The sequence below is a fragment of the Chitinophaga sp. 10T418 genome (assembly GCF_056394125.1).
Genome location: NZ_JBFTHG010000009.1, coordinates 173,014 through 288,356, shown reverse-complemented (window position 1 = coordinate 288,356; position 115,343 = coordinate 173,014). Strand labels below are relative to the sequence as shown.

General features: G+C 45.3%; 77 protein-coding genes and 1 tRNA gene (2 of these 78 only partly in view). 47 read left to right on the top strand and 31 right to left on the bottom strand.

What is annotated here, in order from left to right:
• Positions 1–7,644, top strand: the 3' portion of a protein-coding gene (locus tag AC1DCV_RS25160; RefSeq protein ID WP_477025754.1) for a SpvB/TcaC N-terminal domain-containing protein. It extends 69 nt beyond the left edge of the window; 7,644 of the gene's 7,713 nt are visible here — the last part of the coding sequence; the start codon falls outside the window, past its left edge; its stop codon occupies positions 7,642–7,644.
• A gap of 31 nt (positions 7,645–7,675) precedes the next feature.
• Entirely contained in the window at positions 7,676–17,107 is a 9,432-nt protein-coding gene (locus AC1DCV_RS25155; RefSeq protein ID WP_477025753.1) for a Tc toxin subunit A-related protein, read from the top strand.
• Positions 17,108–17,204: 97 nt separating this feature from the next.
• Here AC1DCV_RS25155 and AC1DCV_RS25150 read toward each other — a convergent pair whose 3' ends face one another.
• Entirely contained in the window at positions 17,205–20,606 is a 3,402-nt protein-coding gene (locus AC1DCV_RS25150; RefSeq protein ID WP_477025752.1) for a M60 family metallopeptidase, read from the bottom strand.
• A 455-nt stretch (positions 20,607–21,061) separates the two neighbouring features.
• Here AC1DCV_RS25150 and AC1DCV_RS25145 point away from each other — a divergent pair, with 455 nt between their 5' ends.
• From AC1DCV_RS25145 to AC1DCV_RS25115, 7 genes are all read left to right on the top strand, one after another.
• Positions 21,062–21,646: an RNA polymerase sigma factor gene (locus AC1DCV_RS25145; protein WP_477025751.1), complete on the top strand. Its 585-nt coding sequence runs from the start codon at positions 21,062–21,064 to the stop codon at positions 21,644–21,646.
• Between the two features lie 107 nt (positions 21,647–21,753).
• Complete coding sequence (locus AC1DCV_RS25140) at positions 21,754–22,944, top strand: FecR family protein (protein WP_477025750.1); 1,191 nt, start codon at positions 21,754–21,756, stop codon at positions 22,942–22,944.
• 248 nt (positions 22,945–23,192) lie between these two features.
• The gene (locus AC1DCV_RS25135) at positions 23,193–26,684 is read left to right on the top strand and encodes a SusC/RagA family TonB-linked outer membrane protein (protein ID WP_477025749.1); all 3,492 of its coding nucleotides are present in this window, start codon (positions 23,193–23,195) and stop codon (positions 26,682–26,684) included.
• Positions 26,685–26,695: 11 nt separating this feature from the next.
• Positions 26,696–28,129, top strand: a complete 1,434-nt coding sequence (locus AC1DCV_RS25130) for a RagB/SusD family nutrient uptake outer membrane protein (RefSeq protein WP_477025748.1) — start codon at positions 26,696–26,698, stop codon at positions 28,127–28,129.
• A gap of 81 nt (positions 28,130–28,210) precedes the next feature.
• On the top strand, positions 28,211–29,152 hold the full coding sequence (locus AC1DCV_RS25125; RefSeq protein ID WP_477025747.1) for an ABC transporter ATP-binding protein: 942 nt from the start codon (positions 28,211–28,213) through the stop codon (positions 29,150–29,152).
• Positions 29,152–31,359, top strand: a complete 2,208-nt coding sequence (locus tag AC1DCV_RS25120) for a DUF4350 domain-containing protein (RefSeq protein WP_477025746.1) — start codon at positions 29,152–29,154, stop codon at positions 31,357–31,359. The genes AC1DCV_RS25125 and AC1DCV_RS25120 overlap by 1 nt, the downstream gene beginning before the upstream one ends.
• A 120-nt stretch (positions 31,360–31,479) precedes the next feature.
• A complete protein-coding gene (locus AC1DCV_RS25115) occupies positions 31,480–33,117 on the top strand; it encodes an acyl-CoA dehydrogenase family protein (protein WP_477025745.1) in 1,638 nt (545 codons plus the stop codon).
• Between the two features lie 57 nt (positions 33,118–33,174).
• Here the strand turns inward: AC1DCV_RS25115 and AC1DCV_RS25110 are convergent, their stop codons facing one another.
• Entirely contained in the window at positions 33,175–36,549 is a 3,375-nt protein-coding gene (locus AC1DCV_RS25110) for a M43 family zinc metalloprotease (protein ID WP_477025744.1), read from the bottom strand.
• A 438-nt stretch (positions 36,550–36,987) separates the two neighbouring features.
• Between AC1DCV_RS25110 and AC1DCV_RS25105 the strand changes: the two genes are divergently transcribed.
• Positions 36,988–37,563 carry a hypothetical protein gene (locus AC1DCV_RS25105; protein WP_477025743.1) on the top strand — a complete coding sequence of 192 codons (576 nt, stop codon included), beginning with the start codon at positions 36,988–36,990 and terminating at the stop codon, positions 37,561–37,563.
• A 4-nt stretch (positions 37,564–37,567) separates the two neighbouring features.
• Here AC1DCV_RS25105 and AC1DCV_RS25100 read toward each other — a convergent pair whose 3' ends face one another.
• Entirely contained in the window at positions 37,568–39,952 is a 2,385-nt protein-coding gene (locus tag AC1DCV_RS25100; RefSeq protein WP_477025742.1) for an ABC transporter permease, read from the bottom strand.
• Between the two features lie 30 nt (positions 39,953–39,982).
• Between AC1DCV_RS25100 and AC1DCV_RS25095 the strand changes: the two genes are divergently transcribed.
• From AC1DCV_RS25095 to AC1DCV_RS25070, 6 genes are all read left to right on the top strand, one after another.
• Positions 39,983–40,108 (top strand): hypothetical protein, encoded by a 126-nt coding sequence (locus tag AC1DCV_RS25095; protein ID WP_477025741.1) that lies wholly within the window; start codon positions 39,983–39,985, stop codon positions 40,106–40,108.
• A 66-nt stretch (positions 40,109–40,174) separates the two neighbouring features.
• Positions 40,175–42,334 (top strand): hypothetical protein, encoded by a 2,160-nt coding sequence (locus AC1DCV_RS25090; RefSeq protein WP_477025740.1) that lies wholly within the window; start codon positions 40,175–40,177, stop codon positions 42,332–42,334.
• Between the two features lie 51 nt (positions 42,335–42,385).
• On the top strand, positions 42,386–45,064 hold the full coding sequence (locus tag AC1DCV_RS25085; RefSeq protein ID WP_477025739.1) for a glycoside hydrolase family 38 N-terminal domain-containing protein: 2,679 nt from the start codon (positions 42,386–42,388) through the stop codon (positions 45,062–45,064).
• Positions 45,065–45,143: 79 nt separating this feature from the next.
• Positions 45,144–45,596: an SRPBCC family protein gene (locus AC1DCV_RS25080; RefSeq protein WP_477025738.1), complete on the top strand. Its 453-nt coding sequence runs from the start codon at positions 45,144–45,146 to the stop codon at positions 45,594–45,596.
• Positions 45,577–45,900, top strand: coding sequence for an ArsR/SmtB family transcription factor (locus AC1DCV_RS25075; RefSeq protein ID WP_441577144.1), 324 nt, complete (start codon positions 45,577–45,579; stop codon positions 45,898–45,900). Before AC1DCV_RS25080 ends, AC1DCV_RS25075 begins: the two co-directional genes overlap by 20 nt.
• Before the next feature lie 13 nt (positions 45,901–45,913).
• Positions 45,914–46,285 carry a SnoaL-like domain-containing protein gene (locus tag AC1DCV_RS25070; protein WP_477025737.1) on the top strand — a complete coding sequence of 124 codons (372 nt, stop codon included), beginning with the start codon at positions 45,914–45,916 and terminating at the stop codon, positions 46,283–46,285.
• Positions 46,286–46,388: 103 nt separating this feature from the next.
• On the opposite strand, the gene AC1DCV_RS25065 is transcribed toward AC1DCV_RS25070, so the two are convergent.
• Positions 46,389–46,883 carry a hypothetical protein gene (locus AC1DCV_RS25065; protein ID WP_477025736.1) on the bottom strand — a complete coding sequence of 165 codons (495 nt, stop codon included), beginning with the start codon at positions 46,881–46,883 and terminating at the stop codon, positions 46,389–46,391.
• Positions 46,884–47,124: 241 nt separating this feature from the next.
• Between AC1DCV_RS25065 and AC1DCV_RS25060 the strand changes: the two genes are divergently transcribed.
• Both AC1DCV_RS25060 and AC1DCV_RS25055 read left to right on the top strand, forming a co-directional pair.
• Positions 47,125–47,556: an SRPBCC family protein gene (locus tag AC1DCV_RS25060; RefSeq protein ID WP_477025735.1), complete on the top strand. Its 432-nt coding sequence runs from the start codon at positions 47,125–47,127 to the stop codon at positions 47,554–47,556.
• A gap of 445 nt (positions 47,557–48,001) precedes the next feature.
• Positions 48,002–51,136 carry a PQQ-dependent sugar dehydrogenase gene (locus tag AC1DCV_RS25055; RefSeq protein WP_477025734.1) on the top strand — a complete coding sequence of 1,045 codons (3,135 nt, stop codon included), beginning with the start codon at positions 48,002–48,004 and terminating at the stop codon, positions 51,134–51,136.
• A gap of 74 nt (positions 51,137–51,210) precedes the next feature.
• Here AC1DCV_RS25055 and AC1DCV_RS25050 read toward each other — a convergent pair whose 3' ends face one another.
• Positions 51,211–52,638 carry a hypothetical protein gene (locus tag AC1DCV_RS25050; protein ID WP_477025733.1) on the bottom strand — a complete coding sequence of 476 codons (1,428 nt, stop codon included), beginning with the start codon at positions 52,636–52,638 and terminating at the stop codon, positions 51,211–51,213.
• Positions 52,639–53,003: 365 nt separating this feature from the next.
• On the opposite strand from AC1DCV_RS25050, the gene AC1DCV_RS25045 reads away from it, so the two are divergent.
• The 9 genes from AC1DCV_RS25045 to AC1DCV_RS25005 all read left to right on the top strand — a co-directional run bounded on the left by AC1DCV_RS25045 (position 53,004) and on the right by AC1DCV_RS25005 (position 64,170).
• Positions 53,004–56,222 carry a T9SS type B sorting domain-containing protein gene (locus tag AC1DCV_RS25045; protein ID WP_477025732.1) on the top strand — a complete coding sequence of 1,073 codons (3,219 nt, stop codon included), beginning with the start codon at positions 53,004–53,006 and terminating at the stop codon, positions 56,220–56,222.
• A gap of 380 nt (positions 56,223–56,602) precedes the next feature.
• On the top strand, positions 56,603–57,883 hold the full coding sequence (locus AC1DCV_RS25040) for an epoxide hydrolase family protein (protein WP_477025731.1): 1,281 nt from the start codon (positions 56,603–56,605) through the stop codon (positions 57,881–57,883).
• A 45-nt stretch (positions 57,884–57,928) separates the two neighbouring features.
• Positions 57,929–58,690, top strand: a complete 762-nt coding sequence (locus AC1DCV_RS25035) for an alpha/beta fold hydrolase (RefSeq protein ID WP_477025730.1) — start codon at positions 57,929–57,931, stop codon at positions 58,688–58,690.
• A 176-nt stretch (positions 58,691–58,866) separates the two neighbouring features.
• Positions 58,867–59,112, top strand: coding sequence for a hypothetical protein (locus tag AC1DCV_RS25030; RefSeq protein ID WP_477025729.1), 246 nt, complete (start codon positions 58,867–58,869; stop codon positions 59,110–59,112).
• A gap of 13 nt (positions 59,113–59,125) precedes the next feature.
• A complete protein-coding gene (locus tag AC1DCV_RS25025; RefSeq protein WP_477025728.1) occupies positions 59,126–59,950 on the top strand; it encodes a DUF6597 domain-containing transcriptional factor in 825 nt (274 codons plus the stop codon).
• 60 nt (positions 59,951–60,010) lie between these two features.
• On the top strand, positions 60,011–61,459 hold the full coding sequence (locus AC1DCV_RS25020; protein ID WP_477025727.1) for a nitrilase-related carbon-nitrogen hydrolase: 1,449 nt from the start codon (positions 60,011–60,013) through the stop codon (positions 61,457–61,459).
• 231 nt (positions 61,460–61,690) lie between these two features.
• Complete coding sequence (locus tag AC1DCV_RS25015; protein WP_477025726.1) at positions 61,691–62,452, top strand: 5'-methylthioadenosine/adenosylhomocysteine nucleosidase; 762 nt, start codon at positions 61,691–61,693, stop codon at positions 62,450–62,452.
• 67 nt (positions 62,453–62,519) lie between these two features.
• Positions 62,520–63,692, top strand: coding sequence for an acetyltransferase domain-containing protein (locus AC1DCV_RS25010; RefSeq protein WP_477025725.1), 1,173 nt, complete (start codon positions 62,520–62,522; stop codon positions 63,690–63,692).
• Between the two features lie 97 nt (positions 63,693–63,789).
• Positions 63,790–64,170 (top strand): hypothetical protein, encoded by a 381-nt coding sequence (locus AC1DCV_RS25005; RefSeq protein ID WP_477025724.1) that lies wholly within the window; start codon positions 63,790–63,792, stop codon positions 64,168–64,170.
• Between the two features lie 29 nt (positions 64,171–64,199).
• Here AC1DCV_RS25005 and AC1DCV_RS25000 read toward each other — a convergent pair whose 3' ends face one another.
• The 3 genes from AC1DCV_RS25000 to AC1DCV_RS24990 form a co-directional block, all read right to left on the bottom strand.
• Complete coding sequence (locus AC1DCV_RS25000) at positions 64,200–65,129, bottom strand: helix-turn-helix domain-containing protein (protein ID WP_477025723.1); 930 nt, start codon at positions 65,127–65,129, stop codon at positions 64,200–64,202.
• 5 nt (positions 65,130–65,134) lie between these two features.
• Positions 65,135–65,998 carry an NmrA family NAD(P)-binding protein gene (locus AC1DCV_RS24995; RefSeq protein WP_477025722.1) on the bottom strand — a complete coding sequence of 288 codons (864 nt, stop codon included), beginning with the start codon at positions 65,996–65,998 and terminating at the stop codon, positions 65,135–65,137.
• Between the two features lie 128 nt (positions 65,999–66,126).
• The gene (locus AC1DCV_RS24990) at positions 66,127–66,504 is read right to left on the bottom strand and encodes a winged helix-turn-helix transcriptional regulator (protein ID WP_477025721.1); all 378 of its coding nucleotides are present in this window, start codon (positions 66,502–66,504) and stop codon (positions 66,127–66,129) included.
• Positions 66,505–66,648: 144 nt separating this feature from the next.
• Here AC1DCV_RS24990 and AC1DCV_RS24985 point away from each other — a divergent pair, with 144 nt between their 5' ends.
• Together AC1DCV_RS24985 and AC1DCV_RS24980 are read left to right on the top strand one after the other, a co-directional pair.
• Positions 66,649–67,419 (top strand): nuclear transport factor 2 family protein, encoded by a 771-nt coding sequence (locus AC1DCV_RS24985; RefSeq protein WP_477025720.1) that lies wholly within the window; start codon positions 66,649–66,651, stop codon positions 67,417–67,419.
• A gap of 74 nt (positions 67,420–67,493) precedes the next feature.
• The gene (locus AC1DCV_RS24980) at positions 67,494–68,870 is read left to right on the top strand and encodes an aspartate kinase (protein WP_477025719.1); all 1,377 of its coding nucleotides are present in this window, start codon (positions 67,494–67,496) and stop codon (positions 68,868–68,870) included.
• Between the two features lie 165 nt (positions 68,871–69,035).
• Here AC1DCV_RS24980 and AC1DCV_RS24975 read toward each other — a convergent pair whose 3' ends face one another.
• Positions 69,036–69,494, bottom strand: a complete 459-nt coding sequence (locus AC1DCV_RS24975; protein ID WP_477025718.1) for a hypothetical protein — start codon at positions 69,492–69,494, stop codon at positions 69,036–69,038.
• A gap of 176 nt (positions 69,495–69,670) precedes the next feature.
• On the opposite strand from AC1DCV_RS24975, the gene AC1DCV_RS24970 reads away from it, so the two are divergent.
• The 8 genes from AC1DCV_RS24970 (at position 69,671) to AC1DCV_RS24935 (ending at position 77,651) form a co-directional block, all read left to right on the top strand.
• Entirely contained in the window at positions 69,671–71,053 is a 1,383-nt protein-coding gene (locus AC1DCV_RS24970; protein WP_477025717.1) for a hypothetical protein, read from the top strand.
• Between the two features lie 185 nt (positions 71,054–71,238).
• Positions 71,239–71,766 carry a DNA-deoxyinosine glycosylase gene (locus AC1DCV_RS24965; RefSeq protein WP_477025716.1) on the top strand — a complete coding sequence of 176 codons (528 nt, stop codon included), beginning with the start codon at positions 71,239–71,241 and terminating at the stop codon, positions 71,764–71,766.
• A 21-nt stretch (positions 71,767–71,787) separates the two neighbouring features.
• Positions 71,788–72,768, top strand: a complete 981-nt coding sequence (locus tag AC1DCV_RS24960) for a hypothetical protein (protein WP_477025715.1) — start codon at positions 71,788–71,790, stop codon at positions 72,766–72,768.
• A gap of 60 nt (positions 72,769–72,828) precedes the next feature.
• Complete coding sequence (locus AC1DCV_RS24955) at positions 72,829–73,263, top strand: hypothetical protein (RefSeq protein WP_477025714.1); 435 nt, start codon at positions 72,829–72,831, stop codon at positions 73,261–73,263.
• Between the two features lie 305 nt (positions 73,264–73,568).
• Entirely contained in the window at positions 73,569–74,312 is a 744-nt protein-coding gene (locus tag AC1DCV_RS24950; protein WP_477025713.1) for a hypothetical protein, read from the top strand.
• A gap of 1,265 nt (positions 74,313–75,577) precedes the next feature.
• Positions 75,578–76,447 carry a helix-turn-helix transcriptional regulator gene (locus AC1DCV_RS24945; RefSeq protein WP_477025712.1) on the top strand — a complete coding sequence of 290 codons (870 nt, stop codon included), beginning with the start codon at positions 75,578–75,580 and terminating at the stop codon, positions 76,445–76,447.
• Positions 76,448–76,531: 84 nt separating this feature from the next.
• Positions 76,532–76,843 carry a MoaF-related domain-containing protein gene (locus AC1DCV_RS24940; protein ID WP_477025711.1) on the top strand — a complete coding sequence of 104 codons (312 nt, stop codon included), beginning with the start codon at positions 76,532–76,534 and terminating at the stop codon, positions 76,841–76,843.
• A 49-nt stretch (positions 76,844–76,892) separates the two neighbouring features.
• Positions 76,893–77,651: a nuclear transport factor 2 family protein gene (locus AC1DCV_RS24935; RefSeq protein ID WP_477025710.1), complete on the top strand. Its 759-nt coding sequence runs from the start codon at positions 76,893–76,895 to the stop codon at positions 77,649–77,651.
• A 99-nt stretch (positions 77,652–77,750) separates the two neighbouring features.
• Here AC1DCV_RS24935 and AC1DCV_RS24930 read toward each other — a convergent pair.
• Positions 77,751–77,834, bottom strand: a tRNA-Leu gene (locus AC1DCV_RS24930).
• 84 nt (positions 77,835–77,918) lie between these two features.
• A complete protein-coding gene (locus AC1DCV_RS24925) occupies positions 77,919–78,323 on the bottom strand; it encodes a carbohydrate-binding protein (protein ID WP_441577174.1) in 405 nt (134 codons plus the stop codon).
• A gap of 248 nt (positions 78,324–78,571) precedes the next feature.
• Between AC1DCV_RS24925 and AC1DCV_RS24920 the strand changes: the two genes are divergently transcribed.
• Positions 78,572–78,844 (top strand): hypothetical protein, encoded by a 273-nt coding sequence (locus AC1DCV_RS24920; RefSeq protein WP_477025709.1) that lies wholly within the window; start codon positions 78,572–78,574, stop codon positions 78,842–78,844.
• Positions 78,844–79,626 (top strand): baeRF3 domain-containing protein, encoded by a 783-nt coding sequence (locus AC1DCV_RS24915; RefSeq protein ID WP_477025708.1) that lies wholly within the window; start codon positions 78,844–78,846, stop codon positions 79,624–79,626. The genes AC1DCV_RS24920 and AC1DCV_RS24915 overlap by 1 nt, the downstream gene beginning before the upstream one ends.
• Before the next feature lie 79 nt (positions 79,627–79,705).
• Here the strand turns inward: AC1DCV_RS24915 and AC1DCV_RS24910 are convergent, their stop codons facing one another.
• The 7 genes from AC1DCV_RS24910 to AC1DCV_RS24880 form a co-directional block, all read right to left on the bottom strand.
• Positions 79,706–80,773 (bottom strand): glycoside hydrolase family 76 protein, encoded by a 1,068-nt coding sequence (locus tag AC1DCV_RS24910; protein WP_477025707.1) that lies wholly within the window; start codon positions 80,771–80,773, stop codon positions 79,706–79,708.
• Between the two features lie 14 nt (positions 80,774–80,787).
• The gene (locus AC1DCV_RS24905; RefSeq protein ID WP_477025706.1) at positions 80,788–81,933 is read right to left on the bottom strand and encodes a glycoside hydrolase family 76 protein; all 1,146 of its coding nucleotides are present in this window, start codon (positions 81,931–81,933) and stop codon (positions 80,788–80,790) included.
• Positions 81,934–81,941: 8 nt separating this feature from the next.
• A complete protein-coding gene (locus AC1DCV_RS24900; RefSeq protein ID WP_477025705.1) occupies positions 81,942–83,063 on the bottom strand; it encodes a SusE domain-containing protein in 1,122 nt (373 codons plus the stop codon).
• 25 nt (positions 83,064–83,088) lie between these two features.
• Positions 83,089–84,696, bottom strand: coding sequence for a RagB/SusD family nutrient uptake outer membrane protein (locus tag AC1DCV_RS24895; RefSeq protein WP_477025704.1), 1,608 nt, complete (start codon positions 84,694–84,696; stop codon positions 83,089–83,091).
• A 19-nt stretch (positions 84,697–84,715) separates the two neighbouring features.
• Positions 84,716–88,198, bottom strand: coding sequence for a TonB-dependent receptor (locus AC1DCV_RS24890; RefSeq protein WP_477025703.1), 3,483 nt, complete (start codon positions 88,196–88,198; stop codon positions 84,716–84,718).
• Positions 88,199–88,245: 47 nt separating this feature from the next.
• Entirely contained in the window at positions 88,246–89,262 is a 1,017-nt protein-coding gene (locus AC1DCV_RS24885; RefSeq protein ID WP_477025702.1) for a FecR family protein, read from the bottom strand.
• 124 nt (positions 89,263–89,386) lie between these two features.
• A complete protein-coding gene (locus AC1DCV_RS24880; protein ID WP_477025701.1) occupies positions 89,387–90,001 on the bottom strand; it encodes an RNA polymerase sigma-70 factor in 615 nt (204 codons plus the stop codon).
• A gap of 251 nt (positions 90,002–90,252) precedes the next feature.
• Between AC1DCV_RS24880 and AC1DCV_RS24875 the strand changes: the two genes are divergently transcribed.
• Complete coding sequence (locus AC1DCV_RS24875) at positions 90,253–91,440, top strand: MFS transporter (RefSeq protein ID WP_477025700.1); 1,188 nt, start codon at positions 90,253–90,255, stop codon at positions 91,438–91,440.
• Between the two features lie 80 nt (positions 91,441–91,520).
• Here the strand turns inward: AC1DCV_RS24875 and AC1DCV_RS24870 are convergent, their stop codons facing one another.
• Both AC1DCV_RS24870 and AC1DCV_RS24865 read right to left on the bottom strand, forming a co-directional pair.
• Positions 91,521–92,288 carry a helix-turn-helix transcriptional regulator gene (locus tag AC1DCV_RS24870; protein ID WP_477025699.1) on the bottom strand — a complete coding sequence of 256 codons (768 nt, stop codon included), beginning with the start codon at positions 92,286–92,288 and terminating at the stop codon, positions 91,521–91,523.
• 76 nt (positions 92,289–92,364) lie between these two features.
• Entirely contained in the window at positions 92,365–92,667 is a 303-nt protein-coding gene (locus AC1DCV_RS24865) for a hypothetical protein (protein ID WP_477025698.1), read from the bottom strand.
• A gap of 87 nt (positions 92,668–92,754) precedes the next feature.
• On the opposite strand from AC1DCV_RS24865, the gene AC1DCV_RS24860 reads away from it, so the two are divergent.
• Together AC1DCV_RS24860 and AC1DCV_RS24855 are read left to right on the top strand one after the other, a co-directional pair.
• Positions 92,755–93,903 (top strand): redoxin domain-containing protein, encoded by a 1,149-nt coding sequence (locus AC1DCV_RS24860; RefSeq protein WP_477025697.1) that lies wholly within the window; start codon positions 92,755–92,757, stop codon positions 93,901–93,903.
• Between the two features lie 58 nt (positions 93,904–93,961).
• Positions 93,962–94,714: an XRE family transcriptional regulator gene (locus AC1DCV_RS24855; RefSeq protein WP_477025696.1), complete on the top strand. Its 753-nt coding sequence runs from the start codon at positions 93,962–93,964 to the stop codon at positions 94,712–94,714.
• A 49-nt stretch (positions 94,715–94,763) separates the two neighbouring features.
• On the opposite strand, the gene AC1DCV_RS24850 is transcribed toward AC1DCV_RS24855, so the two are convergent.
• From AC1DCV_RS24850 to AC1DCV_RS24840, 3 genes are all read right to left on the bottom strand, one after another.
• Positions 94,764–95,447: an ATP-binding cassette domain-containing protein gene (locus AC1DCV_RS24850; RefSeq protein WP_477025695.1), complete on the bottom strand. Its 684-nt coding sequence runs from the start codon at positions 95,445–95,447 to the stop codon at positions 94,764–94,766.
• Positions 95,444–95,746 (bottom strand): hypothetical protein, encoded by a 303-nt coding sequence (locus AC1DCV_RS24845; RefSeq protein ID WP_477025694.1) that lies wholly within the window; start codon positions 95,744–95,746, stop codon positions 95,444–95,446. The genes AC1DCV_RS24850 and AC1DCV_RS24845 overlap by 4 nt, the downstream gene beginning before the upstream one ends.
• A gap of 135 nt (positions 95,747–95,881) precedes the next feature.
• Complete coding sequence (locus AC1DCV_RS24840) at positions 95,882–96,388, bottom strand: hypothetical protein (RefSeq protein WP_477025693.1); 507 nt, start codon at positions 96,386–96,388, stop codon at positions 95,882–95,884.
• A 480-nt stretch (positions 96,389–96,868) separates the two neighbouring features.
• Here AC1DCV_RS24840 and AC1DCV_RS24835 point away from each other — a divergent pair, with 480 nt between their 5' ends.
• The 5 genes from AC1DCV_RS24835 (at position 96,869) to AC1DCV_RS24815 (ending at position 104,390) form a co-directional block, all read left to right on the top strand.
• Positions 96,869–100,129 (top strand): SusC/RagA family TonB-linked outer membrane protein, encoded by a 3,261-nt coding sequence (locus tag AC1DCV_RS24835; RefSeq protein WP_477025692.1) that lies wholly within the window; start codon positions 96,869–96,871, stop codon positions 100,127–100,129.
• 18 nt (positions 100,130–100,147) lie between these two features.
• A complete protein-coding gene (locus AC1DCV_RS24830; protein ID WP_477025691.1) occupies positions 100,148–101,623 on the top strand; it encodes a RagB/SusD family nutrient uptake outer membrane protein in 1,476 nt (491 codons plus the stop codon).
• Positions 101,624–101,641: 18 nt separating this feature from the next.
• Entirely contained in the window at positions 101,642–102,325 is a 684-nt protein-coding gene (locus tag AC1DCV_RS24825; protein ID WP_477025690.1) for a hypothetical protein, read from the top strand.
• A gap of 23 nt (positions 102,326–102,348) precedes the next feature.
• Positions 102,349–103,314 (top strand): DUF5007 domain-containing protein, encoded by a 966-nt coding sequence (locus tag AC1DCV_RS24820; RefSeq protein ID WP_477025689.1) that lies wholly within the window; start codon positions 102,349–102,351, stop codon positions 103,312–103,314.
• Between the two features lie 248 nt (positions 103,315–103,562).
• A complete protein-coding gene (locus tag AC1DCV_RS24815; protein WP_477025688.1) occupies positions 103,563–104,390 on the top strand; it encodes a hypothetical protein in 828 nt (275 codons plus the stop codon).
• Here AC1DCV_RS24815 and AC1DCV_RS24810 read toward each other — a convergent pair.
• The 8 genes from AC1DCV_RS24810 to AC1DCV_RS24775 form a co-directional block, all read right to left on the bottom strand.
• Positions 104,387–104,887 carry a 2'-5' RNA ligase family protein gene (locus AC1DCV_RS24810; protein ID WP_477025687.1) on the bottom strand — a complete coding sequence of 167 codons (501 nt, stop codon included), beginning with the start codon at positions 104,885–104,887 and terminating at the stop codon, positions 104,387–104,389. The two genes, AC1DCV_RS24815 and AC1DCV_RS24810, sit on opposite strands and share 4 nt — an antisense overlap.
• A gap of 87 nt (positions 104,888–104,974) precedes the next feature.
• On the bottom strand, positions 104,975–107,230 hold the full coding sequence (locus AC1DCV_RS24805) for a GH92 family glycosyl hydrolase (RefSeq protein ID WP_477025686.1): 2,256 nt from the start codon (positions 107,228–107,230) through the stop codon (positions 104,975–104,977).
• A 115-nt stretch (positions 107,231–107,345) separates the two neighbouring features.
• The gene (locus tag AC1DCV_RS24800; protein WP_477025685.1) at positions 107,346–108,905 is read right to left on the bottom strand and encodes a RagB/SusD family nutrient uptake outer membrane protein; all 1,560 of its coding nucleotides are present in this window, start codon (positions 108,903–108,905) and stop codon (positions 107,346–107,348) included.
• Positions 108,906–108,950: 45 nt separating this feature from the next.
• A complete protein-coding gene (locus tag AC1DCV_RS24795) occupies positions 108,951–111,938 on the bottom strand; it encodes a SusC/RagA family TonB-linked outer membrane protein (protein WP_477025684.1) in 2,988 nt (995 codons plus the stop codon).
• Positions 111,939–112,078: 140 nt separating this feature from the next.
• Positions 112,079–113,935, bottom strand: coding sequence for a carbamoyltransferase family protein (locus AC1DCV_RS24790; RefSeq protein ID WP_477025683.1), 1,857 nt, complete (start codon positions 113,933–113,935; stop codon positions 112,079–112,081).
• Positions 113,935–114,084: a DUF5989 family protein gene (locus AC1DCV_RS24785; RefSeq protein ID WP_331961853.1), complete on the bottom strand. Its 150-nt coding sequence runs from the start codon at positions 114,082–114,084 to the stop codon at positions 113,935–113,937. Before AC1DCV_RS24785 ends, AC1DCV_RS24790 begins: the two co-directional genes overlap by 1 nt.
• 21 nt (positions 114,085–114,105) lie before the next feature.
• Positions 114,106–114,495, bottom strand: a complete 390-nt coding sequence (locus tag AC1DCV_RS24780; RefSeq protein WP_477025682.1) for an SxtJ family membrane protein — start codon at positions 114,493–114,495, stop codon at positions 114,106–114,108.
• 3 nt (positions 114,496–114,498) lie between these two features.
• Positions 114,499–115,343 carry the 3' end of an SGNH/GDSL hydrolase family protein gene (locus AC1DCV_RS24775; RefSeq protein WP_477025681.1) on the bottom strand. It continues 1,213 nt past the right edge of the window, so the window shows 845 of its 2,058 coding nt (coding positions 1,214–2,058); its start codon lies off the right edge, out of view — the gene reads right to left on this strand; the stop codon is at positions 114,499–114,501.

The window sequence follows — 115,343 nt, the reverse complement described above, 5'->3', positions numbered from 1 at the left end:
ACCCCGTCAAACGCCTTGAACATACCCCGCATATCGCTTCCTGCCGGCGGTGGCGCATTAAAGAGCATAGATGAAAAGTTCCAGGTAAATGCCGCTAACGGAACCGCGTCTTTCACCATTCCCTTACCCTGCACACCTAACAGAAATGGCTTCCAGCCACAGTTGTCGTTGTCTTATAATTCAGGTACCGGCAACAGTCTTTTTGGCATTGGCTGGGACATAGGTCTGCCCGCCATTCAACGCAGCACGGATAAAAAACTGCCCCGGTATTTTGATACCAATGATATCGATGACATCTCCGGGGAAGATCTTTTTATGTTTACCGGTCTGGAAGAACTGGTGCCGCTGATGGACTGGAAAAGCAATGCCTGGCAGGTAAGACAGGAAACCATCGGTGCACTTACCATCCGACAGTACCGCCCCCGGATTGAAAGTGGCTTCTCCAGGATAGAACGGATCTTTCATCCCGATAATGGCTACTACTGGCGTGTCACCACGCCGCAAAATACGGTTACCTTCTTCGGCTATAGTCCTGCATACCGTATCATGCATCCGGATGATGCCCGGCAGATTTTCAAGTGGCTGCCCGAATGCAGCTTTGATGATAAAGGCTCCTGGATCTGGTATGAATACAAAGCAGAAGATCTTAAAAATGTGGCGAAAGCGTTGCCTGAAAAAAACAGGTACAATGGTCTGCAACCTTTTGTCAACAAACACCTCAAACGTATTAAATACGGCAACAAAACGCCTTATTATCCCAGCTCCGTTTATGCTGTGGAGCCGCCTCCGGATCCTGATCATTTCTTTGAGCTGGTATTTGATTATGGCGAGCATGACCTGCTGCTGCCAACACCCAACGATCCCGGCGACTGGCAGGCCCGTAAGGACCCATTCTCCAGCTGCCGTGCAGGATTTGAACTCCGCAGCTACCGGTTATGTCAAAGGGTGCTACTGTTTCATACCTTCGCGGAATTGAACGCCGGTATGCCCACCCTGGTGAAGTCGCTCGATTTTACCTACGCACCTGCCAGCACACCACCGCCGGGCAGTGACCGCCCCACTGCACTCACCTATCTGACAGGCATTACCCAGCAAGGCTATATATGGCACAACAGTGCCTATTCCGTTAAATCACTGCCCCCACTGACCTTCGATTATCAATGGCTGCGCTGGAATACGGAAGTAAAAGAAATCAGCCAGGAAGGCCTTGTACATGCGCCTTCCGGACTTGCCGATAATTATCAATGGGTAGATTTATATAACGAAGGCATCAACGGCATCCTCACAGAACAAGCCAACGGATGGTATTATAAATCCAACCGGGGAACAGATGAAAACGGAGACCTCTGCTTTGACAACGCCCTTGCGATCCTCCCAAAACCATCCTTCACCGGCATCAGCAACGGTACCCTGCAACTACAGGACCTCGATGCCAATGGACAGAAGCAGATCGTAGTCTACTCGCCCACTTCACAAGGCTATTTTGAATTAGGAGATGATGGCCACTGGCAACCTTTCCGGTCATTCCTGAAAACACTCAACCTCGATCTGCATGACCCGAATGTACGCATGCTCGACATCAATGGTGATGGTAAACCAGAGATCCTTTTTTCTGACCAAGGTGCATTCTGGTATTGGGAAAATGAAGGCAAAACAGGTTACGGTGCGCCGGAACTGGCCACCAAACCCTATGATGAAGAAAAAGGGGCCGCCATTCTTTTTTCAGATCCGGAACAACGGATCTTCCTCGCAGATATGTCTGGCGATGGATTAACGGATCTTGTCCGTATCAGGAACGGAGAAGTTTGTTACTGGGCCAATATGGGATATGGACGTTTCAGCGCCAAAATTACCATGGATAATTCCCCCCTCTTTGATACACCGGAAGCATTCAATCCTGCCTATCTGCAATTGACAGACATCAGTGGCACCGGCGCTACCGATATGATGTACCTCGGCAAAAAGGAATTCTGTGCCTACCTGAATTTCAGCGGCAATGCCTGGAGTGACGTAACCACCATCCAACCATTTCTTCCTACAGAACAACCCAATAAAATTACGGTGACGGATCTCACAGGCAACGGAACCGCCTGCATCGTATGGTCCTCCACATTACCCGCCTATCGCGGAACACCGATGCGCTACATCGATTTAATGGGTGGCCGTAAGCCGCATATCATGTGCAGTCATAACAATGGCATGGGCAAGCTAACTACCGTAGTCTATAAAAGCTCCACGCATTACTATTTGCAGGATAAAAAGAATGGAACGCCCTGGATCACGCAACTGCCTTTCCCTGTCCAGGTAGTTGCACAAACCATTATTACCGAATCAGTCACCAACGTCAGATATACTACGCAGTATACCTATCACCATGGCTATTATGATGCTGCAGAACGGGAGTTTCGTGGGTTTGGCAGAGTAGAACAAACCGATACAGAAGACTTTGATGTATTCACTGCCGCCAATCCCGCCAACGAACATCATCAGCCACCAGTGCTCACCAAAACCTGGTTTCATACCGGCGCCTTCCTCGACAGAGAAAGGATCCTCAGTCAATTCAGCCAGGAATACTGGTCCGTACTTTTTAAGAATAATGGATTTAGCACCACTGCAACAGAGTATGCACTACCCGATGCGGTGATAATACCCAATCCGAAACTGAGCGGATTTTCGATAGACCAGCTCAGCGCCGCCGAGTGGCGCGAAGCCCTCAGAGCCTGTAAGGGCATGGTGCTGCGCCAGGAAATATTTGGACTCGATGCATCGAAAAGAATAGCGGATGAAAAGTTAGCTCACAACTATGCAGACAATGATCCCGCTTTTATCACCTTCAAAGCCGCCGCTTGGGAAACGGAACAAATTCCATTTTCCGTAGCAACACACAACTGCCTCATTGAATTATTACAGGAACGCGGGATCAATAAATACGCCGCTTTCCTGGTAAAAGAAAGTGAAGCAATTAACTACGTATATGAACGACAGGCAACAGATCCCCGCATTGCACATACGCTTACCATTGACACCGATGAACTGGGCAATGTGCTGGAATCTGTATCCGTGGTATATCCCCGGCAGCAGCAGGAACCTTTGCTGCAACCGGCTCCGGGCGATTCTCCCGCCACCGCATCGGCAAAACAAAAAGCAAAAGAAGCGCAGCAGCAACAATGGATCACTTTTACACGGAATAGTTTTACAAAAGATATTATCACACCGGAAAATTATTACCTGAGAAAATCCTGGCAAACGCAAACCTATGAGCTCACCGGCTTTACACCGGGTGTTGGTCATCCTGCTTTTACGATCGCCGACTTCAAAGGGGTCATAGATCCCACTCCCGAAATTGCCTACCAGCAAACCGCCAATAATCTCTCGCCCCAGAAACGTTTGACGGAGCATGTTAAAACCATCTTTTACAATGCTTCCCTCACCTTACCGCTTGCCGAAGGCTTGATGGAAGTACGCGGCGTCACTTACGAAAGCTACCAACTGGCGTATACACCCGGCCTGTTGCAGGATCTTTTTATGCCCGATGCTTTTTCTTTACCTTTTGTAGTCGGAGATACAGACCTGCAGCAGGGAGGCTTTATATCCGATGCTACTAACTGGTGGATACCATCAGGCACTATACAATTCTGTCAGAATGGTGAAACGCTGACTAACATAAAAAATCGGTTCTTTAGTCCTGTTAGCTATACCGATCCGTTGCAAAGTATCTCCACCGTATTTTACGATCCATATTACTTATTCCTGCAACGAACACTTGATGCCCATCAGAATGAAACAAGGGTACTTACATTCAGCTATCGTACGCTGTCGCCATTGCGCATGCTGGATATCAACGATAATATTTCTTCCGTCATCACAGATGAACTGGGACTGGTGAAAGCCACTGCCATAGAGGGGAAAGCCAGCAACGACCCGTTGCAGGGACAAGAAGCCGACAACTTAATCGGGATCACCGCCTACACCGGATCACCTGAATCCGGAAATATAGCCACCTTCTTTGCATTAGCTAATACAGCAGCACCCGGTATCTGCGATTACACCCAATTACAAACGCAGGCCCGGCTATTACTCCACAACGCCTCAGTAAGAATGGTGTATGACTTTCATCAGCACCCCTGTGTAGCGGCCGTCATTAAACGGGAGCAACACGCCGCGGTTAATCCGGATAGCCCGCTGCAAATCAGTTTTGAATATACCGATGGATTTGGAGAGGTAGCCATGAAAAAAATACAGGCAGAAGCCGGAGAAGTACAACTGCCTGATGGCTCCGCGTTAAACACCGGCACTCAATTACGCTGGGTGGGCAATGGCCGGACCGTGTTGAATAATAAAGGCAATCCTATCCGGCAATATGAACCGTATTTTTCTACTACGCCCGCCTACGAAAACGATCCTGCCTGGGTAGAAAAAGGCGTTTCTCCTATCCTCTACTATGACGGCACCGGTAGAAGCGTTAAAACCGAACTACCCAATGGAACGTTTAACAGGGTGGTATTTGACGCCTGGAAGCAATGCTCTTATGACGTCAACGACACCGTTAAAGAAAGTGCCTGGTACGCCGCACGCATTAACCTTCCTAACCCAAATGATCCGGAGAAAATAGCCGCTATAAAATCAGCCGTGCACTACAACACGCCTTCCTGTGTTATCACCGATACATTAGCCAGACCAATACTGAGCATAGATCATAATCGCTGGGAAGACGGCATCGGCAACGTGCTGGAAGAAAAATATTTTAGCCGGGCAAACATGGACATAGAAGGAAATACTTTGACCATTACAGACGCCCGTGGTAATACCGTGATGGCATGGCGCTATGATATGCTGGGCCACCGGGTAGTACAAACAAGTATGGATACCGGCAAACGCTGGACACTGCATAACATCATGGGCAACCCCGTAAAGATATGGGATGAACGATGCCACGAACTATCGTTTGAATATGATGCCTTACACCGGCCAACAGGCAAACGCATCAATGGAGGCGATACCGTTATTTATGCGCAGKCCCTGTATGAAAAAGTAGTGTACGGCGACAAACCCGCCATGACCGCCGCAGAACGCGCTGCAGAAAAATTACTGAACCGCATCGGCCAGTTGAAAAATTTGTATGACAGCGCCGGCAAAATCATCTCCGGCACCTTCGATTTTAAAGGCAACCTGCTGGATACCACCCGCATATTTGCACTGGATTATAAGCACATGCCCAACTGGGATATGGTGAACCCCGACAGCTTACTGGCCACGTCACCGGAATATACACGTACCACCTTTACTGCGTACGATGCGCTGAACAGACTTATCCGGCAAACAACCCCCGACAATAAAATCACCACACCGGACTTTAATCCAGCCGGATTACTCAACGCTGTTACTGTTCATGAAAACGGCCATGACAGCCCCTTTATAAAAAACATTGACTACAATGAAAAAGGACAACGCAGCGGTATCTTATATGGCAATGACGTATTAACTAAATATAAGTACGATCCCCTCACCTTCCGGCTCAGCAGTCTTGTTACCACCAACAGTACTGCCAAAAAGTTACAGGATCTGCAATACGTATACGATCCCACCGGCAACGTGCTCCGGATAAATGATCCCGCGCTGCCTGATACCTTCTTTAAAAATACCCTCGTGACAGCAGCCAATGAATATACTTATGATGCGCAATACCGCCTGATCAATGCTACCGGCAGAGAAGCCGATATCATTGTTTCATTGGGTACCACCGATAACTGGAATGACCTTCCTTTTATAAATCAACATGCTACCAGCGATAACAATGCATTGCGGAATTACAGTCAGCGTTATCAATATGATGTGGTAGGAAATATTAAACAGATGGGGCACAGCGCTGGTACAGGTTCCTGGACAAGAGATTATTTGTACGAAGACCATAACAACCGGATAAAAAGTACCACCATTGGCAGTCAAACCTGGTTATATCCACACCATGCACAGCACGGCTTCATGACTGCTATGCCGCACCTGCCGGTGATGAACTGGAATTTTAAAGAAGAACTGCAAGCCACGGCACAGCAGGTGGTCAACAACGGCACACCGGAAACGACTTACTATGTGTACGACGGCACCGGGCAAAGAACCCGGAAAGTAACGGAATATGCTGCCTCCGATGGCAATACGCCTTCCAAAAAAGAAGAGCGGATCTACCTCGGCAGCTATGAAGTATATAATAATTCCAGTGGGCTGGTAAGGGAAACCCTGCATGTGATGGATGACAAAACCCGTATAGCAATGCTGGATACAGAAATTGCCCCCGCTGTTATTATAGGAGGCAGTCAGCAACAGGCGCCGGTAGTAAAAACCATCAGGTATCAGCTGGACAATCACCTGGAAAGCGTTACCCTGGAGCTGAATGAAAATGCACAAATCATCAACTATGAAGAATATCATCCCTTTGGTACTACCGCCTTTCAGGCGAACAACGCTGCTATAAACGTAGCGGCTAAACGCTATCGCTACACCAGCAGAGAACGGGATGAAGAAACCGGATTGGAATACCACAGCGCACGATACTATATTACCTGGCTGGGACGATGGTGTAGCGCCGATCCCATTGGCACCGGTGCAGGATTAAATCTTTACCGGTATGCACGAAACAATGCCGTTACCCGATCGGACGTCAATGGCAGGGCTGATATTGCCATCCACCAGTATCTTACCATACTCATTGCATCGCAGTATGTAGGTGATGAGGAGGCCATGAATATAGGCAGAGCTTCTAATGTAAGTGACCGGAGAGATAAGCTGGACGCCACCAGCAACAGCATGAACTTTTTTGGCCACTATGTAAAGGAAACGAATATAGAAGGCCATGCCTTGTATAATGGTACCACAGAAGAGAAATTCAGCCACTTCTATAACAAATTCAAAAAGGAGACCTCACCAACACTGGAAGGTGCCGGAGAAAACCTGTTGCATCCTATACAGGATGCGCACTACCATAAATCCGAATACCTGCTGGGCGACAGATTAGGGCATCTGATGTTCCCGGAAGCCGACCTCGCAGTACGTGGTAAAAGCTTTGAGGATTTTATGGCATTGGTAAGGGATAACGAAAAGGCACTCGAACTAATGCAAGACAAAGGTGTAATCACAAAAGGTCATTCAAAACTGGGAAAAATTTCAGAGAAGGAATGGCGGAATGTATACGAAGGATTGAAAAAAGTGGAAGATGAATACGAAGATGCATTTTTCCTGTTGAATGGTGGTGGTTTAATACCCATCATTGGTATGATCGCCGGCACCATTGGCGCAATGATAGGCACCATTATCGGGGCCATTGTTGGCGCTTTCATCGGAGTATTCAGCAGTCGTAAATCGAAATCCTATGGAAATGGTGGTATAACGGGATCAGAATGGATAGGAGAAGGTGCTTCATTTGGTCAGTTAATTGGCGGCGCTATCTTCGGCTTAGCCGGCCTGATTGCCAGCCTGTTTAAATCCAAATGGCCTAACCCGGTGGGTTCCGTTAATGAAGGCGAGTCCACTTTTATGAAAGAAGTGTTAAGCAAAAAAAGAGGCATGGAAGTAGAAGGCCCTCTGTCTTCAAAATCCAAGGAAGAATTTTGCCCTGCACTTCCGGAACAATATAGTTACATGTGTATATAGCTGATAATAACAAACAATAAAATTCACTATCATGATAGCCCCCAAAAGCGATTCCACCCATCTTTTTCATGCTGATTTCGGCAATGACAAAGCCTTACTGAGCACTTTTACAGCGCTGCTAACAACCCATAACGGGGACGCGAAAGCTGCTATATCCACCCTGGAAGGAGATAAAGCATTTACTCCTGAACTATTGAACAAGCTGCAGTTTACTGCTGCATTGGCCACCTGGTCGGGCAACAACGCGCACATTGTAGACAAATTCCAAAAGGACGCTGCCACCAATACCCTGCGGGATATTGCGCTCCGCTTCAATCAAACTTCCTTGGCCGATAGCATTCCGGATGATGCAATACCTGCAGGCACAGATAAAACAGATTTCGCAAAAGCATTGCATACCCGCCTTTTTCAGCACGAGCCAACAGCAGTGGTAGTTAACATGGTGAAAGATCCGGAGGTCCCCCTTTTAAATACCCCCTCCGGCGCCACTACCGCAACGATACTGGAAAAAAATCCGGACTTTAATATCCGGTCGCATCCTGTTTATGATTTGTTGAATAAGGCAGATGTATTAAAAGATGTCTCACCGGATGATCAGGAAAAAGTAAAAAACGATTTAAAATCATTACAGAGAATAGTTCGGGTAAGCCCGGCTCCGGAAGCCGTACCGGCGCTGTTATCCGCTAATTTCACCACTGGCTTAAGCATCAGTGAAATGCCCCGGCAGCAGTTCACCAACATGATGACGGCCAATGGCCTGGATGAAAACACAGCGGCCAGCATCCATGAAGCAGCCATGGCAAGACGGGTAACCGGAGAACAAGCCATGGCATCTGCCATAGAAACCATGCGTGGCACCGGCATCGCTTTAATTGATCAATCAATGAATGCAGCCAGCCAGGCCACTACCAACACCATACCCACCAGCCCATTGGATTGGAATGCCCTTTTTGCAGATGCCGACTTCTGCGAGTGTGGCGAATGTACGTCCGTATACAGCGCAGCTTCTTACTTTGTGGAGCTGCTGCAATACTTAAGGAATAACAACCTAAGTGAAAAAGAATCCGGCGCAGATCCTTCCATCAAAATAAAAAGTAACCCGGCAGATATTTCAGGAACACCCTTACAAAAACTATTTGATCGCCGCCCGGACCTCGGCTGCCTGGAGCTCACCTGCGCCAACACCAATACCATTCTGCCTTACGTAGACCTGGTAAATGAAGTAATGGAGCAATATGCGGTGTACAATGATCCAAAAAAATTAAAGGCATTTAATGTGTCCAACGAAACCAGCAGCGAATTGCTGGCACAGCCACAGCATACTAACTACCACGCCTACACGATCTTATCAAAAGCAGTATATCCGTTTAACTTACCCTATCATCAGCCTATTGATGTGATCCGGAACTACCTGGAGTTCCTGCAAACCAGTCGCTACGAATTAATGGATACCTTCCGCTCACCCCGGCAAATCCATGCTACCCCCACACCTGATCCGGTAGGCAGCGACGCGGATGTCGCCAGTCCCGACCCGGATCCTACTGCAGCCAGGAATGTACAACTGGATCAATATCATCTTGAATACCTTACCCGTGCCACGGATGCTGAATATTTAAAGATTACCCAGGATGAATACATCATCCTGACAAAGGAAGCTTTCGTCAGCAGAAATCAATGGGACATCCAATGCAATCATGCTAACACCGCGAAGGCATACCATGATGCCATCCAGGTGAAGCCTGTTTGCGACTACTACGGCTATGACGATCCGTCCAAAACCACCACTGTCAATACCGCAGAGATGCTCAGCACCAATGAGGCAACAATGGTGGGACTCCAATTTGTAAAGCGGCAACTGTTGCCACGTACAGGCATTCAGTATTCGGAGCTGGTGGCATTATTGAAAACCAGGTTCCTGAATTTTATGATGCCGGAAGGCAGGGCATTGACCATTATGGAAAGCCTGCCCTTCAGCTATCGCTACCTCATGACGCTGTCGTTAAAAGAACAACTGGAAGCCATCCACAATCCTGAAAAATGGGCGGCATCAAAAGGGCTGGACTTTAAAAAACCAGCACCTGACCCTTGTCAGCCGAAACAACGGGAGCGACCCATAGATCTCAAAGAAATAGAACACTGGCTGATTTGTTCGTTTAAACAAGTGGGAAAAATAATTGTGCTCGACGAAGGCTGTCATTGTATCAATGGCACCCTGATCGTGAATAGCCCCACCCACAATGTAGCCGCAGCGGTGGCGCCATCTGCCATACAATTTGAAATACGGGATTGTGTGTTGTACAGAGAAGAAAGAAAACAATCTATCCGCATGGCAACGATAGATTGCAAAACAGGTATCATCACCTTTGAAGGGGAATACAAATCTTATAATGACAGCTTCAAAAGCTTAACAGGATCAGTTGTACTGAATAATAAAACCATCGGCCATTTCCAGAACAACAAATTCAGCCGGGTCGATTTTACTGCCGACTGCGACATTTCAAAAACCGTGATGATTCATTTAGATGGCTCCCCTGTTACGGAAGCGGAATACGATCGCTTCCACCGCTTTATCCGCCTGTGGCGTAAACTGGAATGGAGCATCGATGAAACAGACAAAGCCATCATGAGTTTGTCTTACACTGCCGGCAACACATTTGATCCGCTTGAATGCCAGCGTAAAAGTGTAGACGACTGCAGCTGCGAAAACAAACAATTACAGGTATGGCTCCATTATAACATTAACACCGCACTCATTCATGAGTTGGTGGCCGTAAAAAAATTACTGGACCTCACCGGGCTGGAGTTGATAAAGCTACTCTCCTTCTGGAGCAATATCAGCACCGCAGGCGATCCTTCGCTGTATGCCCGCCTGCTGCTAACACATAACATTACCGGAGAAGACACCGTTTTCCAACCGGATAGTGACGGCAATTACCTGACCACCCCCATTCTTATTAAAGATCACATCCCGGTGCTGATGTCCGCATTCAATCTATCCTCAGATGATTTGAATGCAATCCTCACCCAGCATCCTACCCTGGTGAATCTGACACTGTCCAACATTTCTTTTATTTACCGGTATACTTTACTCGCAAAAGTAGTAGGCTTACGAATGCCGGATTTCATTGCAGCATGGCCCATTTTCGGCGATCCATTCACCAGTGCGGATGCAACACTCACCTTCATCAACAACTGGACAAAAATGGATGATGCGGGATTTGATTACCGGCAACTGAATTATATTCTCCATAACATTGATAATACTAAAAAGCCGTTTACGCCCGCCCTCATCACCATTCTTCAACTGGCCAAAAACATGTATGACGGCCTGAATGGAATTGATACCGCGAACCCGGATCTGGTGGCTGCTGACCCTACCGCTTCTCCCGATGACCAACAGGCCGATCTGCAAAACCAGGCGTCGAACGACCTGGTAAAATCGAAAGTCAGTTTATTATATAACCAGGCGGAAGTAACGCTCATCATGGGTATCCTGAATGGCACCAATGTATTCAGCACCAATGTGCCCGTACATCTTGATACCGCCCGCGATGGTCTTGATAGTAAAAATGACCTCATTGCCAGCCCACCATCTGCCGATCTGCTCTCGTTAAGGACTAAACTGATTTATGACTGGGCCAATGGTCGTATCCAGGTAACGGGCGTTCTTACCCCCGGAGAAATCACCGCGTTTAATGATTTGAGTATTGATCCCAACTGGGATCCATCTATGGACCGCATCACCAAACAACAGGACAAACAATTTAAGCTGCTGTTAGCAGGTGTATGTGATTCGATCAAAAGTATTTTATTGCAAGGCGATAAAGTAGTGACCGCCGACCAGATGATAGATGGACTCCCCGACCCCAATACTGCACCGGTAAAGCGACTCGCTTTTCTGAATGTTTTTCTGCCTTATCTCCGTCAACAGTTATATCACAGCTTTATCATCAACCGCTTGTCGGATCAAACGGGGATGGACCTGGCTGTAACAGATTTGCTGGTGTCCACCATTTTAAAGGTACCTGCTATTCCCACACCGGTATCGGTTTACAACGTATTTGAAAGTATTAAAAACAGCACCGCTCCTGCTGCCACCGGCTGGAATGGCTTTCTCATTCCAGCTTCCGACAGTGTAGTGACGTTCATCGTGCAAAACGGCAGCACAACAGTGGCGCCGGTGATATTGCTGGGTAACACAGCACTTCCTTTTGTACAGCAGGATGATCCTACCAATGAATGGTGGTCGGTACCTACTAAATTGCTGGCAGGGAAAATTTACACCTTCCAGGTAAACGACCTGGATAGCTCTTTAAAAGACCTGAGCTGGAAAACGGCTACTGCGATGCCCGCGCCCATTCCTACCGCCGTTTTACTACCTGATTTTGCCAGCAATAGTACCAGCGCCGCCTATACCCTGCTGATAAAAGCGGCCATACTCATTAATGGATTTAGTATCAGTGCAGATGAAGTCAACTATATTTTTGAAAATGTGCCCGATTTTGGTATTGACTTTAATGCCCCCGATATTACCCAGTGGCTGCGGCTGGAAGCATATACCAGGTTGCGCAATTCACTGCCGCCAACCGGTACCAATTTGCTGGAATTCCTGCAATGGACTGGCACAGTCGGCATAGACAAAACGCAGCTGATTCCCAAAATAGCCGCATTAACATTGTGGGATAAAATTGCTATCGGTAAGCTGATTACGCCTGCACATTTTAACTGGAACGATCCGGTATATTTCAAAAACGAAATCAATTTACTCACCCTGCAGCAGGCCATTGGTGTAACCAGCAAAATAGGAATGGATGTGGACCAGCTATTTGACTGGGCGCAGCCGGGAGCGACCTTCTCTGTTTGTCATACGATTGCAGAAAGCATTAACAAAGCTATTCATGCCAAATACAAACAAACGGATTGGGAACAGGTCATCAAACCTGCTAACGATCTGCTGAGGAACCATCAAAAAGATGCACTCATCGGCTATTTGCTGGTAGATGAAAAAATACAAAACTGGGGCGTAACGGATGCCAATGGTCTTTTTGAATATTTCCTGATTGATGTGCAGATGGATGCGGTGATGGAAACCTCCCGGATTGTACAGGCCATATCATCCGTACAATTATTTATACAACGTTGCTTCCTTGGACTGGAAGCAGACAAATCAGGCATCTCCAACGATATCCTTGACCGCGACCGCTGGGATTGGATGCAGCGCTACCGCGTATGGGAAGCCAACCGGAAAGTATTTTTATATCCCGAAAACTGGATTGAAAGTGATCTCCGGGACGACAAAAGCGCTTTCTTCAAAGAACTGGAAAGCGAACTACTTCAAAAAGATATCAATAAACAAAATATTACCGATGCCCTGAAATCCTATCTCTATAAAATACACGAGATATCGAATATGGAAGTGGTGGGATTTTATATTGATGGCACCCCAACGGGCAACCAATGGTCGCCCGGGGCAAAGCTCCATGTATTTTCCCGTACACGTAATACGCCTTTCTTCTTCTACTATCGTTACCTCGACCTGGTGGAAAGTAACTGGTATCCCTGGGAGAAAATGCAGATAGATATTCCCAGTTATGATATCACGGATAAAGAAATTCTGATGGTCGTTTCGGGTACGCACAAATACAAATCACCCTATACCCATTTCTATCTTACCCATTGCAGTATTAAAGGTTACCTGCCCAACACACCTGATTTTTCAGGTGGCAGTTATACCTGGAAAGGCAACGTAAATACCATCGGTGTCCTTAAAAAAATCTCCATCCACGTTCCTGCCCTTGATGGAACCGCCGTAGGAAGAATCATACAAACAAGCTGGGATAAAGATAATTTTACCGGGATATTTATGGGGCTGTTAACCAGGACAAGAAATACGAATGGTTGCTTCCTCATACCAGTAGTCTGGAACGACCGCCTCTTGATCTTCTTCCCACAGATGATCAAAAAAACAAAACCGGCGGAAAACGGAAGTACAACTTTTAATGACCTGGCTAAAACTTCTTCCAACGATAACCGGCCTATTGACTACTATGAAATAAAAATGGGCTGGAGTGAATACCAGAATGGTAAATGGACACAAAAACAAATTGGAAGTGACTTCTTCAATTCTGCGCCCATCAGTATTATGCAGGATATAGAGTACTTTAAATTTGTACCAGTAGTATATCCCGATCATGTGCTGATCAATGTGGATGATAAATACGACAGTGACGGTACCTTCAGAGGAGCATTCAGTTTTAATGGCAATGTCATCAACAATGCCAGCCCGGTGACCACAGAAGCAATTCCGATCGATTTCTTCAATCAGTCGAAAGGAGATTTGTATTCCTGGCAAATAGCTTCTTCCGATAAAAAAAGAGTCAATAAAGATATCTATTTTGAGTCGCCGGACCTGGTGGAGCTATCGAATGGCTTACCAGGGACCAATAATTTCAATCATCCTTTTAGCAGCAAGTTGCTGGGCAACATCAACCTCCCGGATGTAGCCAGTTTCTTTGGTTTTAACTTATCTCCCGCTATCAACAAAGGCGATACTTTTGGCGCCTATTCCAACCAACAGGTACAAACGTATCATGAACTGAAGCGCCCTTACTCCCTCTACAACTGGGAGCTGTTTTTCCATGCGCCCATGATGCTGGCCAATGCGCTGAGTGAAGGTCAGCAGTTTGAGGAAGCCATGAAATGGTACCATTATGTATTTAACCCGATGGCCAAAGGTAAGGATGATACCAGGTTCTGGCAGTTTGCACCATTTAAAGAAATAGATTCAAAAAGTATTCTCGATAAAATATTCAATCAACTACAGGCAAATACTGCTGCCGGAGAAGACATGACCGAATGGCGCAACCATCCGTTTATGCCGCATGTAGTAGCCCGTAATCGTCCCGTAGCATATATGAAGTGGGTGGTCATGAAATACATTGATAACCTCGTGGCGTGGGGAGATTATTTATTCCGCCAGGATAGTATAGAAAGTATTAACCAGGCCACACAAATGTATATCCTGGCATATCATATACTGGGACAGCGTCCTACCTTTATTCCTGTTCGCGGCAAAATTCAGCCGCAAACCTATAAATCCCTGCTGAACAAATGGGATGCCTTTGGCAATGCCATCGTAGAACTGGAATTGGTGGCACCCTTTAGTAATCAGCTGATCGCGCCGGGAGTGGTGAATGCGCAGAAGGAAATTGAATACGCCAACATTTTTGGATTTGCTTCTACCCTCTACTTCTGTATTCCCAACAACCCTACCCTCATGGGATATTGGGATACACTGGACGACAGGCTGTTTAAAATCCGGCATTCCGAAAATATAGAAGGGGTATTCCGGATACTGCCGCTGTTCCAGCCACCGATTGATCCGGCCCTGCTGGTAAATGCCGCTGCACAAGGCTTAAGTATAGACGCCGTATTGAATGACCTCAACACTTCCATGCCTAATTATCGTTTCTTTTACCTGTTGCAAAAGGCCCTGGAATTATGCAATGAACTTAAATCACTTGGCGCCGCAATATTGTCTGCTATTGAAAAAGGAGACAATGAATCTTTATCACTCATTCGTGCAAAACATGAAGGTGTGATGCAAAACCTGCAGATGGAAATCAAGAAAAAACAGGTAGATGAAGCACTGAGCGCTCTGGAAGGATTACAGCAAAACCGTAAATCTCCTGTTTACCGCATGCAGTATTATTTGCAGCTCATCGGTGAAGATGCCGGAAAAGTACCTGACATAGATACTGACTATTCGGAAATCGCCAATGCCATTGAAACACCAATAGATGACAGTGGGTTGAAATTAATTGCTTACGAACAGGAAGATATGAACATGGCCTCGCTGGCTGCCGGCTTCCAACTGGCCGCTGGCACGCCGGAAGTCATCGCCGGAATATTATTTGCCATCCCGATGATTACCGGGGCAGCAGAGCCCTTCGGCGTGGGTGTAGGCACCAGCTATGGTGGCAGCAATTTAGGACAGGCTGCACAAACCATGTCTAAGGCCCTTCAGATGACCGCCAACTATATGTCGTACCAGTCGGCCAGCGCCGCCAAGAAAGGAGGCTTTAAACGCGCCCTGCAGGAACGGGTGATGCAGGCCAATGCTGCAGGTTATGAAATCAAACAGATCGATAAACAGATCGCCTCGCAGCAAATAAGGATTGCCATGGCAAACCAGGATATTATCAATCAGCAAAAGCAAATAGATAATTCCCAGGAAATAGAAGACTTCCTGAAAAATAAATATTCAAACGCAGAACTGTATACCTGGATGAAAGGAAAGCTGAAAACCTTGTACCGGCAGGTGTATAGTGTAGCCTACGATATTGCGCAAAAAGCCGAGAAAACATATCGCTTCGAACGGGGCCTGTCGTCCACCAGCTTTATCCAGAGCGGCTACTGGGATGCCAGCCATGATGGTTTACTGGCCGGTGAACAACTGTATGTGGGCTTAAAACAACTGGAAGCCGCTTACCAGGAAAACCGGGGATATGATTATGAAATCAATAAACATATTTCTATCCGGCAGCTAAATCCACTGGCGTTATTGTCGCTGAAGGAAAATGGTTTCTGTGAATTCTCCATACCGGAATACATTTTTGATATGGACTATCCCGGACATTATAAACGCAGGATCAAGGCGGTATCCATTTCTGTTCCTTGTATTGCCGGTCCATATACCGGCTTAAATGCCACGCTGCGTTTGCTGGATCATACCTTCAGAAATTCTGCCCTCGCCACCACCAATAATTATCCGGAAAAGACGGATGAAAGTGATGACCGGTTTATGAAATTCATGGTGCCCATTTCAGCTATTGCCGCCAGTTCCGGGCAAAATGATAGCGGTATGTTTGAATTAAATTTTAAAGATGAGCGTTACCTGCCGTTTGAAGGTGCCGGCGTGATCAGCAAATGGCGTTTTGAGCTGCCTACATTCCAGCAATTCGATTATGATACCATTACCGACATTATTATTTCTATCCGCTACACCGCTGTAGAGGGAGGCGACCGGCTGAAACTTGCTGCGACAAAGAGTGTCACCAACTTCATCAAAAAAACCGATGACCTGGCAAGAGAAGAAGGACTGTTTATTTTTGTGGACCTGAAACACGATCTGCCTACAGAATGGCATAAGGCGATGACCATAAAAGATGCGTCCGGCAACAATACGATGGACCTCAGCAAGCTGACCAACTTCCTGCCTTATTACGCTACCTATACTTCGAAGCATTTGGTGGTGCAGGATTTCTTCCTGGTATCCAGTGATCAGACGGCCATCTTTTCTTTAAATAGTGCTCCATTAACGGATAGTCAGCCTATAGGCGCATTAAAAAGCCTCGCGCTTACGGAACCGGCAGATGCTATCAAAGACTGGAAGCTAAGTATACAAAGCATGGCAACACCCATTGATAAAGCGTTTGTGGTGTTGCGGTTTACGCTGAGTTAAACATCCGGAGATATCCCGGTTGTTATAATATTTCAAAAAAAACGGATAGCAGGGATGATACTACCTGCTATCCGTTTTTAATAATAAATAAACAATTTTACTGCTTCACCAGTTTTACAAGAGCTTCTCTTCCATCCTGTTTAATAATCACAAAGTATACACCGCGGTTCAGGTCATTACCAAAACGCACCGGTTGCCTTGCGGGGAATTTTAGTTGTTTTATTTCCCTGCCGAAAAAGTCCAGCACCAATACCTGTATCTCTTTATTGTTGCTATTCGTTACCGTTAATGTGAAATCACTGTTGCTGGGATTGGGATAAGCCACGGCACTCAGCAAGCCGGCCTGTAATGGTGCATCATGATTAGTGGCGGCTATAGAGGTATCATTTTGTTGGATGGTGGACCAGGTAGCTACTTCCCTAAAACTATTATCCAGCTTAAGTTCCACGCTTGCAGGTGCGTTACCGGCATTTGCCTGTAACAGGTATTGGGTCCCCAGGAATAACATCGTTTTTTCAGATCCGGTTGCGGCATACTTAGGCAGCTGACTATATCCTTTGGAAGTAGCATTCAGCGAATCTGCGTTGTACCATATCTTCACTCCAAATGTACCATTCCCTCCTGCTCTCCGGGCTGAAACCTTCAACTGCAGTAGGTCACCAGGTGTATATACTACAGGACTGCCGTTCAGTGGAATATGGAATAGCTGGCTGCTGCTCAACGAATTTCCGTTCAACTGCTGATTCAGCAGGGTGCCGGATGCTACGGATGTTCCATTCAGTATCAGTTCCGCACGCAGGTCTGCCCTCCTTCCGTTTACTCCATTATTGGTGGTTCCCGCAAAGAGACTAACGGTGTTGAATACACTTTTTTGATATTGCACCGTCACGGTCTGCACGGCTATATTCTGATTACCTGCACGGTCGGTGGCTGTCCACCTGCGTTGGATGAGGTAATTGTAGTGCGCTGTTTTTGTGGTGTCGGCGTCCTGCAAACTGCTGTCTGCATAAATCACTTCCGCTGGTATACCACTATTGTCTGTAGCGGCGGCATAGCCGGTAACAGCCGGCGCAGCAGAAGTATTGTAATCAATTGTTGTGTCAGCAGGTATGGTCAGTAATGGCGCTATAGTATCTACAATATCAATCAGCAACACCGGCCGGGTTTTCACATCTGTTACCTCCCTGGAAGAAAAGGTCGCATCATTTGATTGCCCAGACACGGACGAGACAACTGCCAGTGTAAGTGTTTTATCGCCCGCCAGTTCCTGCAATACAGGCCCTGTGATATCCCATTCTACATAACCTGCTTTCTTACCCGGCTGGCTGGCCAGTAAAGTGGCGGTTGCAGGCTTATTATTCCAGGTGATGCCCGTTTCTGTCCAGCTATCATCCTCACATTTCCAGATTTGCCATTGCGTGCCGCCAATCGTTGAGCCAGCACCTGCAATGTTCATCCGCAGCCTCGCGGTGTCAATATTGGTGAGGTCCTTTACGTCCAGCTTCAGATAGGTAGTTCTGCTAAAGCCGCTATTACCATCCTTTTTCACCACGAGGCCGAGGTCCCTGCCATAGTTAGTATTGGCAGTACCACCATCACGCACATACGAATCTGCTATGGGGAAAGTGCCACCTACAACAATACCGCTGCTGGCAGAAAAAGCGGTGGTTCCATCCTGGTAGATCACTTTTGCCAGGAGACTATGCGTACCGGCTGTTGGATGTGCCCAGTTGAAACCATAAGGAGCAGTGGCAGAAGCACCTATTTTTATACTGTCTGCATAAAACTCTACCATCTGCACAGGGCTATTAATCACGGCAGCGTTGGCAGTAAAAGGTATGGCTACTCCCGCAGGAAAAGCTGCATAGTCTGCCGGCGCAGTAAGACTAACCGCATTCAATGTAATATTCACAGGTGCTGAAACAGCACTTTGTCCTCCTGCAATAGTAGCTTTCGTGGTCAGTGTATAACTGCCCGGCGCCGCATTATTCCAGGCGAAAGAATAAGGTGCCGTCGTGTCTTCTGCCAGTTTGGTGCTGCCCTGGAAGAATTCTACTTTGGTTACTTTCCTGGGTCCGAAAGCAGTGGCATTGATCAATATCGTATCACCTGCAGCATACACGGTATTTGACGCCGGCGTAGTGATAGCAGTAGCCACATCATCTCTCAGCAGGGAGGGATCGACTGCGGGGGCCGGTAATCCCAGTGCGTCCAGTTCAGCATAAATAAAGGGGCTCACATTCAGTCCCCAGGTTTTAAAGAAGTTGCCCAGGTTTTCGCCACTGATCTGACAAGCATAGATCATGAACCCGCGCATTTCCGCTTCATCGCCACTTGGTGAAGGCGCTTCATCCCTGCTCCTTTTATGCAGCGTATGGTAAAAGGAGTCTCCATAAGCCAGCCATAGCTGATGAAACATCCCTAGTCTTACAAAGAGTGCGGTGCTGCTGGCGTTAAAATTCTTCGATGCAGCTGGTTGTGCCAGGTACGTAAAAATATTATTCCAGTCGTTGGCACCGATACCCGGATCATTCGGGTGGATGGCCCGCTTGGCGGCGAGGGAATAAATATTTACGCATACTTCAATACAGGTAGACCATGTCCAGCTATAATGCTGATGATGGTGCCCTATTTCATGAAATACACCCCAGCCACCACTGTTAAGGATATACGAAGGCGACAGGATCCAGTTGATACTGCCGGTGGGAATACGTACACGCCCCAACGAAGTAGCGTCAGGATTGCCACTGGCTTTTTCCAGCAGCATCAGCTTATTCTTCAGGAAGGGTGCGTGCACGGGCGTACTGTTGTCCAGGCCGCTGATATCACCTTCCGCCTGCATCACCTGGTCTATCAACTGCAGCAATGTATCCTGATTTTCGTTTTTATATTCCGTGGCCTTCACCCGCGACACCACAATAAATACACGGTTCGCCACCAGTGTTGCGTTGGGTGACAACGTATCTGCGGTCAGCATATTCAGCCAGTCGTTGTGGGTGGTGGCGCCTAGTATATAGAAAGGCATTTCCTGGTAGCCACTCTGGAAAGTCACCTGTACTTTGTTGGCGTCCGATGGATTATCAGCAGCATACTGCAAATAGAGGTCACCTCCATTTACATTCGTAATGGTATTGATGCCGGCGGTGAGCGTATAGGTGGTCACCGTTTGACGGTCGTAAGTGCCTACAATCAGTTTCGGTAAACCAGTACCGCTGATCTGGGTGATGTTTAACACCAAGGGGGTATTGGCGGTAGCTCTCAGTCCTACCGGTTCATAGTCCGCTACCTGCAGGGAAGTTTTGAGCCTGCCTGTTTCTTTGGCGGTGCTGGGTACCTGTGTCAGCTCCCATTGGGAACGGCTGATCATTTTAAAGCTACTGTCTTTTCCCAGGGGAATAACCTGGCTGGACACTGCCGGTAATGATTGGGTTACGGCCTGTGTGCATAACGGCATACCTGCCAGCATCACCAGCAACCGGGTAATAAGTTGTTTTTTCATGTTGATAATAAATGTTTGGACAACCGGGTAATCGTTCACTGTTAGAAAACATATTGCTTCCATTCCGATAGGGCATCGGCCGGGTTTCATCTGGTTGTCAGGGTTTAGGAATTACAAGTTTCTGGATATAAAAATGTGGTAAGGAGGTGGAGAAATAGTCACCTGTGGCAATCGTGTACAGATCGTGTTCATCCTGTAGATTTTGGTTTAATAAATTGATTTACTATATAAAAGTACTTGTCATTTTGGGGTCAGCTACCGGTCAAAACGTTCAATTGTACAGGAAGATTGATACAACGGGGAGGTAATATTCAGCATTATTATTTTATCTTGTCTCCGTATTTGTTATTTTGTCTGATACCAATGCCAACATGTGAATATCAATCAAACTACGGCGGATCGCCTGTCTGTTTTTTATTGCCATCTCATAGCCAGTATAATAAAATATCATTTAATTGAGCGACGGTCATTCTATTGATGCTCCTGACCTTTATAAACGCCTCGCTAACGGCGATGAAGCGGCGTTCAGGAGTCTTTTTGAAATGCATGCGCCACGGCTGCTGGCCATGGCAGCCCGTATTACGGGATCTGCTGCGGTGGCAGACGACCTGGTGCAGGATACTTTTTTAAAAATATGGCTCACCCGCGACCAGCTCACGGAAGTAACCCATCCTGCCGCCTGGATAAAGAAGATCTGCTTTTTCCTGGCCGTGAACTATGTCCGGCGCCAAACGATCCGGGACAAAGTAATGGATGCAGTTGCGCCGGAAAGCGCCATCCCGGTTTCCGACACCGTCGACTTCCAGCAGTTGCTGCAACTGGTCAACAAAGCAGTGGCGCAGTTGCCTGAAAAACAACAACAGATCTACCGCCTGAGCAGAGAACAGGGATTGAGCATCGCGGAAATTGCCACACACATGCAACTGGCTGTCAGCACGGTCAAAAATCTGCTGGTGATGGCATTGAAAAGTATTCGCCAGTCGCTCCTGAAAGCCGGTTATCCCCTGCTGCTGGCCCTATTCATCGATATCCTCAGCTAACGTGAAAAAAACTTTCTTTTTTTTCGGTACCATTCTCCCGCTCAATTGTCTGGTAATAGGGAGAGGGAGATAAAGGGCTTCGTTTACCTGTATTCACCACACATTAAATGGAACAACACACCCGATTACAATATTTACTGAACCGGTTAGTTCAGCGCACGGCCACCACAGAAGAGCTGCTGGAACTCACTACCCTGGTAGAACAGGATAGCGATACCATCAGCGAGGTGGAGTCGCTGCTGGAAGCACCAGGAGCATCAGCCCTGCCGGCATACGATCATCCCCACTGGATGTCAGTGGCCGACAAGATCCTACAGGCCGATAAGCTTTCAGAGCCGGTGACCAAACCGGTATACCGCATTCACTTCCTGCACAAATGGGGCTGGGCGGCGGCAGTGGTACTTATGCTGGGAACGGCCGCCTACCTGCTGAATCATTACCAGCAGCAAAAACCTCCTTCCGGAATGGCTGCAAAGGCCACACCGGATGCCACTCCTGGCAGCAACGGTGCCATATTAACGTTGGCAGACGGCTCAAAGGTGGTGCTGGATAGTATGGGTAACGGTGAAATCACCACCCAGGGCAATACCCGCGTAGTGCTGAAGGATAACGGGCTCCAATACACGCCCGGCGGCACCCTCATGGAAGCCGTGGCTTACAATACCATCACTACGCCCAATGGCAAACAGTTTAAGGTGGTATTGCCGGATGGCACCCGGGTATGGCTGAATGCCGGCAGCGTACTCCAATTCCCGGTGGCATTTACCGGCAAAGAAAGATTGGTGGAACTCACGGGGGAAGCCTATTTCGAAGTGGCGCAACAGGCAACACAGCCGTTTAAACTGAAGGTGCGTAAACAACTGGAAGTGGCGGTACTGGGAACCGGGTTCAACGTAAACGCCTATACGAATGAACAAAATATAGCGACTACCTTAATAGAAGGGGCTGTTCGCGTATCCCTTACCCATGAAGCATCCCAGCCGGTAATTTTGAAACCGGGGCAACAGGTACGCTGGGAGAATCACCAGTTGAAAGTAAGCCCGGATGCTAATGTAGAAAGAGCTATTGCCTGGAAAAACGGTTTATTCAATTTTGAAGGAGTAGGCTTAAGAGAGATGATGCGGCAACTGGAACGCTGGTACAACCTGGAAGTGGTATATGAAGGAAATGTTCCGGATGTACACTTCTTCGGAGAAATGAGCCGGTCATTAAAGCTCTCGGATGTACTGGCAGGGCTGGAAAGTGCAGAGGTACATTTTCGGCTGGAAGAAGGCCGGCGGCTGATTGTGATGCCTTAATATAAAAAAATACTATGCCTGAAATAAAAAAACAAATTAACACGACAGGTCAACCAACATAAAAAAACCGGAAGTGCGACTAACACTTCCGGTCACCTTTGATCGCTCAAAGGGTTGTTCAGTTGATCTTAAACAGGGTTTCGCGACCGCCATTATTAACAACCAAACGCTGCAAATCTATGCAAAAAATTGCTTACTGGAGCCGTTGGGACTTGCCATGCCGGCTCCCAACCAAAATGCTCCGGATTATGAGACTAACAAGTGTCCTCCTTCTTGCCATTTGCCTACATGTATCAGCCAGCACATTTTCACAGTCCATCACCTTTTCAGGGAAGAAAGTGCCAATGGAAAAACTGTTTGCCACCATCAAAAAACAAACAGGATTTGTGGTGTGGGGTAAATCGGATCTGCTGAAACAGGCCGCAGCGATTTCTGTGAATGTTCGCGACATGCCACTGCTCACCTTTCTGGACCTGGTCATGAAAGACCAGCCCTTTAACTACAAAATTGCCGGTAACACGATTATGTTGTCTGGTAAACGCCTTTCACCAACCGATGTAACAGAAGACCTTGCAGGAAAAGAATCTCCCGTAACCGGCCATGTAACCGACAGCACTGGCGCACCTTTGCCCGGCGCCACCGTGATGCTCATGGGCACCAATCAAACTACCATTACCAATATCGAAGGTAATTTTACCATCGTTGCATCCGCCGGGCAGGTGCTGCGCTTTAGTTTTATTGGCTTCAAAACAAAAGAACTGGTGGTAACAGCAGCGATGCTGAAAAGTGGTAACACCGGCACTATTACGCTGTCGGCACTCACTTCCAACCTCACAGACGTAAATGTGACCGCCAATACCGGTTATCAATCTATACCGAAAGAACGGGCCACCGGGTCATTCAGCATCATCACAGAAAAAACACTGGGCGCCCGACTGGAAACCAGTCTCCTCGACCGCCTGGAAGGCACCGTACCCGGACTGTTTATGCAGAATGGTACTGTCACCATTCGCGGCCTCTCCACCCTGTATGGTAACCAGGCCCCTCTTTATGTAGTGGATGGATTTCCGTATGAAGGAGACCTCAACTTTATTAATCCTGCCGACGTGGTAAATGTGACCATCATGAAAGATGCTGCAGCCGCCTCTATTTATGGTACCCGCGCAGCCAATGGCGTTATTTCGATTACCACCCGCTACGGCAGCGCCAGGAAAATGACGGTGAATTTCAGCAGCACCTTTTACATCGTACCTAAACCAGACATTGGTTACATGCACCTGCTCAATGCTCCACAAATGGTAGACCTGCAGCAGGAACTGTTTAATATGTGGCACCCTTCCTACGACGACGGAATTCTGAGAGAAGCACAACCCAAAGTAAATGAGGCACTGTATCAATACGAACAGCACATCATCAGCAAAGCAGAATTGGATGCCACCCTCAACAGGTTAAGAAGTTCGGACGGACAAAGTCAGATCAGGGACCTGCTGATGCGGAACTATTTCCAGCAACGACATGCATTTTCTGCCAATGGTGGTAATGAAATACATCAGTACAACCTGAATATGAACTATACCGGCAACCGTGGCTATGGACTTAAGAGTACCAACGAAACGGTAAACATCGGCCTGAAAGATAAAGTAAAAGTATTCAAATGGCTCGACGCAGATGCAGCGGTATTTACCAATATCGCCAATGGTAAATATGATGCGTTCTACCCTACGTCTTATTACACCCGCATGCCGTATGAGGTATTGCGGAACCCCGATGGCAGCTCCGCTCCATGGAACTACCTGAAATCAAAATATGAAATAGACCGGTTAAAAAACCTGGGCTTGCTGGATGAAACCTACAACCCGTTGGATGATGTTGATAAAAATGATTTCAGATCCACTTCAAATTACTTCCGCTTACAGGGTGGATTCACCGTGAAAATTATTAAAGGCCTTAGCCTGGACCTGAAATATCAGACAGAACGTGGCGGCGGTAACTATGCACAGGTTTTCAGGACCGATGCCTTTTCCACGAAGGATATGATCAATAACGCCACACAAATCAACAACGGGGTGATCAAAAAAAATGTACCGGATGGCGGGCAAATACAGGAAATAAGATCCTCCAACAAGTCCTATACGGCCCGCGCCCAGCTTAACTTTGACCGGCAGATTAACACGCAGCACCATATTACTGCGCTGGCAGGTATAGAAAGAAGAGCAGTGGCACAGGAAAATACTTCTGTATTCAGAATGGGCTACAACGATAATAACCTGCAATTCCTGCCGGTGGATGAATCCCTGCTCGGATACTTAGAAGGGACACAGGCTATTGGTAGTACATTTTCTTACAACTACAGCGATAAAAACTATTTCAGCTATACAGAGGACCGTTACATTTCTGCTTACGGTAATGCAGGATATACCTACAATGGTAAATACAATGTTACCGGTAGTATCCGTATCGACAATTCCAATCTCTTTGGTACAGATCCCCGTTACCGGTATCTTCCACTGTGGTCTGCCGGCGCCAGCTGGAGAATATCTGAAGAAGATTTTCTGAAGAATATTTCCTGGCTCAGCAGCCTCAGTATCCGCTCTACCTATGGATTAAGCGGTAACGTGGCTAGAAAAGTAGGCCCATACCTGCAGGCACAATCCGCTTTTATCCGGGAAACAGGTACTACTGGCTCTAACATTATTTACCCACCCAATAAATCACTGAGATGGGAAAAAACTGCCATCACCAATATAGGTGTTGACTTTGCGCTGCTCCACCAGCGGATTTCCGGCTCCATCGATTATTATATCCGCAAGAGCACGGACCTCCTGGGAGATAAAGCCACTGATCCTACCAATGCATTTCCTACCTCACTGATCAATTTTGGTAGTCTGAATAATAAAGGCATAGAGCTGGCGCTCAATACACAAAACATTCAGCAAAAAAAATTCTCGTGGAGCAGTACCCTGGCACTCAGTCTGAATAAAAACAGGATGACCGAGATCAACACAAAAGATCCGAGTGTTGTTGGGCTGACCAGCGGCTATGGCGTAAACAGGGTGGGCTATCCGATGGATGCCGTATTCAGCTTTAAATCTGCCGGACTTGATCCAACCAATGGTACCATGCTGGTATATGATGCTGCCGGAAAAGTAGTGCAAAACTATGATCAGACAGGTGCGCTGGTCATGAACATGACAGATGTAAACGCACTGGAATACAGTGGTACCATGCGGCCTAAATACACCGCCGGCTTTACCAATACCTTTACGTATCATCAGTTGACCTTGAATATCATGGTCATCGCCAACGGCGGAAATGTGATGCGGGATGTAGTGCCCATTCTCAACGGCGCTCTTAACTCCTCCAATACTGATAACCGTGTGATGAATTTCTGGCGTAAGCCGGGAGATGAAAAAATTCCGGGAACTATACCGGCACCAGATCTTAAAAACAACGGAAACATCTATTTTACCCAGACCTGGTATGCAGCTGATCAGAATGTACTCAAGGCCGATTATATCAAAGTAAGGGACATTTCATTGTCTTATAATTTTGCATCGCTGTTATCCCGGACGAAAAAAATATCCTCTGCCAGGTTAACACTACAGGTACAAAATCCTTTCCATTGGTATAAAAACGCTATTGGCATTGATCCGGAAGCCTACTCCGCTTCCTCGTACTCAGCCGCCAGAACCACACCGGTAATGCCAGGTTATATGGCAGGATTAGATGTCACTTTTTAAAACCAACAGCCATGAGGAAAATCTATCTCTCTATCATAACATGCCTGGTAATTTTGTCCGGTTGTACCAAATTCCTGGACATTAAGCCTAAAGATAAATTCATTCCGATTACAGTAGCCGATTATGAAGGTCTGCTCAATTCAGCCAACAACCTTAATTATGGCGATTACTACTGGGACCTGATGACCGATGATGCTTTCCTGCCGGAAGGAGAACCGGGTAACCTGTATAGCAAACAAGCTCTATCGGGTCGCAAGATCTACACCTTCAATCCCCTTCCCTATTCAGAAAGTGATAATGACTATGAATGGAGTGAAGGTTACAAGAGAATTTTTTATAGTAACACCATCATCAATAACATCATGGATGCTACAGAGGGAACGGAAGCTGCTAAAAAAGGACTCCGCGCAGAAGCCCTCCTGAACCGTGCCATGGAGCATTTATTGCTGGTAAATATGTACGCATCGCATTATGATGCCGCCACTGCTGCCACGCAGTTGGGTATCCCCATTGCACTGGTTGCGGACATTAATGCGAAGTTCAAAAGAAATACTATACAGGAAGTATATGACCAGGTGATCAATGATATCAATGCGGCGATACCCGACCTCCCGCCGGATCACAAACTCACAAAATTCAGGGCCAGCAAAGCCGGTGGCTATGCCGCTTTGAGCAAGGCCTATCTTTTTATGGGCGACTATGCTAATGCCAAAAAGAATGCAGACCTCACGCTTGCATTGCAATCGGAACTGGCCAATATGAACGACAATAAAGTTGTTATTCCCGGCCCCTTCCCTAATGTACCCGGCGCACCGGTGGGATGGACGGATATTCCCGATTGTCAGTATAACAAAGAAACGATTGTGGCCCGTCATTTTCTCCGGCCTTTTGGTTTAGGTATGAGTGTTTGCGCCTCTCCTGAGCTGACGGCGCTCTTCAGCAGTGATGATCGTCGCTGGATGCTGTATTATGCTGACGGCTGGCCTCCGGCGCCTCCCTTCAATTATATGAGCCGTTACCATGTAAAATTATTTCTGCGGGGTGATTTTTACAACAACTTTCTGGGCATACCAGAAACCTACCTGGTAAGAGCAGAATGTAATGCGCGCGCCAACAACTTGTCTGCCGCACTGGATGATATTAATAAGTTAAGATTGAACCGAATTACGCCCGCTGCCTATAAAGCCTTTACCCCGGCCGACTTCAGCAATGATGCAGAAAAAGTACTGCGCTTTGTACTGGAAGAAAGACGACGGGAACTGGCTTTCACTGGCATACGTGTGATTGACCTGAAACGATTGAACAAAGAAACCCGGTTCCAGAAAACGGTGACGCATATAGCAGAAGGCAAAACATATGAACTGCTGCCCAACAGTAATAATTATGTACGTCAGCTATGGCCGGCAGCCACCATTTTCAACCCGGACTGGCCACTGAATCCGTAATTTTTTTGTCCTGATTCCTATTCCATGGGTGCCGGTGATGCCGGCACCCTTACTTTCCTGTTGACTTAATCAAATCAGAAAATGCAAGATAACATCGTTAAAATTGAAGGACTCTCTCACCGGTACAGTAAAGACTGGGCAGTGCAGGATGTCAGTTTCGACATCAATAAAAAAGGTATTGTAGGATTACTCGGCTCCAATGGCGCAGGCAAATCCACTACCATGAATATTCTTTGTGGCGTACTCAGTCAAACCCTTGGTAAGGTGCTCATTGAAGGCATTGATATGCGTACACACCCGGAAGAAGCCAAGAAAAGAATTGGCTTCCTGCCGCAGAATGCACCTTTGTATTTGGAACAAACGGTAGATGAATACCTGACCTATTGCGCGCATCTGCGGTTCGTAGATAAACGGCGCATTAAAACCGCAGTAGCAGAGGTGAAAGAAAGATGCGGCGTAGCCCATTTCAGCAATCGCCTGATCGGCAACCTCTCCGGCGGATACCGCCAGCGCGTAGGCATTGCACAGGCATTGATCCACCGACCATTGCTGGTAGTACTGGACGAACCCACCAACGGTCTCGATCCCAACCAAATCCTGGAAGTAAGACAGTTGATCAAAGAAATTGCCACCGATCGTGCCGTTATCTTTTCTTCACACATTCTCTCTGAAATACAGGCTACCTGCCAGGATATCATCATGATTGAAGGTGGCAGGATGGTATTTAAAGACACCATGGAATCTTTCAATAACTACATCGAGCCGGATAGCCTGATTACAACCATGGAAAATCCTCCCCCGCTCACCGTTTTACAAAAAATAAAAGGCATTAAGGAAGTGGAGCTGCTGACAGACAAATCCTTCCGCATGCACTTTGAACCAGCAACAGATATCTCCGGAAGCATTGTGGAACTGAGCGTACAGAACGGGTGGCGATTGAAAGAAATCACCCTGGAAAAAAGTTCGCTGGACGCCATCTTCGCCCAGTTATCTAATAAAAAAACTAAACCTGCTTTAMAGTAATGAAAATAATTATCAGAATCGCCCGGCAGGAGTTGAGCCTCCTTTTTCATTCACCGGTAGCATGGCTCATTTTAATTGTGTTCCCGATACAAATAGGTATTGACTACCTCCATTATATCCAGATGATTGGCCGCGCACAACGTATGGGCAATCATTTTACAGAAGTGACAGCTATGGTATTTGGCGGCAGGGAAGGTTTTTATCCCGGCGTAAAAAGTACGCTGTACTTCTATATTCCACTGCTAACCATGGGCCTGATCAGCCGGGAAACACATAGCGGATCTATCAAATTATTATTGTCCTCCCCTATTAAAGTCAAAGATATTGTGCTGGGAAAATACCTGGCCATGATGGGCTATGGTGCATTATTACTGGTGATTATCTGTTTATACAGTATCTCCGGTGCCTACTTTATTGAACATATCGACTGGCAATTACTGTCATCCGGTGCGCTGGGACTGTATCTGCTGATCTGCGCTTACGCGGCCATCGGTCTATTCATGTCTTCCCTAACTACCTACCAGGTAGTAGCAGCTATCAGCACACTGGCAGTACTGGCCCTGCTGAACTTTATTGGTGGCCTGTTTCAGGGTAATGATACGATAAGACATATTACCTACTTTATGTCTATCTCCGGCAGAACAGAACAATTTATTGCCGGGTTAATCAGCTCCGAAGATGTACTGTATTTCTTCCTCGTCATCGGCTTTTTCCTGACTATTACCTGTATGCGTTTGCAGGATCAGCGGGAAGCTAAATCCACCTGGCTCCGTACTACCAGGTATATTGGGTTGGTGGCTTTTTGTTTCCTCGTTGGCTATATCAGCTCTCTCCCGGCAGCTACCGGTTATATTGACATGACCGTTACCAGGATCCATACACTGGGTCCACAAAGCCGCGAGCTGGTAAAGAAAATGGATAAGCCATTGAAGATTACAACTTACGTGAATATCCTCGATGACAACTATTACCTGGGCTCACCGGAAAAGAAAAGTGCGGATGAAAGATTGATGATCCCTTACCGCCGGTTTATGCCAGACCTGCAAATGAACTATGTGTATTACTATGATTTTGGTGATAACAAAAATCTCTATAAAAATTACCCGGGAGAAACGGATGCCGCCATTGCCAAAAAAGTAGCTGACATACAGGACCTTGACTTTAAAAAGGTACTGCCACCAGCCACTATCCGGAAAATGGTAGATCTGCGGCCCGAAGAAAACAGGCTGGTACGACTGCTCCAATATGGCGATGGTCAAACCTTTCTGCGGTACTACAACGATATGATGATCTATCCGGGTGAGCGGGAATTTACTGCGGCCCTGAAACATATTGTCACACCTTCCCGGATTCCTGTAGTTACTTTCCTTACCGGTAACGGAGAAAGAAGTATTGCCAAAGCCGGAGATGCTGCCCTGAAAACATTTGTAAAAGAAGGCTCCTTCCGTGCTGCGCTGATCAACCAGGGCTTTACGGTGGATACTGTTAACCTGGATCTCCGGCATATTTCTCCTAATACTACCATACTGGTGATTGCTGCATCACAAACCGCGTTCTCTCCCCAGACGCAGGAACAACTGCAGCAATATGTGGCCAGTGGCAGGAACCTGTTCCTGATGACGGAGCCCGGATCACAGGCGGTGCTGGCGCCTTTACTGCAGCAACTGGACGTACATGCCGGCGATGCCACCGTGCAGGAAGAAAGCAGGGACTATGCGCCGGATTTCATCCTGTCTCATTTCTCTGATAAAGCAGGTGCTATTTCACCGGCATTGGGAGCTTATCAGGCCGACAGTGGCGTGGTATCTGTGTCTGGCGCGGTTAACCTGCAATATGGTACCACGTCCGGTTTCCAGGTGGTACCGTTGCTGTTATCGAAAAATAACCAGCCTTTGGCTATTGCCATGGAAAGAAAACAAGCCGGAAAAACGCAGCGGATCATTGTTGCCGGCGATGCTGACTTCATGAGCTCCGCAGAAATTTCCCGTAGAAAACCATCCGTATGGAACCAGCCATTTGCCACAGAAATATTCCGGTGGTTTACCTATGGAGAGTTCCCCATCAACACCGGTGCGATGAGGTCGAGAGATGTAATAGACAGCGATGATGCAGGTATCCTCACCATGCGGATATTTTTCTTTGGGGTGATCCCTGTATCGTTGCTGCTACTGGCAACAGCACTCCTGATTTACAGAAAAAGAAGATAAGCTTAAAACCAACCCGTCATACAAGGTCGCTCCAGATGGAGCGGCCTTTTTTTATAGTATTTACTCCGGTAGCCTTTGTCGCAAATAGTTTAAATTAGTGTATATCAAACATCACATTATATGCTTCCTGTTGATTTTGATTTTCACAACTCCGCCAACCAGGTACCTGTACTTGAAAATTACAATTCATTTACCACCCATCCCCTGCTTCAAAAAGCACTTCAGTTGTATGGTGGCAACTGGATACAGGAGCAGGCCACTGAATTCGGCGCGTTGATGGGAAGTGAAGCGATGCAGCGTGCTGGTGAGCTGGCCAACAAAAATATTCCTGTACTAAAAACGCATGATCGCTTTGGCAACCGCGCAGATATCGTTGAATATCATCCGGCCTATCACCAGATGATGGAAGCAGCCATCCGTCACCAGGTGCATTCCATCGCATGGACGGGCAGCAAGAAAGGCGCCTACCTCGCACACAGCACCTTGTCTTATCTCAAACAACAAATAGATGAAGGCAGTAGCTGTCCTTTAACAATGACCTTTGCGGTAGTGCCTTCACTCAACATCGAATCCGACATTGCCAAAGAATGGCTACCACTGGTACTTTCCAGTGAATACGATGCAAGACCTATTCCATACACCCTGAAAAAAGGCGTCACCTTTGGCATGGCCATGACCGAACCACAAGGTGGCAGTGACGTCCGTGCTAATCTTACTTTTGCGAAACCAGCAGGCAATGGTATCTACAAAATTACCGGCAGAAAATGGTTCTGCAGCGCTCCCATGAGCGATGCCTTCCTGGTGCTGGCCCAAACAGATAAAGGATTAAGCTGTTTCCTGGTGCCCCGGTTCACACCGGAAGGAAAAAAGAATGCGCTCTACTTTCAGCGGTTAAAAGATAAACTGGGCAACAAATCAAATGCATCCGGTGAAGTGGAATTCCACGAAGCCTGGGGACAGCTCATCGGAGAAACAGGTCGCGGCGTGGCCAACATCATGGAGATGGTACGCCATACCCGCCTGGATTGTGCCATCGGCTCTGCTGCCACCATGCAGCGGGCTTTGGCAGAAGCCATCCATCATTGTCGCCACAGAAGTGCCTTTGAAAAAAAACTGATCGATCAGCCACTCATGAAAAATGTATTGGCCGATCTATGTCTGGAATCCGCTGCCGCTACCGCTCTCGCCATGCGCCTGGCGAAAGGTTTCGATGACGCACTTACTGATGAAGCAGCCATGCACTTTACCCGCATCACTACCGCTATCGGAAAATTCTGGAACACCAAAAGAGCAGTGCTGGTACTCGGTGAAGCCCTGGAATGTATTGGCGGAAATGGTTACGTGGAAGAATCCATTATGCCCAGGCTATACCGCGATGTACCGGTGAACGCCATATGGGAAGGCTCCGGCAACATACAGGCATTGGATGTGCTGCGCAGCATGCACAAAGAACCTCACAGCATCACCGCATTCATGGATTACTTAGAACAGGCCAAAGGCTTTGATACACATTTAGATCATCACCTGGAAAATTTGCAGCCGCTGATAGCACATCCGGATGAATATAAAGCGCGCATCATCGTTGAAAAAATGGCGCTGGCCATGCAGGCGATAGAACTAATACGGATAGCACCGGAAACGCTGGCGCCGCTGTTTTGCGAAGCACGACTTTCACCACAGAAACATTTAACCTGGGGAACACTGGGGAGTGACAAAGGGCTGGATGACGTGATTAACACGGTGTATAGTGGCAGCTAAAAAAAACAGGTGGTATATCTTTCGATATACCACCTGTTTTCATCTTTGGAATAGTATCTATTTTACCACTTTCACGGTATGTCTTTCTCCGCCATAGGATACATCAATGATGTACACGCCTGACGGTAATGCAGACAGATTATTTATCTGCAAGGTGTTATTACCTTTTATTACATGCGCATCCTGTTCTTTTAGCATATAGCCGTTGAGGTTATACAGCTTCACTTTTGCCATACCAGTTACGGTGGACTGGTAGTTGATATTAATCCTGTCTGAAAAAGGACTGGTCGCACTCAACCTGTAATTGGAAGTCCCCATCTTCTTCAGCAACGCTGTGCCTCCGGTTACTTTAACGGTGTAATCTTCTACCTCACCCTGGTAACCATCAATGCCACAAGGTTTCATATTACTGCCATACCCCATTCTGACGCGAAGCAGCGTTGTGCCATTCTTCGCATTAGCAGGCACCGTAATGGTTTGAGTGAAAGGACCAGTACCCCGTCTAACAAATATTTTTTCTGTGGTATCATTCAATTGTTTGTCGCCATTCCAGTCTACCCATGCGGCCACAGAAATGTCCGGCCAGTATTCTATATTCAGATTTATCTGCAACTGATAAGATCCTCCGGCTGTTACGGTAGCTGATTGTGCGGTGAAGTCTTTATAACCATCCCATTGTGAACTATTGTCCAGGTTAGCGAACCGTACCCGTGTGATGGTATTATAGTTCAATGCCGTACTGGCGGTACAGTAATCAGTTACATGAAACCCGGAATCTGTTACAGGCAAAGCGGTTTGGCCTGCTTTAATGCTGCCACCAGGCAACGTATTATAGGCATAATCCATTAACGTATATCCACTTCCGTTAGCGGCTACTTTAAACCGGAACCAGCCAAAGAATTTTTCACCACCGGTCGTGAAAGTAAATCCTGCATAACCCGTTGCTCCTTTCCACACCGTATAAGAGGCGGTAGTCAGGTTATGTTCATCCGGGTAAGCGCCACCAGCTACGAAGTTAGAGGTATCACTGATGACTGTATTGGGGGCCAGCAGGGAAATATTCTTAGCAGTACCCTGGCAAACGATCGGCTTCTGGTAGGCTTCAAATCTTAACCTGCCACTGTCTGCCCACAAGCCATAGGCGGCTTCCGGAATATTATCTACCAGGAAATAATACCAGTTATTGGTCATATTGATGGTGTAAAGCGTATCATTTACATCCACGTACTTAATCATATAAGGATCGCGGAAGTTGATGAGCAACTGTTTCTGGCCGCTATCTGCTGCCTGTTGCGTACTAAAAGCTGCAGGTAAGATATTGACAGTCACTGCTGTATTGTTAGCCGCCGCGTGACTGGTAGCCTTGCCTGTGAATTTCAGGATTGCCGTGGTATTATTCAAAGCTTTCAGTTGTACACTCAACCCAGCAGGGAGATTACTAACGGTATAATGCACGTTGTTAGTGAAATTCCCGGAGCTGATGGCGAAGGTATTACCGAGAATACCAACTTCTGAGGAATCTGTAATGCCACCATCATTAGCGAGTGCTTCGCGGAACTGGGTCTTTGACCAGGATAGCGTAGGCGCTCCTGCATTACCGGCCCTGATACTGCCATTAGGCGCCTGGTTCCAGGCATAGTCCTTAATGGTGTAAGTGCTGCCATCGGCAGCTACCGTAATACGAATCCAGCCATAACGGGGTTTGCCTCCTACGGTAAACTTAACACCTACGTAGGCTGTCTTACCACCCCATTTGGTATAAGTGCTGCTGAAGATATCATGTTCATCCGGGTATGCACCACCGGCCACAAAAGAAGACGTATCTCCTATCATTGTATTCACCGGCAGCGGAGAAATATTCCGGGTACTGCCTTCACACACTGCTGCTTTCTGATAGGTTTCCAGGCGCAGTTTGCCACTGTTGAACCAGCCGCCGAAGTCCGCATCTCCTGTATTAAAACTAAAGCGAGTCCAGGTACTGGTGCTGTTCACTACAATATCAGGGATATCATTATAAATGATCTTATAAGGATCCAGGAAATGAATACCGAGGTTGATATAAGAGCGATAGAGAGAGCCAGCCCCACCCTGTATGGCCGCATTGAGGAAAGTAATTTTTAAACTGTCCATATTATTGATCACATTATTCTGCGTAGCCTGGCCGGTAAAAGACAATATCGCTGTGGTGTTGTTAACCACTTGGATAACCGCCGACAAGCCGGCAGGCAGGTTTTGCACTGTAAAGTGCGTGCCTTGCGTCAGGCTGCCACTACTGACAGCAAACTTTGCGCCGCCCAGCATTTTCAGTGTATCCGTTAGCGTTATAGATCCGTTATTTACATCACTTTCGTTGAATAAATTAAAAGCCGGCACCATCCTTTTAGTGGAATCCGACAACAAAGTAGCGGCCAGGTTGGCGGCTGACCATAAATTATTCCGGTGAGCCACCGTGCTGGTTAACGCGGCCAGCATTCTGTCTGCCTGACCTGCTGTAAACATCTTGGTGCAGGAAGAATAGTCCATGTAATTTTCTACATTCGCCACCGTACCACAGGAGTTGGCATTTAAGTTACATCCCCCATAGTTGGATTGTGTAGGTGGTGTATCATCTACTTCATCGCCGGGAGCGGTACAACCGTTTTCAAAGGTGTGCTGTAAATTAAGAAAGTGACCTACTTCGTGTGTAAGCACCCGCTTCATATATGGATAGCCGTTTTCAGAAGACCCTACGCCCGGTGCGCCCAGATAACGCCAGTTATAAACTACGCCATCCAGGTGATTACTGGCCACCCAGTCGTCCGGGAGGTAAGTCCAGCCGGAATTATTAAATACCCCTTTCTGTTCCACTTCACTCACGATCCATATATTCAGGTATTTTTCTCCGGGCCAGTAGGAAACGCTTTTTACATTAGCGCCCGAACCGTCCGGAGAGCGGCCATCCAGATCATTGTAGTGATAGGTTACGCCATTAGTAGGATTGCCTTGCGGGTCAATATCTGCCAGCCGGAAAGTAATATGAAGATTAGCAGCCAATCCTATAAAACGGGAGTCAATCTGGCTGTAATCAGGGTTTGCCAGGTTATAATCCTGGTTCATAATATCTATGGCAGAACGGATCTGCGCCATCGTTACTTTATAGGGATTCACGGCGTCATTAATGTGGAATACCACCGGTATGGTGTATTGCACAGATTGTGTTCCGAATGCCTGTCGCTGTTGCTGCAGCCTGGCTACCATCTTCCGGATATTAACCTCCTGGTTGCGTGCAGCCTGTAAGGATGCAGGATGTTTCTTATATAGTTCCTGCATCGCCCTGGAAGAGGAACAGTGATCCGGCAATGGCGCCGGTGCATTTTTTTGTTGTGCGGCAACTCCCTGGCTGATGGCCAGGCATAGCAACCCCACTATTATCTTTCGTGATAAATGTGACATATAAATGGTTTAATGTATGGAGAAAAGTATAACGACAGGTAGCAGCATGCTACCCGCAGAAAAAAAACGTATAACGTGTAACCCGCAACAGACGGATATTTCCGCGGTAGCCGGTCATAGTGGATAAAGTCTACTTCATAAGATTGCTTTTATTAACTGAATGATAAATCAGCTGATGGAATTGGAGATACTATTTTAACCTGCAGGGCATAGAATATTCAAGACAGTTGATTTGATTGCTTTGGTTGAATTACAAGATTGGCCTGTGACARCCCTCACAAACGGGTTCATTAATGCTCTTTACTATCGTAATAGCCTCGATTTTGTTGTCGTCCTACGAATTTAGTTTAATAACGGGTAAGGGTATATGCCAAAATTGATGGCTTCTTTGCCGATATTAACCTTATTTTAGTTTATGATTAGATAAACGGGTAGATTATGAGCAATGCGATAATAGTGGAAAGTAAAGGGATAACGATAGAAAAATATTTCATACCTCCTTTTGAGTTGAGAGAAGGGGAAATGGTAGTCGTCTATTTATATAGTGGGGCACATTTCAATGATTTGGAAATGAAGTTGGTTGACATTTTAACCGGTAGGATTTCGAATGATGCTGTTAAAATATATCAGCCGCTGACCTATGTGCCACATTTCACGGAGTCATGGATAAGAAAGCGTTTCTATCCGTCGACTGTTGGGCAATACTTAAAAAAAAATGCCCAACCACACCATGAATTTGCCAGCAAAATATACGAGCATCCGCTTATTAACAAGCGCACAAAAATGAATCCGCTGGGAGGAAATCATCAGCAATTAATCAGTCTTTATGCTACGTTATCCAATACAAACCATATCATTTTTGATTTGACAGGACAAGGCCCGGAAGGTGCTATGGTAAGCTATAACACCGTAAAAGAAATGATCAAACAAGGTGGTGGTGCCATCCTGCTTGATAATTCTCCTGATATGAAAAACGACTGTACAAAATATATTGAACTCGAGCTACTTAAATAAATCCTTACTCCGACCTTAACGACTTCACCGGGTTCATCATCGCTGCTTTAATGGATTGATAACTTACTGTCAGCAAAGTGATGGATAACGCGCCGACACTGGTCAATGCAATGATCCACCAGGATATTTCCGTGCGGTATTTATAGTGTTGCAACCAGTTGTTCATAAAATAATAAGCTACCGGTATTGCCAACAGCAATGCGATCACGACCAACAATACAAAATCCTTTGTCATCAAACGCCATAAATTAAAAACGGAAGCGCCCAGTACTTTGCGCACACCGATTTCCTTCACGCGTTGCTCTGCCATGAAAGAGGCCATACCAAACAGTCCCAGGCAACTGATGAAAATAGCCAGCACCGCAAAGAAGCTGGAGAGCTTGGCGATACGTTGTTCCGTATCAAACTTTTCAGCATAATCTTTATCTACAAAATTGTAAACAAAGGGAACGCCGGGATTATATTTTTTAAAGACCGCCTCGATCTGCGCCAGCGCAGCAGCGGTGGTTTTATCAGGATTTATTTTAGCATTGATCAGATTGGCATTGTCATAATCTATGGTAAAAACAGTGCGGAAGACCGGATTATAAGGCGATTCTATTATCATGTCCTTCACCACACCTATCACATGAAATGGTTTACCATCTACTTTTACGATTTCTCCCAGCGGATCTTTCAGGCCCATAAATTTAACGGCAGCTTCGTTGAGGATCATAGCAGTGCTGTCTGTAGCGAACGCTCTCGAAAAGTCGCGTCCTGCGATGATCTGCCAGTTAATGGTTTTTCCGTAATCATGTGTCACATTAACGGAGCCGAAATTTCCCTGTGTTCCCGGCAGCATTCCTTTCCAGGTATAGCCATTATTAATAGCATTCAGCTCAGTGGTACCACTGGAAGAATAGGCCATGTCTTTCACCACGCCGGTTGCCAGCAACTCATTGCGGATTAATTCAAAATGATCTTTCATTTCCGCAGTCTTCATTGGAATGGCAAGCAGTCCTTCCCTGTTATAGGCGGTCGGACGGCTTTGTGCATATTGAATCTGCCGGAACACGACCACGGTTCCTATAATAAGAATGACCGACACAGTAAACTGTGTCACCACTAATGCCTTCCGGGGAATGGCCGCATAACGTCCTGCGCGGAAAGTACCTTTCAGCACTTTGATAGGCTCAAAAGAAGAAAGATATAATGCAGGGTAACTACCGGCAATTAAGCCGGTAAAAAGCGTCACCGCAAGGCCAATCAGCCAGAATAAGGGATTCGATACTGGAATGCTGACCTTCTTGTCGGCTACACTGTTAAATACCGGTAATGCCAACTGCACCAGCAACAATGCCAATACAAAACCAATTACCGTTACCAGGAGAGATTCACTGAAGAACTGCATGATCAACTGGCCACGGACAGATCCTACAGCCTTCCGGATGCCTACTTCCCTGGCCCTCTTTTCAGAACGGGCAGTACTTAGGTTCATGAAGTTAATGCATGCCAGCAGCAGCACAAAAAAACCAATGATCGCGAAAAGCCATACAAACTGAATACCTCCACCTACATTTTTCCCATTGTCCCACTCCGCATACAAATGCCATTTACTCATAGGATGCAGAAATACTTCCGGCTTAAATGCCGCACTTTCTGCCCGCACTTTATGCAGCTTCACATCTTTTATTTTAGCCGAAACCTTTTCCAGGTCTGCGTTGTCGGCCAGTTGTGCATAGGTTTGGGTGAAGTTGGACCGCCATGGATTGTCCATCGCTTTAATCCAGGGTTGACTGTTGACATATAACTCCCAGGGGGCAATAAAGGCCAGCTCCCTGAAATCGGAGTTGTAAGGCAGGTCTTCATACACACCAGTCACTTTCACATCCAGCCGGTTATCTATCTTTATCAACTTATCTGTAGGATCTGTATCTCCAAACAATGCTTTTGCAGCCGAGGCCGACAACAGGATCGATGCAGGGTCTTTTAACCCGCCACGGGTACCTTTCAGCATTTTAAGCGTAATCATTTCCGGGAAGTCCGGCTCAAAGAAATTGCCGGTTTCGGAAACCGCATTATTGTTATGGGTTAATATATGTTTACCCGTCCAGGACGACATCACCACATACTTGAAGTCACTACCATATTTATCGCGGATCTCCTGTCCTAACAAATAAGGATTGGAAGGCTGCGTACCTACCACGCCGTTAAAAGTTTGGTGCTGCATCACCTGCACAATACGATCGTAATGCGCATGATTTTTACTAAACGTCAATTCATCATGAACCCACAAACCAATCAGCAGGGCCACCGCCATCCCGGTAGACAACCCTATGATATTTATGACAGAAAAAGTTTTGTTCTTTAAAAGATTTCTCCAGGCCACCCTGGCATGACTTCTTAACATGATTTGGCAATTTTCCGTTAAATGACAATAATGCTGCCATACACACAACCTGCGCTGTACAACGATATTACGCATTTTATTTTGCTATGGACGTCCGTATCCGAACACTCCATGTCTGAAAGTGGACAGGAAATCTACCGCAAATCAACAGGATAATTTTACCTGCCAGTCTTTGAAATGTACCAATATGTATATATGTTTGTACATATTAAATTCTACGTTATGAAAACAAGTATAGCTTTTGTTATTCTTACAGCAGCTATTTTCAATACGCTTTCTGTCTTTGCATCAGCAGATCACCTCCCTGTAATCATCACTGATTCTTCTTCGAAACGCGCGGCAGCATTGGGGATTCCTACGCTTGATGACATTGCCGGAGACTGGATCCCGATGGACCAGGTGGATAATATGCCTGCAGTCCATAATCTCCACCATATGTTGGTGGTTAACCGGGACCTGACCTCCTATTACTATTATCCAGGGGGAATATATCCCTGGCGGAAAGGACATCCTGTCACTACACTGACCATAGACGGGCAGGAATATCCGGCCACGGAAACCCGCTGTTTCCCCTATAAGGCGCTGCGGCGCAATCCATATTGCAATGGCATATCAGTGGAAACTGACACGCGAATGATCAACGAATCAAGAAATGTGATGTGTCGCATCCTTGCCACCAATACAACGATTATACCACGCCATACTACGCTGACTTTGCGCGTACCGGGTAAACTCCTGGCTGATGGCATTGGCGTTTCCAATAGCAACCAACGCAAGGGAGTAACATCCATCCTGCGTCCATCACGCAAACCCGATAATGTATCAACAGAAAAAGATACGGTTATCTGGCGCTGGACAATGGAACTACCCAAAGGAGGCAGTATGCATATTGAATTTGCGGCGGGTGATGAAGCATCTTCACAAACGGCACAAACCGATGCTTTAGTGACCAGGTGGGCGGCCAGCTTCAACACTTACTTCGATGACTGCAAAAAGGTTTGGGAGAATCGTTGGGCGGACGCTTTCACTCCGGGTAATACACATTTTTCAGGACATCTGCCTGTCTTAAAAAGTCCTGACGTTGCACTGGTACGCAACTACTACGTTGGCGCATGGACGATGTTAGCCCTGGAACGTACACAGTTTCCGGTCCACCCCCGCTCTTTTATTACCAGTGGTGAACGGGAAGATGGCACTCAATATTACTGGGATGCCTCTATGCAGGCAACTGCATGGGCACTGCTGGAACCTGCGGGTATGAAGGCAACGCTTCGCCGCTGGCTGGTACAGAACCCACGTAGCGGAAAAGCCAGTGGCTATGCGCTCGATTTACGGGATACGACAGGTTTTGATACGAATCATTATGACAACATCGGCGGTTATGCATTCAATGCATGTACTATCTTTAAAACCATTGATGAATATCTGCGCGTCACAAATGACCGCCACTTCCTCGATGAAAAACTGGAAAATGGCCACACCATCATGGAAACCATGGACTCACTTGCTACCAACTGGGAATCACTACCCAAAGGTCATGATGGATTGGCTAACTATGGTGAAAACAACAACCTGCTTGAATGTGCTCCCGCTTATATCCACTGTGTCCCTTCCTGCAATGCGCAAAATATATGGATGATGCGGGAGACCGCAAAATGGTATCTTCTGCATGGCAATACGGTACGTGCAAATGAACTACAGCAGAAAGCGACGATGCTACTTCCCGTGGTACTGTCGCTCTACAAGTCGGGAGATGGCGTTTGGAATGCCTGGCACTTAAATGGTAAACGTGTGGAATTGCGGCACTGTGTAGACTTCATATATACCGGCAATGCATTAAAGCGGGACCTCTCTCCTGCACAAAAATCAGAAATGATTTCCTTCGTTAAAAACGAACTCATTACCCGTGACTGGATGCGTGCGATGAGCGGGAAAGATGCTGCGGCCATGAATTCAGACCGCCCGGATCATGGCCCTATGGGCGCTTATGACGGCTGGATTCCACTCACTGTTAATACCATGTGGCACCTGGGTGATCCGGTTGGAGCCTATGCGTTTTACTGTCGTACGGCAGTGGTTACAAAGGAAGGCCCATTTGCACAGGCCCGGGAATTTTTTGGCCCCAACCGTACTGCCTATGACGCGCCTGTGCGTATTGCCATGAGGCAGGGCTGCATGAAAGAATGTATCAGCGGCGTTGCGTTCAGTGATGTGGTCATCACGACGTTCTTCGGCTTCTCTCCGGAAGCCGGTGAAGGAACAGGTCTTCAGAATTCATCCACACCACGCCCTTTTACCGGGGAGCTACGCAATATACATTTTGCAGGTAAAGAGTGGACCATTAAAGCAGGAGCTAAAGGGACACTGTTTAAAAAAGACTAACAGGAATAAGTAATCAACCTGGCATCAAACACCCAAAAAGATTGAATTATTATGAAAAAAATCTACCTGGTATTTTTTATCATTTTCCTTTTTACGGCGGGAGCATTTGCACAACAGCAACCCGCAAATAATGCAGGCATCTCAAAAGTAACAGATGTATGGCTGGTATTCAAAACTCACTTCGACTTAGGCTTTACCGATTTACCGGAAAATGTTTTTGCGCGATACCGGGGAGAGATGATGGACAAGGCATTAAAGGTGATAGAGAAAAATGCAACACTCCCGAAAGACAAACGCTTTGCCTGGACAGTACCCGGATGGCCACTCTATGCACAGATATTAGGGCCACAACAAAGTTCGGAACGAAAGATAAGAATAGAAAAAGCGATCAGAGAAGGAGCCATCGTGGTACATGCCCTCCCTTTTACAACGCATACCGAGTCACTTGATTATGAAGATTTAGTGCGCGGGTTAAACTACTCTTCAAAAATTGCCCGTACCTATGGACTGCCATTACCCATCAGTGCTAAAATGACCGATGTTCCCAGTCATTCCTGGGTGATGCCTACCTTGCTTAGCCATGCAGGTATAAAGTTCCTGCAATTGGGCTGTAATCCAGCGAGTCAGTATCCGCGCTTTCCGCCCATTTTCTGGTGGGAAGGTGCTGACGGTGCTAAAGTTTTATGTCAATATACCCCGCTGTATGGTTCTGAAATACAACCTCCTGCCAACTGGCCATGCAAGAACTATCTTGCGATGATCATGACTGGTGACAACCACGGCCCGCCTAACCAAAAAGAAGTGGAGGACATCATTGCACAAACGCAAAGAGATCTGCCAGGAGTAAGGATACATTTTGGAACGCTCGATGATTTTGCAAGAGCAATATTTGCGGAGCATCCTGATTTACCTACTATTAAAGGAGACACACCCGATTCCTGGATTCATGGCTTACAATCAAATCCCCAGGAAACAAAAATTGCACGAAATATCCGCCCATTAACATCAGCACTTGATGCGCTGCACACACAAATGAACATCTGGGGCATTCCCAGTGCATCTATTGCTGCGAAACTGGCAAAAGCTTATGAGCAGAGCCTTTTGTACGCCGAACATACCTGGGGCATGAATGCTGAATATGGCCCACGTTACAGTTATGGTGATGATTGGAAAAAATGGCTGGCTGAAGCCGAAGCAGAGCCCATTCCTGAAAACGGTGATTATTCAAAACTTAAAAATAGTGATGCAAGAAACACCGGTCAGGGAAGCAAAAGGAAATGGTTAAAATCATACGATGAAAAGCGTCAGTATATCCGCAACACAAACAACATTGTTAGTACGGAACTAAATACTCATCTCGATCTGCTGGCAAAATCTGTAAATGTTGCAGGAAAGCGGTTGATCGTTTATAATCCCCTACCCTGGAAGAGATCAGGCATGGTTGAAAATCCTTGGGAAAAAGGAACTTCCTTTTATGCAAAAGAAATTCCGGCAGGTGGTTATGTTACTTATTCTCCCGGCGATTTAAAAGCATCCACCATTACAAACGATAGTCAATCTATATTTAGCACCCCTTATTTCAACATAGTTTTTGATTTAACCCGGGGAGGAATATCCTCTTTAATTGAGAAGAAAACTGGTCGCGAACTGGTGGACACTTCCTCAAAATATGTTGTTGGCCAGTTTTTGCATGAACGGTTCAGCACGAACGAGGTGGACAAATGGTTTAATGCCTATAGCCGGATAAAAGATGGCTGGGGTTTGAATGATTTGGGGAAGCCCGGAATGATCAGTGCGGATAAAGCTCCTTACATCGCCTTTACGCCACATCATTGGGACATCACGGTGGCTCATTCAGCCATAGCGGATATTGCTACGCTGACTACGGAGCAGACAAACGGCTTCGCAAAAAAATATACTTTGATATTTACCTTCCCCCGAAATACACCCTACGTGGATGTGGAATGGGAAGTAGCTTCTAAAACAGCAGACAAGCAACCGGAAGGAGGATGGCTTTGTTTTCCTTTTGCCATTACGAAACCTCATTTTACGGTGGGACGTTTGGGTGGACCTATAAATCCTCAGACAGACATTATTACCGGCACTAATAAGTACCTGATGGCGGTTAATTCCGGCGTGGCTATTACACAGGCCAACCAATCAGGAATGGGACTAACTCCTATTGATGCGCCGTTGATTTGTTTAGGCGAACCTGGCTTATGGAAGTTTGCGTTGGATCACTCCCCGGAAATCCCCTCCGTATTTGTAAATATTTACAATAATATGTGGAATACCAATTTCCCGTTATGGCAGGATGGTTCATGGAGTGAAAGAGTCCGGATCTGGTCCATAGATGCCCACACGCCTGCCGTTCCTGATCTGATTCAAAACTCCTGGGAAGCACGTGTACCTTTATTAACAGGGATAGCAGAGGGCGAAGCCGGAAAGTTAAAGGCAATGAATACAGGTATCTCCATTTCAAGAGCCGGTGTACTCATCACCGCTTTTGGAGAAAATCCGGATGGCGAAGGAACTATTTTACGACTGTGGGAACAATCAGGCATTTCAGGCAATTGTACGGTTAGTTTTCCTGAAAAATGTAATGCCAAAGCGGTTCAACCGGTTGATTTACGCGGTAACCCAATTGGGAAGCGGATTAGCGTAAAAAACAACAGGTTCATTGTTGATCTTAAAAAATATGCACCAGCCTCATTCCTGTTAGTTTTCTAAGAAATTAAAAAAAACTCAAAAAATATTTGGGTAACTCAAAAGTTACATATACCTTTAGGTAACTTAAAAGTTACGCATTATGGCAGCAAGCATTAATCACCAGTTTTTCTTCCCCCATCCTCCCGAGATAGTTTGGGAATATCTCACGAATGCAGAATTGATGGAACAGTGGCTCATGAAAAATGATTTTCAGCCCATCATTGGGCATGACTTCCAATTCAAGACCAACCCCATACCCAGCCTCAACTTCGACGGAATAGTTTATTGCAGGGTATTGGAGATCGTCCCTTTCAAAAAGCTTTCTTATTCCTGGAATAGCGGCTCCGGAGACGGCAAGATCACTATTGAATCAGTAGTGGAATGGAAACTGGAACAGAAAGATCAGGGGACTCAACTTTTCCTTTTACATAGCGGTTTTTCGGAAACAGAAAATGTCAACATGTACAACGCACTGACAGACGGATGGCTCAAAAACTTACATAAAATCGCTGACCGTATAAATACCAGAGTAAATGGCACAACCAACACTTGATGTATTCCAGGTAATTGCTGACCCGAGCAGGAGGAAGATGTTAACACTACTCTCAGAAGAAAGTTTAACCATCAACAGCCTCGCTGAAAATTTCGACATGAGTCGTCCTGCTGTTTCAAAGCATATCAAAATACTATACTCCGCCGGGTTTATTTCTATCAAGGACATCGGCAGAGAAAGGTATTGTACACTGAAACAGGAAGGATTCAATGAATTACAGCAATGGATCTCCTTCTTTGATAAGTTCTGGACATCGAAACTGAAAAAATTAGAATTCTTATTAAATAAAAAATTGTCGGACTAAAAAACAAATTTTTATGATCGCAACAGCATTGACCACTCAGGAAGTGGCCACACGATTTAACGAGCTTGCTCAACAAGAAAAGTGGTTTGAAATCCAGGACGAGTTCTTTGCAGATAATGTAAGAAGTATAGACCCTGAAAATTCTCCCTATATGGGATATGCCGAAGGCAAAGAAGCCGTTCGGAAAAAGGGAAAAGACTTTGTAGCGAAAATAACAGCTGTTCATGCAGCAAGTACTACCCTACCTGTGGTAGGCGGTAACCATTTTTCTGTTGGACGTACCGTGGATATTACGGTAGACGGTTTTGGCAGAATACAAATTGAACAGATCATGTTATATGAAGTAAAAGATGGTCAGATTGTATTAGAGCAATTTTTTTATTAAGAGAAGATAGTCTATGCAGCGCGTTACTTTGTTTTGGGGTGCTGTAAATAAACAAACGGCAGCAAGTTATTAACTTGTCTGCCGTTTGTTATTTACAGCATTCCTATGAATAGATCGATGCGGATATAAAACTGGCAATTTCCCTCCCGGACTGATCCCCAAGGATAATAAATTCTCTTTGCTTATTATTGATTGTTTTGACATACACCTTTCCGTCATGAGGATAAGGTCCCATCCCCCACTTCTTCTTCGGGTCGTAATGTACAGATTGGATGTCCTTCCAGGCTATCCTGAAATTTGATTTGTGCGTATGTAAAATACTTTCTCCATCTAAATCATCATCCATACTTAAGTCAATATATTTTCCCTTCAAATAAGAATAAGGATTAGACAAGTCCCCTCTGATGGCTAATTTGCGGGTGACAGCCTTTGTCAAAACATCATTGCCCCCCTCCGTACTTACTATTCCGTTTCCATACAATCCTATTAAACAATTACCGGTACGCAGTACCAAAAAGGTGCGGTTGAGAATTAAATTGTAGTATTCCATGGCAACAAAATGATTGTTGTCTTTGAATTCAAAATTTCTCAGTGTCATAGCAGGATAAAATTAGAGACACCCTAATATATACATATATTCCGATCTCAGAAAAAAGGCATCTTCCTTTCAGCAGGAGACACACTTTCATTATAAAATCAATTTATCCAGTTACGATGGGTCCGGAATAGTTTTATCTATTAAGTAACCACTGATCCTATACTTTATCCACCTCATCAAGAAGTCAACTGCATTGCGAAAGCGATTTCTTAAATTGGATTAATATTTAAGGTCAATAACAATGGAAAAGATCATAGACAAAAAAATAGACATCAATGCACCGGCCGCCGAAGTATGGAAATCGCTTACGGATGCAACATTAATGGCCAAATGGATGGGAGACGCAGCACTGGATCTGGACATTACTACCAGTTGGCAGGTGGGAGCCCCCATTATTATAAAAGGTTTCCATCACGCCAGGTTTGAAAACAAAGGCGTTATACTGGAATATTTACCGGATCAGATCCTTAGTTATAATTTCCTGAGCTCCTTATCCCGACTGCCCGATAAAAACGAAAATTACACCATTATCCGGTTCACCCTAATTCCCACGGAGCAGCATACTTCGCTGGAATTATCTTTAACTAACTTCCCAACAGATGTCATCTACCATCACCTTAATTTCTATTGGAATACCACACTGGTCATGCTGAAAAGAGCGATTGAACAGTAATGAAGACCAATAGGCATTCTTCGCGCATTTACAACAGATCTATATCTTCCCCTTTCTCTTCACAAACCACATAACCTGAAATATACTATCGGAAAATGTGAAAATAATATGCTAATTATTGCAAACGATTGCATAACTTCAGTACACAGCTAAAATCCCATGTAGTTTCCGGCAGAAATATTTGTAGCCTGTAGTATTATTCTGAAAGACCATCGAGCCAGTGTTGTAACCTACTTCGTTTCTATATTTTGTACATATAATAACCCTATTGTTCATCCTTAAAAACTGCTTTATGAGTCCCCCTATCTTTTATTATATCCGTTAAAAAGGCGGTCCGCATCAGTGTGTAACAGCATTGCTATGTATAACAACAAGATTATGCATAAACGGGCAACCTATGTCTGGTACCGAACCCTCAAACATTTCTCTCTTAAGAAAACCTGTTATGAAAAAAAAATACGCAATTACAAGTTTACTACTCTACTTATTCTTATCACTTTTATGGCTGCCGGCCGGAGCACAATCACTCCCCGCCAACTTTCAACGGGTGCAGGTGGCTAATGGTATCAGCAGTCCCAGCGCAATGGCCTTTCTTCCTGATGGCCGCATCCTGGTATGCCAGGAAACAGGGCAGCTACGCGTCATCAAAAACGGTAGTCTGCTATCCACTCCGGCTATTACGCTTTCCGTTAATAGCAGCGGAGAACGCGGCCTGATAGGCATTGCGGTAGATCCTGGCTTCGCTACCAATCATTATATCTACCTGTATTATACCCATACTTCCGGTCCACATAACCGCGTAAGCCGATTTACAATGACAGGAGACATTGCCGGCTCAGAAACCACATTACTGGACCTTCCTACCTTAAGTGCCATCTACCATAACGGAGGCGGATTATCTTTTGGTAATGATGGTAAATTATATGTTTCTGTAGGAGATAATAAAGTAGGCGATAATGCTAAAAATCTCGACAGCTACATGGGGAAACTGTTACGCATCAATTCAGATGGTTCTGTGCCTTCCGGAAACCCCTTCAGCGGTGGAGCTGCCCGCAGCCGCGTTTGGGCATATGGTTTACGAAACCCGTTTACCAATTCCATTGATCCCGTTACCGGCAAAATCCTGATCAATGACGTGGGTGAATCTACCTGGGAAGAAATCAACGATGCTGCTGTTAGTGGCCGTAACTTCGGATGGCCCGACAAAGAAGGTACCTGCTCATCCGGTTGTACCGGCTTAACCGATCCTATTTATAAATATAGCACCAACAGGAATACTACTCCTCCGGATGGACAAGGTTGTGCGATCAACGGAGGCACTTTTTTCAATGGCGCCATCAGCAACTATCCGTCTACCTATAATGGCAAATACTTTTTCCTGGACTACTGCGGAGGATGGATCAACTACATCAACCCTGCATCGCCCACACGGACAGCCTTTGCAACAGGTTTAGGCGGCGGACTTGTTTATCTTAAACAAGGTAATGACGGGAATCTTTATTTCCTGAGCCGGGATAATAGTGCGCTGTACAAACTTATTTATACCGGCACACAAGCCCCTGCCATCGTTACGCAGCCGCAATCACTTAGCATACCGCAAGGCCAAACCGCCACGTTTAGTGTAGTAGCTACTGCCAACCCCGCTCCCACTTACCAGTGGAGAAAGAATGCGGTGAATATCAGTGGTGCCACAGCGGCCAGTTATTCCATCTCCAACGTACAACCGGCAGATTCTGGTCTTTATAGCGTAGTAGTAACCAACACTGCAGGCAGCGTTACCAGCAGCAACGCAAAACTGACTATTGCCAAACCCAATACACTACCTGTTGCCACTATTACGGCTCCTGTGAATGGTGCTACATTCCGTGCAGGCGATACCGTTAGATTTACAGGTACCGGTACGGATGCCGAAGATGGAACACTTGCCGCCAGTGCATTTCATTGGTGGATTGATTTCCATCACGCCAATCATATCCATCCCGGTCCACAAGTACCAGACAGTGTTAAAACAGGCACTTTTGTTATTTCTGCAGAAGGGCATACGGAAACAGATATCTGGTATCGCATTCTTCTTTCTGTGAAAGATAGCAGAGGTGAATTGGATACCACCTATGTAGAAATGTTCCCGGTGACCTCCAATATAACGTTGAATACCCAACCTGCCGGCCTGCAGATCCGCCTCAATGATATTCCTTTTACCACACCATATTCTTCGGCTACGTTGTCCGGTATGGTAAGACCCATGGATGCCCCTTCTCCGCAAACGCTTAACGGGGTTACTTATATTTTTGATCATTGGGTACATGGAGGTGCAAGGGTGCAAAACATCCGGATTACCGATAATGATACTACGTATACGGCTATATTTAAAGCGGCACCTGCTGCCACCACATTGCCACCGGTACAGGATGCATATGTGAGAGATGGAACCAATGCAGCCATCACATTTGGTACAACAGATTCCACCTTGCTGATTACTAAAGTATCACCAGCCGGACAATTGAATAATGCCCGTGAATCTTACTTTACTTTTGACCTCACCAATGCGGCGAGCTCCGTATCATCCGTAGTGCTGAAAGTATTTGGCCGTGTAGATGGTACGGTTGCCACCAGCGTACCAGTAGCAGCATATCCGGCCACTAATATTACCTGGTCCGAAAAAACCATTACCTGGAATAATAAACCGGCAACTGGCAGTACCGCTTTAGCATCTGCCGTACTGACCAATGATACCGCCAGGTATTATACCTGGGATGTAACCAGCTATGTGCAAAGTGAACTGCTGGCAGGACGAAAAAAGATAACGCTGGTACTGAAAAGTCAGCAGGCACACGATCCCCGTATACTCCTCAATTCAAAAGAGGCAGCAGCGAATCGTCCGCAACTCGCAGTGATTGCAGATTCAACAGGAGCCCCGGCTTGCACACCTGCCACTGCCAGCAGCGATGATGGAAACGTAGCCGCCAACGCCCTTGACAATGATCTGAATACCCGCTGGTCAGCAAGCGGCAACGGAGAGTGGATACAATTCTGTCTGGGTAGCACCGCTACTGTTACAGGCGTGGATATAGCATTTTTTAAAGGTGATACCCGCCGTTCTCTATTTGATGTACAGGTTAGCACAGATGGTAACACCTGGACCAATGCCGCTACCGGCTTACAGAGCAGTGGCACCTCCGTCAATTTTGAGAGCTTTACTTTTACCGGTAAAACGGCGAAGTATGTACGCATTCTCGGACATGGCAACAACTTAAACCTGTGGAACAGCTATGCGGAAGTGAAAATTAAAACAACTACCAGCCTGGCTGCCTCCAAATTGTCGAAAGCACCTGCGTTCTCAGTATATCCTAATCCTGCAGGGGCATACTTTACGGTAAAATTCAGTCTGCCTTCAAATGGTTACACGATACTGGCGGTGTATGATATGACAGGCAAACAACGATTGATACCGGTAAACGGACAACTTAACGCCGGCGCCTATACGGAAATGATAACCGCGGCTTCACTGCCGGCAGGTATCTATGTGATAAAACTGGTACATAATGGTCAGGTGAGAACCCTGAAAGTAATAAAGGAATAAACCGTTGTAACAAGTGAGCGCTATATGGAGAAGCATACGCTTCTCCATATAGCGCTCACTTATTTTACCTGCGCTTACAGATTATGAATAAAAGCGATCATTAACGCAGCCGTTACGCGGGTCGCTGGTACTGTACCGATGGTACCGGTCAGTAAATTGGATTCTTTGGGATCATCAAAATTAATCGGCTGCTGGTAGCTACCCGTATGACCGTATCCCAATAAAATGCCGGTGCGGAGGTTGTATTTGCTTCTCTTTATATTCAACCCTAACTGACAATAATAATTGTCCCATATAGCGGTATTGGGTGAGAACCCATCAGTGGTTTCCCGGGTCGCATAGTTAAAGTCAGTGCGTAGCGAACAATATCCTGCCAACTGCGGCTTAAGCTGATAGCTAACGCCAACACCTATATTAAAAATAGCTTTCCTCGCTTCCCGCATTTCCAGCAATGCCGCCGTAGAAGAATGGGAGCCGCCTGTGTCCGGCCTTACAAAACCTTCTGCACGTGGGGTCAGGATATTGTATTCTTTTACTTTCAGGAAATATTCTGCGGCAACATACACCTGTCCTTTGTTGTAGTCATATGCATAACCCAGCGCAATACTTGCCGGCACTTTATAATCAGATTTTAGTTTTGTCTGCCGCGTACTCGCCAGTAAATTCACTACTTCCTGCGGGATGAAATGGATATTAGCAATAGCATTATTACTCAGTAAAGTGCCCTTTCCGCCAAGGTGAATGAGTGGCGAAGAAAACAGTAATCCAACATGATGCTTTTCCATTTCATAGCTGAGCCCCACTTTCAATCTCAGTCCGATATGATGATAGTCTACCTGGTAGGCTCCTTCATTACTGGCCAGCGGCATTGTGCTGGTGGTACTATTGCCAATCAATGCCCGCGAACTGAAGGTTTCACTGTAATGTTGGGAACGTGATTGCCCTTCGGCCATAAACCCTATCGCCCATCGTTTTGTAAGTGCAAAACCGGTGCTGATCAACGCCGATGTTTCTCTCGTTATATTTTGAAAATTATACTGCCCGATATAATACTCCGGGCCGGGAGCATTCGCACTATCCCGTATATTCAGTTTGGTGTCCTGTTGCTGGGATACATTGTAATTAAATACGGCTGTATGTATGAGCGCATAGGCAATATACACGGGCTTCTTTTTGCCTAACGCCACCATCCCGGAAAGCATCTGCGGAACACTGGATGTAATACGTGATTTTAAATCCTTCCCCATGCCCGCCCCATTCTTGATTTTGATAGACTCCACCTGGTAAACAGTTCCGGAAATAGATACCGCCTTCTTCTGCGTCCATGCCTGCAAGGCTGGGTTGTAAAAAAGCACGCCGCTGTCACGGTTGTTGGCCAGCACGGCACCCGGGGTAAAAAAACCGGCAGGTCCGTAGTTGTTAGACCAGTAATTGGCATCCTGCGCCCAGGCAAATTGGCTGATCCCTGTGAGAAGGAGGATCAAAGGAAGTATTCTCAGCATACGATATGGTTGATAAATTCTCAAAATGAACACACAGGAAAAGTAATTGTTCAAAATGATTCGTTCTAAAAGTTAAAACCGGCTGTAGTCAATGGTCTCCGGTTGCCTAAAATTCTGAAAGCATGTCGCCCTGCCAGGCCTGTCGCCAGCCAGCCCGATCGCAATAGAAAGCTTCTGTCATAATTTATTATCTTTAGCCCCGAAGCGACTAATACAGTCCTTCGTCCTGTCTCCCATACCGCACTACAGCCCTCATGGGCTATGGTTTCATTGATTTCAGAAAAATATCAACATAACCCAAACCCGACATCTGTGCAGTAGCTTGCTTTTTCCGTAAGCCATGCAGGTAGCATGCCAACAACATAATGATCAAATTGTCTGTAGATATTCGTCCATTATTAACTTTCCTCCTGCCAGGGGGAACCCTTCTGTTAGCCACCTTATTCTTTTCCCTTCCCGCAGCGGCGCAATGCACGCCTGCCGGCATCACACCTTCACCCGCAGGTATATTGTACGTAAACGGCCTCGCAGCTACCAGTGGAGATGGTAGCAGTTGGGGCACTGCCGTTAAAGAACTTGCGGACGCTTTGGCGGTGGCAAAGGCCAATGCGGCTGTTCAGCAGATATGGGTTGGCCAGGGCACCTATAAACCGCTGTACGACCCCGCCACCGGATGTCCTGGCATCGACCCGCGCGATAATGCCTTTTCCCTGGTGAACAATGTACAGCTCTACGGTGGTTTCCTGGGCACAGAAACAGATCCCTCCCAACGAATTATCAATGCAACGCCCAGCATTCTGACCGCTGACATTGGGGTGCCTGGTGATGCAACAGACAACTGCTATCACACGGTGCTCAGCGTAGGCGCTGTGGGCAATGCGGTGCTGGATGGTTTTCATATTACCAATGGCAATGCCACCAGGACGATTAATACATTCGTCAACGGTGACCTCATATTCGGCTCCTACGCAGGCGGACTATACGTTAAGCGTAGCAGTCCTGCTATAGTGAATTGTTATATCAGCAGCAATACCGCCCGGGCCTATGCCGGAGGCGTATACATTGAAGATGGTAATCCCACCTTCACCTCCACCGGTATCAACATCAATACCTCCGGGAATGGTGCCGGCGGTGTTTACATTTCCCGCAACACCAATGTGACGATGAACAACGTGACCATTCAGGGCAATGAAACTTCCGGGAGCGCCGGCGGGATGGCTAATTCAGGTGGTAACGTCACCTTTCAGAACAGTGCCATCAGAGCGAATAACGCCACTGAAAATGGTGGAGGTTTTTATCAGTATTCCGGCTCCACTACACTGATAAACACAGTTATTAGTCTGAATCATGCTAAGAAGAACGGTGGTGGTTTTTCCAAATTCACGGATAATGTTTCGCTTAACAATTGCCAGGTGTCCGGGAATACGGCACTGATGAACGGCGGAGGATTCGACAACGGCACCAACGGCAGACTGGTCATCAGTAGCAGCAGCATCGAGTTAAATAGTGCAGCCAATGGCGGTGGTTTCGAAAGTGGTTCCGGTATCATGGAGCTGACCAACGTTATTCTAAGAGGCAATACTGCTTCCGGAACCGGCGCAGCAGGGCGTAACGCCGGCAACGTGACTTTTACCGGCGGACTGGTGACTGGTAACCGGTCAAATGGCGATGGCGGCGGATGGATGAACAGCAATGGCACTACGGTGTTTTCCAGCGTTACCATCGCCGGTAATAAAGCGGGTGGTGTGAATGCAGGCTTCTATGGGCAAAACCAAAATTTTACTTTCAACAACTGTATTATCTGGGGCAACGAAGCGGCTTCCGATCCTAACCTGCTGACCTTCAGCAATGCCACAATTGCACATAGTATCATCCAGGGCCCCACTGTGCCACCAGGTGCAGGCAACAGCAATGCCGATCCCCTGTTCATTGCACCACAGCCCGCATCTGCGGCCCCCACCACGGACGGCGACTACCACCTGCAACCCTGCGGAAGCGCGGCCATTGATGCCGGGGATAATTCACTGGTGCCAGGCATTATTACAACAGACCTCGGTGGTCAACCCCGTATTTACAATAGCATCGTAGACATCGGCTGCTTCGAGGCGCAATCGTCTGGCGGTACCATTCGGACTACTGACAACATCCGCATCTGCCAACCTCAGCTCCCATATACCTGGAATGGCCAAACTATTACCGCAGGCGGCAATGCGGTGGCTACCTACGCCACTACTTCCTCCAAAGGATGCGATAGCATTGTTACGCTCAACCTGATGGTAAATGCAGCGAAAAGCGCTACTGTTGATATCAGCATCTGCCAAAATCAAATGCCATATGTATGGAACGGACAATCCATTACTGCCGGAGGTAACAATGCGGCTACCTACCACACTACTTCCTCCGAAGGTTGTGATAGTACAGTCATCCTCAATCTTACCGTCAACCCCATCGTAACTGCAACAGATAATATCACCATCTGCCAGAATCAAATACCTTATGTATGGAACGGACAAACAGTGACAACCGGCGGTAACAGCGTGGCTACCTACACCACTACTTCCGCCAAAGGCTGCGACAGCACCGTTACCCTCAACCTGACCGTTAATCCGGTATGGGCCATTACAGAAAACGTCCGTATCTGTTCAGGAGAACTTCCTTATACCTGGCATGGACAAATACTCAATGCTGCTGGTACAGCCACCTACACCACTACCTCTTCTGCGGGATGCGACAGTACGATCACGTTGCAGCTTGTTGTGAATACTACTATCACCGCGGTGGCTAATATCACCATTTGCCAGAACCAACTGCCTTATGCCTGGAACGGGCAGATGGTTAATACCGGCGGCAATGGGGTGGCTACTTATACCAATTCTTCGTCCAAAGGTTGCGACAGTACCGTTACGCTCAACCTGACCGTAAATCCTATACCCAGGGCCACTCAAAATATTACCATCTGTGAAAATGAATTACCTTATTTATGGAACAGCATAACCATCCGCACAGGTGGTCAGGCGGTGGCCACTTACGCTACCACGCTACCTACCGGATGCGACAGCATCACCACATTAAATCTCACCGTCAAACCCGGACCGGTATTATCTGTCAGTCAGTCTGTTGCTCCCGGTTGCCGGGCGGGCGTTAACCTGGTAGCCACCGGCGCAACCACCTATAGCTGGTCACCGGCCACCTGGCTTAGTAATCCACATATTGCCAACCCGATTGCCAGTCCGCCGCAAACGACCACTTATACCGTCACCGGCAACCTGGACGGTTGTAGCAACGTTTATACGATAACGGTAGTCCCTCCCGTTGCCAACGATATACCCAATGCTTTTTCACCTAACGGAGATGGCAGGAACGATTGTTTTGGTATTCGATTCTGGAGAAATATTATCAGTTCGGACATTGCTGTATTCAACCGCTGGGGACAACAGTTATTCAGGAGTACGGATCCCAATGCTTGCTGGGATGGAAAATTCAAGGGTGCGGACCAACCTGCCGGAACATATATCTACTTCATAAATGTCACAACCGGCTGTGGCACAACCACACACAAGGGCACGGTAACACTGATCCGGTAATTGCCGGAAATGAAATGATAAAACGAGGAACCCCGCTATAATGGCGGGGTTCCTCGTTTTATGCCTCCGCAATTTTTATTCATAACGTTAAAAGGATAGTTAGCCTGTCCGGTTCACCAATTAATATGTCTAACTCCCCTACGATTATGTCCGGCTGGCTGACTCCCGTTAGCTCGCCTGTTGCGGTTGAAATACTTTTGAGAAGCAAATAAGAAAAAACACCATGGACAAACACCATACACACGGGCCGCACAAACTAATTATCGGTTTGGTATCACTGCTGTCCATGCTATTCATTGCAAGTGCATCCTTTGAAAAAAAACCACAGGATTGCCGCATGATCAACATCTCAACAAAAAGAAAAAAAATTTAAACCTAACATGATGAAAACGAACAAACACACCCTTATCAGCCGGATTATTACAAGCGCCCTTATGCTGRCCACCGTACCAGCTTTCGCCCAGGTTAATACCAATAATGCTGAACAAATCCGTCCTTTCCATATCAGTATTCCGGAAGCGGCGATCACTGATCTTCATCACCGGTTATCAGCAACAAGATGGCCAGATATGGAAACGGTGGCGGACCGCTCTCAGGGCGTGAAATTAGCGCAGATACAGGGTCTCGTAAAGTATTGGGATAAAAATTACGACTGGCGCAAAGCAGAAGCAAAACTGAATGCACTCCCACAATTCGTTACTAAAATTGACGGCCTTGACATTCATTTTATTCATGTCAAATCCAAAAATCCAAAAGCCCTGCCGATCATTATCACCCATGGCTGGCCTGGCTCCGTATTCGAACTTATAAAGATCATTGGTCCGTTGACCAATCCCGAAGCTTATGGTGGCCGCGCGGAAGATGCCTTTGATGTAGTCATCCCTTCCATGCCTGGCTATGGCTTTTCTGAAAAACCCAAAGGCACCGGCTGGGGCCCGGAACGCATCGGCAACGCATGGGATCAACTGATGACCCGTCTCGGTTACACCCATTATGTGGCACAGGGTGGCGACTGGGGTTCAGTAGTGGCAGATGCCATGGCACGTCAGCATTATGCAGGCCTCATAGGTATCCACGTGAACATGCCCGCAACAGTACCTGCTGATGTAGCAAAAGCACTTAAAAATGGCGATCCTGCACCAGCCGGATTATCTGCTAAGGAACTGGCAGCGTTCAATTCATTGAATAACTTATATACCAAAGGCGGTGGCTATGCTGCACTCATGGTAACCCGTCCGCAAACACTGGGCTATGGGTTATCGGACTCCCCTTCTGGTCTTGCTTCGTTTTTCTTAGACAAGTTTAACGACTGGACTTATAGCGGCGGGAATGCGGAAAAAGTACTTACCAAAGATGAAATGCTGGATGATATTTCTCTCTATTGGTTCACCAACACCGCAGCGTCTTCTGCACAACTTTACTGGGAAAACAATAACAACAACTTCAATGCTGTGGAACAAAGGACTGCTGAAATTTCCATCCCTGTAGCGGTAACCGTATTTCCCGGTGAAATCTACCAGGCACCACGCAGCTGGACCGAACGTAGCTACCATCACCTTATTTACTTCAACGAAGCTAACAACGGTGGCCATTTTGCACAATGGGAACAACCACAACTCTTCTCCGAAGAACTCCGCGCCGCGTTCAAGTCGCTGCGCTGATAAAAGCATATCACGATTTAAATCATTCCATCATAATTAAACCAGATGAAAAATTTACGAATACTATCATTATTTGCGCTCCTCCTTTTCGGATCCGTAAATACACAAGCGCAGGTAACATCACCCGCAAAACCAACCATTATTTTTGTACATGGTGTATGGGCAGATGGCTCCTCCTGGACCGATCAGGTTGTTGCTTTACAGAACAAAGGTTACAACGTTGTTTCCGTACAAAATCCTTTAACCTCGTTATCCGATGATGTCGCCGCTACCAAAAGAGCGATAGACTTAGCACAAGGGAAAGTAATCCTGGTAGGTCATTCCTGGGGAGGCTTTGTAATAACACAGGCCGGCAATGACCCGAAAGTAGCAGGTTTAGTATACATCGCTGCCTTTGCACCTGATGCAGAAGAAAGCGTACAGACTTTATCTTCACATGCTGCGGCTCCTGAAATAGGTAAGTACTTTGTGCCTGCGGGTGGCTTTCTTTTTCTTTCAAAAGAAGGCGTACAAAAAGCCTTTGCCCAGGATTTGAGTGCAACACAACAGCACCTGATTTATGCCACCCAGGCACCGGCACAACAAACATTATTTGCTGATAAAAGCGGCACACCGGCATGGGCGCAAAAACCGAATTGGTTTGTAGTAGCGAAAAATGACAAGGCGCTTCACCCGGATCTGCAGCGGTTTATGGCCAAACGTATCAACGCTGAGACCATCGAAATTGAATCGGGGCATGTGGCGATGGTAGCGCACCCTAAGGAGATTTTACATGTAATTGAAGAAGCGGCAAATAGTATAAAATAAACTTTGATCGACAGCCAGCTGAAAACAGTTGGCTGCCTCTTTTTGTGCTTTACAAATTATTTATCCGCATGTATTAAAAAAAGCGCCACCAAAGCGAACAAATCATTAATTTGTCTGGTAATTAGTTCGAACTTTATATGACAACAGAGAATAAAACCTATTMGATTGCTTTGAGGATGAGACGGATCATATACGAAGACACGTATGTAACTGTTCCTGTAACGCGGGAGGTACTGAGAGATGAGGAAGATGGGTCGGCACGTATCGATTTTGAAAAACTGGTAGCCGCAGCGATAGTCATCAGCCAGGACCCAACAGCAGAGTGGGTAGCAGAAGAAGTTCAGGTAGAAGCCCATCCAATACAGCAGCCCACACCGGACGACCGTAAAAGTCTCGCCGGGGAATTTCCGTCATTAGACTAAACCGATTCATGCCATGTTCAGCTATCAGCAATATTATCCATCCGCTCCGTTAGCAGACTTCATTGAATGCTATTGGCTATTAGATGCGCCTGGCAGGTTTATGGATACTCCGGATCGCTTAATACCAGGTGGCCGTGTGGAATTGATATTTAATTTCGGCGCGCCGCTGGATTGGCTGATATCAGCGGACAATCCCAAAGGAACCCGTATGAATGGTCCTATACTGATGGGGCAACGTGACAGGATATTTTATGCCAAAAGCAGCGGTAAAACCCGCATGCTGGGGGTGAGATTTAAACCCGGTGGCCTGTTGGCATTTACTCCAATGCCGGCATCCGGGTTATTAAACGCTCTCATGCCTGCTGAACTGGTGTTAGGCGCACAGCTAAAAAGCTGGGAGATGCTTTTGCAGGAACAGTCTACTGATGAGAAGATGGTGCGGGCGCTGGATGTATTACTGAAAAAGGCATTAAAAAGTACGCCTGACGACAGGTTGCTGGTCAACTTCACCATCGATGCGCTGCGGAACAGTCAGGAAGATATCTCTATTGCAACCATCTGTCAGCAAACAGGTTGGTACTATAAGAAGTTGGAAAGAGTTTTTCTGAAAAACACCGGCTACACGCCAAAGTATTACCACAAACTCCTACGCTTCAATAAGGCAGTCAGAATTATGCGAACTACGGATGTTTTGACCGATATTTGCTATGAATGTAATTATTTTGACCAGGCGCATTTCATAAGGGATTTCCGGCAGTTTACCGGTACTACCCCAGGCCAGTTTAAAAAAGAGGATAATAAGATAGCAGCCATTCTTATAAAACATCAGCCTGTCTAAAATATACAATTCTGCCCCGAAAAACCTTTATAGCTTTGACATTTATACCAAACTTATAACATGTCGGATTCACAGCCCGTATCCAAAATCTTACTAGCCGCAGGAGTACTTTTTGCAGGCATTTGCTGGTATTTATCCTTTAGTCTTACCGCACATACCTGGTATACCTTATGGGTGGCGCCTGTTCCCATACTCTATTTTTCTTTACGGCTTTCCGGGAAGTGGGCGTTTGCCATCGCTTTTGCCGGGTATTTATTAGGCAGGCTCAGTTGGGTCCCCTATTTATTAAGCGTGTTGCCTATGCCGCTGGTGTTGATCTTTACGCTGATATTACCATTGATATTTGCATTGCTGGTAATAGCTGCGCGGAAAATTATGCTCACCTACCCGCATTGGTCTACTGTATTTGCATTTCCGGTGTTATTTACCACTTTTGAATACCTGCTGTTCCTTTACTCCCGGGATGGCACGGTAGGCAGCATCGCTTATACTCAAAACGATTTCCTGCCTGTTGTGCAGGTAGCTTCCCTTACAGGGATACAAGGCATTACCTTCCTGGCCACGTTTGTTCCGGCAGCCACTGCGCTCATCCTGTTCAGGTATAAAAACAAACTTCCCATCAGGACATTATTCTCTGTTACAATCGGTATTCTTGTTGCAACAATGGCTTTCGGTATCCTGCGGCTTAATGACACTCCTTCCGCTAAAAAATTAGTCCGCGTGGGCATGGCCACCATAGATGAGCAGGCATATCACAAAAAGTATGCGGCCGGGGAAGACAGGAATTTATACCGGGCCAGTCTATACCTGCAGCAAGTGGCTGTATTGGCAAAACAAGGGGCCCAGGTAGTGGTATTCCCTGAAAAGATGTTTACTGTACAGGATACCGGCCGCCCCGTAATCATGCAGATGTTCAAAGACACGGCCATCGCTCACCAGGTATTCATCATTGCCTCCGTAGCAAATAAGAAAGCGGATTATTATGAAAACAGGGCCTGGGTCATCTCTGATGAGGGAAAGCTTATAACCGATTACCAGAAGGTCCATTTATTTGAAGGGGAAGTGCTGGACACCGTCAGACCCGGAAAGGAAATGGCATTATTCCAACGGAACGGTGCTACAGAAGGCGTTGCTATCTGCAAGGATATGGATTTCCAACAGTACATACTGGGCTATGGAAAGTCACAAAGCAATCTTTTATATGTTCCGGCCTGGGACTTTGTCGTCGATGGCTGGATGCATAGCCGTATGGCCATCATGAGAAGTGTGGAAGGCGGGTTTGGTATGATCAGAAATGCCCGGCAAGGAAGACTGACCATTAACGATTACCGCGGGAAAGTGCTGTTTGAAGCCAATGGTGACAATGGTACTCCTGCCCTGTTAACTGGAACCATTGATGCGCAACACCATACGACCGTTTACAGCAGATGGGGGGATTGGTTTAGCATCATCAATTCAATTGCCGCCGTATTGTGTATGCTGCTTTTAGTAAGAAAGAAATTAGCCTGATCCTTACTATCACCTAACTTACTCCCTGCTTCCCACCGGAACAGGGAGTAAGTTATTTACGGCCATACGTAAAATATCCGATGTACAAAATGTATGCTTCAACGGATCATTGCAGCTGGTGGTGGCGGCTAATTAAATAAATTTTGAACTTCGCCCTTTTGGTCTATTTTTGTCGCCTACTTATATCTTAAACATCCCTACCAACTGGTTATACAAAACAAGCTTACTCTTATGAATGAAAAGGTAATTGGCATTATGGGGGCCATGCATGAAGAAATCAACAGCGTATTGGAACTGATGTCTGGCATAGAAGAGTTTTCCTTTGGCAGAAGAACATATTATGCAGGAACTATCAATGGAATAAAAACTGTTTTGGTTTTCTCCAGGTGGGGAAAGGTCGCGGCGGCAACCACCGTCACCAGCCTGATTACTAAATTTAACATCACGGATCTTCTGTTCATTGGTGTTTCAGGAGCCATCGATGCGAAATTAAAAATTGGAGATATTGTAGTAGCCGACCGATTGATTCAGCACGATATGGATGCACGTCCTTTAATGCCGCAGTATGAAATTCCACTGTTGCAAATGAGCTATTTTGAAACAGATCAGCAGCACCTGGCTATTGCACAACAAGCGGTGGAGGGTATGTTAAAGAAAGGTATCGGATCATTTATTGCGCCTGTGGAAATAGCGCGTTTTGTGCTGGATAACCCGCGCTTATATACCGGGGTGATAGCCAGTGGCGATCAGTTTTTCGCCAGTCAGCAGGATAAAGAACAACTGTATAGCTCTCTCCCGGAAACACTTTGTGTAGAAATGGAAGGTGCAGCCGTGGCCCAGGTTTGTTATGAGTATGACGTACCCTTTGCGGTTATCCGGATCATTTCAGATGAGTGTAATGAAAACTCTTCTATCGATTTCCCTGATTTTATACAACATGTTTCCAGCAGGTATGCTCATCAGATCATTGAAAATGTATTTGCGTTGTTATAATTTATGAAACAAGCCATAGCTGGCCTCGTCATGCGACAATTTTATACAATGATATTATAATAAAAAAATGGAAGCTATTTCAACCAAAAATGACCAAAGAATTAATTCCATAGATACGCTTCGGGGAATCGTAATGATCATTATGGTGCTTGATCATGCCCGTGATTACTTTAGTTTAATTAAGTATGATCCTTTAGACCTGGATAAAACATCTGTCCTGCTTTTTATGACGCGCTGGATCACCCATTTTTGTGCGCCAACTTTTCTGTTCCTGTCAGGGACCAGTGCATTTTTATCGCTGTCAAAAAAGAGTCACAAGGAGGCTTCTTTAATACTGCTTAAAAGAGGTGTATGGCTCATCTTCATGGAGCTGACCATTCTTAACTTTGGCTGGCAGTTTGATCCTGGATTTCACCTGATATTTTTACAGGTCATCTGGGCCATTGGCTGGAGTATGATCCTGTTATCCGGCTTGATATTTTTACCTCCTAAATATATTCTCTGGATTGGCTTAGTAATCATTTTTGGACATAACACCCTTGACCAGATACCCGCCAGTAGCTTTGGACGCTCCGCTTACCTTTGGATGTTGCTGCACGAATCCGGAATTTATAAGGTAAACAATTATGAAAGTATATTCGTTCTTTATCCGCTCATTCCGTGGATAGGTGTAATGGCTGTTGGCTATGCTTTCGGAACGCTCTTTAAATACGCTCCTGCTTTCAGAGTGCCCATATTTATAAAGATGGGATTGGGATGCCTGTTACTATTTGTACTATTACGTTTTTTTAATTTTTATGGAGATCCATTTCCATGGCAACTACAGGACGTTTGGTGGAAAAGTATCCTTGATTTTATAAAATGTAATAAGTATCCCCCATCGTTATTATATATCCTGATGACATTGGGAGTAGCCATTACTGCCCTGGCGCTTCTTGAGTATAAACAGAACTGGCTGACGGATATATTAAGTGTATATGGAAAAGTACCGATGTTCTTTTACGTGCTGCACATCTATTTAATGCATACTGCTCAGCTACTGATTACATTTCTGTGTGGTTTCTCTGTTGAAACCATGCTCTATTATCCTTTCCGTGGTGCACCTCCTTCCGGGTGGGGATTCAATCTTCCTGTAGTTTATCTTGTCTGGATAATGGTAGTGGCTATGCTCTATATCCCCTGCCGTTGGTTTATGCGCCTTAAACAAAGGGAGAAGAAATGGTGGCATAGCTATATTTAATTATTCATTTAACTTGTTAAACTTTACAAAGAAAAAGTTTTGGAATATCGGGTTGCAAATGAGCTGCTAAGTATAAATAAAATCTGTAAATTCATTTATGAATATAAATTTTGTTTGCTACCTGATTTTCCCGCTTATTGTTGCCTGTCAAAAAAACAGTGCTGTGAATGCTTCAAATTTACCTGAACCTGATACTGCTATTACCAACAATTCCTATTCTCTTGTAACTGCAGCAAGTACTATATCGGTGGACACCGGTAACGTGTACAGGCTTGGATTGGCGCCATACGCGTCCTTCTTTAAATTAGACAGAAGCGTAAAAAATGGTGACGTATATTATGAAGCCATTCTGGAAAGCTCAAAACAATTCAGCCCATTAAAGTTTTATATATCAAAGACTGGGAATGGACAGGTGACGGCAGTTGCCGCGCCTTCAGAAGCTGAGCTAGAAAAATTTAATAAAGAATGGCAACGATAACTGATGAATAACCACGCCTACATCTTTGATTAAAACCTGCTGGACTTTCTGAACTCCAGCGGTGAAATATTCGTCTTTGTTTTGAATAGTTTCGAGAAAGACTGTGGATATTCAAAACCCAGTTCAAAAGCTATTTCATTTACGGACAAATCTGTCATACTCAGTCTTTCTTTCGCCTTCTCTATGATCTTCTCCTGTATGTGCTGTTGGGTGCTATTGCCTGTAAGCGTTTTGAGCAGACCGCTCAGATAATTAGGCGAAATATTAAGCTGACTGGATATATCTTTTACCGTAGGTATCCCCTTATCTTCCAGTGTTTCCTGGGCAAAAGCTTTTTCCAGCAATGCTTCCAGCTGGCTCACGATACCATGGTGGGTGATTTTACGGGTAATGAACTGCCGCTGATAGAAGCGTTCTGCATATCCCAGTAGAGATTCAATGAGTGGAATAATAATCCCCTGGCTGAATTTATCTATATTAGTGCTATACTCCTGTTCTATGTTCTTAAACAACCCGCTGATAGTCTGCTCCTCCTGATCAGACAGAAACAGGGCTTCATTTACCGCATAATCAAAGAATTCATACTGCCTTATCTTCAATGCAAGGGGATGGTTCCAGAGAAAGTCCGGATGGAGCAGTAGCAACCATCCGGACTGACTCAATTCTTCCTCCTGATCAGCATTAAAACTAAATACCCGCCCCGGTGCAATGAAGTTCATCACCCCTTTATCAAAATCATACTCCTGCTGCCCATACTTCATTTTCAAACAAGCCTGAGTGGACTTGCTCATACCTATAAAATAAAAATCAGTAGTCACCACTATATCAATATTCTTAGCCTGCTTTTTTAACTCCCCGATATTGAGTACACTCATCAGCGGGTGTTTTGTATCAGGCAGGCCTCTCAGCTGCAATAGCTCGTGGATGCTTTTTATTTTCAGGGGCAGGTTACCGGCCATAATAGTTAGTTTTGATGGTACCAGGCAGCATACTCCCTGGCAAAATCCCGCAGTTTTCTTTTTCCTGTTACAGGTCTGTGAAGATAGTAATCCTTCTGTGCTTTCCCATTATGCATATTTTCCTGCATTTCCACCAGTAGTCCCGCTACCTCAGGCGATACACCACTAGTTTCAAGCCCTTGTTTCACCTGTTCTCCGGGAAGCACTATCCATTGGAGGTCTTGTATGCCAATGGCTGCTCCTATGATTTGTGCAGCCTGTGTGCAGGTAAGCTCCTCGCTGGCCACGTACATCACATTCAATCCGGCAGTTGCCGGAGTATTGATATCGTCCGCGATGGCAGTCGCAATGTCCTCCGGAGCCACAAAAGCTACCATATCTTCTCCCCCGTAATTGGATGTAATCATGCCCTGCTGGCGGATCATATCCTTCAGGTGATAAAAATTAGTGTAAAACGGTCCTGGTCGCACAAAGGTAATAGACACGTCCTTAAGTGTCTCAAACTTTTTCTCTGGTTGGATACCATTCAGCAAGTGCGCTACCCAGCCGGTGAGCACGAATACACGCTTTATCCCGGTTTCCCTGATAGCCTGAACATAATTATCCATATTTCCATCCCATGCATCCAGGTCCCTTGCGGTGAAATCCAGTGGATTCATGCAATAAACAACATCTGCGCCTGTAAATGTTTTAACGAGGAAAGGCAGGTCCTGAATACTGCCAATAGCGGGTTGAGCACCCATGGCCTGTATCTGGGCCTGCTTATTGGGATCTGTACTGATGAGGGTCACCTGGTGTCCTTCCTTCACCAGCATTTCAGTGAGCGGTTTACTGATATGCCCGAGGGAGCCGGTAAGTACAATTTTCATTTTAAATATTTTGATGTACTCAAAGGTCCCACGGAATGCCAAGGTAAAAGTGTTCAGATCTCAGCAAATTGTATGAAAATGTATTTAAAAAATAAAAGGCGTCTTTATGAAAGATACCAGCCTTGCGCTCACAGCACTTTATTGAGCTTGTGCTGCCTGCTTAAGTGCATAGGCTGAAATACATTTTCAAAATTCTCTCCCCATGCTTCCATGGCAAATAATATAGGCAACAGGCTCTCTCCATAAGCCGTCAGCGTGTATTCAACTTTTGGCGGTAATTCCGGATAAACATACTTTTTAACGATCCCATAGTCTTCCAGCTCCGATAGCTGCTGGCTAAGCACCCGTGGGGATGCATGAGGATGTGCTTTGTGCAGTTCACTCGGCCTTTTAAGTCCCCTGTTAATAGAAAGTATCAGGCAGGGCTTCCATTTACCGCCAATCACCTCCATTGTAATGCCCATACCACAGGCAATCAGGTCATTTGTTGTTTTCTTCTGATACATCTTAATACTTATTACTACAAAAATACGCCTTACGCCATTAACTGGCCATAGCGATAATTTTCCCCCTATCTGATAATTTTCACTGGTATTGTTTGCATCCCCGCTTATCAGGAGTTTTGCTTCCGTAAATATAAAATGACTACAATGAACAATTTATCAAACAGCGAAAAAGCAACGGCCATCCAGAATAGCATAGAAACAAACACATTGCTGGAAACGGGCCTGCTACACCCTACCAGGTACCAACAACACAATCCGAATGTGGCCACCGGCAGACAGGCTATCCTGGATTTACACGCGCAGATGCCACATGAAAAAATATATACCAATGTAGTACGTGCATTCCAGGACGGAGACTATGGCTTCGTACATGTAGACTATTACCTGTTCGGACCTACCGTTGCATTCGACATACACCGCTTTGAAGAAGGTATCAGTGTTGAACATTGGGATAATCTCCAACCCACACCTAAAGAAAGAAATCCTTCGGGCCGTACCATGACAGATGGTAAAACAAAGGCAACAGATCATCATAAAACGGCCGCCAATAAAGAAATCATTACAAGGTTCACAGAAGATATCCTGATACCACAAAACTGGAAAGAAATACCCGGATATTTCAGTAATGACCTGCTCATACAGCATAACCCTTACCTGGGCGATGGCGTAGCTGCTTATGTATCAGCCATGCAGGAATGGAAAGCCAATGGACAACCCCTGGAATATAAACAGCTACACCTCGTATTGGGAGAAGGAAACTTTGTACTGGCATTAAGCGAAGCATATTGGCAGGGAAAACATACTGCCATCTATGATCTGTATAGGGTTGAAGAGAACAAGATAGTAGAACACTGGGACGTATTTGAAACCATCCCACCAGTAGAAGACAGAAAGAATACGAATGGTAAGTTCTAAGATGCCTTCTGCGTTAAAATTATTTTGGCGGCTCCCCGCTTTCATTTCATTAATAAATTATATAGTTTCGCAGTATGTTAACTGTGGAAAAAATCGGGKGCACKTCAATGACCGCCCTGAAAGATGTAATCGACAATATCATTTATTACGGCCGTACCGGCGATGGGCTATACAATCGTGTCTTTATTGTTTCTGCTTTTTCCGGCGTCACCAACCTGCTGCTGGAGAATAAAAAGACAAAAGCCCCCGGCGCCTATCATCAATTCGCAACAGGAAATGATTACCATAAAGCACTTGAAGCGGTCAGACTTCACCTTAAACAGTTGAATGCCCATTACGGGCCACTTGGGCTGAATATAGCGCATGCCGACGAAGTAACGGATGGCATTATTAACCGGGTGCTGACCTATCTCGATAGCGCCAACACCATGCTGGCCTCCGGATACCTCAATGAGGGCATTCTGCTGGCTGTCCGGGAGATTCTCGCCTCCGTAGGTGAAAGCCACTCCGCCTTTGTGCTGGCAAACATCCTGCAAAACAAAGCCCTTAACGTAGCGCTGGCAGACCTAAGTGGCCTGGGTGATGGACGCTCCTTCACCATTGATGAACGCATCAGGGAAGAATTTGCGACCATCGATCTTAAAACCTGCCTCTGTATTGCAACAGGGTATGTAAAGGGAACAGAAGGGATCATGAGAGAATTTGACCGCGGCTATTCCGAAGTAACCTTCAGCAGGATAGCGCAACTACTCCGGCCGGAAGAAGCTATCATCCACAAAGAATACCATCTGTCAACCGCCGATCCGGCATTGGTAGGCATAGAAAACGTACAACCAGTTGGGTATACCAACTATGACATTGCCGACCAACTGGCCGATGTTGGCATGGAAGCTATTCATCCTAAGGCGGCCAAACCGCTGGAGATAGCCCTTATCAATCTCCGTATCAAAAATACCTTTGAGCCCGAACATCCAGGTACACTGATCACTAAAAATTATGTTTCTGAACATAAGCGCGTGGAAGTGATCACGGGCTCTGACCAACAGCTACTCATCGACATCTATGACCCGCTAATGGTAGGCGCCGTGGGAAGTGATCTCGATATCATGCAGGTATTTGCCCGTTATAGCATCAGCTATACCTTTAAGGCTACCAGCGCCAACAGCATCAGCATCGTCATCTGGGAAAGTGATTTGAATCAGAAGTTGCTGAAGGACCTGAAAGCAAAATATGAACATGTGACTGTAGAACCAGTGGCAATGGTTTGCCTGCTTGGCTCAAACATGGATCAGCCGGGATTATTGGCCAAAGCTACTGCCGCACTGGCCCAGGCTGAGATTAATATTTTAAGCGTCGGGATAGCGTTGAGAAAAGTCAATTTCCAGTTTGTTATTACGAGACAACATTTCAAAGCAGCGATCGTAGCGCTTAATAAAGCGGTTGGGCAATAGGATGGTGGGATATGAATATATAATATGCTAAGTACCCTTATATCACCCCGGGCTTATCTTCTGGGATGAGGCAAAAATAGCTTCTTCGATTGCGCGATCAGGAAGCTATTTTTTATTGATCAGATAATTTTAATATATGAAAGACATCCATGTGTCAGTACTGTCTTATAATTCGATCACTTTAAGTTTGTCATTACCGTCGAATGCTTGCGGCTCAAACGGCTCCTCATAAAACCAGATTTCACCTCTGTCAATGGCATACCTCTGTGCGTTTTCCTGTTTCAACACATCCAGGGTATGGATGAAAATGTTCACTTTGGCACTGTCGCTGAAAGTAAAATGGAGACCATTAATGGTATCATTTTGTTGGATGATTTCAGCTATTCTGATTCTTGCGTATTCCAGTTTAATATTGTCCTGCAGGTCTTTACCGGTATAATGGATGTTATGATAATTACGAAATGTGGTATAAGGTATTGGGGGAAGCCAATCCGGAAATTTTTCAGGCACTATTATCAAGGTCAATTTCCTGAAGTGGTTTACATATAAAAAGTTCCACATGAATATCATGAGTAATACACTAGCGGCTAAACCAGGCAACAGGAAGAGTTTTCTCTTTTTCATACATTTATAGAGATGATGATGTACGTTTTTCCATAAAGCTTATTTTTTTGCCTTAAAGGCAAAATATGCTATATTCACTCCGCTGGGCCCTAAATTACCATTAGATAAGTAGCTTATATCAGTAAATTCCCTGTATTAAAAATTACGATTTATCATCCCTCAATTAAATACACTTAATGAACAATCATTTACAACTATTCCGTTTTTTCCACGAAAATGATGAGCCAATTCATTTGGAAAAAAACCTTGCGCGGGCATTTGCATTATGTCTTAAAAACGACAAAGTATTACTCTTTTCCTTCCTGAATGCCTGGCTACAAGAAGAAGACTTTAATTTCTTATTATCTAATCCTCCTGAAGATGCTGAAATTGAAATTGACATAGAAAGAGAGACCGGAGACCTTGTTGAAAATACACGTAAGTTGTATGCAATTGGGCTCACAGAAAATATAAATTATGAAGACTGGAGTGATATTCTAACTGATGCTGTAAAAGTAGACAAATCTAATTTTACTGACATTATAATTGTCATTAAAGACATTACTATCATCATTGAGGTAAAACGAACAAGAGAGGATTGTAAAGATCAACTTCTTCAGCAAATATTACCTTTTATAAAGGAAGAAAATCAGAAGGAACTGAAATCTTTTCATTTGCCATGGGAGACAATATTACACAATGTAAAAAAGATACATCACTTCAATCTGCTGAATAAAAATGAAAATCCTTTTACCATTTCCTTTTTACGGCTGATTGAAAGAAAGTATAACCACTGGATACCAACAACGCCTTTCAGGCACCTTGGATTTGACACAAAACATAACACAGAACTAAACTGGCTTGAACTGAATAAACGCCTTGAAAAAGCAATGCGTTCTGTCGGGAAGGATTCCTTTACGATGTTTCCGGACAGAAAAGTTATCATCCTGAAAAAGCCATGGGCCACTGAAGCAATTCCTGAATTCGAATTCGATGCTATTAACCCTTCCTTAATGCTTTATGTGTGGCCAGGAAATACCAAGCAACAGGGATATGCAGTTTACAATAGCTCATTGGAATGGATCAATGCAAAGAAAGTTACAGTAGGTAAGCATACTTTTGATATCTATATAGAACGGCATTTAAAATTCATGCATTTCAACCGGTATATCACCCACATAAGTATCCCCATCGATAACAAATTATTATTAAAGAAAGAAATAAACACTTACGAAAATTTCTATGAGAATTCCGGCAGATGGGATATTGGTAAATGGGATGAGTTAGACCTCTTTTTATCCGATCATTTAAATATGGATTGGAAAGAACAATGTAAATGGTATGATAACTTCGAAAATACTGATCGCAGCTATTTAACGCTTTCGCTCGGCTTCTGCATCCAATTACGTATTCCTTATTCCCTGCTGCAGGAAATAGATAAGCATCAGGAGGATTATGCTAAAGTTGGAGAACTATTTAATAATTGTATCAATGCTATTGTCGATATGGTAGAGAATAATAAAACAAGCTCTCCTGCTCCCATTCATGAGGCTTTAGATGCTGAAAGTGAACTCTCTTGAACTACTACCCATATCATTGCCATTATTAACAGGTGTAGCCCCAATTCTCGTTTATAAAAATGAGCTCTGTTTCTTCCTAAACGGGAATTGGACGGCTACAATTTTATACGCACCAAGAGAATGTTTGTCAAGTGATCTTTATAACTTCTTCGCCTTTTGCATAGACAATTTTATATTTAATTTAGATGATAGATCCTTCACGAAAATATTGTCTGCCGCCGGTGTTCCATGAAGATGCTGAGATACTCATTCTCGGTACAATGCCTGGTAATGATTCTATTGCCGCAGATATGTATTATGCGAATAAATCGAACCATTTCTGGAATTATATTTATCGCATTTTACAACCAGATTACCCAGTCTGCAAGTGCTTCGATATGACTGTGCCCAAGGAAGATAGATACGAGCTCTTGAAACGCAATAAAATAGCGGTTTGGGATGTGGTTTCTGATTGTTTGAGGGGTGGAAATCTCGATAGTAAGATCATAGCCCCCCGGTTTAATCCTATTGCTGATTTCGTAAATCGTAGTAATATAAAGGCCGTGTTGTGCACAAGTGTTAAGTCTCGGCACTTTTTGAAAAAGTCGGAACAAGATATCCTGATCAAGATTCCCATTGAGTTGATCGGCTCATCATCTTCTTCCAGGTGGGATAATCCTTTTGAAACAATGCACTATTGGAGTGAAATCATCAATAAGTATCTCTCTTTATAACATTTAATTTCTGTAAAACACATGAAGGACTTTAGACCCTCTGAACTTCAGGCTGAATACTATGTTCAAAGTGTACTTTTAAAGGCCGGTATTTTAAATTGCAAGCCTAACTTTGACCAGCATGGGGCAGATTTACTGATCGTTGACAGCCTTGAGAGTAAAATTCCCCATATATTGAATGTACAGTGTAAGTACCGCAAGATTGCCGCAAATAAATCCAGCAATATTGAAATACCTATTGAGTATGTATCCGATCATTTCCTTGTCTTTGCCTATGTAGTAGATGATCAAAACAATGATCAACTATTTGTATTCTTTCCTGAGGATGTAAAGAGCTGGAATAAGGATGAGCGGGTATATAGGCTTACATTGACACAAAATAAACTGCCTGATTTTGCCAATAAGCTGTTCAATGAACAGAATGTGCAGCGGATAAGAATGTTGTTGTCAAAACAGCCGGTGAAAAAGTTTACGACCCTTGTTATAGATGGCGTTTTTCTGGAAAAGGTAATACCTGAGGTGATCGAATTGTACCGGGATATTTACCCTGATTTGGGAGTACGTGATATGAGTTTGGATGATGTAGTCACACAGATATTAAAATGCTACAACAGGTACGATAAAGCCAACGTACCAATTAACATAGCATTGTTTTCGAGCAAGCACCACAACCTTGCAGGTCTTATGCAGTACGGGCATGATGCCTACTATAAATCTGAGCATGTGCCTGGGGCTACCTTTTATATATTTGAAACCGGAGAGATCATTAGTTTCGAGGTGGTAGAATATCTGGAGAGAGTAATTAATTCAGATAACGTAATTCTTGTAGCAAATGATATTAGCTATGAGACTCCACTGATAGCACTCAGAGAAAAGGGCATTGACATTACGTTGGTTACCCTGCAAGAGGAATTAGGCGGGCAGATCTTTTCGGGTACTACCTGGGGCGATATTGTATATCCCTTAGCTATGGCTCTTGGCGTACCGCGTCAAGATTTATAAATTCAATACTTAACAGAGTATGAAGACTTTGATTCTGATTGCTGGAGATAAAAATTTATAATGGAAGACAGCATTTTTAAGAATTTGGCTCATGGAGCTGATGGATATTTTATCATGCTAAACGGACAGGAAATTGATACTGGATATAAACCAGATGTGGTGCTCCGCAATGGTGGTGATGAATATATCATCATAGAAAGTGAAACGGGTACTAACCGCAAGGCTTTTTTAGGCAATATGATGAAGGCTGCAAAATACCTTTCAGGAACCAGAAGTGGTATTGCTGTATTAGTGATAAAAGAGCATAGTAATACAACAGTAGAACAAATATACAGACACTTGATCCCTTATTTTAAATGGATCATGCCGCTTACCAACATAACCGCCGTTTACTTGATTAATGCTGAACACTACTGTGTGGACGCTGTGCCGTTGAAGTTGCTGGCTCCGGAGTTTCTAAGCTGTGCAAGAGTGATCAGTCGAGAACAGGTTTAGGGATGATATAGTACAAGCCAATATATTGTCTTTATGATATAAGTATAATGATCAATGTATTCTATCAGTACTTTTATTACACCTGTTGATTTATCCTTGCGGGATCAAGCCGAAAACACGGGGAATATCTTTTTTCGATATTCTCTAAATGCCAATACACTCGTATTTGTCATTCTCAAATACCTACTGCACTATCTTTGAATATTATACAATGCTCCATACACTCCCTTTAGCCAATCTTCAATCTGCCCCGAAAACCCGTTCCCCGAATTACGTTATATTTATAGTAATCAAAATAATCTCCCATGGCAAAACAAATGTCTATTATTCCCTTTACGGGAAAACTCGGCCCTCTCATTGGGTATAAGCGCAATGGCAACTACTTCCTGCGCAGCATGCCTGAAAGCGTGCAGCAAACGGCTGCTACCCGCCGCGCATCCCGTCGCTTTGGCATCGCCAGCAGGAAAGCCGCTTTTATCCGGCATGCTTTCTACAGCAACCTGGATATCCATTGCGACGGTGGCCACATCAATCGGCTCAACAGGCTGCTCATTGCTGCCGGCGACCATCATGCGGCCATAGCAGGCTTCCGCTTCAATCAGCATACCGGAGTAGATCGTTTTTTTCCGGTGGCTCCCCGCCTCTTGAGTAACGGGATATTAAATATTCCAGCACAAACCATCGACGGGTATAAAGGTATTGCTGCCCTCGAAGTAAAAGTGATCGCAACGCGTATTGATTTTATATCACGTCAGGTGGCAGGTAGCGAAACGGTGACGCTAATGATAGAGCCGGATACCACTTTCCAGGAAACAAATGTTTCGCTCGATGTACCCGGAGAGGGTTCACTGGTAGTGGTTTTCCAGGTAAGAGCCATGTACAAAGATGGTCCGTCCTGCAACAGACAACATATGGCAGCCGATATTATTGCAGTGGTAGCGCCACAGGTACACAAATATGCTCATAAACGTACTTACCCCAAGCGGACGAAATTGCTTCCCAAACTTATCTATACACACGCATATCCAGCTGTTATTCAACTGGAATAAAGCTAATTTGCCACCGGAGATATTTTGATGAATAAACCCTTTATACCTGCTTCCTTTAAATAGTAAATCTCTTTCCGCAACTACAGCCTGGCACTGAAGCGGCCCTCCTATTGCCATTTCCGACCTCCATCCGTCTTCTGATGCAATTTCACTGGGGTTATACATCCGGAACTCATCCCCGCATCAAGTCCACCTCTGCTGCGCTGTTACTATAGGTACATAGCGGGTGCTAAGCATAGGCTCGACGGAGTCTACATAATGAAAATACACTTTTGTAGGTAATGTTGACTATAATGATGGGGGTTCCTAAATGCACTTAAAATTTACTCTTACCTGCAATATTATGGAAACTGATAAAAGAAGCAGGGAAAAACAAATCAATAATAAAACCCGCCACTCCCCAGTAGGATCAAAACAATACCCACAAATAAAATAGAAAATTTAAGCGCTTTACTTTGCTTGATTCCATTGGGATTACTATCGGTAAACTTAATTTTCATGATTAAAAATTAGACTCTATTAAGAAAGTTTTCAGGAAATATTACGCTACTATCCATAGCTATCCGATAAGGTGAAGCCAATACAAATTATGAATCGGGATCTTTCTCCAAAATAAAACTGGACAAACCTAAGTTTATCCATTCTTGTGCCCACTAGGGGAACATTATCGAACCAATTTTTATTGATTATAAAGAAATTAGGCAAAGTATGTCAAATGAATTATTGTGACGTTTGATAAAGGGTTACAATATCATCTCCGCCAAAAGAAAAACACACTCTAACATCGGTTTTACTTTTGGTCAGACAAGCATAGAATCCTTTCACCTCTCTTTGGTGAAAAAATCTACCAGTCTCTAACCAAGTTATGAGTAGTGCAAAATATCATTTAGAACTAGCAGTAGCCATTTCGCTTTTAATTTTCTATTCCACAGATACTTTTTAATAATGAAACCATTGAGTTCGGCAAGATGGGAGCAATACAATCGGAACTTCCATATGAAATTCATTAGCTGGCATAAATGACACGTCAGAGGTTGGCTATGTAAATGCTTTCATGGCACAACAATTCAATCCATCAACAATGTCCTATCACCAATAGGCGAGTTTGTGTTCAATTCCGGGTCTGTATTCAGCTTTTTCATATAGTATCTGGCGATGCATCGGTAATAATGACCGTATCACAAGCTACAAAGATGTATGCCTTATAATTATTATTTTTGAAATCAATTGATTCCTGCAAGCAAGTAGTTAAAAAAATACTGGAAATGACAGCAAATATTAAAAAATATACCTTCAAAGAGAGTCTTCCACAAGAGTTTGAAATTGTAGAGCTTGCTGAATTTTATGGAAGATTGAAAAGTATAATAACCACGGTACACCGGGCAAGGTTTTATCATGTAATCTGGTTTCAAAAAGGAAATCCGATACATTCAGTGGACTTCAATCCTGTAAGCATCAAACCCAATACACTTCTTTTTTTAAACAAAAACACGGTTCATGCGTTTGATAGTAAGAATCCGTTTGATGGGCGGGCGATTTTATTTACCGACAATTTCTTTTGCAAGACAGAAGCCGACCATAAGTTTTTGCGGGATACTATTTTGTTCAATAATTTATTTCCCGTTTCGCAAATTGAAGTCGGGCATCAAGCGAAGATATTTGAAGGTATATTTCAACAAATAATTAATGAATTGCAAAATGAAAAAGACAGTTCGCAAGACGAGATCCTGCAAAACCTTCTTCATAATTTGCTTTTACTTTCTGAGCGGGAAAGGATAAAACAAAATATTATTGAGTTTAAAAAAGGTCCCGATCTTGATTTTGTCATGTTGTTTAAAGATGCCTTAGACGCAAATTACAAAAGTGAAAAACTCGTAAGCTTTTATGCTAAAAAAATACACATTACAGAAAAACGTCTTAATCAGGCTACAACAAAGCTTCTATCCCAAACCCCCAAGGAGTTTATTGATGATCGGGTTATGCTGGAGGCAAAACGGCTTTTAGTGCATACCACCGAAAGCATAAAGGCAATTGGCTTTGATTTGGGTTTTGATGAGCCGACAAACTTTATTAAATATTTCAAGAAACTTAGTCATTCAACCCCTACTGAATTCCGGAAAAAATACCGGGACTAAATGTATCATTTAAAGTAGGATTTTCACCTTTCTAACGTGTTTCAAAGTTCAGACCTTTGGCTTAAAATATAAAGGCAAAAGAAGATGGAAAATAAAATTGAGATTATTGGAAAGAAATTCAAAGCCGATTTTGGTAATTATGCTTTTGAATTACATTTTGAAAGTGAAACACAGCTAACGTGGACCGCTTTGGCTGATAGCGGCTTCGGTAATTTTGAAACTGTTCAAATTACCAGAACCGAGATCAGACCTAATTTGTTTATGGTGTACTGGAAAGAAAAATCAGGCGCAAGGGTAACACATATACAGGATTTTGAAAACAATACAGTATATACCAATATTGCAGATGCCGGGCATAATTTTTTAAACCTAAAAGGGACTTTGACGCCGCTTTAAACAATTAATATAATATGTCGCATCTAAATAATAATTAAAAAATAAAAGAATGAGCAACAAACAAAATGTAGTTGAGTTACTAAAATCCATTGAAACGGGAGCTACAGAACCTATTGGATATATTAATCCAAACAAGTATGTCCAGCATAATTTAGGCGCGGCAGATGGACTTGCCGGATTTGGAGCGTTGCTCAAGGAATTGCCTAAGGATTCTGCAAAAGTAAATATCATAAGAGCTTTTGAAGACGGCAATTATGTTTTCACCCATGCCGACTATAATTTTTTCGGCCCAAAAATCGGTTTTGATATTTTTCGTTTTGAAGATGGCAAAATTGTAGAACACTGGGATAATTTGCAGGAAACAAGTGGGCCAAATCCAAGCGGACATACGATGACAGATGGGCCTGCAACAAGTGCGGAGGCCGATAAAACGGAAGCAAACAAGGCCTTAGTACATAGTTTTGTAGACGACATCTTAGTAAATGGACGAATGGAAAAAATCACGGTATATATTGATGGTGATAACTATATTCAACACAATCCTCAAATTGGTGATGGCTTGTCGGGATTAGGAAAAGCACTCGAATATATGGCCTCGCAGGGTATAGCTATGAAATACAGCACTATTCATAAAGTACTGGGCGAAGGTAATTTTGTATTAACAATAAGTGAAGGGATGTTTGCAAGTAAGCACAGTTCGTTTTATGATTTGTTCCGCGTAGAAAACGGAAAAATTGTCGAGCATTGGGACACTATCGAAGAAATTCCGGCAAAAGAGAACTGGAAAAACAATAATGGTAAATTCTGATCCATTTATTCTTTTTTATTTTTCATATCAACTTGATAAAAAATATACGTTAATACAAAGAGGACGTCTCATAAATATTGAGACGTCCTCTTTGTATTGTGCCCAGAACTGGATTCGAACCAGCACACCCTTGCGAGCGCTGCGACCTGAACACAGTGCGTCTACCAATTTCGCCATCTGGGCAACTGATATCGTGTCAGGGGTTGCAAATATACACACCTATTTCTTTTCACCAAAAAAAATATCAAACTAACGTAAATGGCTATATTAATAATTGTAGATGAAGCCAAAAGAAGTGATGCTAAATGGCATGGCGCCCTTTGCTACGAGGTATAAATCATGCACGCCTTCTGCATGTCGCAGGTTACCCGTTAATTTCAATGCGTAGGTACTATCACCTGTATAGGGTATTTCCAGGGTCCCGATAATTTTCCCTTTGGGCTTGTCGATCCGGAATTCAATACGCGCATTACTCTTTTTATGTTCAGAGGCGACTTCTACCCGGAAACCAATTTCACCCAGACTTAAATTCACCTGCGCAAAACTCAGGTAGCTCCCCTCCTTCATCTGGAACTCTGTTGCCCGATTGCCTTTTTTAGCCGGCGGCACTGCCGTCTGTCCATAAACAGACATGTGCACAAAAGCAAAAAACAGCAATATCATCAGCCTCATAGGGATAGGATAGGTTTCGTCTACTCTTTTTACAGGGGAACAGGAATAGCTGTTCCCGGTGATAAATTAATAATAAATATCATAAAATTAAGGAATTATGTAATATTATAGCAAAATAATAACGTGAACTGATGAAAATCAGCCGAACGGGTGATACTTGTCATGAATGGCGCAATGCTTGCATACTACCTTTACCAAACAGTTAAACATTGTATTCAACTGTTTGTTAAGCAATAAAAATGGAACTTATGGAACAAGCATTAATGACACTGAGTCAATACCACGGAGCACCGGCAGTCACCATACTACTCTCTACTCACAGAACTCACCCCGACAATAAACAGGACCCTATCAACCTGAAAAAACTGGTAGCAGAAGCGGAAACCAGGTTATACGACACCTCGACAAAAGGGAAGTATGGCCCGTACTGGATAAAATCAAGGCCGCTGAACTGGACATCAATCACGACTATAACCTGGATAGCCTCACCATTTTTGCGAACCACGACAGCATACAGGTAGTGAAACTCCCCGTTCCGGCTACGGACCGCGTAGTGATCAGCGACCGCTTTGAAGTACGACCGCTGCTCAAAGCGTTACAACAACAGGAACATTACTATATTCTCACCATCGCACGCCAGAAAATCAGGCTGCTGGAGGCTTATAACGATACCCTGGTAAGGGAAATACATAATGACGACTTTCCCTTCTCCAACGAATATTACACCAAAGACCCCATGAAATTACAACAGGACGCTATTGTAGATGACCTGCTGAAAGAATATTTCAATGTGGCCGATAAACAATTCAAAAAATATTATCACGAAAATCCACTCCCCGTGGTACTCTTAGGCGATACCAAAAGTATTGCTTACTACCAGGAGCAAATGGATATCAAAAAAATCGTGATCGCTACCGCCGCCGGCAGCTACGATGACACCAGCAGCCACGAAATTCTGAAGGTGACCTTCCCGCTGGTACAACAGCACATGGCCGACAAACAAACGGCAGCCCTGTCTGCTATAGGTGAGGCACAATCCAGACAACGCCTGCTGGTAGACCTGGGAGATATTTACCGGGCCGCAGAAGCTGGCGCAGCAGACACACTTTACCTCGAAAAAACCTACTTCCACAATGGTACCATTGAAGACGGCGCCATTACGGAATCAGATCAGCCAGGCGCAGAAGATGTTTCGCTGATCATCATCGACAGTGTACTGCAAAAAGGCGGTAAAGTAGTATTCATGGATGAAAATACACTGAATGCCTACCAGGGCATTGCACTGGTAACAAGATTCTCATAAACGCATGCTTCATACACACAAAACAAAAGCCCGCAGCGAGAACGTTGCGGGCTTGTTTTGTAGCGTGTAGCGCTAAATATTAAATACCAGCCAGTCTTGCGTAGATCTCTATCATCCCCGCCTGTCCCAGCAGCTCCTTTTCCGGACGGTTGCCCAGCATATTGGTGCTGCTGTCGCGATCATTCCACCACACCTTATCTGCGTATTCCTGCATAGCGTTAATATACTTTTTGTTATTATCGGCTTTATACAATGCCTCGTAACCTCTCAGCAGCACCGCATTAAACCAGTAAGAAGAATGAAAACGACCCCTCCTGAAAAACCGCTGATAGCCTCCTGCCGCAATATGCTGCGCCTCTCTTAAATACTGCACATTTTTAGTGATATGATACAGCTTTACATTGGCTTCCAGCATCGTACCGGTATTATAAGTATAGGCGGCGGAGTCAATCCGGTTGTTCTCCTCGGGTTTCAGGGCATCCCAGTACACACCATCCCCACAACGTAGGTATTTATTTACCCAGCTATACAACAGCTTCGCCGTATCGAGATAGGCTTTTTTATGCGTCGCATCATATAATTGCAGCGCCAGTAATATACCCGGACCGTTGGAGCAGGCATTTTTTGTGGTCTTGTCCCCCTCCTTCCAGTACAAACCACCACCACTCACCGTATCATAGCCTGTCATCATAAACTGGTAGATCTCCTCCCCTTTCTCCAGGTACCATTTCTTACCTGTTCTCGTATAGGCGTCCAGGTAAGCAATGCCGATCCATTGGTTGTCATCGTAATAACGGTCTTCCCTTCTTTCTTTCACCACGTACGACGCATAACCAGGTGCAGGCGGAATCGGATCATAATACTGATTAATAGCCGCTACTACCGGCAACATATACGATTTACCCGGGTTTAATTTCTCCATTTCATTGGCCGCCTGTATCAGCCCGCAAAGACCCCACAGGTCGGCATGCAGATTATGATTTTTGGTACGGTCGCTGGTTTGAATGTATAAACCGGTCTTGCGTTCATACAGATATTGATCCACTGCCTTTTGCAATACTGCCGCCCGCTGCCTGTTGCTCTGGGCACATAGCCCGCCGGCAACAAGCAAGCACCATAAGGTAACAGTCGTCTTTTTGCTCCCCATCACTGTAATTTTCGTTACTTGATCAATCCCATACTTTTGAGCCTGGCAGCGGCTTCTATCAACATCGCACCACTCAGCTGTGTCGTCAGATCGCTGCTGGCAGCAAGGGTGGTCCAGTCTTTATTAAATAATACCTGCGGGCGGGTGGTGCCTTTCATCCACAACGTTTCTGCATTCAGTTGCAGGAAATTGGCATATTTGGTAACATCTGTGCTGCTGATGCTTCCATCTGTGATCAATAACATCAGGTAGCGAACCAGTACGCCCTTGAACAAACCGCCATCTCCGGCGCCTTCATCCTTTAGGATATTGGCATTGGTAAAACCGCCACCCAGCGTATTGTTGGCTGTTCTCAGCGCATCGTTGAGGTAGCTGGCCTGACCGGTGAGTTTGTACAACTCCACACCAGCGCCGATGAAAACGCCCTGGTTATAAGTGAAGTTCCAGTTCTTGGTTACCTGCCCACTGCCATCCTGGTTAATACCATCCCAAACAAGACCGCTAACAGGATCTACCAGCACACTCTTCTGCCAGTCGTATATTTTCTTTGCCCAGGCGATATCGTCGGCGTTCTGAGTAACTCCGTACATTCTGCAGGCAATTATACAGGCGGGTGCATTAGCGGGTGTATTTTTATAGTTCTTGGATTTGTCTTTATTCCAGTGAATACCGCCGCCCCAAACATCATCCCATCCGCCTTTGATATCATTCCACAGGATCACGGCTACATCTTTGTAACGCGTATCACCCGTGGCTTCAAAAGCACGCAGGCAAGCCAGGTTCATCCACTCCATGTCATCATAAAAGTGGTTAATGTAAGTACCGCCATTCTTCACTTTCATGCCGGCCAGCAAATCATCCATACGGGATTTAATGGCAGGATCATTTTTACGTATATACGCATCCGTGAGTACATCCAGTGCGTGCGCATTAGGCCAGTAATTAAACGTGGTACCGCCGGTACTGTTCTGATTAAAATATTTTTCCTGGTTCCAGAAGTTACTGATCAACCCTTGTGTAGACGAATCTGCGATCTGCGGCCAGTTATACGCATAACGCGCTTTGCCGGCGCCCGGACCCGGGCCATCATCTACCGGTTCTTTCAAACAGGCAGTGAAGGCCAGGGTGAGCATTAATATAGAATACCGTACTATCTTCATAGCTATAATTATTTGACGATTATTTCGTGCGTGTAATTCTTGTCAGTGGTGAAGTATACATTGATATCGCAGTTCTTGGTATCTGCTTCGGTGGCAAACTTGTAGCAATAACCCCACTGGTCATTACCTGCAATAGGCCGCAGTTCCCAGAAACTTAGCGGCGTGGCGGCGGTAGGACGATTGTTATCGCTGTTGGCGCTGCCAAACCATTCTTCACCTGCATTGCCATCACTATCTTTAACGGCTAAACGGAATTTATAACGCTCATCACGACCCCATGATTCCTGCTTGAAAGTAATCAGCTGATTCTTGATACTCCAGGTACCATTACCGGCATAACTGATTTCAAATAAGAATTTGTTCAGTGGCGCAAACCAGAGCCCTATGGTGGTGACCTCTGTTACAGAAGCTGCAGCATTGTTGAAGTCCAGGCGTAAACGGTATACTTTGGTACCCGCTGTCTGCGTTCCTTCTCCCCCTTCTTTTACAGCAGTACCCAGGATAGAGTAAGTAGTAGGTGCGCCTGTATTTCTGTTGGCAAAATGATATTTACCATTTTTGAGAGAGGTGTAAATTTCATATACTCCCGGTGCGGTGGATTTCATCTTCAGCGCTTTTGACAAATCAGCGCCTGCTTCAGTTGCTTCGCCTGTCAGAAATACATCTGTAGGAATTTCAGCAAAGCCGTTAGGTCTTTCTACTTCTATGAGTTTCGTTTCCGCTGCCTTCTGGATATTATATCCTTTTGCTGCCAGCACTGTCCACTTCAGTTTACCCGTAGCCAGAGACGCAATGCCTGCTTTACCAGCAATGCTGTTCAGGTCTTTGTGAGATAAGGTAAGTTTGTTCTGTACGCCACCACCATCGGATGCGAATTTGGCAACAGGATTGGAAAAGTCTCCATTCTCTTTATCAAAAGCTACTTCATAGATCACCAGTGAACCATCTTCTGCACGGGCCTGATCCCATTCAAAGCTCAACGTAGCACTGGTGGCAGGTTGCAGCTTGATGTATTTATTGTCCAGCGGTGCGGTGAGTTTCGCTACCGGCTGCATATTGGTATTGAGTGTGTAGTCTTTTTTGCAACTAAACAATATAACACTCAGTAAGATGATTAAATATTTTTGCATGTTATTACAGTTTTAGGTGGAAGGATTACCAATCTTGGTTTTGTGAAAGATTTTTATTCTGATCGCGTTCAATGGTAGGTATAGGCCACAGGTAATGTTTGGGATTGGTAAACAGCCTGTTTTCTACGATGATATATCCGTTAGGATCTTTATTGAATGCACCGGAGGTTACTTTGATCCCTCTTACAGGTCTGTTCATGACTATGTCCGATGTTTTCCAGCGGCGTATATCCCATATACGTAACCCTTCAAACGCAAACTCAGCACGTCTTTCACGGCGGATGACAGTTTGCAGTTGTGCCTGGCTCAACGCCCCGTTAAACTGCAGCGCACCGGCATCTGTAAATCCTGCACGGGCACGCAAAGGCTGAATAGTCTGATTCCATATAGCGGCATTCATCTGTCCCAGTTCATTTTTTGCTTCTGCATACATCAGCAATATATCGGCGTAGCGGATCAGGACCAGGTTTAAACCGGAGGCATAGTTGGTGGCTGCGCGGTCGTAGTATTTATAGAAGTAATAACCGGTAGGTGAAGCACCCTGGTCATCTACGGTGTTGGTAGCAGGTGTTGACCCTGGCTTGGTGAGGATCGTTTGTACTACACCACTGAAGTCTGTCACCCTGGAGCCATCATGCAAAATGGTCGCTTCAAAACGTGGATCCCTGTTGATATAAGGATTGTTTTCATCATACCCGGAGCCGGCCTCGCCGATAGCTTTACCGTTGGTCATGATGTAATCATTTACCAGGTCCTGTGTAGGCACCAGCACGCTTCTCAGGGCAGCAATGGTTTGCGGCATAAACTGACGTTGCTTGTCGTATGTTCTGGCGCCACCATATTCCAGGTCCAGGATTACCTCACTGTTGTATTCATTGGCTACGGTAAACAGGTTGCTGTAATTACCAAACAGGGAATAAGTGCCGTTATCGGTTTTTGTAATCAGTTGTTCGCAATCTGTTACAACACCCTGCCATTCGCTACGGAACAGGTGTACACGGGCACTCAGGGCTACTGCTGCGCCACGGGTAATGCGACCACGGTCATTCTGCGACTGCTGCAGATTGGTAGGCAGGTCTTTCTGAATATCCGCCAGCTCTGTCAATACAAATTGCTGAACAGTATTTTTATCGGTGCGGCCAATGGTACGTGACTGATCTATCGTAATCAGATCGGTGTAAAATGGCACATCACCATACCAGGTGCTCAGCTGGAAATAGGCATAGGCACGGATAAAACGCGCTTCTGCGATGATACGGCGTTTCAGCGTGGCATCCATATTGGGTACCCGATCGATGTTCGCAGTAACGGTATTACAACGGCGGATAGTCGTATAATAATAAGGCCAGGTATCCACTACACGGCCATTGGCGCCATCGTAACCACCGTTGGCAATCGCGGTAACATTCAATAACCCACCACCACTATTATAGGCATTGTCACTCAGTGCTTCATCTCCAAAAAAATAATCATCTTTTGAAAGATGCTCGTAACAAGCGGTCAATGCATCCAGCGCATCCTGTGAATCACGCCAGTAGGCTGTTTCGGTAAACTCCCGCGTAATGGGCTGGTCCAGCTTACGACAGCCAAACAATCCCGCGGCGACTAATATTGATAAAACTAATTTCTTCATAACAATGATTGTTTAGGCATCAAAACTTTACATCCAAACCAAAAGCGAAGGTGGCTGCATTCGGATAATTACGGCCGGCAATGGCGTTGTAATTATTCATATTCAGCTTATCATCGAACTGCGTAAACTCAGGATCTACCCCCAGCTCACGGAATCGTTTAGGCATAATCGTTATCAGGTTCTGACTGGTGAAATATACCCTTACGCCCTGCATACCGGCTCTCCTCATTAAGGAGGCGGGCAGGTTATATCCTATCTGGAAATTTTTCAGACGCAGGTATTTGGTATCAAACAACCAGTAATCGGAATAGGCGAAGTTGTTGGCATCAGCAGACCCGATGGTCAAACGTGGATAAGACGCGCCCGGATTGGTAGGTGTCCAGCGGTCCAGGTGCTGCACCATTGCGTGGTCTTCATTGTTATGGAAGGCTTCCACGATATCGCCGCGCATGAACTGTGTTCTTTTACCCACTCCCTGCCAGAACATCGTCAGGTCAAAGTTTTTCCAGCTTACATTGTAAGTAAAGCCGAAAGTATAACGGGGGAAAGGATTACCGAATACATAGCGGTCGTTTTCATCGATCACACCATCTTTATTACGGTCTATGTATTTCACATCTCCCGGCATTACCTGCTGATTGTAGGCAAATGGTACTTTAGGCGCATTTTTTATATCGTCCAGGTTCTGATACAAACCATCCGATTTGTAGCCATAGTAAGATGAAATCGGGAATCCTTCTTTAATGATAAAGCTAACATCCGATCCGCGAACAGATTCCTGTCCGAATTTAATCACCTTGTTCAGGTTATCGGAGAGATTAAAACCAAAGGTGTGATGAAAAGCACCGGTGTTGGCGCGATACGACAATGCCAGCTCCCAGCCTTTGTTATTTACCTTACCTACGTTTTCCAGCGGAGCGGATGTACCGGCAGTTCCGGGAACCGTCTGGAACAGGTAAATCCCATCGGTCATCTTACTAAAATAATCGAAGGACGCGGTTAACTTACCGTTGAAGAAATCTGCATCCACGCCATAGTTGCTCATGGTGGAGATTTCCCATTTCAACAGGTCATTATAAGTAGAAAATGTATTGCCCGGGGCAATAGAATTATTAAATGAATAGTTAGCGTTGTTGATGGATACTCTCGACAGGTAGTTGAACCCACCAATGTTGGAGTTACCCACCTGACCCCAGGAATAGCGCAGTTTGAAATTGCCTATCCTGTCTTTCACCTCCTGCATAAAGGCCTCGTCTGTCAGTCTCCAGCCCAGCGAAAATGCCGGGAAAAACTGCCAGCGATGACCCGGTGCCAGCTTGGAAGAGCCATCATAACGCCAGGTGATTTCCGCCAGGTATTTATCATTATACGCATAGTTCACGCGACCAAACAGGGAATTAAGCGCATACAGATTAGGATTACGCAAATCATTATAAGTGCCTATATCCTTGTAATCGTAAGTACCATCCGGCTTGGGGATATAACCGCCGCCGATCGCCCAGCTTGGATCCAGGTTGGTGGTACCATAACGTGTGGATCTGAAACCGTAGCCTTCATCTACCGCATCGCTACGTACACCCACCTGTCCTTTTACATAATGCTTACCAAAAGTATTTTCATATTCGGCAGTAGCATATACGTTTGTCGTTAGATCTTTGTATTCATCCTGCTGCGACTGATTATATAAAGGTGGTGTAGCAGTGGTATAATAAGGAGCGTAAGTAAATTTATTAATACGCTGTACGTTATTATCAATGTTGTAAACACCGGAAGCATTCAGGTTAATCTTGAAGTGATCCACCGGTGTGATCACCACATCTAACCCACCCATGAGGTTATCGATGGTTCTTGAATTAAAACCTCCGTTGGCGAGTAATGCGATAACACTGTTGCTGGTGAGACTAGGCACCACCCAGTTACCCAGCGAATCTTTTACGGCATTGGTACGGGGAACGCGCATCGCATCACGAATCAGGAAACCGATATCAGCCACCTGTGTGCGGTAGTTGGACCGGGTATATGCGGCATTGGCATTTACCTTTACATACTTACTAACGTCAACGGATACGTTCAAACGGGCATTGTATCTTTTGTAGTAAAAATCCTGCGGTACATATTTATTCTGCAGCATATTGCCCTGGTCCAGGTAGCCCATGGAAAACAGGTAGCTGCTGCTTTTGCCACCACCGGTTAAACTTAAGCTGTGGTTTTGCTGGGGGGTATATTTGCGCAGCATTTCATGCAGCATGGCGGGTTCAGAACCACGGTCATGCCAGTACTGAATATTTTCCGGTGTATACTGCGGTGTTTTACCGGAGTTCACCAGTGCTTCATTTTTCAGAGTCATGTATTGCCATGCTTCCACGTTGCGGGGCAGTGTGGTGGGCGTTTGCCAGCCATACATGCCATTATATTGTACAGAAGGGCGTTCATCTTTCTTACCTCTTTTTGTAGTAATATAGATAACACCATTAGCTGCCTGCGAACCATAAATAGCAGAAGAAGCCGCATCCTTCAATACAGAAATAGTTTCCACATCGTAGGGGTTCAGGTTCTGCAAACCGGAGGTACCCGCCTGTATACCATCAATGATCACCAGGGGGGCGTTGCCGGTTAAGCTACCCACACCACGGATGTTCATCACCATACCGGCGCCAGGTTCGGCGGTGGCCTGTTGCATAATGAGGTTAGGTGCCTGTCCCTGCAGCGCCTGGAACATGTTCACGGACGGCCTGCTGGTAATGTCTTTGGAATTCACCGTGCTGATCGCCGCGGTTACCTGTCCTTTCTTTTGCTGGCCATACGCCGTTACCACTACCTCACCAAGATCTTTGGAGTCTACGGTCAGCATGGCTACGATATTAGTTCTGCCGGCGATAGTTATTTCTGAAGAAACATATCCTATCGAAGAAAATATCAATACGCCATTCGCCGCGTTGGCAGGTATTTTCAGGGAGTAGGTACCATCTGCGCCTGTTACCGTACCGATAGACTGTCCTTTCAGGCGGATATTGGCGCCGGGGATGACTTGTCCTTTATTATCCACTACACGGCCGGTAATAATAATTTCCTGCTGCTGTTCTGCGGAAAAGGTGGTACCGTTCCGTTTTAAAATGATTTTGTTGGCAATGAATTCATAGTTGATCTCCAGTGGTAAGAGGATCATCTGTAATACATCATCCAGTTTATTATCTTTTACGTTCAGGGATATTTTCTGTGCAGCTTTAATATCATCATTAGCATATACAAACACGAGGGAAGTTTGTGCTTCGATTTTGTCCAGCACCTGGGACAGACTGGCATTCTCTACCTGCAGGCTAACCAGGTAGTTGAGAGCTGGCGGTCTTTCACGCTCCTTCGCCGGCTGATGCTGTACCTGCCGCCGCGTACCAGCCGCGTAAGCAACCTGCGCATGCAGGTCCAGCACGCTCAGTAGCGATAAACAAATTATCAGCGACCCGAAAGGTGGACGAAAAGAAGGCTTGTATAGTTCCTTTCTCATAACGTAGTGGTGATTAAAAATGAATAAATGGAAATGTTGGCTTTATATTATTCTCCGATGACAAGCGTTGAATCTGTAATACGATAGTGGAATGCTTTAGACTTACTCAGGTAGTACATGATATCTTCCAGGGAGTTATTATGGAAAGAACCTGTAAGACGATATTGTTTAGGTGCATTGGCTTCAAACTCCACATGTTTATTGAAATTGCGTTCTAAGCTGGCGCCGATTTCCTCCAGGGTAGCATTTCTGAAAATGAGGCGACCTTCCGTCCAGGCCTTATCTTCCGCGCCGATGGTATTGCCTTTGATCAGCGTACCGCTGCTGGCAGTAAAGCTCACTTTCACATCCGGGGTAATCAGGATGGTATCATTAATTTTCTTTGCCTCTTCATACCGCGGAATAAAGGCCACCTTACCGGTTACCACCGCGGTTTGCACGGGTTCATTCTCGTAGGCGCGGATATTAAAGGAGGTACCCAGTACTTTGATCGTTCCTTTTTTCAGGTGAACAATAAAGGGACGTTTAGCATTGGTGGCTACATCAAAAAAGGCTTCTCCTTCCAGGAAAATTTCGCGGCTGTCGCCTTTGAATTTTTCCGGATAGGTGAGCATACTTTCTGCATTGAGCCATATTTTACTGCCGTCTGCCAGTTCTATAAATGACCGGGTAGCCTTGCCATTACTACGTTTCACCCATTGCTCCTTCCCTGCTGCCGGAGGTTTACTGCCTTTATTGAAAAAGTAGAACGCACCGCCCAGCATAAATACTGCCGCAGCTGCTGCCGCCCATTTCCAGGGATGTATCTTTTTAATTTTTGTTGTGGGAGATGGGATCGCCGTTTGCTGGGATTTTATTTTTGCCAGCGTGCGTTGCAGGGCCTGTTCGGTATTTTCGGCCGCATGATGTAATGGATCTTCAAAGTAATGATGCAGGTGGGTATATCGCTCTTTCAATACCGGGTGCTGGTCCAGCATGGTCTCCAGTTCCGACAATTCTGCCGGAGTGGCGGATCCGGCTAGTTTACGGGTCACCAGTAAGACGAAATATTCTTCGTTTATCATAAAATGGAGTCGTGTTCAGAGATAAGGACAGGTAACGGGAGGAGAATTACTTACAAGCGGGGAAAATATTTTTTCTACCTGGCTGATGAGGTGGTTGGCGTAGTGGTAGCGGGAAAGTAATGGCTTAGCAAAAGCCGGGGAAAGACAATGCCAGTAACATAATCAATGGCGGCAACACATTTTTGCCCTTGCCAATGGCGCCCAGTTCTTCATTCAGGCGGCGCATGGCCCGGAAAAGTTGTGTTTCAACTGTTCTGGGAGAGATACTCAGGATTTCAGCAACTTCTTTATATTTAAAGCCGTCTTCTTTGATCAACTGGAAGATGCGGCGGCATTGAGCTGGCAGAGAGGATACTACCTTATCCATTTTAAAGCGCATCTCTTTCCATTCCAGGTCACGTTCCAGGTCCACGCTGTTTCGCAAATCAGCGGTATCTGAACCGGAAAGGGGTACAATACGCAAATGGGAGTACTGCTCAAGATAATTAAGCGAATGATTTTTAACCGCCACAAAAAGATATACCTCCAGGTTTACGATGGGTTCCAGTTCCGTACGACGGTTCCAGAGCTTCACGAAAACATCCGATACAATTTCTTCTGCAGCTTCTTTTACATGTACATACCTGATACAAAAATGCAGGAGCCGGTCATATAAATGGYGAAACAAGCGGGAGAAAGCCTGCTCATCATCATAACGCGCTATTTGCATCTGCCATTCACGAATCTCATCCATGCTCATGTGTAGCTAAAACGTTTTTGCTAAATAGACAAAAAAAAACGAAAACTTTTCCTGATTGATCTGGTTGCTTGTTAAAAGGGAATAGTCTGGTTGGCCCCCTTGCCGTAGCAATAATAAAAAAAAGGATTAACAAAAACAACAAACCTTCTTTCTAGTATAAATTTATTTATAGATCTACCAAAATCACCTTATTTATTTTATACATATAGTTGTACCACCTTTGCGGGGTGAATATTTCAAATCAATTAAAAATGGAAACAACATTAACAGCGGCTACCACCCAAAGTCGCATGCCTGCTGCATTATGGGCATTAACGATCAGCGCTTTCGGCATTGGTACCACAGAGTTTGTGATTGTTGGATTATTGCCTGTCATTGCAAAAGACCTGGCAGTGAGCATCCCGGCGGCAGGACTGCTGGTCAGCTTTTATGCCATCGGAGTGGCTATTGGCGCCCCCATACTCACGGCCTTAACCGCTAAAGTGCCACGTAAACAACTACTGATTTCCCTCATGATATTATTTATTGCGGGTAACGCGCTGGCAGCTTTTTCAAAAGGCTACTACCTGCTCATAGCCGCCCGCATGCTGACCGGCTTTGCCCATGGCGTATTCTTTTCTGTGGGGGCTACCATCGCAGCAGCTATTGTATCTCCCGACAAAAGGGCCAGTGCCATTGCCCTTATGTTTGCGGGCCTCACCATCGCCATGGTGACCGGGGTACCCTTAGGAACCTTTATCGGGCAACAACTGGGCTGGAGAGCCACCTTTACCGGGGTGGCCATATTAGGCGCTATCGGTCTGCTGGCCAATCTGCTCCTGCTGCCGGGAAATATTCCCCAGGAAGCCCCCGGTAGCCGGAAAGCCCAACTCCTGGTGCTGTCCAACAAACCTTTATTACTGGCATTACTCACCACCGTCCTTAGCTACGCCGGCGTATTCCTGGTATTTACTTACCTGTCGCCCTTACTGACGGATCTTACCGGCATCGCGGAAAGCAAAGTGAGTATGATCCTTTTAATATATGGTGTAGCGGTGGCGATTGGTAATATTGCCGGGGGCAGCCTGGCCAACAAAAATCCGCTTCGCTCCCTCCGCTATATATTAATAGCCGAGATGGTGGCGATGCTGATCTTCACCTTTACGGTACATAACAGTATCACGGCTATTATCAATCTCTTTATTATAGGAGGATTATCATTTGCTACGGTACCGGCTTCCCAATTATATGTGGTACAAACCGCAGAGAAGACCGCCCCGGCCACGGTGAATGTGGCCTCTGCATTGAATATTGCGGCATTCAATGCCGGAGCAGCTATTGGGGCTTATGTGGGTGGAAACATTGTGGCGTCATCACTTGGGCTGGGAGCTACCCCCTGGATAGCAGCAATTTTTGTACTGCTGGCAGCAGGAACCACCATGATTACTTTCAGGAAATAATTATTTGCTATTGGCAAAATGCAGCAGGGATCACCTTCGCTGCATTCCGCCAAAAGCTAACAGCTAATGGCTAACAGCTGTTATTCCCATCCTTCCCTAATGGCCTTCACTATCAACTCAGCGGATGATTTAATGCCTGTTTTCTTGAGCATATTTTTACGATGCTGATCTACTGTTTGCCGGCTGATATTTAAATGCTGAGCGATTTCCCGGCTGGGCATCCCTCCCAGCATCAGTCTCAGTACCTCCTTCTCTCTCTTCGTCAGCACTTCCCGTGCGGGTACAAAAGCCTTCTTTACTTCCACGTTCAGAAAAGAAGGTTCGCCTTCCAGTCCTATAAAAGATAGTACCGGACGCCCGGCCATTTTAAGATGCGAAATATCTGTATGTACTACGAGGGTGCGAAGCAGGCCTCCTGCCCCATCATGCTGAATGGGCGTGGTTTGCTGGAGAACGCGCAGGTATTCGCCATTGGCTTTCTGTACCCTCAGGTCATAGCGCACCTTATACTTCAGGACCTTCTCCGGTGGCAGTTCTGCAAAAAATGCCACGGCGGTATTTTCAAAATCAAGGAACCATCCCATATCCTCCGGATGAATATAACTCACCATAGACGACACCGTGCATTCATTGACGTTATATCCCAACAAATCATATACACCCGCATGTACATAATCAAACTCCCCTTTCACGACATTAAAAATAAAATAGCAAAAATCGCCTACCTGGAAAAAGCTCAGTACTTTTTTATGAATTTCCAGCTCCAGTGTAAGGTCGGGCGGGTCCTTACTCTCCGCCATGATATTCCAGATCTTTCTGGCTTCTTCATACAAACGAATTTTCAGCATACCAGGATATTGCAGAATAAATAAGCCGTAACAGGAAAACAAAATGTCCTGGCAACGGGAAAACAAAGGCTAACGATCAGCTCAATAAATTAAAAGATACAAAAACTATTGTAATGCTGACACAAATTAATGCCACCAGGAAAGTGTAGTCCGCCACTTGTTCGAGGCGTTCGCTGCTGTTATCATTTTTACTTTTTAAAGATAAAAATGAGAGCAGACAACTGGCCATCAGGAGCAGTGCGGCAATACCGGTGAAATCGTCGATAATGGTGGCGTTATTGAATCTGGCCACTTTTATTGAGGTAAGAACAATCAAACAAAAACCCAAAAGGTTGGTGGAGGTATTCAGAATGTGCGGCGACTTGCTATGATTTGCCATATTTTTTTTGTTATTCCTGCTTAACAAATGCTTTGTAACACGAATTGAAGAAATTTAGTCAAGACATTCGTCGGTAGAAATTATCTTATGAAAAAAATAACAATCTTAGCCCTGTTAAGTTGCCCTGTATTCATAAAGGCACAGCCCGCAAAGTTTGTTCTGAATGGCAAGGTGACCAAGCAAAGCGGCCCGGTTAAAGTATATCTTAACCAACTGATCAACGAAAAGCTCGTCATTGATTCCGCAGATGTACGGGATGGCGTATTCCGCTTTGAAGGCACCGTGGATGGGCCGATACGGGCCATGCTCATATTCGATCATAAGGGATCTACGATGGACTTTATGCAACTACCCGCCGATGCCGATGTCCGGATATTTTACCTGGAAAAAGGCGATACAAAAATACAAACCCAGGAAAACGTCAGCAAAGCACACGTTACCTCCACCACCAACCAGCTCGAAATCGATTATAATAACTCCCTGAAAACAGTCGAAAAAGCCATTAGCCTGATCACGAAATCATACACAAAAGCATCTGCAGCCGAAAAAGCCAATAAGGAATTTCAACAAAAAATGAATCAGCGCTATGCAGTGGCCTACGAAGCCAAAAAGCTCATGCAGCAAAAATATATCGCTGAAAACCCCGGTTCCTATTTCAGTTTGCTGGCCCTGGAAGATGTGGCTGGCATACAAATAGATCCGGATCAGATTGAACCCCTCTTTCAGAAATTAACACCTGAAATACGCAATACGCCTGAAGGAAAAGCATTCCAGGAGGAACTCACCCGCATCCGTAACCTTACCGTAGGCAACGATGCCCCCGACTTTGAAGTACAGGACATGGACGGCAAAATGGTGCGCCTGTCTGATTTTAAAGGTAAAACAGTGCTGCTCGACTTCTGGGCTTCCTGGTGTGAGCCCTGCCGCAGAGAACACCAGTATGTCCGGGATGCCTATAGAAAATTCAAGGATAAAAACTTTACCGTGATCAGCATTGCACTGGATCCCCCGGCGGATAGGTCTTATGTGATACAGGCCATACAGGAAGACAGCCTCGTTTGGACCAACCTCGCCGATCCTGCCAGAGATAAAAACCAGGCGGCAAAAGCCTATAGTATCAAACTCATTCCACAAAATTACCTGATCGATTCTACCGGGATGATTTTCAACCGGGACCTCCACGGAGAATCTCTATCACAACAGCTGAGTAGTCTTTTACTCCATGAGAATGAGTAAAAAGCCCTACATTTGTCCTTGTCAATTATAAATGTAATTTATTGTAACTATATAAAACATGGACAAACAGCCCCTTTTCTGGGCCGCTAATCTGAAATTATTACGGACACGAAAGAAGATCTCACAACAACACCTATCTGATTTACTGGGACTGAACCGGAACAAGATCACTGCGCAGGAAAGCGGCAAAACACGCAATCCACGCATGGAAGACCTGGTCCTGATCTCCACCTTTTTCAGGATTGACATAGACCTCCTCATCAAAACGGACCTGTCTCAAATCCCGGAAGCACAACTGGAAGAACTGGAAGCCGGTAAAAAAGTGGACCTCACGGGCAGGCATATACGTATTCTCCCCATTACGGTAGATAACAGTAACGAGGAAAATATGGAATACGTACCCGCAAGGGCCAAAGCAGGGTACCGCAGCGGTTTCAGCGATCCCGGCTTCATTGCCGCCCTGCCGAAATTTACCCTGCCGGAATTACCCAGAGGTAAAACCATCCGAATGTTCCCTATCAGCGGCGACTCCATGGAGCCTATTCCTGATGGCAGCCATATCATTGCACAGTACCTGCAGGACTGGTCTCACTTAAAAAATAATACAGCCTGTATCCTCATACTGAAAGGTGGAGAAGAAGAAATTATTTTCAAAGTAGTCGGTAACCATATTAAACAGAATGGTACCTTAACACTGCATTCGTTGAATAGTAATTACGACACCGCGATTATAAATATCGAAGAAGTGCTGGAAATATGGACTTTCATCGGGTATCTCAGCAAAGAATTACCGGAAGCGAAAGCTGTCTAAAAATAATGGATGTGATAGGGGCTCCCTGTCACATCCACTTTTCTTTGTATCAAAGATCCTTCAAACTTCCCTCAGGCAAATAACGCAAATCCTCCAGCTCCGACAACGCCTTGATGTTCTTGAATACTCCATTGGTGACCAGGATAATACGATCACTACTGGCAATAATATTCCGGTAGTCATGATCCGTAATAATGAACCCCTTGCCAGCCCTGCCAGCCTGGATCAATGCCACAATCTTTTCCTTGAAGAGTGGGTCCAGCGCATTGAAAGGCTCATCCAGCAAAATGAACTTAGCCGGAGAATGCACCAGCAATAATATTTCCAGGTATCTTAATTCCCCTCCCGATAAGGCACTTACTCTTTTATGGAGATGGGGTACTATATTTTCATTCGTCTTTACCAGTTCCTGCTCCACCTGGCTATCTAAAAACAGGGCTATCACTYGCCGCACGGTAACATTKCCCGGCAGGAAATCATGCTGCGGTAAGTAAGCGATCAGCCCTTTTTCTTTATAGGGCGCATCATACTTTTTACCATTGATGCTTACAAATTTATGGTGGCAGGAAACCGTGCCGAAAATGATTTTCAGAAAAGTAGATTTACCACCACCATTTCTCCCTAAAATGCCAATCACTTCTCCGGTGTTACAGCTCACAAAACAATCCGTCAGCAATTCCCAGTGGCCAACATACTTGAAAATACTGTCGGCTACCAATTGATTTATACTCATGAGATACTGTTTTTAATCAGTAAGCAAACAGTGATGCCGGCTACATTGATACCGTATGCTAACCCTATCAGTTTCATTTTTGAAAAGCCCTTATTATAATAGAAGTAATAGCAGTGTTCATATTTTAGTCCGTAAAAAAATAATGCTAACCCAAAACCACCCGTAAGAAGAGAAATAGCAAAAATCAACAGAAAGCCGTCCAGCCTATCGCCGCCAATCATACCGAAACAACCTAAGAGTAGAGAAAATGGAATATTGAAGCTATTCAGGGATTTATAATAGTGTAATAAAATTTTCATGTCGGATTTTTGCCTACTAAATATAACTCTGTAATAATGAAAAGGAGAAGTACGTTGCCGCACCTCTCCTTTTTTTAACATAATATTCTGAATGGTTGTGGATGGAAATACCAGGTCATTCCCTTAATTGTTGTCTTACTTATAATTCTCCCTGAATGCCTGCAATCCCTGCTCCATCCTTGCTTTCAGGCGCTCGCCTTCCGGGCCGTCACCTGGTTTGGCAATATGAAAAAGTGATAGTGAATTGTTCTCTTTCAATTCCCGGCTGCCTTTATCGCTTTCAGCTATCGTTACCACGCTGCCGTCAAATTCCAGTCCTATATAATAGTCGTAGAATACGGATTTAATGGCGCTTACCGGCGCAGTTAAGCGGTACAGTGTAAAACTATTTTCCACCGGGTAGCGAAAGGTAACTGATAAGATCCCGTCTTCGCTGATGCGGAAAGAGGATTCGATTTTGGCACCGGATTCCGTCAGATAAGATAACTGCGGCGGATAAATGGTGGCGGCTTCATTCAGTAATTTGGTGAATTGAATCGCAGCTTTCGCCCGGCTGCCGGGGTTGATCGCTTGTTGCTGTGCAAAAGTGCTGATAAACGAAAAAGTAAACAGCACTAAAAAAAGTGAGTAGCGTTTTTTCATAGGTATAATTTCCGGGTAAAGGTTTTCTTACGCCATAAATATAATATATTTAATTATATATTAATATTTTCCTACAGGCAGAGGATCGTTTCCCCGGGACACGGATTAGCCCAGAACCAGCCCAAAAAACAACCCCGATAATTCAATTATCTTTCAGATATTTAGGCCGCCATACCGCACCCAGACAGCCGGCCACCCTCCTCCTCTCTCTATCCCACTTTTAACATTGTTTACAATCTTTTAAATTTCATTAACAAGTTAGATTTCTCCTGCATACTAACTTCATTGCCTTATTCAGCACCTGTGATTTATTTAGAAAATCGATTTAGCATCTGATAAAATATATCAAACCAAAATTTATTATACCAACGAAAAGAGTAGATAGGCATTATTAATTCAAATACAATACGTCAACCAATTTCATTTTAACAACTGGCATCAGCATTCCAGTATCATTTCATAAGCTTCAAATTAAATTACATGACTGTTAATTTTACAAAATACAGCCATAGCTGTGCTGTTATGTTATTAACGTTCTGCCTCACCGTCCTTTCCCTACCCGGTTTCGCTCAGGTAAATCCTGCCACAACGAAAATCACGGTAGCCGGATTTGTACGGGACGGATCTGACGGAAATCCCCTACCGGGCGTATCTATCAGCATTTCAGATTCCAAATCGGGTGCTATCACCAATGTCGACGGCAGCTACACCCTTAAAGTGAATCCCGGCAGCATGCTTACCTTTACCATTGTAGGCTACCTGCCCCGTTCCATCACCGTAAAGGAAAGCAATGCCCACCTGAATGTTTCCTTACCTATAGACAAAAAAGTATTGAAAGATGTGGTAATCATCGGCTACCAGGAAACCTCCCGTAAAACGGTGACGGCAGCGGTGACCTCCATCAATCCAAAAACATTACTGGATGTTCCTGCTCCTACTTTTGATGCATTGCTGCAGGGCCGTGCACCAGGGCTGGACGTACAGAACTACTCCGGTGAACCGGGTGTAAGAAGTAATGTGGTGATGCGTGGTAACACGGCGGTGAGTCGCACGATCAACAGTAACCCGGCCGACCCTGTTGGTAAAACAAGTCTCGCCCGCGCATTGAGCGGACCGCTCTACGTGATTGACGGCGTACCTCAAACTACAGAAGATATTGCAGCTATCAACTACGGTACCGGTACCAATACAGACGTAATGGCCGGTATTGCCATCAACGATATACAAAGTATAGATATCCTGAAAGATGCCTCCGCTGCTGCGATCTACGGATCAAGAGGCGCCGGTGGTGTGATCATCATCAAAACAAAAAGAGGTCTTTCCGGAAAACCTAAAGTAGATTTCGCTACCTATCACGGCTTCACCGAAAAACCACAACTGGAAAAAGTATTGATTGGCGCAGAAGAGCGCAGGGCGAAAATGGACCTGATCAATCACTACGGTAGCTGGGGTAACCTGAAAGATCTGCCACAGATATTAACCGACAGTCTCAATCCGGCCTTTAACAACGCCAACGATTACCAGGGCGGCATATACCGCACCGGCAGGGTTGACAACTACGATGTATCTGTTTCCGGCGGTAATGACCTGGTGAACTACCGCTACGGACTTAACTATTTTAATGAACAGGGCATTGTGCGCAAATCAGGCTTAAAGCGCTACAGCTTCAGTAGCAGCACTGGTCTGAACCTGTCAGAAAATCTGAAGATCTCTACCCAGATCCGCTATTCAAAACTCGACAGACCACGATCTATCAATGATCTCTCCGGCGGCTTTGGCGCATTTAACGGAGGATATTATGCTTCCAGTCCACTGCCAACGTCACTCATGTATATGACGGATGCTTCGAAGGATTTCATTTTTGGTACGAGCAGTAGCGCTACTGATCAGAATACCAATGATAACCTTTCTATCAGCCCGGTGATCGACTGGCGGATTTCAAAGAAATTCAGTTTTAATACTGTCATCTCATTTACACAAACCAACAGCCGGATGGATGCCTATACGCCGGGTATTGCGAGAAGAGATGGTACCGGTTTAGCCACCAGCTTTACTGATAAATCCAATAACTATTTAATGAGCAATACCATCCAGTATACCACTACACTGGGTGCCAATCATTCCATCAATCTGCTCGCCGGACAAAACACAGAGTTCTGGGAATACCGCTCCACCTATGCTTATGCCATTGGTATTCCCAATGACCAGATCCATACAGTGACCGTATTGAATAAGAACCTGGCCGACACCAGATCCGATCTGCTGCAGAGTGGTATTCAATCCCTTTTCCTGAGAGCCAACTACAGCTATAAAGAACGCTACCTGTTGTCTGGTGTAATTACTGCGGATGCATCTTCCCGTTTTGGTAAGAACAATCGCTGGGGCTACTTCCCCTCCATATCCGGCGGCTGGATCATCAGTGATGAACCGGCACTGAAATCTGCCGGCAACTGGCTCACATTGCTGAAATTACGCGCCAGTTATGGTGTAACCGGAAGACAACCGGATGGTGGCGACAACTACCTGTCTTATAACACCTACAACATCGGCGCCGGCGGATTTCCGGGCAGCAGCAACCCTGCTACCGGCAACAACTATGCTTTTGGATATAACGGCATACCCGCTGTAGCACTGAATTTTGATAAAGGACTGACCAATAATAACCTGAGTTGGGAGAAGAATACACAAACCAACCTTGGTATAGATGCGAGCTTATTGAACGGCAGGTTCAATGTGGTAGCAGATGCTTATATTAAAAATACCAACGGCGGTATCTTTAACCTGAATGTACCTGTAACTACCGGCTATTCTATCCTGACAGCAAATGCGATTGGTATCCGCAACACCGGGATAGAACTGCAGCTCATCGCCAACGTATTAAAACCGTCTTCCAAATTCCAATGGCAGGCATTATTAAACCTGGCCCATAACGATAATATTATTACTTCCCTGCCTAATGGCGGACGCGATATTTATCTCGATAAATTCCTGTTACGTCAGGGACAACCACTCAATTCTTACAACGTATTTAATAAAACAGGCATCTACAAAACAGATGCGGATGTGCCTATCAATAAAGTAACCGGACAGCCACTCAGCTTTTATGGTGGTGCATTCAGAGGTGGAGATCCGATCTGGCAGGACACCAACGGTGATGGTATTTTAGATGATAAAGACTATATACCTGCCGGAAATCCAAACCCTAAAGTAACCGGTGGTTTTGGTAATACCTTCAGCTACAAAGGCTTTACGCTCTATGTATTCTGCACATTCACCGCAGGCAGAAAAATCTTTAATGACTATCTCGCTGGTAAACTGTCGCAGCTGGTGCCTACAGATGATGGCGATCCCAATCCATATCACTCTATTTCCACCCATGCTTTACCTGACCTGAGCGGTATCAACTACTGGAACAACCCGGGTGATAATGCGCAGTATCCAAGTCTGAGTTCCGTATATGGTACCCGTTATAAATATGCCATGGTAAGTTCTGCCTGGATAGAAAGCGGTGCTTATTTCCGCGTAAAAAATGTGTCGCTCTCCTACTCCTTTAACCAGGGCGTATTAGACAAGCTCCATTTCAAACGTTTGAGGATCTATGCACTGGCCGACAATCTTTATCTCTTTAAACAATCTAAAAACATTCCTGATCCGGAACAGGTAGATGCTTTCGGAATATATAGCGGCAGTGGTTATCCCATTCCTAAAAAATTCACACTGGGACTGGATCTTAGCCTTTAAACCATCAAAAACGACATCATGAAAAAACAACGCTTATATATCGCATATGCTGCTGCTGTTATTTCAGCAACGGCCCTGGTATCTTCCTGTTCAAAAATACTGGATCTGGAGCCGCATAACTCCACATTCACCAGTGCCTACTTCACCAGTGAGTCCGATGCCAAAACCGCGCTCTCCGGCGCGTATTCTATCCTGAGAAATATCCTGATCAGGGATAACTCCTGGCATAAATACGGCGACATCGTATCGGGGGAACTGAGTATTGATGGTAGTAAAGACAACGGTAATTTCAACATTTCCAATGGTGAGTTCATCGGTTTAAATGTGGGTGGCAACAACTGGAACTGGCAACAGTACTATCAGCTGCTGCAGCAGATAAACCTGATCATTAATAAAGCACCAGGTATTCCGGATGCCAAATTCGCCTCTATTGATACCAAGCGTCACGTGATCGGAGAAGCTTATTTCCTGCGTGCCTTTACTTATTTCTATATGAGCCGGATCTGGGGAGATGTGCCATTGAAGCTGCAACCCGATCTGGATGTATCTACCGCCAAAAACATAGCCAGAAGCCCGGCAGACAGCGTATGGAAACAGTGTCTGGCTGACCTGGAAACAGCGAAGCAAAATCTTGACTTCGGCTATGATGCCGATGGAGGCGAAAGAGCTGTCAGGGCAAATAAAGGAAGTGCTTTTGCTTTGCAGGCACATATCCTGGCCTGGAAGCATGATTATGCCGGTTGTGCAGAAGCTGCCAATACAGTGATCACACAAGGCGGATATGTACTTCAGGATGCGGTTAATTATATGAAAGTATTTATTGGCAAAACAAACGAAGGCATTTTTGAAATCAACATCAGTGATGCCCAGTCAGAAGGACTTTCCCTGCAAAACAACCCGGGTTTTGGCGTAACCATGAGAATGCCCTTCATTGATGGTAAAGATCCGATAGAATGGCCGGTAAGTACCAACTTCGTAAACAGACTCTATAAAGATACTGCGAACGATATCCGGTTTAAGAGTTTCTTTTATGAATCACAAAGCGATAAAGGACAGATCATCAAATTTTCCAACATTGCCTATGCAGATGGAGCAGCGAAAAAAGACGGACGCCTGAGCAACAACCTTATCATCTTCCGGCTGGCCGATATCATGCTGTTAAGAGCCGAAGCGCTTCATGCCCTGGGTAAAGACGGAGACGCTATTGTTTTACTTAACAAAGTACGTAGCAGAGCCGGCATCAGCGATTACCAGGCTACTGACGATCTGGGTACTACCATACTGGAAGAACGCTTAAGAGAACTTTACTACGAAGGACATGCGTATTACGACCTCGTACGTACCAAAAAAATCTCCGATTATAACGAGCACTTTACCAGCGCACAATTCATGAATGGCGCTCCCACAGGTGGCTGGTTATGGCCGGTGGATCCTGCCATGTTCAAAGACGACTATACCCTGGTGCAAACGCCTTACTGGAGAGGTAAACTTTAATCAACTAAAATCAGCTGTATGAAAAATAAATTATGTCTTGGTATCATCGCCTTTGTGAGCATCATCCTGTTTTCTTGTAAAAAGGATTACACCATCGGCGGCAGCGTGCATGATCCGCATGTAAACATGACAACCTACGACTATCTGAAAACAAACCACCTCTTTGATACGATCGTGTTGCTGATTGACAAAACAGGTCTTAAGGATGAAGTAAATGCCAGCGGTACTTTTTTTGCCATCACCAACTACGCGCTGGACAACTACATCGACAAGAAACGTGATGTAGCCAGGCTGACAGATCCCAACGTGAAATTTGACTATGATTCAATAGATTTTAAAGCGATAAAAGACTCTCTCCGTGCCTACATGTTCAAGGATCAAATCACCCTGGACAAGGCCACTAAAGTGGGAAAGTTTTACACGGCCAATGACGGTGAAAAGCGCCTGATACAAGGGATTCCTTCCAGTGATTATACCAACAACGGTGTATTTACACAGTACCCTGTATACCTGTACCTGACCAAAGTAATCGCTAAGCCAGGCAGACCGGTACCTCCGGATGAATCAGGGCTGCCTAACCTTACGTCTGACCAGTTTTTACAAACACGTTGTCAGACAACAGGCATTATTACCACTACCGGCATATTGCACGTAGTCAATAACGGGCACGTCTTCACCTATTACGCGGATCTGTTTAACTAAGCTTTTACCCTTACGCAATTATCATGAAAAGACATATAAAAACCTTCAGTGCTATACTGCTTGCTGCTACTGCGATATACAGTTGCTCAAAAGTGGAAAACGGTTATCTCAGTGACCAGATACGTTATGTAGACAATCCCATCAGGATAAAACGCGGACAGGTGCAAAAAACCTCTCCTGTCAGCAATGATGGATCCAGTGCCCCTGTAACGTATAAGCTGCTGGATATCCGTGATGTCATCAAACATCAGCACTCCGACAGTATGTACGCCAAGTATGAACGCTATGAGTGGACCGCACAGTTTGATCCTACAAAGGATACCACGGTAGCATTGCTGAACAAAAAAAGACAAAAAGTAAATACGCCCTGTTGGGAGTTTAATGAGTTCACCGGCTCCTTTACTTTTTTCGGGACTTCCGTGAAAGTACCGCTTGGCACCTATGAATTTGATATCCAGGCATCCAATCAGAACGGCTCTAAAATTTTCAAAAACATTGCCACCATTACCATGCAGGATGAACCACCCTATAATGTTGGTGACGGCGGTGCTGCCTGGTTCCGGGATGGTACCACCACCAGTGGCGACCTTGGCGCACCCATTGTCACAATTAAAAAAATATCTGATGAAGGCACCAATATCATCCTGAAGATAGCGGATCAGAATGGCAGGTATTTTAATCCATCTAAAGGCGAAATTATCAGAAGAGGCGACCGCAGTGATTTCCAGACATACGCTCAATTCCACCCGCTGGAACTGACAGATACGTCAATGACCTGCAACTTTGAAACAACGCCTTTTCCTTTATTACAGAGTGCTTACGGATACCTGATCTATTATCGTATCCCCAGCAACTTTGTTAAAGTGGATGCCGGCTATGCACCTACCAGTGATCCCATATATAACGTGAATCCAAGGTTCCAGTTCCAGATTTTCCAGGAAGGAACTTATGAGGTGACTGTAAAAGTAAAACATGTGACCAGAAAATAAACGAGCATGCAAGCAACAAAAAGCCTTCCCGGTTAAATGGGAAGGCTTTTGTATTTAAACTACCTGAGACTCAGACCACTACCTCATCCTGCCTTCTTCGAGCCAGTATTGAATTACTCTGCGAAATACCATAGATTTGCCGCGTAATTTTGTAACCATTATTGTTATCATGTAGTGATGTTAACATTACCGCATTGCTTTGTTTAATCCATGGTTCTAATGTTTATACCTATAATAAATTAATACTTATGAAATCTATCTGCCTCCTGATGGCGATGCTGTATTGCAGCAGCATTTTTGCACAAACAAATTATTTCCCGCCCTCAGGTAATGCCGGAATAGGCACAGGAGCGAGTCCAGCTGCCCCCTTGCACATTAAAAATGGAGTGCAAGAGCTGATGTTTGGAACAGGTACTTCCAGTTCCGGTTATATTTTAAGTATGGGCGCAAATGACGATGCCGCAAACTTCAGCCTGAATTCGAAAGTAAGAGGTTTTGCCTTTAAAAATTTAAACTGGAACGGGATTGAGCGGAAACTATTAACAATAAGTACCGAAGGACATCTGGAAATAGCCGGCGTCTTCAAATCTACCGCTACGGTTGCTTTTTTCGGACCGGGAACTGCGGCCGACAGTAGTAACATTACTCTTAAGAGGGGGATATTCCTGGATAATGGCGCCAGTACTGCGTGGGACATGTTTACTTTACAGAATGCATCCGGTGTGCAATTTAAAGTGGCGGGTAACGGCAATGTAGGCATAGGAGCCAATCCCAATAGTTATAAGCTGGCTGTAAACGGGATTATTGCCGGGCGCCGTGTGAAAGTAACACAGGAAACCTGGGCCGATTTTGTATTTCACAGCAACTATCAACTCCCTGCATTATCTGAAGTGGAAAATTATATCCGCGAAAACCAGCATTTACCGGGCATTCCAACAGAAAAACAAGTGAAAGAAGAAGGCGTAGACCTGGGCKAAATGAATAAATTATTGTTGCAGAAAATTGAAGAGCAAATGTTATACATTATTCAATTGAATAAAAAAGTACAGGAGCTATCCGCAAAAATAAAAGATTAAGCAGGACGTTGTTCAGTAAAACAAAACGTTTCTACTAACCCCCACGGCCCCTTTTCATAACGCCACAACTGCAGTCCTGTAGCTTGTATGTCAAATGGCTGGAAATCCGCCAGCAGCTTTTCATACACTCCCTGCGCCTTCCAGGCAGTTACCTTGTTCATAATGGTAATATGTGGTTGTAATGATTGCTGATCACGCCAGATCAGCCAGTGTGCCCATTCCTGTTGTAACGACTGGTGCAGCACCTGCAACGGTTCAGATGTAAGCGTATAGGCGATACCGTGAAGGTAACGTTGCAATCCATTCACCTGTAAAGTAAAGGCGGCTCGTGCCTGAATTTTGGCAAGGGCAGCAACAACGCCTGGCTCATCTGCCGGCAGGCGATGAAATAAGGTAAGATGGGCATCTACCACATTTGCATAAGCCGGATAATACAAACGGCGCAACCGGTTAAAAAGACCGGTGGCAGCAGGATCCAGTTGTAAAGTAAGAATCATATACACAAAAATAAGAAAGGCCGCACAAATGCGGCCTGTTCTTACGTCTTCATCAATGTTACCGGCTCACTAAACCGGAAAACGATTTTACTGAACGCCCCAGCTTTTGTTAGGCTTAGGTCCCATGAACAATTCCAGGGTCCCCCCGTCTACCATTTGTTGATGGGTGAAAGTAGGTTTGTTTAAAGGCTTGCCGTTAAACTTCGCCTGCTGTATATATTTGTTGACCACCGAGCTGTTGTGTGCAACAATGGTAAATTGCTTTTTATTGGGTAAGGCAATGCTTACGTTCTCAAATACAGGACTACCAATGGTATACTCCGGAATACCCGGTGTAAGCGGATAAAAACCCATAGAAGAAAATACCACGAAAGCAGACATCCCACCACCATCTTCATCACCGGGAATACCGAAGATGTTATCCTTGAACCAGGTGTCCAGCAGGAAGCGGATGCGCTCCTGCGTTTTCCATGGCGAACCGGTATAGTTGTACAGATAAGGGATATGGAAGCTGGGCTCATTTCCCATAGAGTACTGACCCACCAGGCCAGTGGCATCAGGGAATTTGCTCCAGAAAGCATAACGCGACATATCCAATGGTTCGCGGAACAACTGATCCAGCCTGTTTTCAAATGCCTGTTTACCACCCATGAGTCCAATCAAACCGGGAATATCCTGTTGTACTTGCCAGAGATAAGTCCAGCCATTGTTTTCATCGTAGTAATCACGACCGCCCATGCCGCCATCATATTTTACATTGATATCGATCCAGTCGCCCTTCTCATCTTTCGGCAAAAAGAATTGCTTATCGGCGTTCCACAGGTTTTTATAATTTTTTGCCCTTGGTGCAAAAAGACGCTGATCATCTTTCTTATTCAGATCTCCTGCCAGTTCAGCAAGTGCCCAGTCATCGTAGGCGCCGCCCAGCGTTACTGCTACGGCCTGCCGTTTTTCAAATGGATGCACTTCTGCTACGGTTTCCTTCTCCCCTATATGTAAAGCGGGGAAATAACCTTTGGTATGATAGATATCATCCAGTACAGTTTTAGGACCATTACGCCATGGCAACATGGTAGCGTCAGTGGCATTTTTACGCATGCCTTCGTAGGCTTTTTCAATATCAAATTTCTTCAGCCCTTTTCTCCAGGCATCCAACACTACCACAGAAGAATGAAAACCATTCATACAGGCATGATCTCCAAACAACACCGGGAAAGTAGGCAGCCAGCCGCTTTGCTCATACATGTGTACGAACGACTCGAGCATATCTTCTTCCTTCGCAGGATTGAGGATCATTCTCAACGGATGCAGCGCCAGGTAGGTATCCCAGGTCCAGTCATCTACATAAAAAGGACGGTTGTCTTTATGGACCTGTTTATCATAGCCACTGTAATACTGTCCGTCTTCGGTAATATCCACGGCTCTTTCATACGAGCGATATAAAGCCGTGTAGAAAGAACGTTGCTGTGCCAGGGTACCTCCTTTTACTTTGATCTGCGACATTACATCAGACCAGGCTTTTTTACCGTTGGCGGCTACGGCATCAAACTGCTGGCGACTGATTTCGTCTTCATAGCTTTTCTTTGCCTGTGCCGGGCTGATATAACTGATGGCATATTTAAAAGTGACTTCTTTTGTAGTGGCCGGAAAACTGATATAGGCTTTAACGCCTTTACCAGCAATACTTTTATTGTTACTCAATTGCCCCTGTTCTACTACACCGGGTATGCCGGCTTCACTGAAAACGCCATACATATATACCTTCACGTAACCGTTATAAGTTTCCATACCGGTCATTACATTGCCTGGCAGGAAGTTATACGAGGCATCGCCGTCGTTGTATACATCAAATAATAAAGATTTATTTTTTCCCTGTGGGAAACGAAAACGGTAGTAGCCCGTTTTTTTACCGGCGGTAAATTCTACGTTTACTTCTTCATTCAGTAACCAGGTAGAATAATACCAGGGCTGATTGATTTCCAGGTTATGATCATATGCCAGTCTTTTCTCCCATCCGGCTGTTGCGGGGACTTCTACAGAAGGTTTCACCGAAAACACCTGTCCTAATCTGTGCGATACAATGGTCAATGGAAAATCGGAGATCTGGTCATCCATGTAGTCCTTGCGTTGCGGCGTAAACCGGATCAGCTGATTGGGTAACTGCACCGTAGGACGGGTAGGTTCCAGCAATTGTCCAACGTTGCCAATGGTAGGGTCAATCAGGTCAACAGGCTGCTTATGGCCGGGAATTGTGTCCGGAACAGCCGCAGCAGCGCTGCCGGACAAGCATACAAAGGGTGTCAGCAACAAAAGGCTGCACAGCGTCCACGTTGTTTTTTTCATTCACTAAAGTTTATGCACAGTAAGAAATTCTCATAGCCTGTGCAGCGAATTAACAAAATAGTTTAATCATGCACAAGGCATGATTAAACTATTTATAGGCCAAATCAAAAATTGCTTAGTAAGATGGGTTCTGCGTCCATCCCGGGCTCAGGCTCAGATCACGGAAAATGATCGGAGCAAGATACTTAGGTGCAGGGTTACTGGCTGAGTTGGTGTTGATCGCATTCTGTTCTGCTGTTTTGCTACGCTGTGCCAATACTTTTGGCAGCAATTGCAAACGGCAGATATCAAACCATCTCTGACCAAACTCACCGGCAAATTCATAGGCACGTTCGTATACTACTGAATCACGGAAGGCAGTAGCAGATAATCCCGGTGTGAGGTTGGGCAAACCTGCACGGTGCCTTACCAGGTTGATGGCATCGTAAGCCGGACCGGAAGGTGTACCGCTGGCCATGGTAGAAGCTTCTGCATAAATCAGCAGTGGCTCTGCATAGCGGATGATATCCGTTGTTTTATTGGTACTTGGCTGAATCGTCTGGATGGTAGTAGCGGTTTCTTTTACACCATCATTCAGCCCGTGACGGAACTTATTATAGTAAGGATGCCTGGCGTTGGTACGTGCATCGTCCCAATTAACCAGGGTGTATGTTACCTGATCGGGATTGCGCAGTTTGATGGTGGTGTAAAATGTCTGATCGGTACGTTTACACTTAGGTGCGTTCAGATAGAAATTCACCTCAGGATAGAAGTCGTCCCATCCACTGGAACCATCCAATCCCAATTCTTCCAGAGGTACGCTGGTAGAACCGAATGAACGGTTAGGCGCATTACCACCTACATTAAACTCAATACCGAAAATACTTTCGGAGTTATTGTTGGTAGTAAATACCTGCAGATAATCTCCTACGAGTGAATACTTATTGGACTTGATCACTGCATCGGCTTCCGTAGCAGCCAACGCATAGTTGGAAGTCTGGTTCAGCGGCCATCCTGCCATAGTCAGGTATACATTGGCGAGCAAAGCTCTGGCAGCGAGACTGCCCGGACGGCTGATATCTGCGGCAGCTGTCCACTTGTCGGGCAACATACCAATCGCCTGTTTCAGGTCATTTACGATGAACGCATATACTTTACCCACATCTTCTCTGGGTGGCACAATCGCAATTTCTGCTTTCTTATCTACAATAGGCACCGCACCAAATGTTCTAACCAGCATAAAGTAGCCCAATGCGCGCATGAAGTATGCCTGTCCGGCGGAGTAGTTGCGGGCATTGATGCTGTTCTGATCTGTGGTGGGTACTTTCTCATAATTGGCCAGCACGTTGTTCGCCTGGTAAATGGCGTTCCATGGGCCATCCCATTGTGCCTTCAGTCCCTCATTGGTACTAAGTCCTTCCAGCTTATCAAAATCGCGGAAGTCCTGTTTGTTTAATCCTTTATCCGTGGTGAGGTCATCTGCACCAAAGTAGGAAGTCATTTTATTGGTGAAAGCCCAGGCGCCATCCACACTTAATTTCTGAAAAATAGAAGCAACGGCTGCATCCAGATCTTTCTGGGTGGCAAAATAATTATCAGGTGTTAAGTTACCTTTTGGATCTTCCGTCAGCTTTACGCAGGAGGCAGTTCCCAATACTGCCGCCAGTGCTAAAGGCATGAAATATTTAAAGTTCATAATCGTAGTTTTTTGAAAAATGGAATCCTTCACTGTCAATATCAATTATAATCCAAGTCTTAAACCGATAGTGTAGGTTTTAGGATTCGGAATAGTTCCTGTTTCCAGCCCCTGGGTGATACCATTGGTAGCATTGGTTACCTCCGGATCGTAGCCAGGATAGTTGGTGATAGTGAACAGGTTCTGTGCACTCACATAAATATCGAAGCTGCGAACTTTAATCCTGCTCAGTAAGCTTTCAGGGAAAGCATATGTCAGGGAGATATTTTTCAGTTTAATATAACTGGCATCATATACCCAACGGCTGCTGGTCAGGTAGCTCTTACTGGTGTAAGTAGGTACTTCTGTTTCTTTCTCCGGTGTCCACATATTCAGTACTTCAGTAGAAGTAGCATGACGGGCATCACCTAAACCACCCAGTGTATAAGGTGTGGTGAAAGAGTAGATCTGGTTGCCCTGGGTACCCTGGAACATAATGTTCATACTCCAGTTACCGTAAGACAGGTCATTGATGAAACCAAAACCATATTTGGGAGAACCATGACCGATTACCTGCAGATCTGGTGTGCCATCGCCATTCAGGTCTTCGTATCTGGCATCACCCGGTTTTGCACTGTATTTAGCTGCTTCGGCTGCATCTTTGGTTTTCCAGGTACCCAGGAATTTGTAACCATAGAAAGAACCCAGTGGTTCACCTACTTTCAGGATAGCGGCGCCGGTTTGCGCAGATCCGATATTGTTAACGATGATATTATCCACTCCACCCAGGTCTATCACCTTGTTGCGGTTGAAGGAAATATTAAAGTTGGAAGTCCATTTAAATTTATTACCAACTACCGGTGTACCACCGATGCTGAACTCCAGCCCTTTGTTTTCCAGGCTACCAATGTTTTTCTGGTAGTTTCCACCACCATAGTAACCTGCGTTGATTACATTATACAACAGGTCAGTTACTTTACGCTGATACGCATCTGCGGTAAAGGTTAAGCGGCCATGAAAAAATTCCATATCCACACCTGCATCATAAGTGGTGTTACGCTCCCATTTCAGGGTTTGGGATACTGGTGTTCCCAGTGGAGTAGAAACGCTCGGTGTAGATCCATCGAAGTAGTAAGCTGGTCCGCCACTGCTCACCTGTGCAATGGTAGCATAAGCAGGAACGGATTGGTTACCGGTTTGTCCATAGCTGGCACGTACTTTCAAACCTGAAAGTACACCCGCATTCCGCATGAAATTTTCTTTGTCAACTACCCAGCCTAATGCTACGGATGGGAAAGTAGAATATTTCTCGGTCAGGTGAGAAGATCCGTCTGTACGAACAGCAGCCGTTAGCAGGTACTTATCTTTATAAGCGTAGTTGATCCTTCCCATGTAAGAAATCAATGCATCTGCCCAGTAACCGCTGGTAGTGAGCTGTGTAGCGCCCAAGCCGAGGTTGTAATAACCGTTGTTATAGGTGGACAGGTTTTTAGATTGCGCCTTTACATTGGTATTGGTTTTAGATGCTTGCTCAAACAAGGCGGTAGCTGTGATGGAGTGATCACCAAACTTATTGCTGTAAGTCAGGAAGTTACTATTCTGCCAGCTTCTGTAACGGTTGGTTTCAGCCTGCGCATAGTCACCACCCACTTTACCTTCGTTGGTGTGCGGGGGGAATAAGGATTGAGTTAACTGTGACTGTAACTCATAACTGTTATTGGAAGTAAAGGTCAGGTGATCCAGGATGCGATAGGTAAATACGCCTGTAGCTGTTATGTTGGTAGTGCTGCCATCTACAGACCTGTTTCTCGCATTCGCTACCGGGTTATACTGGTTGGATGCAAACGCTGAACCAGGAACATATTTACCGGAAGCATCTCTTACAGGAGAGGTAKGATCMCACTGGAAGCTCTGTGCAAATGGATCCGTGATATCACCAGAGAAATCAGTATTATGTGTTTGAGGCAATACAGCGGTAATATTTACTTTGAAGCTCATCCTGTCGTTCAGGTTTGCATCAATGTTTGCCCTCAGGGTATTTCTCTTATACCACTGGTTAATTAATAAGCCGGGTTGATCGAGATGGTTGTAAGAGAAGAAATATTTTACATTCTCTGAACCACCGGAAACACTTACCTGGTAATTCTGGATCAGGGGAGACTGGATCAGTTCATCCTGCCAGTCGGTACCCGGATTTGTTTTAAATCCATCCAGCTGTGTTTGTGTAAATGGTTTGGTAGCKGAAGGATCTTTTGCAATGGTGTAAATGTTCACCTGGTTGGCGAAATCATACGCATTCATTAAGCTCAACTTCTTAGGAATCTCAGCTTTGCTCAGCCAGGTGCTGAAATCAACGCGTGGCTTACCGGTTTTACCGGTTTTGGTAGTGATCAGCACCACACCATTGGAACCTCTCGAACCATAAATCGCTGTAGCAGATGCATCTTTCAGAATTTCCATAGATTCGATATCTGCCGGACTGATAGACTCAATGCTTCCACCGATATAGCCATCTATTACATACAATGGATCATTACTGCCACTCGCAGAGCTGGCACCACGGATTCTTACGCTCATCCCTTTACCAGGCTGACCGCTGTTACTCTGAACAGTGACGCCGGAAGTGGTCCCCTGTAAAGCCTGTTCTACTCTTACCAAAGGACGTTTGGCAATATCTACCGCTCTTACGGTGCTGGTAGCACCTGTTACATCTCTTTTCTTTTGTGTACCATAACCTACTACGACCACATCATTCAGTGACCGTGAATCTGCTTTCAAGTGAACGGTGATATTGTCACCAGTGATGGCTACTTCTTCCGTGATGTAACCGATGTAAGAAATTACCAGTATCGGAGACGCGGCATCGCCGGTTGCGATCTGGAAGTCGCCCGTACCATTGGCTGGACTTGAGATGTTGGTACCTTTTACTCTGACAGTTGCTCCGGGTAGTGGTTGGCCGGCTTCATCCAGCACTTTACCCTTTGTCAACTGCTTTTGTGCATAGGCCTGCAGCAGGCCCGATGCGAGGAGCATCAGCAATAGTAATCTTTTCATAACGCGAACGATATTTCGATTGATAAAAAATAATACCCTGCAAGTAAGTATCATTGGCCTAACAACAGCGCTAATAATGAACTAACAAGGGCATTAATGTTATATTTTTTTTTAAAATTTCAGTGAGATGAATAACGTGATCAGTCTTTATCGAATGCTGTAAACATATTTGCGGGCAAAGCTTTTTGCTGACTGCGTTCAAAAACATAATTACCTGTTACGAGATAATCCATTTCTGTACGCATAAAAGCCAGCCACGCATCGGATGGTGTGTTCACTACCGGCTCTCCTCTTACATTAAAAGAGGTGTTGATAAGCATCGCACAACCAGTAAGTTTTTTAAAACTATTAATAAGTGCCCAGAACTTTGGATGAAGTGTACGATGTACGGTTTGTACACGCGCAGAATAATCTACGTGTGTGATAGCAGGAACGGTAGAACGTATTTCATATAACCGTTCATATAAAGTATGGGCATCATCATTCACGGCAAGCCGCAACGATTTTTTTACCGGTGTTACAAATAACATATAAGGAGATGCTGTGCCCACTTCAAAATAACCGGCCACTTCTTCCGCTAATACTGCCGGTGCAAACGGACGGAAACCTTCGCGGAATTTAATCTTCAGATTGATCAGGCGTTGCATATCCGCTTTCCGCGGATCAGCCAGGATACTGCGATTGCCGAGTGCGCGCGGACCAAACTCCATCCGGTCCTGGTACCAGCCTACTACTTTTCCCTCAGATAACTTTGCACTAATAAAATCCGTTAGTGCATTAAAATCTGACCAGTATGTTCCTTGTGCATCGTACCGGCTTATCATATTTCTGATATCGCGGTCGCCATAGGCCGGACCAAGGAATGCGCCCCGCATACCATCTTCTCCCGGAACAAAAATCCGCTCTTGTTCCATACCAATATAGTACGCTGCATATGCCGCACCGATAGCCCCGCCGGCATCACCGGCTGCCGGCTGTATCCATATATCTGTAAAAATACCGGCGTCCCTGATCCTGCTGTTGGCCACGCCATTCAATGCCACGCCACCTGCCATCACCAGGTAATGACTACCCGTGATTTCTTTTGCCGTGCGTGCCAGCGCCACCACTATTTCTTCCGTTACCTGCTGAATAGCCATCGCCAGGTTCATGTGCTCCTGGGCGATATCCGACTCCGGCTCCCGCCTCGACATGCCGAACAAGGCTTCCCATTTATCCGTAGCCGTCATTTTCATACCGGTAGCAAATTCAAAGTAATCCATGTTCAACAACAGCGATCCATCTTTTCGTATATCCACTAACATGGTAAGGATCTTTTCCCGGAAATCAGCGGTCTGCAAGGATTCCCGCTGCCCATAAGGCGAAAGTCCCATTAATTTATATTCACCGCTGTTTACTTTAAAGCCCAGGAAATAAGTAAAGGCAGCATATAGTAAACCCGGTGAATGCGGAAAGCGCAGCTCCCGCAGCACGGTAATATCTTTTCCTTTTCCATAGGAAATGGTAGTCGTTGCCCACTCTCCCACACCATCCACCGTGAGTATGGCCGCTTCTTCACAAGGCGAGGGATAAAATGCACTGGCTGCATGTGATAAATGATGCTCCGGAAAATGCAGCGGGATATTGCTGCTGGCACCGAGCGCGCGAAACTCTTTGCGCAACAACTTCTTCATAAACACCTTCTCTTTCATCCATACCGGCATCGCTGCCAGAAAGCTGCGCCAGCCCCGTGGTACAAACGCATGATACGTTTCCAGCAGTCGCTCAAATTTCAATAACGGCTTATCATAAAATGCCACCGCGGTGAGTTCATTAAATGAAATGCCAGCTTCTGACAATACATATTTAATCGCCTGTGCCGGAAAAGAAGGATCCTGTTTGATGCGGGTAAACCGCTCTTCCTGGGCAGCCGCCACTATCTGTCCATCTATTATCAGCGCCGCTGCACTATCGTGATAAAATGCTGATATGCCCAGAATGATTTTCCGCAATGCCATTAAAATATGGAGTAAATAAAAGGTGCCAGTGCAGATACACTGGTTAGTGCCACCAATGAAGCCAGCAATAACAGCATGACAATCAAAGGAAGCAACCAGAACTTCTTACGTGTTTTTAAAAAGTGAAATAGTTCCTGCAGGAATTCCATCACGTGTGAATTATAGTTATTTTAAAATGTATGCTGCAAATCTTCTTTCGTATATAAATGATTTCGTACTACCATCACCGAGGCATCGTCCTTTTTAAAGCGGCGCAGCAACAAACTATCCCTGCCACGCAGTTTGCGCCATAATCCTACCGGTAATACCACCAGTACAAAAACAAGCGTCAGCCATACGCGTATATTTATTTCACCAAGTATTTTTGAAAAGCCAAACCATATCCAGGCCAGCGGATGAAAAAGTCGCGGTACTAAAATAGTGATCGCCAATGCCACCAATGCCAGTGCCACCAGTTGAAAATTCCGGTAATACAAGGCGGCCACAATAGCGGCTAACACAGCTACCTGTCCGAATTCTATGCATTGCTGCCGGGTGATAACGGCGGAACTTTTCTGCATGACCTATACTTTTTTCAGCTGACTTTGTAATGCGAGTGCGGCTTTGTTGCCGGGTGATGTTTGTAATACCTTTTCTACGTATAACTCGGCTCCTGGTTTATTACCCATCTTAAAATACCGCTCTGCTATTTCATTCATCACATCTACATTCCCGGGATCTTTTGCGGCTGCCTGCTGCAATTGCAGCACCTGCATCAGTAACGTTTTCACGGGTGCTAAATTCAGATGCTGCTCATTATTGGCGATGGCGTAATCGAGATAAGGCAGTGCCTCGGTTGTTTTGTCCTGTTGCAGGTACAATACAAAAAGCATCCTGGCCGACTTAAAAGAAGGCGATAACGCGAATGCCTGTTTGAAATAAAAAGTGGCCGCGGCGGTATTATTTTCTTTGCCGTTATAGTTAGCAGCTACTTCATACCAGGCCGCTTCCGTTGGATGCTCCTGTACAAATGCTTCTGCAATGGTGCCTGCTTTCGACAAATTGCCCTGCTGATTGTATGCCTGGTATAGTTGCTCCATGGCGACAGCCCAGGAAGTATGTCTGAAAGCAACTTCATAAGCAAGTTGTTCTTCCGGGGTGGAAATCAGCGTAGTATCGCTTGTTATTGAAGTAGTATTAAAAGGCTTGCTTCTTTTCAGCTTGGCTATTTTATAAGCACCCGATAAGGAATCCACAATTGTTAATGGCATGTTTTGTTGTAAGGCGGCAAAGGTCATTTCTTCGGCAGCACTTACTTTTATAATGCCCTGTTGTTTCATAGCTTTATAAAAAGCATCGGATAATATAGCGTATCCTTTCAGGTCCGGATGCACATGTTCGAGGATCAGGTCACTGCCGATGATATGTC

Excerpts from the sequence above, each read along its gene's own strand:
- AC1DCV_RS25155 (WP_477025753.1), top strand. The coding sequence starts at position 7,676 with ATGATAGCCCCCAAAAGCGATTCCACCCATCTTTTTCATGCTGATTTC.
- AC1DCV_RS25150 (WP_477025752.1), bottom strand. The coding sequence starts at position 20,606 with ATGAAAAAACAACTTATTACCCGGTTGCTGGTGATGCTGGCAGGTATG.
- AC1DCV_RS25140 (WP_477025750.1), top strand. The coding sequence starts at position 21,754 with ATGGAACAACACACCCGATTACAATATTTACTGAACCGGTTAGTTCAG.
- AC1DCV_RS25135 (WP_477025749.1), top strand. The coding sequence starts at position 23,193 with ATGAGACTAACAAGTGTCCTCCTTCTTGCCATTTGCCTACATGTATCA.
- AC1DCV_RS25130 (WP_477025748.1), top strand. The coding sequence starts at position 26,696 with ATGAGGAAAATCTATCTCTCTATCATAACATGCCTGGTAATTTTGTCC.
- AC1DCV_RS25120 (WP_477025746.1), top strand. The coding sequence starts at position 29,152 with ATGAAAATAATTATCAGAATCGCCCGGCAGGAGTTGAGCCTCCTTTTT.
- AC1DCV_RS25115 (WP_477025745.1), top strand. The coding sequence starts at position 31,480 with ATGCTTCCTGTTGATTTTGATTTTCACAACTCCGCCAACCAGGTACCT.
- AC1DCV_RS25110 (WP_477025744.1), bottom strand. The coding sequence starts at position 36,549 with ATGTCACATTTATCACGAAAGATAATAGTGGGGTTGCTATGCCTGGCC.
- AC1DCV_RS25105 (WP_477025743.1), top strand. The coding sequence starts at position 36,988 with ATGAGCAATGCGATAATAGTGGAAAGTAAAGGGATAACGATAGAAAAA.
- AC1DCV_RS25100 (WP_477025742.1), bottom strand. The coding sequence starts at position 39,952 with ATGTTAAGAAGTCATGCCAGGGTGGCCTGGAGAAATCTTTTAAAGAAC.
- AC1DCV_RS25095 (WP_477025741.1), top strand. The coding sequence starts at position 39,983 with ATGCTGCCATACACACAACCTGCGCTGTACAACGATATTACGCATTTT.
- AC1DCV_RS25090 (WP_477025740.1), top strand. The coding sequence starts at position 40,175 with ATGAAAACAAGTATAGCTTTTGTTATTCTTACAGCAGCTATTTTCAAT.
- AC1DCV_RS25085 (WP_477025739.1), top strand. The coding sequence starts at position 42,386 with ATGAAAAAAATCTACCTGGTATTTTTTATCATTTTCCTTTTTACGGCG.
- AC1DCV_RS25080 (WP_477025738.1), top strand. The coding sequence starts at position 45,144 with ATGGCAGCAAGCATTAATCACCAGTTTTTCTTCCCCCATCCTCCCGAG.
- AC1DCV_RS25075 (WP_441577144.1), top strand. The coding sequence starts at position 45,577 with ATGGCACAACCAACACTTGATGTATTCCAGGTAATTGCTGACCCGAGC.
- AC1DCV_RS25070 (WP_477025737.1), top strand. The coding sequence starts at position 45,914 with ATGATCGCAACAGCATTGACCACTCAGGAAGTGGCCACACGATTTAAC.
- AC1DCV_RS25065 (WP_477025736.1), bottom strand. The coding sequence starts at position 46,883 with ATGACACTGAGAAATTTTGAATTCAAAGACAACAATCATTTTGTTGCC.
- AC1DCV_RS25060 (WP_477025735.1), top strand. The coding sequence starts at position 47,125 with ATGGAAAAGATCATAGACAAAAAAATAGACATCAATGCACCGGCCGCC.
- AC1DCV_RS25055 (WP_477025734.1), top strand. The coding sequence starts at position 48,002 with ATGAAAAAAAAATACGCAATTACAAGTTTACTACTCTACTTATTCTTA.
- AC1DCV_RS25050 (WP_477025733.1), bottom strand. The coding sequence starts at position 52,638 with ATGCTGAGAATACTTCCTTTGATCCTCCTTCTCACAGGGATCAGCCAA.
- AC1DCV_RS25045 (WP_477025732.1), top strand. The coding sequence starts at position 53,004 with ATGATCAAATTGTCTGTAGATATTCGTCCATTATTAACTTTCCTCCTG.
- AC1DCV_RS25035 (WP_477025730.1), top strand. The coding sequence starts at position 57,929 with ATGAAAAATTTACGAATACTATCATTATTTGCGCTCCTCCTTTTCGGA.
- AC1DCV_RS25030 (WP_477025729.1), top strand. The coding sequence starts at position 58,867 with ATGAGACGGATCATATACGAAGACACGTATGTAACTGTTCCTGTAACG.
- AC1DCV_RS25025 (WP_477025728.1), top strand. The coding sequence starts at position 59,126 with ATGTTCAGCTATCAGCAATATTATCCATCCGCTCCGTTAGCAGACTTC.
- AC1DCV_RS25020 (WP_477025727.1), top strand. The coding sequence starts at position 60,011 with ATGTCGGATTCACAGCCCGTATCCAAAATCTTACTAGCCGCAGGAGTA.
- AC1DCV_RS25015 (WP_477025726.1), top strand. The coding sequence starts at position 61,691 with ATGAATGAAAAGGTAATTGGCATTATGGGGGCCATGCATGAAGAAATC.
- AC1DCV_RS25010 (WP_477025725.1), top strand. The coding sequence starts at position 62,520 with ATGGAAGCTATTTCAACCAAAAATGACCAAAGAATTAATTCCATAGAT.
- AC1DCV_RS25005 (WP_477025724.1), top strand. The coding sequence starts at position 63,790 with ATGAATATAAATTTTGTTTGCTACCTGATTTTCCCGCTTATTGTTGCC.
- AC1DCV_RS25000 (WP_477025723.1), bottom strand. The coding sequence starts at position 65,129 with ATGGCCGGTAACCTGCCCCTGAAAATAAAAAGCATCCACGAGCTATTG.
- AC1DCV_RS24995 (WP_477025722.1), bottom strand. The coding sequence starts at position 65,998 with ATGAAAATTGTACTTACCGGCTCCCTCGGGCATATCAGTAAACCGCTC.
- AC1DCV_RS24990 (WP_477025721.1), bottom strand. The coding sequence starts at position 66,504 with ATGTATCAGAAGAAAACAACAAATGACCTGATTGCCTGTGGTATGGGC.
- AC1DCV_RS24985 (WP_477025720.1), top strand. The coding sequence starts at position 66,649 with ATGAACAATTTATCAAACAGCGAAAAAGCAACGGCCATCCAGAATAGC.
- AC1DCV_RS24975 (WP_477025718.1), bottom strand. The coding sequence starts at position 69,494 with ATGAAAAAGAGAAAACTCTTCCTGTTGCCTGGTTTAGCCGCTAGTGTA.
- AC1DCV_RS24970 (WP_477025717.1), top strand. The coding sequence starts at position 69,671 with ATGAACAATCATTTACAACTATTCCGTTTTTTCCACGAAAATGATGAG.
- AC1DCV_RS24965 (WP_477025716.1), top strand. The coding sequence starts at position 71,239 with ATGATAGATCCTTCACGAAAATATTGTCTGCCGCCGGTGTTCCATGAA.
- AC1DCV_RS24960 (WP_477025715.1), top strand. The coding sequence starts at position 71,788 with ATGAAGGACTTTAGACCCTCTGAACTTCAGGCTGAATACTATGTTCAA.
- AC1DCV_RS24955 (WP_477025714.1), top strand. The coding sequence starts at position 72,829 with ATGGAAGACAGCATTTTTAAGAATTTGGCTCATGGAGCTGATGGATAT.
- AC1DCV_RS24950 (WP_477025713.1), top strand. The coding sequence starts at position 73,569 with ATGGCAAAACAAATGTCTATTATTCCCTTTACGGGAAAACTCGGCCCT.
- AC1DCV_RS24945 (WP_477025712.1), top strand. The coding sequence starts at position 75,578 with ATGACAGCAAATATTAAAAAATATACCTTCAAAGAGAGTCTTCCACAA.
- AC1DCV_RS24940 (WP_477025711.1), top strand. The coding sequence starts at position 76,532 with ATGGAAAATAAAATTGAGATTATTGGAAAGAAATTCAAAGCCGATTTT.
- AC1DCV_RS24935 (WP_477025710.1), top strand. The coding sequence starts at position 76,893 with ATGAGCAACAAACAAAATGTAGTTGAGTTACTAAAATCCATTGAAACG.
- AC1DCV_RS24925 (WP_441577174.1), bottom strand. The coding sequence starts at position 78,323 with ATGAGGCTGATGATATTGCTGTTTTTTGCTTTTGTGCACATGTCTGTT.
- AC1DCV_RS24920 (WP_477025709.1), top strand. The coding sequence starts at position 78,572 with ATGGAACAAGCATTAATGACACTGAGTCAATACCACGGAGCACCGGCA.
- AC1DCV_RS24910 (WP_477025707.1), bottom strand. The coding sequence starts at position 80,773 with ATGGGGAGCAAAAAGACGACTGTTACCTTATGGTGCTTGCTTGTTGCC.
- AC1DCV_RS24905 (WP_477025706.1), bottom strand. The coding sequence starts at position 81,933 with ATGAAGATAGTACGGTATTCTATATTAATGCTCACCCTGGCCTTCACT.
- AC1DCV_RS24900 (WP_477025705.1), bottom strand. The coding sequence starts at position 83,063 with ATGCAAAAATATTTAATCATCTTACTGAGTGTTATATTGTTTAGTTGC.
- AC1DCV_RS24895 (WP_477025704.1), bottom strand. The coding sequence starts at position 84,696 with ATGAAGAAATTAGTTTTATCAATATTAGTCGCCGCGGGATTGTTTGGC.
- AC1DCV_RS24890 (WP_477025703.1), bottom strand. The coding sequence starts at position 88,198 with ATGAGAAAGGAACTATACAAGCCTTCTTTTCGTCCACCTTTCGGGTCG.
- AC1DCV_RS24885 (WP_477025702.1), bottom strand. The coding sequence starts at position 89,262 with ATGATAAACGAAGAATATTTCGTCTTACTGGTGACCCGTAAACTAGCC.
- AC1DCV_RS24875 (WP_477025700.1), top strand. The coding sequence starts at position 90,253 with ATGGAAACAACATTAACAGCGGCTACCACCCAAAGTCGCATGCCTGCT.
- AC1DCV_RS24870 (WP_477025699.1), bottom strand. The coding sequence starts at position 92,288 with ATGCTGAAAATTCGTTTGTATGAAGAAGCCAGAAAGATCTGGAATATC.
- AC1DCV_RS24865 (WP_477025698.1), bottom strand. The coding sequence starts at position 92,667 with ATGGCAAATCATAGCAAGTCGCCGCACATTCTGAATACCTCCACCAAC.
- AC1DCV_RS24860 (WP_477025697.1), top strand. The coding sequence starts at position 92,755 with ATGAAAAAAATAACAATCTTAGCCCTGTTAAGTTGCCCTGTATTCATA.
- AC1DCV_RS24855 (WP_477025696.1), top strand. The coding sequence starts at position 93,962 with ATGGACAAACAGCCCCTTTTCTGGGCCGCTAATCTGAAATTATTACGG.
- AC1DCV_RS24845 (WP_477025694.1), bottom strand. The coding sequence starts at position 95,746 with ATGAAAATTTTATTACACTATTATAAATCCCTGAATAGCTTCAATATT.
- AC1DCV_RS24840 (WP_477025693.1), bottom strand. The coding sequence starts at position 96,388 with ATGAAAAAACGCTACTCACTTTTTTTAGTGCTGTTTACTTTTTCGTTT.
- AC1DCV_RS24835 (WP_477025692.1), top strand. The coding sequence starts at position 96,869 with ATGACTGTTAATTTTACAAAATACAGCCATAGCTGTGCTGTTATGTTA.
- AC1DCV_RS24830 (WP_477025691.1), top strand. The coding sequence starts at position 100,148 with ATGAAAAAACAACGCTTATATATCGCATATGCTGCTGCTGTTATTTCA.
- AC1DCV_RS24825 (WP_477025690.1), top strand. The coding sequence starts at position 101,642 with ATGAAAAATAAATTATGTCTTGGTATCATCGCCTTTGTGAGCATCATC.
- AC1DCV_RS24820 (WP_477025689.1), top strand. The coding sequence starts at position 102,349 with ATGAAAAGACATATAAAAACCTTCAGTGCTATACTGCTTGCTGCTACT.
- AC1DCV_RS24810 (WP_477025687.1), bottom strand. The coding sequence starts at position 104,887 with ATGATTCTTACTTTACAACTGGATCCTGCTGCCACCGGTCTTTTTAAC.
- AC1DCV_RS24805 (WP_477025686.1), bottom strand. The coding sequence starts at position 107,230 with ATGAAAAAAACAACGTGGACGCTGTGCAGCCTTTTGTTGCTGACACCC.
- AC1DCV_RS24800 (WP_477025685.1), bottom strand. The coding sequence starts at position 108,905 with ATGAACTTTAAATATTTCATGCCTTTAGCACTGGCGGCAGTATTGGGA.
- AC1DCV_RS24790 (WP_477025683.1), bottom strand. The coding sequence starts at position 113,935 with ATGGCATTGCGGAAAATCATTCTGGGCATATCAGCATTTTATCACGAT.
- AC1DCV_RS24785 (WP_331961853.1), bottom strand. The coding sequence starts at position 114,084 with ATGGAATTCCTGCAGGAACTATTTCACTTTTTAAAAACACGTAAGAAG.
- AC1DCV_RS24780 (WP_477025682.1), bottom strand. The coding sequence starts at position 114,495 with ATGCAGAAAAGTTCCGCCGTTATCACCCGGCAGCAATGCATAGAATTC.